The organism is Treponema bryantii (assembly GCF_036492245.1).
Taxonomy (GTDB): domain Bacteria; phylum Spirochaetota; class Spirochaetia; order Treponematales; family Treponemataceae; genus Treponema_D; species Treponema_D bryantii_C.
Window position 1 is genome coordinate 2,357,782 of sequence record NZ_AP025286.1, and the last position, 115,343, is coordinate 2,473,124.

Sequence of the window (115,343 nt, forward strand, 5' to 3'; positions counted from 1 at the left end):
AATCTCCCTAAAAACTACGCGTTATTACTCTGTAAATGCATTTTCAATATGATATACGGGCTCCAAGCCGGGCATATCAATAACAATTACATCAAATCTGATGTAACTGTTACTATATTGTCGATGTTTTAACAGAAAACGTTTAGATGTTTTTATGATTCTTTGACGTTTCTGGTAATTTAACTCCCTCTGAATCATATCTATTGTGCCGTTTGGAAGCGTTTTTACCTCCACAAACACAATCGTATCATTCTTAAATGCTATTATATCAACTTCTCCGCCCTTTGTCCGCCAGTTACGCTCAATTATTGCAAATCCATTTGAGATAAGATATTCTACAGCTCGGTTTTCACCATTATCTCCGATCTGCTTTGTATTCATTCAGCACCCCTGCGTTTAAGTTCTTCCTCAGAAATAATAAATGAAAAGATAACAGCAAGTGCTTTCCAGGCTGATTCAGGAACAACAGTTCCAACCTCATTCATTCCAAGAAGATCTACAAGAACAGCATCCTCAGCAATCTGAATGCCGTTTTTTTCTGCTTCTGCTATCATAAACTCTGCAGTGCGTCCCTCTCCTTTAGCCATTACAACCGGAGCTTCTACACCTTCGGGATATTTCAAGGCTATGGCACGCTTTTTCTGATTTTCACTCATACCACACCTCCGAAAGTATAAAAGATTTCAAGTCCGCTTGCATTTCCTTCTATATCACTAATTTCAGCTTCCGAAATATTTATTCCATTCATATCAGCAGCAATAAACATTTTCTTTAATTTATCAGCTATATCTTTCTGATTATGATTGCCGGTTTTAGAGTAATCCCCTTCAGAAACATTAAAACGAACATTTTTACACCGGCCAGATTCATAAGTAAGACTAAACAAATATCTTTTTCCATTATATCTGCAGTCCAGATTCATCAGTTTCAATATTTTTCCTGAATCAAATAAAAGCCTAAGATTACCACTTCCAAGCACAGATTTTGCATTTTCTGAAGCAATCATTCCTCCCTCATACTGCACAAGCTCAAATGGAAAAATATACCAGGCACCTTCTGCACCGTTTATTCTATTTATAAGTTTTTTCTGATTTTGCTTTGAGTGATTACCCTGCCCCTTTTTTCCACTATCATCCCAGGACAAATCTCCTGAAAGCTGCAGCAAAAGTTCTTTTATTTCATCTTCATCTGCAGAAAGCCCTTTTTCTGCAAGCATGACAAGGATTTCTGCAGCCGATTTTTCTTTTCCACCAAAACGAAGGGCAAGACTCCTTATACGAGCCAGCATCTGAGAATCAAGTTTAAGACCTGTCTGGGTAAACATCTGAAAAATGGAAGAAGAAAGAATATCCGAAGAAAGACCTGCACTCTGTAAAAGAGAAGCAAGCCGGTTGGATGTCATTTCATTCATCTGAAAATCGATATTCTGCAGGATTGCGCCTGTCTGAGACTGGGGAGTCAGTATGATTTTTCCATCTCTACCACTGACTATAGCAGAAAAAGTATCTCCGGTCTTTAATGCACGTTCAGAACTAAAACTTACTTTTACACCAGCGACAAAACCTTCATATCGGCCTCCACCAAGACCACGCGTTACGCGCACAGGAACAGAGGAACCTTCGGTTAGTACCTTATGAGCTGAGACCGGCCGCGTTATGGAAGTTCCTGCCGCCGCAGTTGAATTGATATTTGCCGCATTAAAATCCATAAGATAATTATAGTTAAAAAAAATAGGACTTCCAAGACTGGAAGTCCTATCTTTATAAAATCCGTCATTGCGAACCGAAGGTGAAGCAATCCATTTTATAGATTGCTTCGTCGCTAAGCGCCTCGCAACGACACGAGCTTGAAATTACTGAGCGTTGTTCTTAGCTTCAGCAGCTTCTTTGCGCTCTTCCTTAATCTGAGCTTCTGTAGCGGCAGCAGCAGCTTCAGCGCGTGCGTTACGAGCAGCGATTTCAGCAGCAATCTTTCCACCAACAAGAGTCTTAACCTTAGCGCTCTTACCTACCTTATCGCGGAGGTAGTAAAGCTTAGAGCGACGTACCTTACCAGGGCGAACAACGTCAACCTTTACGATACGTGGGCTGTTATATGGGAATACACGTTCTACACCAACGCCGTAAGAAATCTTACGTACAGTGAAAGTCTCGCGTGCACCTTCGTTCTTCTTGCAGAGAACGATTCCTTCATAAACCTGGATACGCTCTGTTTTACCTTCGATAATCTTGAAGTAAACTTTTACAGTATCACCAACATTGAAGCCCTGTGCTCCAGGACGCTTCTGTGTTTCTTCGATAGTCTTAATAAGATCCATAGTGATCTCCTTTAGTTTTGCACCTTCTTTGCCTTTTTCTTTTTCTGATGTTTAGCAAAGAAAGATTCGGTTATTTCCTCAATCATCTTTTCGGCTTCTTCAGTAAGCTGACCTTTCATGCGAGCATCGCGAATTAAATCCGGTCTGTTTGCCATTGTCTTCATCAGCCGCTTTCTAAGCCGCCACTTTCGGATTTCCTCATGATTTCCACTAAGTAAAACCGGTGGAACCTTCATACCCTTCCATTCTTCAGGATGAGTATACTGCGGGTACTCCAAAAGTCCGTCACAATAACTTTCTTCTTCGAGCGATTCGTGAGAAATAACTCCGTCTACAAGGCGGTAAACAGTGTCTATAACAACTGTTGCAGCCACTTCTCCAGATGACATTACATAATCTCCAATGGAGATTTCTGCGTCAACATAAGAATCGATGATTCTCTGGTCAATACCTTCGTATCTTCCACAGATGAATACAAGTTCGTCTTTGTGACTAAGTTCTTCGGCAATCTTCTGTGTAAGCTGTTTTCCGCTCGGTGTTACATAAATTACGTACTTTCTGCGGGCATTTACACTATCAAGTGCCTTTCCGAGTGGCTCTGGCATCATAAGCTGGCCAGCGCCGCCTCCATACGTTCCGTCATCACAGGTATGGTGTTTATCAGTAGCAAAATCTCTGATGTTCACCAGATCGTAAGCAATAATTTCCTTTTCTACCGCTTTGGCCATGATTGAGTTTTCAAAAAAAGCCCTAACGATATCTGGAAATAAGGTCAGCACAGTAAATTTCATGGAATTACTCCAGAATCCAGAGGTGCATCAATTGCACCGTTTTGTTCTTAATATCAACCTTACCAATAAATTCTTTATTGAAAGGGACAAGAACCTTTCGGTTACAACTCTCGGCGAGTGACACTTCTAACAAGTTACCCCCGCCGCCTTCCATTACGTCTGTGATTGTTCCAACTACAGCATATTTGCTGCCTGGTGCAATCAACGTTGCCGGAGCGTCCTTTCCCTCATAAATAAGGGAACAATCTCGTAAATCCTCAACATACCACTCGTCTTTATTCAAAGGCTTGCAGTATTTTCGTGGTACTTTAATTCCCCAGTGGCGGTACTTTAATACAGCCTCATCAGAATCAATACCCTCAAACTTAACATAAGCAACTGCATTTCCAAGAGAAACCGATTCAACCTTTGCTTCTCTCTGCTGGTCGCCATGCACTAAAGTAACTTCCTTCAAATCGAGCAGATGCTCATATTCTCCAGAGGCACTCTCAACCTTACATTCACCCGAAAAACCGTGAGTTCCTCGAATGAACCCAACCACAAGTTGTGCTTTTTCCATCAGCAATATTCCCAACTAGTTATCAAGAATATCAAGACTGTAGCGTTTACCGTCTTTTACTGCCGAAGCACTCAGAACTGTTCTCATGGCTTTTGCAATTCTACCGTATTTACCGATAACCTTGCCGATGTCACCATCTGCCACTCTGAGCTGGAGCACCATGCCTTTCTCGCCTTCAGTTTCATTTACAGATACAGCTGACGGATCATCGACCAATGATTTTGCGATGTATTCAATCAGGTCTTTTTCCATTTTTCTAGCCTCTCTGTAAACTATTCTGCCTTCTTAGCAGCCTGGCGATTCATCAACTTCTTAACGATGTCTGTAGGCTGTGCACCAACGCTGATCCAGTACTTTGCACGTTCCAAATCGATAGAAACCTGATCCTTTTCCTGCGCGATTGGCATGAAAGTTCCAATTTCTTCGATACAAACGCCGTCACGTGGCTTCTGTGAGTCCTGAACGACTACACGGTAGCATGGACGCTTAGCTGCACCAAATCTCTTAAGTCTGATTTTGACCATTATATCCTCCATGGCGCTGTTTCCAGTGCCAAATTTTTACTATTAAGGGCATAAAAATGCCTATTGTGTATATTAGGTCAGTATTTTATATGATTTTTAGATTTTATTCAAGGCTTACACGTTCGAAAAACGAGATAAGAATGCTTTTGTTCTCTCGACTTTAGGGTTATTGATTACATCTTCTGGAGCGCCTTCTTCCACAATAACTCCACCATCCATAAAGATAATATGGCTTGATATATCGCGGGCAAAAGACATTTCATGTGTAACTACAACCATTGTCATTTTTTCTGCAGCAAGTTCCTTTATTACAGCAAGAATCTCACCAGTAAGCTCAGGATCAAGAGCAGATGTCGGTTCATCAAAAAGAAGAACCTCTGGCTTTAAGGCAAGTGCACGTGCAATAGAAACTCTCTGCTGCTGACCGCCGGAAAGCTCACAAGGATATGCGTCTGCTTTTGCAGCAAGGCCCATGCGATCCAGAAACTCCATTGCAACAGCTTCTGCTTCCTCTCTGGATTTTTTAAGAACTCTTATCTGTGCTTCTGTTACATTTTTCAGAACTGAATAATGAGAAAAAAGATTAAAATTCTGAAATACCAGACCACTCTTCAAAATTATTTCATGCCGAGTCTTTTTGTCTGCATACACTCCATTTTCAACAAGAGTTTTTCCACAGATTTTTATAGTTCCGTCTGTAACAGTTTCCAGCTGAGAAATACAGCGAAGCATTGTAGATTTACCCGAACCACTTGGTCCGATAATGCTCAATACCTCACCCTTCTCTACAGAAAAAGAAATTCCTTTTAAGATTTCAAGGTTATTACAGAATGTCTTTTTTATATTTTCAACTCTGATTATTTCATCCATATCAATCACATCAATTATAATAACTCAGTTTTTTTTCCAGCTGTCTGAACCCGATGGATACCACCCAGTTCATAATAAAATAGAATACTCCGGCTATAAACAGCGGGATAAATGAGAACATAGCTCCCTGTCTTTCCTTGGCAACCATCAGAAGCTCACTTACACCAATTACAGAAACCAGTGCAGTATCTTTTACAAGTGTAATTACTTCATTACCCATCGCAGGAACAATCCGCTTTATTACCTGAGGCAGAATTATTCTGAAAAAAGTCTGTGCGGGAGTATAACCTAAAACCTTTGCAGCTTCATACTGCCCCTTTGGAATTGATTCAATACCGCCACGGTAAATCTCTGCAAAATAAGCAGCATAATTGACAGAAAGAGCTACAATAGCCGCAACAAAACGGTTCCATCGGAAAGTAACGACATATCCAAGAGACTGAAGCCAGCGTATAAAGAGGCCTGGTCCAAAATATACAACCAGGAGCTGAAGCATAAGCGGAGTTCCACGGATTATCAGAAGAAATACATTTGTACAGCCTGAAAGCAGTTTATGTTTAGACATTCTGCTCAAGGCAATAGGTAAAGCAAGTGGAATTGAAAATATTATTGTGAGAAAAAAAACTTCAAGCGATGTTACAGAACCGTTCAACATCGCCTGAAGCATTTTGATATATCTATCTGACATTTATTTAATTGTAGAAATATCGCGTCCGAACCATCTCTGGCTGATTGCTGTTACAGTTCCATCTTTCTGCATTTCTTTTAAGATTTCCCATACAGCATCGCGTAACTCAGGTTCAGATTTTCTGAAACCAACACCATAACCTTCATTTGCTAGTGATTCATTGATTACTTTAAATGGCTTTTTAGTCTGTGCAATTGAATAATTAGCAACAACGCTATCCATTACAACTCCATCAACACCACCAATATCAAGGTCGTTTAAAGCTGTAATATTATCCTTGAACATAATGAGTTTTGAGATAGAAGAAGAGAATGATGCGTTATCATCTACAGCTTCCTGAGCACTTGAACCACTCTGAATACCAATGATTTTTCCAGAAACATCAGAAAGGGAATTGATTCCACTATCAACACGTACTACAAGTACCTGATCATTATTCAAATAAGCTTCTGTAAAAGAAAGGGCATTTTTTCTTTCATCTGTAATTGTAAAGCCGTTCCAGATACAGTCAATTTTTCCTGTCTCAAGTTCCATCTCCTTTGCATCCCAGTCAATTGGCTGTGCACGGAAATCTACTCCAAGACGTTTTGCAACTTCTTTTGCAAGGTCAATATCATAACCTACAATTTCATTATTATCATTTCTGAATCCAAGAGGTGGAAATGAATCATCAAGACCAAGTACAAATGTACCGCGAGCCTTAAGCGCATCCACTGCATTTTCTCCAGTTTTCTTATTTGTTTTCTTACAGCCTGTAACTGCAACAAGAGCTGCCATTATAAGGGCAGCAACAATATTTTTTTTCATGTTATACTCCTGTATAAATAAAATCATCAATGGAATCTTCTTCCGCTGATGTATTATCCTTAATAAAAGCCGAAAGCTTATCTATCTGTTTCTGCACCTCAGATGGAGCAGGACCGCCTGTTGTCTTTCTGATTTCTACACATTTTTCAGGTGTAATCAAATCAAAAATATCTTTTTCAAAAAGTGGAGATGCCTTTTCGTATTCACTGAAGTCCAGTTCTTCAAGTTTGCAGTTCTTTTCAATTGCAATACGAACAAGTCCTGCAGAAACACCATGTGCTGTACGGAATGGAAGTCCCTTGCGAACAAGATAATCTGCAACATCAGTAGCATTAAGATAACCACCGTCACAACCTGCAGCCATAACGCTTGTATTCCACTTTGCAGTGCGAATCATCTCAGCAAAGATACGAACACTGGAAATAACAGTATCGTAAGCTTCAAAGAAACTTGATTTATCTTCCTGCATATCACGGTCGTATGCTAGAGGAAGCCCCTTCATCATTGTGAAAAGTGCAACCATATCACCATACACACGGCCTGTTTTTCCACGAATAAGCTCTGCAAAATCCGGATTTTTCTTCTGTGGCATTATTGAACTGCCGGTAGACCATTTTTCGCTCAAATCAACAAAATTAAATTCTGTTGTTGCCCAATAAACGATTTCTTCACAGGCTCTTGAAAGATGCATCTGCAGGATTGAAAGATCAGATGCTGTTTCCAGGTAATAATCACGATCAGAAACAGAATCAAGTGAGTTATCTGTAACAGCTGTAAATCCCAGAAGAGATGCTTCATATTCACGATTCAACGGAAGTCCACTTCCAGCAAGAGCACAGGAACCTATCGGAGACAAATCTGCACGCTTTGCTGCATCTGACAGTCTTGTAAAATCGCGTGTAAACATCCAGGCCCACGCACAAACATGCTGTGCAAGAGTTACCGGCTGAGCATGCTGCATATGTGTAAAGCCCGGTATTAAAGCTTCTTTATTTTCAGATGCAATTTTTACAAGTACAGAAATAAGTTTTAATAACTCTTTCTGAAGTTTTTTAATCTGATAACGAAGGTAAAGTTTTTCATCAAGAGCAATCTGGTCATTACGACTACGACCAGTATGAACTTTTTTACCAGCCTCACCTATTCTATCTGTAAGGGTTGCTTCAACAAAAGAATGAATATCCTCAGCCGAAAGATCAACCTTGAGTTTGTCATTTTTCAAATCATCTTTGATTGATTCAAGTCCGTTGATAATCTGATTCTGCTCATCTTCAGAAATAAGTCCTGATTTATAAAGCATTTTTGCATGTGCCTGACTGCCCATAATATCAACAAAGGCCATGCGCATATCATCATTTATGGAAGTTTCAAATTTAACAGCATCAGCATCTGGACCTTCCTGAAAACGTCCGTGCCACAAAGCTGCATGATTATCGTTTGTAATTGTACCGTGATTAGACATAATTTTATTATATAAAAAATAGGGGCATGTTTCAACGTAAAAAGAAATCCAAAAAAAAGGCCGCCGATATTCTCGACGACCTTTTTTATCAAATCAACTCAATTTGACAGGCTGAACTTATTTGTTCATAACCTCATCAATTGTAGCCTGAAGTTCGTTCTTCATTGATTCGTATGTTTCCTGAACATCAGCACCTGCACAGATTGACCATGAAAGTGGAGCGTAGTTCAAGCCAGGAATCAACCAAGCGTTCCAAGACTTTGAGTTATCCATCATATACTGCATTGTCTCATCGATAGCACGTGTATCGCGGAATGAAGAATAGTAGTATTCCTTCCAAGCATCTGGATCATCATATCCTGGTACATCATCAGACCAGAAGTCGTAAATCTTCATAATCTTGTCAACCTTGTCCTGTGAGTAGTAGCTAGGAATTACGAGCATATTATCCTGGTTGAGTGTGAAGTATTTTCCATCACCCTTTGGTCCGAGTGGAAGACATACCATACCCCAGTCATCCTTCATATCAGCAAGCATACCATTTGCCTGAGCATCATATTCCTGGTTGTTATAGAATGCTGTTGCACCACTTAAGAAGTCAGCCTTGAAGTAGTCCCAGTTAGCACCTTCTCCAGCTGGTTTATTGTAATTTACGAAGATTCTTCTTACATATTCCCAAGCTTCAAGAACGTTGTCGCTCATATCAAGATAGTATTTTCCGTTTGAATCAACATTTACGATGCGTCCACCGTTAGAGTAGATTGTTGGCCATGCGAATTCTCCGTTGAATCCAGAGAGAGCATACTGGTCAATAATACCATCGTTATCTGTATCTTTTGTCAAAGCAGCACACATTTCTTCGAATGTTTCCCATGTCCACTTTCCTTCTTTCTGGAGGTTGTATGGTTCATCTGGGTCGAAACCATTTTCCTGAAGAACGCGCTTGTTGAAGAAGAGACAGTGACGTGGTTCTGGCATACCTACGGCAAATGATTTACCAGGCATTACACCAAGAACAGCCTTATTCCACTTTTTCTTTGTCCAGTCGATATCTGGAGTCTTAGAAACATCTGCCCAAAGGTTAGCAGCGAGTCCTGAGAATGCTGAACGTCCATCAATGATGAAGATACGAGCATCATCACCACCAGTGATACAGTAGTTAGCTACTTCAGCTGGATGTCCACCCCAACCTGCATTCAAGTTGTCCTGAATGAGAGTGAAGTTGTAAGTTTCTTCGAGGTACTTGCGGTAAGCTCTCTGATCTTCTTCTGCCTTAGAAGCTGCTGGAGCATCAGGGTTTGACCACCAGTCATAAATTGTTACAGCCATACCACCGAAGTCGTAAGCTTTCTTTGTAGCCGGGTTCTTTGCTACTGGAAGTTTAGAATAGTCACCATTCTCAGCTGCCTTAAGAGCTGCTGCAGAAGGACCTTTAGATTTGCTACATCCAGCAAGTGCGAGAACACACATTGCAGACATTGCCAAAAGTGCAATTTTTTTCATAAAATTATACTCCTTTTTTATAAATTTACGCCGTAACCGGCAAATTGCCTATTAAAATAATTATACCACCACTTTGGTGAAATTACATAGGAAATTTCTCCTAAGGTATAAAAAAATCCCCGTGTTAACGGGGATTTCCGATAATTGGCGGCTCGCATAGTCTCGCCGCTTGAGCCATTTTTTCGATGAACCTAAAACGACCTGCTGTCGCAGCTCGTTTTTTAACGGTTCTTCTATTATAGGCTACATTTTAACACCAGTGCTTGCAAGGCTTTCTACGAACAGTCTCTGACAGAAGATGTAGAGAACAATAAGAGGAAGAATCGCAAGAAGCATACCTGTTGAAAGGATAGCATTTGAGTAACCGATTGGAGCTACTACAGAACCACCATTCAGCTTTGAAAGATAGATACCGAACTTATCTACGATACCTGTAAGCTGAATGGAAAGCAGCTGAATCTTACCTAAGAAGAGGTTTGAATAGAAGCTATCTGTCCACTGCCATACAAAAGAGAACAGGAAGCATGATGTAATAATTGGTTTTGCACCAGGAACCATAATTCTTACAAAGGTCTTAAGAGGTCCACAACCATCTACATAAGCAGCCTCTTCAAGCTCAAACGGGAAGCCCATAAAGAACTGGCGGATCATAAAGATATAAAGACCATTTTTAAGTCCCATACAGCCAAGACACATCATAATGTATGGAAGCATTGAACCGCGAAGGTTAAGTGTTGCTCCAAACAGATTGAAATATCGGAAGTGAAGGAACAAAGATGTAGAAATTGTCTGTGGCGGAATTACGATTACAAGAATTACACAGAAGAACCAGAATCTCTTAAGAGGGAACTGAAATCTTGAGAAACCATAACCTACAACACTACACATTGCAACTTCAATTACAGAAACCAATATAGAAACCCATAATGTATTAAACAGGGTTGTCTTATAGTTGAGAAGATTCATTGCAATCTTCCAGTTACTTACAGAAAAGTGCTTTGGAACCAGAATAATTGTTGTATCATAAAGGTCTCGTTCTGCCATAAAACTCAGCGCAATCTTATTCAGAATAGGCTGAATGATCATAAAACACATTCCAAACAGAAGAATTCCTCTAAAGATTGAAAGAGCATATTTTTTGATTGTCTCATTCAGAAGAATACCATTTGATGCTTCATTTCTTTCCCAGAAAGAGCGTGTTTCAACGGCATTTACATTCTTTTTTGCTTTATCTTTCTTAGTCATAATTGTATACCACCTTTGAAATAATCAATGAACTGATACCGATTAATGCCATACATACAACAAAGTATATCCATGCCATAGCAGAACTGAAACCATAATTGAGCAATTCTGTCATCTGGGTATTAATCTTAGTCATAATCTGGTTATCACTCTTCATGAAGAAGTCTACGATTGTATAAATCCAACACACAAGCATAAGAGGGCTTACCATAGGAACAGTAATCTTCCAGAGACTTTCCCATGCTGTACAACCTTCCATTTGAGCAGCTTCATACATACTTGGAGAAATATTCTGAAGACCAGAAAGGAAGATAATAATCTGAATACCAGAAGCCATTGCAACATCGTAAATAGAATCAATAATTTCAAAGACAGTTTTGAATGCCTTACCACTGATACCATTTACTCCAGAGCCTTCTGAAACAAGAATCTTTTCAAGTACGTCTGTAATTGTATTTGCATTTCCAGACTCTTCAATCATTTCCTTAAGCTGAGCCATAAGAGCGTTGCTTGATTCAAGACCTACAAGTACACCGGAAGAAAGAATAACTGCAAGGAAGAAGATAGAACGTGCAAGAGTTCTACCCTTAAATTTCTGATTCAAAAGCAAAGCAACGAAGAAACTGAATACGATAGTTGCAGCTGAACGAAGTACCATCTGTCCGATTGCTTCAACAAGCATTCTATTAAATTCTGCATCTACAAGCAGAGCCTTCTTAAAGTTATCAAAATTATTCCAGTTGAGCTGGAATCCCTGGTTTGAAATTACTACTTCCGACATAGCCATGTGAAGTGACTGTGCCAGAGGTTTTATCATAAAGAATACAAATCCAAGAATGAACGGCAGAATAAACAGATATCCGTATACTGCACGTCTTCCCATTAATCCGACTTTTTTCTTCATATTAGTCCTCCACCTTCATTACTCTGTATTCTCTTTCAGGAATAAATTTTCCTGAAGGTGTAATATAGTTCTTATAGCTGAAGTTTACGTAAACTACATAACCGTTCTCATAAGTTGTCTTAGTTACGTTATCAGAAACATACTCATGATTTTTAATAAGTGAATTCATTACAGGAGACATCTTTGAGTTATATTCTTCATAAACTTCAGAAAGTTTCTCCTTCCATTCATCGAAGTTACTAGCATAGTACTCTGTATAGTTTGTTTCCTGAAGATCACGTTCAGAAGCATTAATAAATGAGAACTGAAGACCAGCACCTGCTTCTGCAGACTCAAGAAGAATCTGATCTTTTTCATAAGCAAGATTAATTGGGGAACCTGCATAATTTACATAACCATGCAATGCAATCTGATAGAATGGAACTATACCATCAATAATTGCATACTGATTTCCATGGAGAGGCATATTTGTTACAAAGTCAGCCTTTGTTACTGCATAGTCATTTCCACCATTAATCATAATTGCAAGCCCCTTCTCTGCTGCTTCATCAAACTTTGCAATCTGATTTGCAGTTTCCTGAGCTCTTGTAAGAAGAGCACGGTCATTGAAATCTGAAGAAAGAAGATTACCGTTATCACGGAATGAAACACCATCAAGCTTCATTTTTGAAGCACTCTTAAGGAACTTTTCAGCCCCCTTAATGCGGTTTTTATTATTCAAAAGATAATAATTATCTCTTTCAGGATCTTTACCGTACCAGATTGGAGTATATTCTGAAAGTTCACAAAGCTCATCACTTACAAAACGTGCAGCATCGCGGTAGCTGAAGAAACCGTCAAAAATATTTGAACGGTAAGCTGTCTGAACTGCACCATCCAGATAAAGCTTTCCCGAAGTTTCTTCAACAGACTTAAGCATCTTCTTGAAATCTGATTTTCCACCAAGAACCTTAATAAAGTTGATTTTATTCATAAACTTCTGACGGATACCACCATTAACAAAACCAGAAAGCTTGTAATTAACATCTTTAATTCCAAGTTCATCAATTTCATTAATAATTTTTCCGGCATCTTTATAGCTTGTAAGCTTATAAGGTCTTACCTTTGGCATTCCGGCAATCTGCTGTTTCTTTTCGATAGCACCAACAATTTCTACAGCAACAGGAACATTCTGTACATTCTGTTTCTTGGCACCAGCAAAGAGTTTATTTCTGTAAGCCTTTGCCATATCAACATAAGAACCGCTGTCTACAAATGTAAATGCCTGCTGAATATATTCTTCCTGAGGAAGCTGAGCCTCATATACAAACTGTGCACTCTGGCTTCGTGCTGTTACTTCATACTGTTCACGGTGAAGCATCTTATAATCTGCACGAATATAGTTGTAGCTGCCAAGCTTTCCGGCAATTTCTGCTGTAATACCAGCATATTCAGCACCCTTCTCTATTACAGAAAGAACACTGCTGTCTGGATAGCTGATACCGAATACAGGATAAGCTGCACGTGTTTCTGTAATTACAGCCTTACGCTCCATAGCATAATCCCATCCGTAGCAGTCAGCATAATAACCATTCTGCTTTGTTTTACCATTATTAAAGTTGATAATGCTACCACCACCTTCTGGAATAAGCATATATCCTTCATCATCAGGACCTGCTGCTCCGAAATATGGTAAAACAGAAAGCTGTGTAATAGGATACTTGAGACGGTAAGAAATCTCATTAAATGGAACATTTACAACAAGATTGTTTCCATCAAGCTTATAAGTGATTGAAACATTGAATGCTGGAACTTCCTTGATATTTGATTCTTTGTAAAGCTCTTTGTTCTTAAGATAATCTTCATAAGTGAAGCCCTGTTTTGCAAAAAGTTCTTCCATCTGAACCTTCACATGTGTCTGAACATTTTCAAATACGAGGTAAAGATTCTGATCTTCCATTCCAGGATACTTTTCAAGCATATCAGAAAGCTCTGATCCCTTGAAAGAACTTTTATTATATTTGTGGTAAGCACGACCTACAGCACTTGTCTGTGATTTTGTAAGTCCTTCAGTCCATTTATCAAATTCATCCTGATACATAATGAGAGGGAATATATACTCACGGTCCATCTGACCAACTGTATAGTTTACAGTAATTTCATTTCCTTTCTTAACAATGTTATAGAAGTTTCTCTGAACACTGTTTGTATATGTATCATAAGTATCATCAGAACCATTTTCTGTAGAATACTTTACCAGGAGTGTAGACATCATGTTGTTCTTTTCTTTTACAAGAGCAAGCTTATCTGTCTTTGCACCCTGTGGATTTGAATACCATACTTTACCGGTATTTTTCTGAAGTACTGTAAAGGTTGTAGTTTTACCATTCATTTCGAACTTCAGATAATTATTTTCCAGAGTATAAGTATCTGCAATCTTTTCTGCTTCATAATACTCTAATGGAGGCTGTACTGCATTTCCAACCTGAATAAGGCGTATTACTATATATGTAAGGAAGCCGATTACAGCAAGTGTGAATCCAAAACCAACCCAGAATTTTGCAGTTGGCTTATGAAATTCAAAAGTCTTAGTCTTCATTGGCTTTGGACGGCCAATATATCCTTCAGGATATTTTGATTTTTTAACCTTTGGAGCTTTAGGAGCCTTAGGTTCTTTTACCTTCTTTTCTTTTTCCATTTTTAATACCCCTTACCCATCAGTTCAATCTGAAGATTACTTCTCGTCCAAGAGAAACAAAATATGCAACGCCCTGAGAAATCATACTAAAGAACAGAAGCATAATAAAAATGAATATCAGCATACCAGCTGCTGTGAAAATCACGAACAGAAGTGTCTTCGCAAAACTGTAGGAATGAATCATCATAATTGCCATAAAGATAAGAATTCCGATCCATACAAACGAAAGTGTATTAAATACAGAATAGAATGCACTTTCTTCAACAGTTACAAAATTACTCAAAATGATAATTGGAATCTGAATGAGAACATACGGAGTAAGCGCATAAGCAGTACCCATGTAAATGTCGCCAAGATGTCCCTTACCATCGAACAGGGTTGTTACACCCCAGTTACAGATACAGAAAATTGCCAGAGGAAGAAGAACCTTAGCAAATTCCATAAGAATATTTACTTCTTCCCAGTTTACGTTTGGCTGTACTACAAAGCTTGCAAAGTGCAGCTTCCATACATGAGTAAGAAGTGTGATAATTACAATAAAATTGGCTGCAGAATAAGAACCACGCTTTGCGTGAATCAAATCCCAATAACCATCTGCGGGATGCAAGATAACATACAAGGCATAACGCAGTGTATTCAAAAAGTGAATATAAGTTTCTTTTTTGCCTAATTTACTTAATTTACGTGTTATATAACTCATAGTGAATCAAGCTCCCATTTAATTTTCTTTACGATTTTTGAAACAAAGGCTATGACAATAATTGCAATAAGCACTCCTACCATCCAGCCAATATTTGCTTCAATCCATTCTTTGCGGTAATACTTAAAGGCTTTTGAATAGTCTCTGCGATCACGCTTTGTCTTGAAATAATCCATTGCTTCCTTGTACTTGTTCTGACGAAGACAAGCTTTTCCAAGACCAATGTATGCAAGGTCGTAGTTTCCATTATATTCAAGAACCTTTGACCATGATTCTGCAGAAGCATCATATTCACCACAGGCAAACTGCTCTGTTGCCTTATAGATAAGCTTACCATAATCAGTTGGTGTAAATACTGTAATAGAAGCATTCTGTCCATCAAGAACAAAAAGATCATAACCGATGTGCTCAACTGAAGTTGGCTGACGGAAGAATCCGTCTACGTTACCACGGCCACCAAAAGCAAACAGAAGGTATCCCTGATTGTCATAAGCAAAGAGACGACCACGGCTTTCATCAACTACGATATAAACTTCATCATCAAGAACTGTAATATCTGTAAACTTAGAGGGATTACTGATACCAGCTGCATTACCCCACTGAACATCACCAATAGGAAGATTTACAGCGTTCTTAACAAGAATATCTTTTCCAAGAGCATTAAGACGGCGGATTGGTTTTGCGCTGTCTGACTTAAGATCCCACTCTTCGAAAGTTTTTGTAACGGCATAAATAAAGCCTTCTTTATCTATATAGCAGTTTGAATATTCTACAGGAACAAAGAGAACCATTTTTTCTTTCTGAGCCTGAGTAGAAAGTTTTTTCCAGATCATATCTGTCCAGTTATAAACAACTTCGTTTGCACCAAAGAAGCCCTGGAAAGTACCGTCATATTCATACTTTAAGAAACCTTTGTTGATATTTCTTGCTGAAACATAAACACGGCCCTTAGAATCTGCGACAACCTTTGTAGGAAGGAAGTCTTTTCCCTGCTCGTAAGTCGGATCATCCGGTTCCTTAAGAAGCTGAGTAACATTCAGATTCTGATCAAGGCGGATAACACGGCCGTTTTTAGTATCAGCGATATAGATTGATTCATCTTTTCCAACAAATACATCTTCAGGAAGATTCAAAGTTTCCGGTGTGTCAAATCCATTAGGATTTACATGATCAATTACACGGCGAAGCTCAAGAGTCTTCTGCTTTGTATATTCAAGCTGAATGATACGGCTGTTGTCTGTATCTGCTACATAAAGCATATTTCCGTGTGCGAACAATGAAGACGGCTTTTTCAATCCGATATCAAGGTCCAGATCATCTGCATATACTACGTGCGATACACGATATGCATCCGGAGACTTTTCCATTTTTCCCCAGTAGTCATAAATATATGTATCACCTTTTGCAAAAAGTCCTGCATATAAAGTAAAAAGACCTGCAATCAATAATAGTTTTCGTTTCATCATAGCGCTAGTCCTTAAGTCCTGATGTAGCCATTGTTTCCATAATCTGACTCTGAGAGAAGATAAAGAATACAATCGGTACAGACATTGTAAATACGATTACAGCATTCTGCTGACCTGTACGGGCAATACCACCAAGTGCTACCTGATCCAGAGCATAGCGGAGCATTTTCTTGCTTTCAGTATAGATGTACTGTACCTGAGCGTTGTTCCAAAGGTTCTGGATAGAGAAGATTGAGATTGTAAGCCATGCAGGCTTAACGTTTGGCATTACAAGCTTCCAGAAAATCAAAAGTTCACTTGCACCGTCAATTTTTGCAGCTTCAACAAGAGACATAGGGAAGCCGTCCATGAACTGCTTCATAAGGAAGAGTCCAAGAGAACCACCGATAGCCGGCAGAATCAATGACCAGTATGTATCTACCATGTGAAGCTTACACATAATCAAATAGTTAGGAATACCTGTTACATAACCACTGAACATAAGTGCAACAACAGCAACACGGAAGAAGAGCTGTCCACCTGGGAAACGATACTTAGCAAGTACATATGCAGCCATAGAAGCAAGAACAACATGACCAAGTGTACCTGTAACGGTAATGAAAATTGTGTTCCAGATATAGCGTGAAAGTGGAACCCAACCCTGACTCATTGTAATAAGAAGGTCAGAGAAGTTATCGAAAGTCGGGTTTCTTGGCAATACTGTAGGAGGGTTCTTCAAAACTTCATCAAGAGGTTTAAGAGCATTACAGATTGCAAAGAACAAAGGAAATACCATCATTGCAGAACAAAGTGCAAGGAAGATGTAGATTCCGATATCACCACCAACAGAGCGGTTTGGCTTACGGCGGAATTTATAATGATGAATTGTCTGATCTTTATACATATTTTTAGTACTCATTTTCATCCCCCTCTATTAGTGTCCTACTCTGTTCAAGAGTTTCTGAATAACCTTGTTACAGAGAATCATTGTAAGGAACAATACTGTTGCAATTGCAGATGCATAACCCATTTCGAAACGTGTAAATCCGTAGTCGAAAAGGTGTGTAACAATTGTACGTGCGTAATAGTCTGTTGAAGGATATCCGGCAAGCTGCATAGTTACATCACAAACACCGAATGCAGAAGTAATTGACATTACAGCTCCGAACAGCAGCATAGGCTTCATATTTGGAAGTGTAATGAACCAGAGTTCCTGCCAGCGGTTCTGAATACCATCAATATATCCGGCTTCATACTGTGCCTTATCAATACCTTTAAGACCGGCAACGAACGAAAGGAATCCTGTACCCAGAGACATCCAGAGGATAATCGGAATAATAACCTTCATACCAATCCGAGGATCTGTAAGGAACATAATAGGAGCATTAGTAATTCCCATATTTGCAAGGAATCTGTTAAGCCATCCGTTCTGATCATCATTGAACAATGTCTTGAATACAAAGTATGCATTTCCTGAAATAGAAGGTGCATAGAAGAAGAATACTACCAGTGTACGGATCCATTTTGGAAGCTCATTGATGAGCCATGCAAAAATGAATGCCATGATGTATCCTACAGGACCTGTAATTATAGCAATAAGGAAAGTATTCTTTACAGCTGTTGTAAATACATCATCCTCAAGGAACAGGTTCAGATAGTTTCTGGCACCAATAAAATCCGGTTTCTCCAGAATATTATAGTTAGTAAAACTAAAATAAATTGAAGTCAGCATAGGAAGTACATAGAATGTAATAAACAAAACTGCATATGGTAAAAGGAATAAATAGCAGACTTTGTTTACACGTATATTACGGCCTAAATCAGAAATTGAGAGCTTTTTCTTAGCTATATATTTATCTAACTTTTCACTCATAATTATCTCCTAACTAGTCCTCTGCAACAGGAAGGTTGAATTCCTGACGCTTACGGGTAAGCTCTTCATTGATCTTACGTGTATAATCAATAAGGGTTTCGCGTGCATCATCCTTTTCGTTGATAACGCGACGTGTACCATTTACGATATGGCGTGGAGTATAGTAGCTTCCAGGAACTTCAGGAACTCCAACTGTTTCCTGCATAGAATCTTCAAGAACTTTAATCTGTCTTGAGTTCCATGAAAGCTGTCTGAGAGCTTCTCTGTTTGCAGTTGCATAGCGGGCAGAAGCACCAAGAAGAGCTTCCATTTCACGACCAAAGCGAACCTGTGTATCAGCAGAAACCCACCATCTCATGAATTCCCATGAATCAGCCATACGGGTTTCATTTCTCATAACCTCGTTCCAGGTCTTTTCATCGATACCAGGAATTACACCCTCTTCAAATGTCTTTCCGTTATTGTCGCTATAAGCAAGCTCAGGAAGATTTGAAAGGTCAAGGTCATCAAGGTCGATTCCCTTCTTAATCATCATTGTACAAACACCACCGGAAATATTAGAACGATCAATATTTCCCTTTTCATCCTTTGTTCCAGGGAGGTATGTGAAGTCCCAGAGGCCACGGATTTCTGGTGCACCAACTACGATTGTATTGTATGTAGTATAGTTAGCGATACCGATTGCCATATCACCTGTACGAAAGCGGCTCATAAAGTCATAGACAGTAGGAATTCCATAACTGTTATAAAGGCCTGTATAAGTTTTGAATGCGGCAACACCTGGTTCGCTGTCAATAACTGACTTATTACCCTCTTTGTTATAAATCTGTCCACCAGCCTGATATACCATCGAATAGAAGGTTGTCATATCTGGAGTAATAATATTTGGATAAGGAACACCGATTGTAATGTTATTACCCTGAAGAGTTGGGAGAATTTCAATAAGTTCTTCCCATGTTTCAGGAACCTTAAGATTTAACTGTTCAAGAATATCCTTGCGGTAGAACATAAGGTTGAATGTCTGCTGCTCAGGAAGCGCATATATACCACCATTATATTCATAAGGCTTATAAGCACTTGGCATAAACCATGAAAGAACTTCATCACAATCTTTGAAACGGCGAAGGTTTACGTTTGCATTACGCAAAGCATAATCTACAGGATGTGACTGATAAGTTGAAATTACAACATCAGGTCCGTTTCCTGCTACTACGGCATTAAGAAGTGATTCAACCTTAATAAGCTTTACGTTTACATTGATTCCAGAAATTGGAGTAAAGCTGTCATCAATCATGTTCTTAAGAACCTGGCTCTGATCACGACCTGTTACAATCCATACTTCAATAAGATGATCTGATCCCTCTTTGTAAACACTACCAAGAGAAGAAGAATCATAAAAGTATGAGTTTACGAATGAAGTAATTTCATGACCAACGTTCTTAAAGAAGTTTGAGCGGTCTACTTTAATCTTATCATTGATACTCTGGAGCTGGATATAGTCGATATCAAGCTTTGTTTCTGTCATGCTGAGCATAGAAGAAGCCAGAGTTGTTGTATTATCCTTAAAACTTGCAAAACCTTTTGTAATTCTGTCAGGATGCTTATAGAACTGTTCAAGCTGAACTGCAAGAACTTCGGCAGGAGAAATCTGATTTGATTTTTCACCGGTAATTGCAACAAAGTCGTCAATAAGCTTGTACAAGCGGCGGCTTTCGAGCATCATAGCAGCTACTTCATCCGGATATACCTTCTGAATTTCATAGTCGCGGTTCAAATCTGGATGTTCACCAGTAAGAACAAGAATTGTACGATAAATAAGGTTCAATCTGTAAACAGAATCCTGAACCTGCTGTATTACCTGTCCAATCTCACCAAGAGTTGCTTCAAGCTTAATTGAATGCTTACCCTTTGAAAGATAGAACTTATATGGTTTCTTTTCTGCATCTGAAAGAGTTGCATACTGCCAGTCAGAATCATATTTAAAGCCTACTGATTTAAGTGCGTCAAAAGGAATTTCATCATCAATATAAACAGAACGACATGCTACATAACCACGCTGGAAGAACTGGCGTGCTTTCAAAGAAATTGTATACCAGCCGTCTTCAGGAACTTCAAGCTCCCATTCAATCCACTGCCCAGGAATCTTCCATGAATCACCACCTGTGTAGTTCAAAATTGTCTGCTTTGTACTGTATGGTTCAGTAATAGCAGAAGAACGGTCATAGCGGGCAAACAAAGATGGATCTGAACGAACTACAGAATCCTCTCCCTGAATCTTAACTGTAATATCTTTTCCTGTATAACTGTCAGGATTTGATTTCTGTTTTGCAAGATACTGCTCGTAGGTTTTATAAACAACAACCGGACAAAGTTTAATACCACTGATTGCCATTGGTTCACTAGTTGCTTCGAGAGTAATTTCATTTTCACCCTTGTTAAAGAATACTTTATAAGGGTCTACTTCATAGCCAAGATCACTCTTGAAATATACAGACTGATAATCAAAGACTTCTACCTGAGTTGGACGGATACTGTTACCACGGTTATCATATTTTACAGGGCCGCCATCCTTCCAGAGTCTGTAAAAAGCAAGGGTATCAGCACCAGTAAATGGCATTTCACCGTTTACATACAGAATACGTTCCATATTTACATTTCGAGAAGGAACGGCGACATATTCCATACTGATATTATAGAAGCCAGCTTCCGGTACATCTACAATCCAAGTTACAGAAGATTCTTCATCTGTAATAACAACATCTTTTCCTTTGTAGTTCTTTTCCACGCGGGTACCAGTTGATTTTTCTTCAACAAAGTTAAGAACATCAACAGAAACTTCATTCTTAGGATTCTTAGCCGAAGAATGCTCTTTCAAATACTCCGAATAAGTTCGTGTAGAAGAAACGGCCCCAACATTTGTGGATAAATCATAATTATCATACTTAGCATGATAATCTTTATCAGGAAAAAAGCTCGGGATAGCGAAAATGAGAATAATAACTACAAGTGCTATTAAAACATTTCGCAACGTTTTATTAATTTTTATTCCTACCATAGTATTCCTATTTTATCATAAGTTTGCTTTTATACCATAGGAAAAAATTCTTAATGGATATGATAAAAAAAAGCCGGCCCTTATTAAGAACCGGCTTTTAAGTAGTAATTTACCTGTTTTTAATCTTTCTTAAAGTAGCTGTCAAATTCTTCATCAGAATGAAGTTTTTCATCATTTTTTGACTCAGATTTTTTATGACTTGTTTTTTTTACCTCTTCAGGATCAATATTTGCACTTTTAAGATTTTCAGCATCATCTTCACTGAAATCCTCATCATTATAAGGCATTACAAGACATGCGATGATATAAACAATCAATCCTGCACCCTTGAGCAGACATAAAAGAGCTGCAACAATACGAACGATTGTCGGATCCATATTAAAGTATTCTGCCAATCCTCCGCAGACACCACCAATCATCTTATTTTTTCTTGATTTATACAGTCTTTTCTTTTCCATATTATCTATCTCCTATCAGTTTGTTCTATTTAATTGTAATATTTACAGAACCCATTCCACAATTTACAGAGAAATGGTTTGCAAGCTTCTGATTGTTGTAAACCTGGCAGACACCACTCTTCTTTTCACCATTAAAGCGGAAATCTCCCAATCCAACCTTTGCATCATAAGAATAAGCAGCTGGATCACCTTTAAGTTTCAGCTCCATATTACCCATTCCACAATCAAGATTTACAACTCCTGTTATGGTTCCTGTAAATTCAAGATTACCCATACCGCAACGCATATTAATTTTGCCGCCAAAAATACCATCAAGAACAAGGTTTCCTGCCCCCACATCAACATTTCCAGACTCACAATTCAAAGAAATTATTTTTGAAACAAGTTTTCCTGCTCCAACACCAATTCTGAATTTTCCAACACTCGCATCCTTAGGAATAGTAACAAGTACACGTGGAACAATACGGCTTCTGCGGTTATGACTCCAGAAGTTCAGATTAAATCGTCGTGTATTGCTTACAACAAGCGTTCCTTCCTTATTCAAATAACAGTTCATGCATTCTTCAGGAAGTCCGCGAGTTTCAATACAGTATTTATCACCTTCAATCAGAACAACTTCAGCAGCTCCAAAATCCATAGAAAGATTCTTTACTTCAGATTTCTTGAACTCAAAGTAAAGGGCATCAATACTACATCCGTCTACACTACTTGTTCTCTCATTATCAGAATCATCATCTGACTCATTATCAGCCTTTGAAGACTTTGTATCCACGAGCGCATTTGCAAACTTCTCAATAATAGTTTTAGCAAGCTCCTCAGGAGTTCCCAGCTCACGCATTACCTTTTCATCATCATCAGCTTCATCAAAATAATCAGAATAATACTGAATAGCCTCAGACTGTTCATCAGAAGAAAGAGACATAATACTGCTCTTCAATTCATTCAAATATTCTTCTCTCGTCATCTATTTTTCCTCTTTTCCAGATGAAACTCCCATAAGAATCTCATCAACACCATTTCTAAAAAGTACCCATTCACTGCGATACTTATCCAGCAGAATCATACCATTAGAAGTTATCTTATAGTATCTTCTGTTCCTTCCCTGAAACTCCATGTCGTAAGTTTCAAGGTAACCGTCCTTCTGAAGTCTCCTGAGCACCGGATAAAGCGTGCTTTCAGAAACATCCATAATTTTACGGACATCCTGCGTTATCTTGTAGCCGTAAGTTCCTTCAAGGCTGACAACCGAAAGTACCACAGCATCAAGCAGGGCGGAGCCCGCTGTAAACACCATCGGAACCTCCTTTGCTTCGTGTAATATTGTTTAGATATCTATATTATATAATATATAATATTATAACACCAAAAGTCAAGAATTTTGTTACTAGCCTACAATCGAAAATCCGTTAAAAAACGAGCCGGCAGGGTCGTTTTAGGATTATCGAAAAAACGGCTCAGAGAGAGATTAATCGAGCGACTTTAAAAAGAAAAAGGCAGACCTCCGAAGAGATCTGCCTAAAATCTTTAATTTAGATATGTAGTTTTATATTACATTCCGTAAGTAGAAATGAATACACCAGCTGCAATAGCTGTACCAATTACACCTGCTACGTTTGGTCCCATTGCGTGCATCAAAAGGAAGTTTGTAGGATCTTCGGCCATACCTACTTTGTTAGCAACGCGGGCTGCCATTGGAACTGCTGATACACCAGCCGAACCGATAAGCGGATTAATCTTCTCTTTAAGGAAGAGGTTCATAATCTTAGCCATGATAAGACCACCCATTGTAGCGATACAGAAAGCGAGAAGACCAAGAACGATAATACCAAGTGAGTTAGCGTGCATGATCTTTTCCGGAGTCATCTGTGAACCTACACCAAGAGAAAGAAGAATAGAAACAATGTTCATAAGTTCATTCTCTACAGTCTTAGAAAGACGCTGTACAATTCCAACTTCCTTAATGAAGTTACCGAATGCGAGCATACCGATAAGTGGAGCTGCAGGTGGCAGAAGAAGAATTGTTACAACCAGCAAAAGCAATGGGAAGAGAGTCTTTTCTGTCTTTGAAACAGGACGGAGCTGACTCATCTTAATCTGGCGTTCTTTCTTAGAAGTCAAAAGCTTCATGATAGGTGGCTGAATCATTGGAACCAGTGCCATGTAAGAATATGCGGCAACGGCAATAACGGCCATCATCTCTGGAGCAAGTTTACCAGAAACATAGATAGAAGTAGGACCATCAGCACCACCAATAATAGCGATGGCACAAGCCTGCTTCATGTTATAGTCGATTCCAGGAATAAAGTTCATGGCAGCAACACCAAAGAGTGTAGCAAATACACCGAGCTGTGCGGCACCACCGAGCAATGCAGTCTTAGGGTTAGCAATAAGTGGACCGAAGTCTGTCATTGCACCAATTCCCATAAAGATAAGCATTGGGAAGAACTCGTTTCCAACACCTGCATTGTAAATGATATGAAGCATACCATCTGGGCCATCACCCATTCCTGCACCAGGAATATTTACAAGAATAGTTCCGAATCCGATTGGAATAAGAAGTAATGGTTCAAATCCCTTTACTACTGCAAGGTAAACAATAAGGAAGCCGATAGCAAGCATAATAAGTCTCTGCCAGCCCTTTACCGGGTGAGCGGCAAGGTCAGCAGAGGCCTGTGCAGCCTGCTCTTCCTTAGCAATTTCCATAGCTTCCTTAGAAGCCTTTTCCTCTGCAAGCTCTGCTACAGTAGGAGTATGAATCATCTTATAAATACCTGTATTCTTTCCAACATTCTTAAAGAATGATGAAACAGAAATAGGCTTAATATTTTCAGAACCTTTAATGATTGTTGAAGATGCATAACTGCCAGATGAAGAAGTTCCAGAATCACCTGAAGCTCCGCAGCCAGCAAAAGAAAGCACTACAGCAATCAGACAGATTACACTTGTAATCTTAAGGTACTTGAATTTATCATTTTTTTTGTTCAATTCTGTTTCCATAATAAATCCTTACTGAACTTCAGCGAGTGTAGCACCCTGTGCAATCTGACTGCCAGTTGCTGCGATAAAATGAATCTTACCAGCGGCACCAGCCTTAATTTCCAATTCCATCTTCATTGATTCAATGATGATTACTGTTGTGTCAGGAGAAACTGAGGCACCTTCGCTAACTGCATAGCGGAGCAAAGTTCCGGCAACAGGAGCTGGCACAGGTTTACCACCGGCAGATGCTGCAGGTGCTGGAGCTGGCTGAGCAGGAGCAGCAGGCTGTGGAGCTGGAGCTACAGGAGCAGCAGCAACAGGTGCACCACCGAGGTTAGCCAAAGTCTGGCCCTGTGCAATCTGAGTGCCTGGCTGTACAACAAAGCTGATTTTTCCGTCAGCTGGAGCCTTAACTTCGAGCTCCATCTTCATAGATTCAATAATGATTACAGTATCACCCTTCTTAACCTGAGCACCCTCGCTAACTGCATAGCGGAGAAGAGTTCCGGCAACAGGAGATGGCACTGGCTGACCACCACTTACTGCGGCAGCGGCAGGAGCGGCTGTGGCTGCTACTGGAGCAGCGCCGGCAGCACCGAATGTTACATTATAAGCAGTACCGTTTACATTTACGCTCATGCTGTCGCCAGCTGGGCCTGTTGTAACATTGTATGCTGTGCCATTAACGTTGATTGTATATGAACCACCCTTATTTTCTTTAGCAGCAGCAGGAGCAGCTTCTTTCTTAGCAAATGTTGCAGCTGCATCAACTGGTCCCTTAGAACGTTCAGCAAAGAACTTAGGAGCAACATTAGGGAACATAGCGTATGTGAGAACATCTTCATCAGAACCGTCACCACCAGCCTTCTTAGACTCTTCAACCATCTTGTCCCATTCAGGTTCAATAAGGTCAGCAGGACGACATGTAACAACTGCATCCATATGGTTCTGTTCAAGAGCCTTCTTAACAAGTTCTGGATCAGCATCAGTTGGAAGTTTACCGAACTTACCAGTAATCAAGTTACGGAAGTCCTGAGTCATTACTTTATATGGTCCCATAAGAACGTTCATAACAGCCTGTGTACCAACAATCTGAGATGTTGGAGTTACAAGTGGAACATAACCTGCAGCCTTGTGAACCTTTGGAAGTTCAGCAAGTACAGCGTCCATCTTGTCGCCTGCGTTCTGCTGTTTGAGCTGTGATTCGAGATTAGAAAGCATTCCGCCTGGTACCTGAGAAAGAAGAATACGTGTATCAGCACCAAGGAATGCAGATTCAAGAGATGAATAGTGCTTGCGAACTTCGCGGAAGTAAGCAGCAATCTCAAGAAGAAGCTTTGTATCAAGACCTGTATCCATGTCTGTACCTTTGAGCATTTCTACTACAGTTTCTGTAGGAGAATGAGAAGTACCCATAGACATAGAAGAAATTGCTGTATCAAGCCAGTCTGCACCAGCTTCAGCAGCCTTCAAAAGTGTTGCAACAGAAAGACCTGTTGTTGCGTGTGAGTGGATTTCTACTGGAAGATCAACCTTAGCCTTAATCTTCTGTACGAGGTCATAAGCTTCATATGGCTTAAGAAGACCAGACATATCCTTAATACAGATAGAATCTGCACCAAAGTCTGCATAAGTCTTAGCAAGCTCAGCATATTTTTCATTTGTGTGGAATGGAGTTACTGCATAAGAAATAGCCATCTGAACATCAACGCCAGATTTTTTAGCAGCCTTTGTAGCACATTCCATGTTACGAGGGTCGTTACAAGCATCAAAGATACGGAAACAACCGATACCGTTCTTTGCAGCAGTTTCAACGAACTTCTCTACTACATCATCAGCATAGTGCTTGTAACCAAGAAGGTTCTGAGCACGAAGAAGCATCATGATTTTGTTGTTTGGAAGTGCTGCATGAAGTTTGCGGAGGCGCTCCCATGGATCTTCGTTCAGGAAGCGGATACAAGAGTCATAAGTTGCTCCACCCCATCCTTCGATATATTTGTAACCAACTTTATCAAGTTTATCACAGATTGGCAGCATATCTGCTGTTGTCATACGTGTTGCGTGAAGACTCTGATGAGCATCACGAATTGCAAGTTCTGTAATTCCTACTTTTGCCATATATTTATACCCCTATATTTACGAATTCAATGCCTTGTCATGCACGGCAGCTGCGATTGCAGCAATAATAGCACCATCATTTCCAGTATTTACCGGAGCTGAAGCCTTTGGTGTGTCAACAGGCTGTTCTTTATCGAGTTTAAGTGCATGAATAACACCCTTCAGGATGGTCATACAGATAATCAGGATAATGATAAAGCTGAATACAACACACATACCAAGCAGAGTCAGAAGTCCGCTCTGACCAAGCATTTCAGTAATTGTCATATATTTATCCTCAAAATCCCGGCGTACCGGGTAGTTTTTCAAAAAAAATCGAAACATACGCCCGATTTTAATACGTCAGATTATAATGAAACAAGACTAAAAGTTCAATTCACAGAAAACAATTTCTATGCTAGAATATTACTAAAGATTACAGGTCTAAAAGGCCCATAATCAGAGGTAATAAAATGACAATTGCAAACTGGATTCTTCTTGGCGCTTTAATAATTATAATTGGGCTTCTGATTGTTTCTTATATCATCAAACATGCTATGCTCCAGAAAATCTGTGAATGTTTAATAATTCCATTTTTTGGTGCACTAAACATTTTACTGTTAAGAGATTTTCTGCCAGATTCCCTTCACTTAATTAAGGTAACAATATTTGCACTTTCAATTGCCACCCTCTCAACAGTTTTTCTGGCTTTCGAAAAAATTAAACTTCTGCGAATCTTCGGTCGTATTTTTATTCTTGCGAACGTATTCTGCTGGTGTACATTATATAGAACAGTATTCTTTATTCACAAAGTTCCATTATGGCTTATAATTCTGATGTGTGCTATTTATCTGACGGGAACTGTCATTGCAATAATACTTTCAGGAAAGCAGGATGTTCGTTTTTACATTCTTTTTGCATTTGGCTTTGCATTATCATCATACCTGCATTTCTGCAGTCTGATTTTCCTGTGCTATGAGACAACCGGCCACACAATTATACTGTTTGCAGGTACCTCAATCTTCCTGGCTCTCACAGCGTTCCATTTTATAAATCAGGCAAAGTTAAAATTTAAGCACGCCGGAAAAATCAGATACAGCCTTCTGGTTATATCTCAAATTCTCATAGCGTGCTCAAATATTCTGATGTGCCGATAATCGAAGAACCGTTAAAAAATGGGCTGCGACAGCGGGCCATTTTAGGTTCATCGAAAAAACGGCTCAGAGGCAAGCTGTGCTTGCCGACCTATCAATAAATATCATCCCAGCCGTAGAGATTTCCCTTAGAAACCTTACCACTCTTAAGAGCAGCATCAAGTTTAATAAGAGATTCTACCGCGCCAACAGCAAAGCCTTCACGGCTTCTTGCTGTATGTGTAAGCTCGATTGTATCTGCAGTTCCATCAAAGAAAACCTTATGCGTTCCAGGAACATTACCACAGCGGGTTGAACTTACATGAAGCTGATTTGCAGCTGGTCTTTCATGGAAAGCATCAGTTACAATTTCAGTCTTATCTTTATAACCAAGCTGAACACGGCGTGCAATTTCAAGTGCAGTACCACTAGGACTATCTGCCTTCTGATTATGATGAAGCTCCCATGTTGCAACATCATAATCTTTATATTCAGCCATAATCTTTGCAGCTTCTTCTACAATTTTATAGAACATATTTACGCCGATAGAAAAGTTTCCGGCAGTCATAACTGTTCCACCAACCTGCTTTGCATATTCAGCAATTTCTGCATGCTTGTCATTCCAGCCTGTAGTTCCAACAACAAGAGGAAGTCCAAGTGGAAGGAGTGCACGGACATTAGCAAGAACAGCAGTTGGATGAGTAAACTCAATAATTCCCTCTGCCCCGCTTGATTTTACAGCGCGCACAATTGCATCTGTATCTCCAGCAGCAACTTTTACTTTGGCATCATCTGCCATAACATCTATAGTTGTAACAACCTCATGACCGGCACGCTTAGCAGCCTGCTCAATCATATGTCCCATCTTTCCATAACCAACAAGTGCAATCTTCATAAAAAACTCCTTTGTTTGATTTTCGTATAATATCAAAAAAAGATTTTTTAATCATTAGTTTTGTATTTCATAAAGCTCAATATTTGCATCCTGAAAGTTTGAAAAGCACAGATATTTTCCATCAGGACTGATATCAAGACCGGTAGGTTGATTACCACCTTCAAAGGCTGTAACAACGTTCATAGACTGGGTATCTATAATTTGAATCTTTCCATTTTTTGGACTTCGTTTTGTGTAATCTTCAGGATTATTCGGACCACGAGAAGAAACAAAAAGCCATCTATCCTGATAAAGTTTAATAGTATTTGGATTATTGAACACCTGAGTTTTGCCTGCAATCTTAAAGGTTTTAAGATTTATTTCGTAAATCATTCTGTGATACATATCGGAAACATATGCCTTTGTACTGTCCGAATTCAAAACAATATGCCGCATAGCTCCCTTTTCAACTTTCAACACCGAAAGCTGCTTTCCTGTTTCAACATCAAACTTTTCTACAAGTCCAGCATCAAAGGAAAGGCTTATAAGACTTTTTCCATCCTCAATAAAATATAGCCCTCGAGGTGCAGCTCCTGTAGAAATTTTTCTGAGGCAACTTCCCGTCTCATAATCAATTATAGAAACATCATTCGAAACCCAGTTAGAAACGGCCAGCAGCTGCTTTTCGTCAGAAAAAGCAATAAACTTTGACCAGTTTCCTCCGGTAGCTATAGTTCTTTTATATTCAAAACCAGGATAAGAATATTCGTACAGCTTTGCAGTTGTCATTTGTGAAACCAAAAAAACATTTTTCTGAGAAATAAAAAGACCTTCTGCAAAGCCAAGTTGTAAAGCATCAGGAGGAACTATTCGTTTTACAATTTTCTTTTCCTGAATGCTGAAAACATCAAAACCATTATCATTTAATAACGGCATAATTATGAATTTACTGTCCGGAGAAAACAAAACTTGCTTAGGCTGTTCGCCACATGTGTAAACACCGATTTTTGTCAGTTCCGGCGCCTGTGCATACACAAAACCAGCAAGGCATATTGTTAGCACCAGGACAGTAAATGCTTTTTTCATAACTGTTTATCAACTGAAATATGCATTGTGAAGAATCTGAACAGTTTTATCTGCTTCATCATCATTTACAATCATACTGATATTAACTTTGCTTGCGCCCTGAGAAATCATCTGAACATTGATTCCTTCTTCAGCAAGAGCATCAAAGCCGCTTGCAAGGATAGCAGAAGAATGAGCTGCGTCACAAATAATAGTAACGATAGCCTTATCCTTACGAACAGATACCTGACTAGCCTGCTCGAGATCGGAAATAAGACCTGTAAGATCAGACTTTGTATTTACAGTAAGAGAAACAGAAACTTCAGAAGTAGCAATTACATCAATACTGATATTCCATTTAAGGAAGTTATTGAAGATGTGAGCCAGGAAGCCTGCAGCGCCCAGCATACGTGAAGAAACAATATCAATCAAAGTGATGTGTTTTACAGTTGTAATTGCGCAAACAGGTGGAACTTTTCCAGAATGTTTTTCTACAATAATAGACCCCGGGCTTGTAATATTGTAAGAGTTCTTAACACGAACCGGAGTTCCAGTTTTACGAACAGGAAGCATAGAACGAGGATGAAGAACCTGAGCTCCGAACATAGCAAGCTCCTGAGCTTCTTCGTAAGTAACTTCAGGAACAGGCTTAGCCTCTTTTACAACGCGAGGGTCAGTAGTAAGAATACCGTCAACATCCTTCCAGGTCTGAACTTCTTCAGCGCGCATAGCAGCACCAATCATTGTTGCTGTAAGATCAGAACCACCACGCCCAAGAGTTGTTATATTTCCTTTTTTGTCTTTTGCAATAAAGCCAGTTACGATAGGAATATGATTGTCTGTGCCGTTTTTGTAATCATTAAGATGAGCCGGAATATTTTCCCAAACCTCATCGAGAAGTTCAGCAGACATATAGTTAGAATCAGAAACAATTCCAATATCCCATGCATCATAGAAGCGGGCTGGAATTCCCTGAGACTCCAAGTAAGCTGCCATCATACGAACAGACATACGCTCGCCAAAGCTAACAAGATAGTCGCGTGAACGTTTACTGATTTCTTTAAGCATTGAAATACCGGTAAGCAGCTGTTTAAGCTCAGTCAAAAGAGCTTCAATAGTTTCAATTTTAATTCCAAGCTCAGCGGCAGTATCCTCATGGAGTTTAGCAACTCCAGCAACATCAACCTCTCCGAGCACAGCCTTATCTGCAGCTTCCAGAAGATGGTCTGTAGTATCTCCCATAGCTGAAAGTACTACAGCAGGTCTCTTATCCTGATAAGCCTTAATAATAGAAGCAACATGCTTGATTCTCTCTGCATTAGCAACAGAAGAACCCCCGAATTTCATTACTATCATATTTATATTCCTTATAATAGATTGATTATAGTGATTTACTTAATTGTGTGGAAGTACATTGAAAAATCTTATTCCATATAAAAAAGGCCTTCCCCGAAGGAAAGACCTTTTAATCAACAGTAAATCTTATGCCTTATTAGAAGAACTTAAACTCAAGTCCAAGTCCACCGTAGAGGGTTCTGCGGGCAAAAGAATAAGTAGGATAAGAAGCTCCTCCTACCTGATATCCATTTACTTCAATTGGAACATCTTTCTTTTTAAAGTCACAAACAAAACGTCCAGAAAGAACAAGGCCAAGATGATCTGTAAAATAAAATTTAAAATCAGCTCCAGTTATAAGACCTACTGTAAAATCCTGTTTCTTTGCATTTGTAATATCACCCAAAGAAGCTAAAGGAATTTCAAAATTTGGACCTACACCAAAACCAACTGTAAATTTCCACAAATCAAGATTCAGCCATGCCATTGGAGAAAGATCCAGAATATGCATATTATACTGAACATTCTGGGTACCATCTTTTGCAAATGTAATCGAACTTCTTACATAATTTGCTTCTGCCTGAATTCCAAGACCTCCAAACAATGCAAAGTTAGCATAAGCTCCAAAACCAAAGTCGAAAGTCTTATCTTCTTTTGCAGCATTGTAATTATCAGCAAAAGAACCACCATCAAAGTTTCTACCAAGAATACCACGTGCTCCAACTTCAAAATCAAGAGCAAAAGTAGCACTTAGCATTAAAACAGCTGTAAAAGCCATAGCAATAATCTTCTTCATTTTAATACATCTCCTCTTTAAGTAGATTCATAATATTATAACAAAAGAGTAACGTATTTTTGTTACTATTGCAAATCACTTTATTTTCACGAGCCGGTACCATCATATTTTCTAGCCCCTAAAAGCCAGAATCTGTAACTAAGATAAAAGAACAGAAGGCCTATGAGTGGTGAAAGCCACGAAAGAAGCGGAATATTATCAGGACGCAGAATTACCAGTGAAGGATAATACGCAATAAACGCAATCGGAATCACAAAAGTAAAGATAATTCTGAAAACTGTATTAAAAATACTTGCCGGATATTTTGCAAAATCCTTAAAGCGGAACATGATTACCATAATATATCCCGAATTCTGAATCCAGAAACAGGTAGCAGCTGCAAAATTCATAATTGCTATCATAAAAAGTGATGCTGCTATCAAAAAAAGCAGAGTCTGTGCAAGAATCACAAAGGTCACAGGTATTCCCAAATGACTCCAGGCAAAGGCTAAAGTTCCCACACCGAAACAAAGCTGTCCCAGTCCCTTAACATCAAAAACTTCAGAAATATAATAGAAGAATATGTTGATTGGGCGGAAACAGTACTTTATAAAATCTCCGGTTTTTACTGCATAACGAAGATTCCAGTTATTGTCAAAAAAGCACTGAACCGGAGTCAAAGCAACCAGCGAAAAGCCATACAGAAAAAGCATTTCGTACATTGTCCAGCCATTGATTGATGGAAAGTTTCTGAACAAAATTCCAAAAGTCACAAAACCAACAAGATTCGAAACTATCATTCCTATATTCGAAATAATAAAATCTGCACGATAACTCATCTTACTTTTCAAATCCTGTACAAGAATCTTTCTATATATATCAAGATAAAAGCGAAGTCCCCTTCTCTTAGTTGCAACTGTATTACTCATTTTCTAGCCTCCGTTTACAGTAATCTTTTTAAGCGAAACACTCCAGAAAGCACAGCCTATAGCTGTAAGAGCAAGGCACCAGGCAAGCTGAAGAACAAGTGAAAATAACAGACCGCTTCCAATTGTATAACCGGGTTTCTGCAGCAGGACATTCAATGGAGTATCATAAATACAACGGAACGGCAGATACTGAACAATCTTTCGAAGCGACTCTGGAAAGAAAGCAAGAGGAATTGAAGCTCCAGACAAAAGAAGCACAATACATTCCTTTACCATATTCAAACCCCAGGTAGATTCTGTATACAGACAGATTGTCGCGCAGATCATATCTATACTGAAATTGATTACCAGAGCCATCACGACTGAAAGCACAAAGAAAAGCAGATTAAAACTGAGAGCAATACTGCCATGAGTAAGTATATTTATGATGATAAATGTGGGCAAAAAAGTCAGAAAGAAAGACATGATATTCTCTCCGATGTATGACCAGAAACTATAATTACGAAAGGACATTGGCTTAAGCAGTTTCAGAACGATTGAGCCCGACTGAATTTCACGGCTCATATCCCAGACAAGGAATACCTCCAGAAAATTGAACAGAGCTGTTGCAAGGACGAGGTAAACCAAAGTGTCATTGAGAGTCATGCCGTTTACAACATCACTTCCAGAACTGGCATAAATTGCCTTCCAGAGAAAATAAATCAGAACCAGATAAATCAGGTTTCCGAAAAGTGTTACAAAAGTTCCAAGGCGGTAGTGGAGTTTTTCCATCATGCCAAGGCGGGTTAAAGCTAAGTATTTTTTTAGATTCATATAACATCTCCGTAATAAACAAACAGTCGGCAAGAACAGCTTGCCTCTAAGCCATTCTTTCGATAATCCTAAAACGCCCCTTTTCAGGCTCGTTTTTTAACGGATTTTCGATTTGAAGCATCGTAAATCTTTTTAATAACTTCCTCAGTCGAAATATCCTCTACACTGATATCCTTAATGCTGCCCTTTCTCTGATATTCTGAAATTACAGACATAACATCAGTTTTACATTCATCAACAATAATTTCCTTCCAGCCTGTATCCGCAAGATTCAGGCGTAGCGTTCTGTATGAGCCGAAATAATGCTTCAGATGCTCAATGTCGTTATCATAAATCATACTTCCGTGATCAATGATTACAATTCTCTGACACAACGCATCAACATCCCCCATATCATGAGTTGTAAGAATTACTGTTGTATTCTTTTCCTTGTTCAGCCCCTTAATGAGCTCACGGATTTTTGACTTCATAGAAACGTCCAGACCAATTGTAGGTTCATCAAGAAAGACAATTTTCGGATTATGCAAAAAGGCCGCAAGAATATCACTCAAAGTTCGCTGACCAAGAGACATCTGGCGAACAGGCTTGTGCAGAAGAGTTTCTATATCAGCAAGCTCGTGGTAGAGTTCAAGCATTCTGTTATAATCTGCCGTATCAATCATATAGATATCCTTAAGCAGTTTGAAGGATTCAATAAGTGGCAGTGACCACCAGAGCTGACTTCTCTGTCCAAAAACAACACCGATATTCTCTGCATTGCGGCTGCGGTCTTTATATGGAATTGTTTGATTTACAAGAATCTTTCCACGGGTCGGTTCAAGAACGCCGGTCATCATTTTGATTGTAGTGGATTTTCCAGCCCCATTAGGACCAAGATATCCTACAATTTCACCAGGCCTGATATTGATGGAAATATTATCAACCGCAGTAATAGTTTTATAGTCGCGGGAAAATAAATCTTTAATACTCCCCTTCAACCCCTCATGACGATTCAGAACTTTAAACTCCTTAGTCACGTTGTTCATTCTGATTGCAAAGTCTTCTTCAGCCATAAAGCCCTCCATAACAGGGAATCTGAAACAGAAGGTGTCCATAATTCCATTCCAGATTCCCTTGCTTTTACAAGATAGTTGAATTATACTTAGTAAATAGATGTAATATAATTATTGTTTTTACATATTTTAATAACTATTTTACACTTATAATGTAATATTGTTATTGTTTTTAGGAAGTTTTATGACAGCACAAAAACCAAAGCGCGGAATCATCATGAAGCGCAATGATGGTTCTGAAGTTGTAAATTATAATATAGATTCTTTTCCAACATATATTCATGACGGTTATGTTTATCCAGGCTGTACCTGGGAGCGGGTTGCTCACTATCATGATGATGTTGAATTCGTTTCTGTTTATTCCGGCTCCATGGAATATTCTGTAGACGGAGTAAATATTCGTCTTAAAAAAGGAGATACACTTTTTGTAAATGCAGACGCCATCCACTACTCCATAGCTACAGAAAACCGAGTTACAAAATATTATATCGCCATTATGAATCCACGGATTATCTGTTCATCTTATGCGGTTGAAACAAAAGCCATAAAGCCAATAATTTCAGATCGTTCCGTTCCTTTCATACATTTTAAAGCTGATGATTTTGATGGTCCTGAAATTCAACAGCTTCTCAAAAATCTCTGTAAGGAAGAAGAAAACAAAAGTGAGTTTATGATTACTAAGGGATTTTTTGAGCTCTGGGAAATAATCATGCACCGCTTTACAGACGCTTATCGTCTGCACGTAGGTCGAATAGAAGATGCTGATTCTCACAATGCAAAACTAAAAGGCATGATGATTTATATTGATGAGCATTATAACGAACAGATTACCCTAAAAGATATTGCTCAGGCTGGCTGCGTAAGTCAGAGTTTATGTAATCAGATTTTCAATAAGCTTACGGAAAAATCTCCAATTGAATATCTTATGCATTACAGAAGCCGAAAGGTTGCAGATTTATTACAGGCTGGTGATATGAGTATGGCAGAAATTGCTGAAATTACTGGCTTTACAGGAGCCAGTTATATGGCTGAAACCTTCAAGAAGTTTTATAAGATGTCACCAAGGGATTTCAGGAAATCTTCCCGTCCCGGAACATCCTCATCATCTCGTTTGTCAGACTATAATCCGAAGGCTGAAGTTCAATTTCACTGCGACTAACCCACTCAGCATATTTCAACTCGCCCTCATCCATTCTGATTGTATCGTCACCATCAACCTCACAGAAAAATCCTGCAAGAATATCCTGTGCAAGCGCCCATGGCTGTGACTTATAATAACGGATATTTTTTACCTTAAGACCGACCTCTTCCATGACCTCGCGTTCAACAGTCTGCTCCAGTGTTTCACCAAACTCAGTAAAGCCTGCAACAAGAGCCGAATGTGCATAACCTCTACGATACTTAGTAATCAGGATTTTATCTCCATTTATGATCCCGATAATTACAGCAGGGTTAATACGTGGATAGATTTTTGTCTGACATTCTGGACAGAAGAGAGCACGTTCTACTGTATCCAGCTTCAGTTCATGTCCGCAGCGTCCACAGAATTTATTATCATCATACCACTTCCAGATATGATAAGCCGAGAAAACAGCAAAGAGTTCAACATTAGAAGCGAGCGGCATATCCCGTAACTGTCGAGGTGTTAATAAAGAATAATTTGGAAGATTAGCAAATGGAACAATTTCATCTTTAATAAGAAAATATTTTTTATTATCAATTGAAAAAAGATAAGTTGCAGAAAGCTTTGGATAAGAAAAATCCTTAAAAGTGGGTAATATCAGCCTTTGTTCTTTCGAATCATAACAGACATAAACCTTATCATCCCAAAAATCAAATACAATATCATCATCACTAACTGAAATATTTTCAAAATGATTATCAAAAACAGAAGGTGCAATATCTTGAATCATGAAATAAAATCCCCTTTTTTACAATTATAAAAAAACTGAATATAAATGGGAAGTCATAAAAATATCTATTGTACAAGGCAGTGAGAGGATCGAACTTGCCTATAATCGGAAATCCGTTAAAAACAATTGCGCCAGCAATTGTTTAGGATTATCCGATATATGGGTAGGAGCGAACGGCAGCGAGCGACTTCTGACAGAATGTCGGGAGAAATGAGATCCGACAAAACCGCAAAAATAGTCTCATAACAAAAAAAAAAGACACTTCAAAACGAATAGTCTCTAGATTGGCAGTGAGAGGTCGAACTCCCGACACGCCTAAAATTGGAAATCCGTTAAAAAAAATTGCGAAAGCAATTTTTTAGGATTCTCCAATAAATGGCGCGAGAGAGCGGAGCGAACGAGATCTGCAGAATGTCGGGAGTTCGATCCGGGACAAACCAAATGAAGTCATAGTAAAAAAAAAGACACTTCAAAACGAAGTGTCTCTAGATGGGCAGTGAGAGGATCGAACTCCCGACATTCTGGGTGTAAACCAGACGCTCGTACCAGCTGAGCTAACTGCCCGAAAAAAAAACTGGCGACTTTCTACTTTCCCGGAACGAATCCAGTATCATCGACGTAAGAGAGCTTGACTTCCGTGTTCGGAATGGGAACGGGTATTACCTCTCCACTATGGTCACCAGTATTATTTACTGTGTTATACGAAGAGCACTAATCTGAAATCTCAGAGCGTGCAGGACGGAAATATATCAGAAAAGAAGTTTTTGTTCAAGTAGTTTTTGAACGGAAACGATGATATGGCCAAGTCTCACGACTTATTAGTAATGCTCGGCTGAACGCCTCACGACGCTTACACCTGCATCCTATCAACCTGGTAGTCTCCCAGGAGTCTTCAGGGAACTTAAAGTTCCAGGGAAGTCTAATCTTGAGGTGGGCTTCCCGCTTAGATGCTTTCAGCGGTTATCCCTTCCGGACTTAGATACCCAGCACTTACCCTTGGCAGGATAACTGGTAAACCAGAGGTTCGTCCACTTCGGTCCTCTCGTACTAAAAGCAGCTCCTCTCAAACTTCCATCGCCCATAACAGATAGGGACCGAACTGTCTCGCGACGTTCTGAACCCAGCTCACGTACCACTTTAATTGGCGAACAGCCAAACCCTTGGGACCTGCTCCAGCCCCAGGATGTGATGAGCCGACATCGAGGTGCCAAACTTTCCCGTCGATGTGAACTCTTGGGGAAAATCAGCCTGTTATCCCCGGAGTACCTTTTGTCCGTTAAGTGATGGCCTTTCCACTCAGCACCATCAGATCACTAAGACCTACTTTCGTACCTGCTCGAATTGTCACTCTCGCAGTCAAGCCTCCTTGTGCCTTTACACTCGTGCTCCGATTTCCAACCGGAGTGAGGAGACCTTCGCGCACCTCCGTTACTCTTTGGGAGGCGACCGCCCCAGTCAAACCGCCTGCCTAACATTGTCCCCAATCCTGCTTCAAGGATAAGGTTAGAAATCCTGTTCATCAAGGCTGGTATTTCACCATTGACTCCGCGCAACCTGACGGCCACGCCTCACAGTCTCCCAGCTATCCTACACATGATAAACAGGATCCCAATATTAAGTTACGGTGAAGGTTCACGGGGTCTTTCCGTCTAATTATGGGTATCCGGCTTCTTTACCGGAATATAAATTTCACCGAGTCTCGCGTTGAGACAGTGCCCAGAATCGTTACACCATTCGTGCGGGTCGGAACTTACCCGACAAGGAATTTCGCTACCTTAGGACCGTTATAGTTACGGCCGCCGTTTACAGGGGCTTCGATTCAATGCGTCAGATTGCTCTTGACATCTCCTCTTAACCTTCCTGCACCGGGCAGGTGTCACCACCTATACGTCCCATTGCTGGTTCGCAGATGGCTGTGTTTTTGATAAACAGTCGCCTGGGCCTGCTTTCTGCCGCTCACTATCATTTCTAACGTGAGCCACACTTCTTCCGAAGTTACGTGCGCATTTTGCCGAGTTCCTTAACGCGAGTTCGCTCGTGCGCCTTAGATTACTCATCCTTCCTACCTGTGTCGGTTTCCGGTACGGTTTAATTAGCCACACTTAGGAATTATTTCCCGGCACCTTGATTACGTCCGCTTCAGTTGCACTTTCTGCTTCCTCGCTGTAACGACTCATCTCAGAGCTTCTTTTAACCAGCTCCTCAGCAACTCGTCGCTTTGACCGGGACAACCGTCGCCCGGCCGGATTTCACCTCATGCGTCATTCCATAAAAACTAATTAAGTATTGGATTATAAACCAATTTCCCATCGACTACGACTTTCGTCCTCGCCTTAGGGGCCGACTTACCCAGGGCAGATTGCCTTTACCCTGGAAACCTTAGGTTTTCGGCGAGCGGGGATCGCACCCGCTTTTTCGTTACTTATGCCTGCATTCTCTCTTGAATCTCCTCCAGAACCCCTCACAGGTATTCCTTCATCAGTTAATTCAATGCTCCCCTACCAATCATTACCTATGTAATGATTCCGGAATTTCGGTTTCATGCTTAGCCCCGTTACATTGTCTGCGCACGGATGCTCGACCAGTGAGCTGTTACGCACTCTTTTAAGGAATGGCTGCTTCTAAGCCAACCTCCTGGCTGTCTGTGCATCCGCACTTCATTTCACACTCAGCATGAATTTGGGACCTTAATTGCCGGTCCGGGCTGTTTCCCTCTCGACTACGAACCTTGGCGCACGCAGTCTCACTCCCATACGCTGAATACCGGCATTCGCAGTTTGATTGAAATCGGTAGGATTTGACTCCCCCTTTTCCATCCAGTGCTCTACCTCCGGCATTTTTGTATGAGGCTGTCCCTAAAGGCATTTCGGGGAGAGCCAGCTATCTCCAGGTTTGTTTAGCCTTTCACTCCGTGTCACAGGTCATCACTACCTTTTTTAACAGATTACTGTTCGGCCCTCCAACAGGTTTCACCCTGCCTTCAGCCTGCCCATGACAAGATCACCTTGGCTTCGGGTCTGCGTCATGCAACTTTTCGCGCTGTTCACACTCGCTTTCGCTCCGGCTCCAGAACTTCTATTCTTTAGCCTCGCTGCATAACGCAACTCGCAGGTTTATTCTACAAAAGACACGCCACTACCCTTGCGGGCTGTGACATCTTGTCAGTCTATGGTTTCAGGTTCTCTTTCACTCCCCTTACCGGGGTTCTTTTCGCCTTTCCCTCACGGTACTTGTCCGCTATCGGTAGCTGTTCAGTATTTAGCCTTGGATCGTGGTCGACCCGGATTCTGACAGGGTTTCACGTGCCCCGCCATACTCAGGATACCGCTGAAGACTCTTTCATTTCGGATACGTGGCTTTCACACTCTCTGACGCTCCTTCCCAGAAGCTTCTCCTATAAAAAAGTTTTCTCTAAACTTCGTATGCGGTCCTACAACCCCACTTAAGTGGTTTGGGCTTCTCCCCGTTCGCTCGCCGCTACTTGGGGAATCTCTGTTGATTTCTGTTCCCGAGTTACTTAGATGGTTCACTTCACTCAGTATTGCTCCTGTGTCCTATATATTCAGACATTCAGGTGATATCATCGCTGATACCGGATTACTCCATTCGGAAATCCGGGGGTAAACGGATATGTGCTCCTGTCCCCGGCTTATCGCAGCTTATCACGTCCTTCTTCGCCTGACAGCTCCCAGGCATCCGCCATAGACCTGTATTCGCTTGGCCATATCATCTTTTCCGCTCTTAAACTTAAACCGGGATTTTCGTGTGTGTACATTTTCTAACCAAGCAGTACACAATCCCTCGCTTACAAGCGTTTCTTCTCGTTAATGCGTCTGAAGATATTCCCGCATTAACTTCCGTCCTTCCTTCGTAATTTCAAAAAACTTCGTACATCCAGACTTTCACATCCTTCAGTACCTTTTGTATGTTCTTTAACATACCAGAGAAAGAAATAACTGACCGATTGTTTTGTGTGTACACAAACACTTTTGATTCCTTTTCTTAAAAGGAGGTGATCCAGCCGCACCTTCCGGTACGACTACCTTGTTACGACTTCACCCCCCTCACGGAACGTACCTTCGGCATGGTCCTCCTTGCGGTTAGACTCACGACTTCGGGTACCCCCCACTCGGATGGTGTGACGGGCGGTGTGTACAAGGCCCGGGAACGTATTCACCGCACCGTGCTGATGTGCGATTACTAGCGATTCCAACTTCAAGGAGTCGGGTTTCAGACTCCTATCCGGACTGAGGCAGGCTTTCTGCGTTTTGCTCCACATCACTGCTTCGCTTCACTCTGTACCTGCCATTGTAGCACGTGTGTAGCCCTGGACATAAGGGCCATGATGACTTGACGTCATCCCCACCTTCCTCCGGTTTGTCACCGGCAGTTCCGCCAGAGTCCTCAGCTTTACCTGCTAGTAACTGGCAGTAGGGGTTGCGCTCGTTGCGGGACTTAACCCAACACCTCACGGCACGAGCTGACGACAGCCATGCAGCACCTGTTCACAGGCGCATTGCTGCGCTTACTTATCTCTAAATAATTCCTGTGTATGTCAAACCCAGGTAAGGTTCCTCGCGTACCATCGAATTAAACCACATGCTCCACCGCTTGTGCGGGCCCCCGTCAATTCCTTTGAGTTTCACCCTTGCGGGCATACTCCCCAGGCGGTACACTTATCGCGTTTGCTTCGGCACCCATTCTCATGAACGGACACCCAGTGTACATAGTTGACTGTGCGGACTACCAGGGTATCTAATCCTGTTTGCTCCCCGCACCTTCGCACCTCAGCGTCAGTCATCTGCTGGCAGCCTGCCTTCGCCATTGGTATTCTTCCAGATATCTACAGATTTCACCCCTACACCTGGAATTCTGGCTGCCCCTCAGCGACTCAAGTTCTGCAGTTTCCAACGCAGTTCCGGGGTTGAGCCCCGGCATTTCACACCAGACTTGCAGAACCGCCTACATGCCCTTTACGCCCAATAATTCCGAACAACGCTCGCAACTTACGTGTTACCGCGGCTGCTGGCACGTAATTAGCCGTTGCTTATTCATGACCTACAGTCACCACAAAGCGTTTCTCTCACTCTGCTTATTCCTCAGTCATAAAAGGATTTTACAACCTTCCGGCCTTCATCATCCACGCGGCGTCGCTCCGTCAGACTTTCGTCCATTGCGGAATATTCTTAGCTGCTGCCTCCCGTAGGAGTCTGGGCCGTATCTCAGTCCCAATGTGCCCGATCACCCTCTTAGGCCGGGTAACTATCGTTGCCTTGGTGGGCCGTTACCTCACCAACTAGCTAATAGTACGCGGGCCGCTCTTCGTGCGAATCAAAAGATCCTTTCCTGCATGTCCTCTGACAACATGCAGCGTATCCGGTATTATCTCCTATTTCTAGGAGCTGTCCCCGTCACAAAGGTACGTCACCCACGCGTTACTCACCAGTCCGCCGCTCTAGGATTAGTGCAAGCACCAATCTTACCGCTCGACTTGCATGCTTAAGACGCGCCGCCAGCGTTCGTTCTGAGCCAGGATCAAACTCTCCATGATTATTTCAATAGCCCGAAGGCTAATGATCTTCATAAACAGTTCAAACCAGCTTTTATCTATTTGCTGAATTGATTTACAATCGAGTTTTAAGAACTAAAACTCGCGGGTATGTTTTTGTTCGTTGATATAAAAAAAAACATAAAAAAAATTATTTAGTCAGTTATTTCCTTCCCTGATCTGTCAAAGAACCTTTTGTTTGTTCTGTGTCGCAACTCAGTGTTGCGACGGTGAAAATGAATATATATCTTTCCATGAAAACTGTCAATAGCTCATCCCGTTTTTTTTGTGTTTTTTTCACTTTTTTTTATTTTTTTGTAACTTTTTTTTATTCAGTATTCTCACATGATTCCGGCTCATATCACCACAAAATGTGCTCCCGCTGAAAAAGAACAGAGACTGCGGTGAGCCTCGTCGCTCCGCTCGTATCTTCTGCCGAACCGGCGGCCTCAGTATCGGCTCAATGCAGTCTCTGCCCTTTTTCCGCTCCGCTCATTTTCTGGTGTATGCACGGAGTTCTGGAAGAGATTTCTGTCAGTGAAAGAAAACACAAATAATAACTCACATAATGAAAATACAAAAAAAATGGATCTGCGTCCCACAATTTCTTTCCTCCCTTTCCATACTTCCCGTACACCTTCCCCCGCTCCGCTCATTTTCTGGCGCATGCACGGAGTTCTGGAAGAGATTTCTGTCAGTGAAAAATAACAAAAAAACTTATTCTCGATTAATCGAATTTATACCCGATAAACAGTGCTTTGAGATCTGCCTTGCCGTCAATTCCGAGAACTGAGTAAATGTGTGCTAAATCTTTTTTAATTGCACTTTCACTGACATTATGTGTAATTGCAAGTGCTTTAATGGTAGTGTTATTAACAACTGTCTCTTTTATACAGTCAATCTGACGATCAGTGAATTTATAATAATCAAGATTGATTTCTCCCGAATCTTTTTTCTCATACGCGTGGCGGAACAAAAGATTGATACAGCCGATTGTTGCAAGGGAGAAAAGCGTAATTCCTATATATTCAAAAAAGCTGCGAACTCCATAAGGAATTACAAAAATCATTTTTGCAACTTCCAGTGCTAGATACACACTAAGCCTTACCTTTGAAGCAAGCCGGTTTTCTGTCATCAACAGAAAAAACAGAATGGCCGTTATGAACAACGCAGTATAGACTCTGCCTGTATAAAGATACGAAAAGGCAAGTGTTTCAAGGGCAATATAATAAATACTATGATGGGTATAAAAAAAGAATGAGAGCACACAAAGCACCAGCGCTACTCCTTCTGCAGAATACGAAACCGTTCTGGAAAAAGGCATAACACTCAGTTCGTAGAAAAAATCTGTAAACACATTCATCAGAATCATGGTAATCAGATAGATGGAGCCAATCAGGGCCATGAGTCTAAATGGTTTGTCTAAAAACTTTTTAATATTCATAGTCATATTATACCACATAATTCAGATTATTTTTGAAAATATTCATAAATTGCGTTATAAATTGTATCTTCACCATTCATAAAGTCTTCAAACTTTTCAAAAACTTCTACATCCGGCAGAGTACCACGGTGAACATCTGAATGGGTCACTTCTCTGGCCCGCTTATACAATTCCGGAACATCTTCATCAAGCTGTTTTGGAAAGGCAAAATCACAATTTAAGGCATTCAGTTTATTGGTTAATGGTCTGTTTGTATAATTAAAAACTGCCTCTCCGGTTTCTTCTCCAAAGATTTTTACATCCGGATAATTTCGGATAAAATCATTCATAAACCAAGTTGCACAAGACGCCGTCCTTCCCGAAGTAATCATTGCAAGGTTATATTTATCAAATTCAGATTTATATCTCCATAGTTCATTATTAATCATAAATTCCATAGTGGCGTATCCACCCGGATTATATCGCAGATCAAAAACTACGGTATTATATTTTCCTGTCTGCAATTCTGAAATTATATCAGCAAACCATTTCTGACAGGTATAAGATTCATCTTCCAGACACCTGTTGTACTGAACATACAATGCCTTCTTTTCCTCTGAAGTTACAATTCTGTAATTCTTACTTGTATCATAATGATTAAAATTATTTGCTTTTTCTGGTGTTATTTTTACGAAGCGCTTAATTTTCGAAGGCTTAAGCGCCTTGCATTTTATAGTTTTTATTTCTCCATCGCGTGATTCAAGAGAAAAGCTTACCTTTCCATTCTTCTCTACAAGTCCGGCACTCTGAAATTTTACATAGCTTAAAGGTGCATCTAAATCATATTTTTCACCAGTAACAGTTTCATAAGAATAAACTGAAAGATTAAGAAGTCTGCGGCGTGCTTCTTCAACTGAACATTCCCCTATTTTTACAAGCTTCCAGCCAAGATATTTTTGATATTCTGGAATAGTCCAGTAAATATGATAATCATTTCCAAAACAGTAAAAGTAAAATGGCAGCATTTTTGAATATAAAACTGAAGAATCCAGAGGCGAAAGATTTAGATGAAGACATTTGTATTCTTTTAGTATTTTCTGAATTCTGAAAAAACATTCCAGCCGGTCTGCCTTACCGGCCATCACATCAGCTTTAAGCTGTTCAAAAGGCTCCGGATCATAAAGTTCTCTAAGTGAAGAATACTCCATATCCAGTTGTATTTTCTGGATATCAAAACACAACTGCTCCGGAGTAACATTTTCTTTCTGATTTTTACAGGAAATAAAACCTACAAACAAAGCAAGTAACAATATTGATAAAAAACTTTTTTTCATATTTCCCCCTAAAAAAAGGGGCAGTCTCGACATACTCAACTACCCCTCTGTGAACTCCTCAACTCCGTGAGGATTTTTTATTTCTTCGCAATCTCAGCTACACTTGTAACTACACCTGCTAAGTTCTGCAAATCTGATGGAACGATAATCTTTGTTGCCTGACCGTTGCTTGCAACTTCGAAAGCTTCGAGGCTGCGGAGCTTAAGAACTTTGTCGTCCATTCCGGCATCACGGAGCATCTTAAGACCTTCGGCCTTTGCCTGCTGAACTTCGCGGATAGCTTCAGCTTCACCCTTTGCCTTCTGAATTGCAGCTTCCTTGTGAGCTTCTGCTTCAAGAATCAAAGCCTGCTTCTGACCTTCAGCTTCGAGGATTGCAGACTGCTTGTGACCTTCTGCAATAAGAATCTGTTCACGGCGCTCGCGTTCTGCTTTCATCTGCTTTTCCATTGCATCGCGGATTGCTGCTGGAGGTTCAATATTCTTAACCTCTACACGGTTTACCTTGATTCCCCAAGGATCTGTTGCTTCATCAAGAATAGAACGCATCTTAGTGTTGATAACGTCGCGGCTTGTCAAAGACTCATCAAGCTCCAGTTCACCGATAATGTTACGCAAAGTTGTAGCACTAAGATTTTCAAGAGCGTTGATTGGTTTTTCAACACCGTATGTATAAAGTTTTGGATCTGTAATCTGGAAATAAACTACAGTATCAATCATCATAGTTACGTTATCACGTGTAATTACAGGCTGTGGAGGAAAGTCAAAAACTTTTTCCTTCAGAGAAACCTTCTTGGCAATACGGTCAAGAAACGGCATCTTCACATGAAGTCCTACATTCCAGGTTCCATGGTAAGCACCAAGACGTTCAATAACAAAAGCATTAGACTGAGAAACAATTCTGATGTTTGTAATAATCAGAATCATAACCAAAACTGCAACTGCGATAATTACGTAAATCATAAACTAAATCCTCCTAAACTGTACGGTGGTTGAGCTTGTCGAAACCACATTTTAACGGTGATTTCGATACGCCCTGCGGGCTACTCAATCACCATGTTAAATTTGTTTTACATACGCCGTAACACCGGCGATTTCTTCGATAATGCACTTACTGCCCTCTTCGAGAGTAATATCCTCTTTGACAGCAGCAGTCCATTCCATACCATTGATTTTTACAGAACCCTTGTCGAGTGCTGTGATTTTTCTTGTCACTACGGCTATCTGTCCTATAATCCGCTCATAGTTTGTTGCAATCTTTTTCTGATTAAGCTTCTGCTTTACAACCGGACGTGTAAAAATCAAAAGCACAAGAGCAAGCACAACAAAGATGAACAACTGAGCAGGAAAAGGAAGAGGCGTAAATGCAAGGAAAACCATTACAAACGCACTGATTCCAAACCAAATGGTAGTAAGGGAAAGTGTAAGCGATTCAATCACCACGCAGATGATTGTCACCGCAACCCAAACCCAGGGAAGATTATCAGCTAAAACTGAAATAATACTGTCCATGGCTACCTCCTTATAATTTGAACCTTTTTTCAGGTGCAAGATACATACCATCGCCCCGCTTAATATCGAAGGCTTCATAAAACTCATCAAACTGTTGAACAATAGCGTTCACACGCAGAAAATCCAGCGGATGAGGATCCATTTCATGCTGATTTCTCAAAAGCTTTTCCGTACTTTTCGAAGCATTATTCTTAGCATAGTATTCAAAGAAAAGCTTAAAATCAAAACCAGGAACCGCAGCGGCAGTTTTCAATATTGCAGACATTCCAAAAACATCAGCTCCAATTTCCGTTCTACATTTTGTTCCGTCACAATTTACTCCGTCAAAAATCTCGCAGGTACTGAAATAATCAGAAACAGAAACTATGCGCTTTTCAATTTCTTTATGATCAGTCGTTCCTATAATCTGTAAAAGAACACCTTCCTTATCTGAAGGGCTGCTGAAAAGATGGCTGATTTCATGCGCCATAGTAAAACCAAGTCCTGACAGCTTCTTTTCATAAGAATCATTTACATCATATTTGATTCTGCTTAGAAAAATATAACCGGCAAGTATATTAATACTGTTATTCGATGGATTGTAATAAGCATTACTTACCTGTGGTGCCCAGGACCATTCATATATATCCGGATCCTTAAAACAGTTTTTTGACTGAATCTTTTTTTCAAGTTTTACCACTTCCAGAATGGAATCAAAGAAATTATCTTTTAGTTGTAAATCCGAATAATCATAAAAGTTTGAATGACCTGCAATCACCTTTGTTTTATTGAGTAATTCCACAAGAGTATAACGCGAACCTGTTGAAAGCCACTCCCAGGAAGAAATCTCTTTTTTATAATTTGAGAGGATGTCGTTACAAAGATTTTCAATATCTGCAATTATTTCTTCTGAGCAATACTCTTCACACCACACCTTTCCCAGATAATTCGGAATAAATTCATTCAAAAAAAGAACGACAAGTTCTTCATTGCTAAAATTTCTCTTAAAACCTGTAAATTTTTCATTTACCTTCAGATAACAATCAATGGCCTCTCTATCCAGCAAACATGTACTTGCAGTAAAAAGCCTGCATAAACACAGTGTTTTTACAGCTTCAAGATTTTCCTTAACATAAAGAGAATCAAATATCTCAAAATCCGGGGTAAAGCCAAAATTCAAGCCTGCCAGTCCATTAGATTCCAGGTATTCTGTAATCGGGAAGTTTTTATAAGAATCTTTAAGCTGACCAAAATATAAATTTTTACCTGTCCCCTTTTCCTTTGCAAGATTAAGATTATATCGCTTTTCAAGTTCATAAGCTGATTTTAACAGTTCTTCAGCTTTTTCCTGTGAATAGCCGACTCTCTGAAGCATTGTCATATAAAAATCAAAATAAAGGTCATAATCATCACTGATAACATATATCAGGCTTATTTTAGGACTATAATAAAGACTACCAACTTTCGATTTTCGATCTATTTTTATTGGAAAGAAGAGTCTAATATTATCATCTTCAAGAATCGAGTTTAACTGTTCAATAGATTTTACAGACTGGATTTTTTTCAGGGGCGGAAGGATTGGCTGCAAACCAAGTTCATTGCGGTGTTCCCAATCCATTCCCATATTGTAAATGGCAATTAATTTCTGTTTTTCTGAAAGGTTTTGACTGTCCGAGTTCTCCAGACTTTCCGCTCCACTAGCAGCAGCCATTGAAGCAATCTGACTTACAAACGGATTGGTGAAATCATCATTATTTTCTGTTGTTCCCGAATCCTCAGATCCTGACAAAGGCTTTTTCAAAGTCTCATAATTTAGAGACTGATAAAAATCGTCTTTAAGAGAGGGCTTTTCACTCAGGAGATTTCCATCAAGATTTGAGTTAATCCATTTTTTGCTGTTAGAAGCATTTGCACAGCCTGCAAGCAGAACTGATAACAAAACAACAACTGATACGACATAAGTTCTTGAACTTTTCATTTTTTCCTCCTGAAGCCAGAATATACCCGGTTCCGGCCGGGTACACTTTAACTATACGGAGGAAATTTCCAGAAAGCAACGGTGACAATGGTTACATTTTAGTGACTTTTGTCACCGAGATATGGGTAACTTTAGTTACGCTTAAAATCTACCTTCTGTTCCGGGATATCAACCTTAGAAACTTTAAGTCGTGCAGCATCATTCAACTGAACGTCGCTGCAGTTATGAAGTGTTGCCTGCATATCCAATGAAGGAATTAAGAACAGCGCATCGTTTCCGCGGCGGTCAATGCAGAAAGCTTCGTATTCCTGATCTGGATTCTGCAGAAGATAAACAAGTTTCCAGTGAGTATCGCTCTGGCGGCTTGCTTTTTTTGCTGCAATCGATGCAGCATCTCCGGCGGCAACACGTTCGAGCATATCGTCTTTTGCAATAAGATGGCGGCCATCAATAAAGGCGCGAAGCTGTTCATGAGAAATCAAATCTCCGTAACGGCGAAGCGGCGAAGTTACCTGACTATAGAATGAAACGCCAAGCCCTGCATGAGGAGCAGGTGTAATTCCAACAGAACGTTTTCTCATGCACTTAATACGGGCAAACTGTCCTGCCCAGCCATCCGGAAGATTTCCAGGAAAATCCGGTGTTTCCTGACTAATATACATAAACGGAATCTGATTTTTGAAAGCAAAACGGGCAGCACCCTCCCCGGCTAGAATCATCAGTTCCGCAATCATTTCATTTGATTCAAGACGAGCCTCAGGTTCAATTGTTACTTTCTTTGTTTCCTTATCAACAGAAATATCAACCTCAGGCATTTGGATTGTGACAGCCCCGTTCTTTTCGCGGCGCTCACGGTTTTTGCGGGCAATTTCAAAAAGTGGCTTAAGTTCAGCATCTTCCTTATGCTCTTCGGCATATTTATAGGTAAGACGCTTTACTTTTACATTAGTCTTAAAAACAGAACACTCTTCAATCTGACTTTCATCATCAAGCTTGATTCTGAAAGACAGGGCATGACTATCTTCTTTTAGGCCAAGAGCATAATCTTCAAGGCAGCTTTCACAAAGCATACGCGAAGTTCCTTCAGGAATATACAAGGTAGTTCCGCGGTCTCGCGCCGCAATATCAATTTTTGAATCAGGTTCAACAGAAGAAGCCGGATCTGCAATATGAACCCAAAGATACTCACCGTCAAAAGCAACAGCATCATCAGGGTCTGCAGAATGTTCACTGTCTATGGCATAAGCAACACCCGGAACATCAAGACGTTCTTCTTCAGGCATTGCTCCAAGCTGATCTTTAGCAGAATCAAAGCTGAATCCGAAACGTGTCGGATACGGATTTTTTGTAAAGTCCCAGATACCAGTATCAATCAAAAGCTTATGTGCCGCTTCTATAGTCTGGGAAATACCTGCATCAGCAAGCACCTTAGACTTATCAGTTTTACAAAGGGCAAAAGCTTCAACTTCACCCATGAATTTTGCATCTTCCGGCAGGTCAAGTTTACGAGCTTTAAGACGGGCAATAAAAGCAGCCCTTATTTCAGACTCATGCTCTTTTTCATATTGTTTTTTAGCAAGTGCTTCAATCTCATCAGCAGAACGGAGCGTAAAAGAAATCTCACCGTTTTTCAGAGCATCCTGTGAAATCTGAAAATGAACATCCCCGGCAGCAACAGAATACAAAGCCCACGCTTCATCAGCCTTAAAACCACCGCGAGAATATTCAGCCAAATCAGAAAGAGAAATTGCTTCACTGGCAGTAGACTCATCAGACATCAAAAGCTCGTAAGTTTCTACAAGCTGAGCCGCCATACCTTCTGTTGAAAAATCAAGCACAGCATCCAGAGAAGAACATGGACCTTCATGCAGAAGCACCACATCCTTTTCACGAACCTTCTGCTCACCATAAACGGCTTTTTTTCCGCCCGGAGTCGCAGGCTGTGTACAGAATTTAATGATATATTTATCGCCGTCGCGGTCATTCACAACCGCAGGCTGATTTTTATATAAAACAACAGAAAGTTTATTCATAGCGCCTATACTATCAGAAAAAAAAGATAAAAAAAAGACCGCCCATTCGGACGGTCTTTGTATTAATTATGACAGGAAGTTAATTACCACTTCTTTTCAATGCTGTCACAGATGTTGAGCTCGCCTTCGTCGAGAGCGAAGAACTTAGCCTTTTCCATGTTAGGAACAACGTTTACTGAGTCACCAAGGCGGAATTCAGCATTTGCAGTTGTCTTAGCGATGATAGACTGACCTTTGTTAGAAACGAGGTACAAGTGTGTTTCAGCACCAAGTGGTTCCTTGTTAGTAATCTTCATCTGCATATCATCTTTTGCAGCTGGCTTGTCAACGTATGTGAGGTCTTCAGGACGAATACCGAATGATACTTCCTTACCAACATAGTCTTTCAAGCTCTTAGCCTGCTCGTCTGTAGGGTTGATTTCGAAAGAACCTTCGTCACAAACGATCTTACCGTTCTTCTCAAGAACCTTTACAGTCAAGAAGTTCATTGGAGGAGTTCCGATGAATCCTGCTACGAACTTGTTGATTGGGTTGTTGTAGAGGTAAAGTGGAGCACCAATCTGCTGGATAACTCCGTCCTTCATTACAACGATCTTTGTACCAAGAGTCATAGCTTCGATCTGGTCGTGTGTTACGTAGATCATTGTAGCCTGGAGTCTGTTGTGAAGACCAGCCAATTCAGAACGCATTGTTACACGGAGCTTAGCATCGAGGTTTGAAAGAGGTTCATCGAACAAGAATACTTTAGGGTTACGTACGATAGCACGACCTACAGCAACACGCTGGCGCTGTCCACCAGAGAGAGCCTTTGGCTTACGATCGAGGTACTGTGTAAGGTCAAGCTGTTTAGCAGCATCGCGAACACGGCGGTCAATTTCTGCCTTGTCCATTTTACGAATCTTCAATCCGAATGCCATGTTATCATAAACAGTCATATGTGGATAAAGAGCGTAGTTCTGGAATACCATGGCGATATCACGATCCTTTGGAGGAACGTCGTTCATTTCAATACCGTCAATGAAGAGCTTACCTTCAGTAATATCTTCCAAACCAGCGATCATACGGAGAGTTGTTGACTTACCGCATCCAGAAGGACCTACGAATACGCAGAATTCCTTGTCTTCAATAGTGATATTAGCATTGTTTACAGCACGAACACCGCCGTCGTAAACTTTACCAATACCTTTAAGTTCTACCTTTGCCATTTTATGTGGCCTCCTTAAGGGTTATATTATTAGATCTATTGTAGCACATCCACGGCAGAAGTCAACAGAGATTTTTCGTATAAGTGTGATTTTTTCGGGGTTCCCCTCACTTCGTTCGGGTCGCTATGTCCACCCTTCGCTAACGCTCACCGTCCTCGGCTGAAACAAGTTCAGCCTGCGGTCGGCAAGGGGCTCCCAGCGCTACCCCACTTTTATGCAAAGAGTTTTAATACTAAAGGCACCAGCATTACAAACAAAATCTCAAATACCAGTGCCGGAAGGAAGTTTGCAGTTTTGATTTTTTTAAGTCCCAGAAGGTTAATCGCAATCATGATAATCATGGCACCACCGCAGGCAGAAAGCTCCTGAATCAGTAAATCAGAAACATAAGGCTGCAGAAACTCAGAAAGCAGAGTGAGTGCTCCCTGATAAATCAAAATGGCAATTACAGAAAAAACAGTTCCAATTCCCATAGCGGCTGTAAAGCTGATTGCCAGAAAACCGTCGAGAATTGATTTTGTAAAGATTGTTGTATAATTGTGATTTACGCCCGCTTCAAAAGAGCCCACAATAGACATAGCTCCAACACAGAAAAGCACAGAAGAATTCAAAAAGGCATAGGCAAAGTTAGAAGAGCCAGAATTCTCGTCCTTTTTTGTGAGTTTTTCGAGTTTACCGCCAAGCTTAAGTATTGCCCCGTCAATATCAAGGGCATAGCCGACAATTGCGCCCAAAATCAAAGAAAGGGCCAAGTAAACAATGTTATTGTATTTAAAGGCCATCTGGATTCCCAGTACCAGAGTAATTACACCGCAGGCCGTCTGAATCATATCAGAAAGCTCTTCTGTAAACTTTTTGGCGAACAAAAGACCAATTATTGAACCAAGAATTACCGCACCGCAATTTACAAATACTGCTAACATTTTTTACCTCACCTCCCCGAAAATCAGGGTTAAAAAGAAAAGGCTTCCTTATTCAGGAAGCCTTTTGCGGAGGAGCCGACTTGAACGGCCACGACTAACGTCACAAGCACCTCAAGCTTGCGTGTCTACCAATTCCACCACCCCCGCGCGGAATGTGATAATGAATATATCAAAAAGAATATTTTATGTCAATGCAAATATCGCATATTTTAAAAATATTTTTTTATTTTTTTCTTTAAAAATGGACAAATGGAATCTACACATTTTTGTTTGTATAAGCTATTCTATAATCATAAATAAAATTAAGGAGTAAAAACTATGAAAAAAAACTTACTAGCAGGATTGCTTACCTCAGCAATTATAATTCTATCTCTTACAGGTTGTAAAAACAATGTGGATACTGGAACTAGTCCAAAAATTTTGGGCGCATTCTTCGCATCAGGTAATTGGAGCACCTCTAACGATTTTGATTCTGTTGAACAAAATTATAAAATTACAGAGTTAAACTTAAATCGCGCATCAGATAGATTAGTCTTTAAAATCGAAGATCCTGACAAGGATTTCACTGAAATACAATTCAGCCCAGACAAAAATTTTGACTTTTTTTATAATTGGAAAAATATGGATTATTCAACTGCAGAAGAGGAGGTCTGGGATTATGTTCGTTGTGGATGGAATATTGAAGCCAAATATAAGGTAAACTATATTCAATTTAATCAACCAATTTATGTTAGAGCAATTGATAAAAAAGGTAATATAAGTAAAACTTTTACAATTGAAAATATCACAATTACAAATACACCTTATTCTGGTTCTGCACCTAAATTGAATGCAATTTTCTGTACTAATGCTAATCCATATAATAACGGACCATTCGAAACATGGGAAAGACTTACTACCGTAAACAAATCTTCTTCATATTCTCTCGTTATAGATTTCCATGATCCTGATTTTGATGCAAATGAACTCCATTTATCATTTGATATAATTAACACAGAAAATACTCTTACATTCAATCAAAAATATGAATATCAATATTCAACCTGGAGTGATGTAAAGTTTTCAGAGTTCCCAACTGGTAATATAACTTTTTCTGCATACATATCTGATAATAAAGGAAACAAAAGTAATATTCTGACTGGCGAACTCCTGATTGAAGAATAAATATCAGTAAATTATCAAAGCTATCCAACAACCAGCTGCAACACTTCCTGCTGCAGCTGGTTGTTTCATCGTAAAATATCTAACAATTTTTACCAAAAATTTTTAAAGTTTTCTAAGACAAATCCCCTACACTATGTTTTTGTACTAAACATACCTAAAAATTTCAAAATAAATTCCTAAAAATCTTTATTCAATTCTCACAAATTCCACTCTATGATTTGGCTATAAAAAAATGCATCTATTAGGAGGAAAATTAGATGAGAAAAATTTTAAGTATGCTCGTTACTGTAGCTTTACTTGGAACGGCTCTTGTTTCTTGTTCAAAGAAGCAGGCAGGATCTAGTGCATCTTCTGAAGAAAAGAAGATTAAAATTGGTGTTTCTATCTGGAGTTCTACTGATACTCTTGGTAGCCAGTGTAAGCGCATCGTAGACGCAGCTGCAAAGGCCCTCGACGTACAGGTTATGTATGTTGATCAGGGACATATCTCTGAGAACGTAACAAGCTCTGCAGAAACTTTGAGTGCTGCTGGTTGTGACGGTATCATCATCTGTAACTCAGCTTCTGCTGAAATGACTTCTGTAATCAACACTTGTACACAGAACAAAGTTTACTGTGCACAGTTCTTCCGCATCATCAGTGAAGAAACAAACCCTAACGAATATGCTCTTGCTGCAAGATCTCCATACTTTGTTGGAGCTGTACACGAGAACGAAGTAGAAAACGGTGAAAAACTCGTAACAATTCTTGCTGAAAAAGGAAATAAGAAAATCGCTCTTGAAGGCTGGGAAGCTGGTGACGCTACATTCCTTCTCCGCTGGAAGGGATACAAGCAGGGTGTTGAAAAGTGGAATGCTTCACACTCTAACAAAATTGAACTTCTTGAACCACAGTACGGTGGAACAACATCTGATACAGGACGTTCTACTGCAGAAGCTATCATCAACGCTAACCCAGACATCGATGCATTGATCGTTGCTGGTGGTGGTGGAGATACTCTCGTAGGTGCTCTTGCTGCTATTGAATCTATGGGTAAGAAAGGAAAGATCGCTGTAGTTTCTACAGACTTCCTTGCAGACCTCGACGAACAGCTTAAGAGCGGTGGTATGGCTGCTGAATCTGGCGGACACTACTGTGACCCACTTATCGCATTCATGCTCGTTTACAATGCAATCAAAGGAAACTATGCCGTATCAACAAATGGTTTCTATGACGTAAACTTCCCATATCTTTATGTTGCTTCTCCAGAAGACTATGCATCTTATGCTAAGTACTTCGTAGATGCACTTCCATACAACCAGGAAGAACTTAGAGCTATGGCAGCACTTTCTGAAAAAGAACTTGAAGTTGCAACTGCTAAACTCTCTATTGAAGATGTAAAGAGCCGCAGATAGTCTCTTTTATTAAAAAATATCAGGGGAGCAGCACAATTATTTTACTGCTCCCCTTTTTTTAGGATGTATAAAGATGGGTGATTTTGAAAAAGCAATAGCAGGCAACGGACGTTTTGCCTCATTCAAGAAGAGCCGGTATTTTGGTGTTACGACTCTTGTTGTTTTAGCAATCTTGTGCTGGGGAATCTTTAAACTCTTATCTCCTCAGAATTTTGGAACACCAAAACTTATGTCTGACTATCTGCAGACAAGTATTCAGTATGCCGTTGGCGGCTGTGGATTTTACTTTATTGTTGTAATGGGACTTTTTGATTTCTCCATTGGAGCAAACATTGTTCTTTCATCAATGGTAGGTGTTTTACTCTCAAGACACCTTGGCTATGTTGGCCTTATTGGCGGAACCTTACTTACTGGTGCTTTAATAGGTTCTTTTAATGGATTTTTTTATTCTAAGCTTAGGATCCCTTCGATGATTGTAACCGTAGGTCTTATGCTTATTCTCGAAAGTGTTGCAAATTATGTTGTACGTCTTGATACATCCGGATTCCCTGGAAAATTGACTAATGCTAATATCCTGGCATTCAATCACGCACCATGGAATTATATTGTTGCATTCAGTGCATTCTTACTGATGGTATTCATTTTAAGATTCACAAGAATCGGAACTTACTGTAACGCCATCGGAAGCAATGAGCTTGTTGCAAAGAACATGGGTATCAGCGTAGAAAAATATAAATTTATCGGATTTGTTCTTCTTCACTTCTTCGTAGGTATTATGGCTCTCCTGACTGTAAGCTACGGAAAAGGAATTCTGGCTGTTACCGGAATGACAAGTATGGACCGCAACTTTAAACCTTTGATGGGAACCTTCTTCGGTATCGCCTTCAAAAAATATGGCTGTCCGGTTACTGCTATTGTAATCGGTGAGTTCATTATTACTATGATATTTAATGGCCTTGTTGCTCTTGATGTACCTACAACAATCAATGACTTTGTTACTGGTGCAGTTCTCCTTGCAATTGTAACTCTTACCAACCGCGGTAAGATTGGCAGTGTAATTAAATAAGTGGAGGGATGCAAATGAGTCAGGTACTTTTAAAAGCAGAAAACATAAACAAATATTTTGGTGCGACACATGCAGTTGCCGATCTTAATCTGGAGTTATTTACCGGTGAGATTCATGGTCTGATTGGTGAAAATGGTTCTGGAAAATCAACCTTCAGCTCCATGCTGTGTGGTATTCATACAATTTCAAGCGGAACATTAACTCTGATTGGAAAAGAAATCAAACCAAAAAGTCAGGTTGAAGCAAACAAACTTGGTATTTCTATTATCGTTCAGGAAATGGGAACTCTGCCAGGTCTTACTGTTGCAGAAAATCTTTTCCTTGGAGAAGAAGACAGATTCATGCACGGAATTGTAAAAGATTCCAGAGCAATGAATAAAGAAGCTCAGAAACTTTTGGATTCTTATGGTTTTAATCATATTAAAGCTTCAAAAATGATTGACCACTATTCTTTTGAGGAACGCAAGCTTGTTGAAATTGTAAAGGCAACTTACTTTAATCCAAAGATTCTTGTTGTAGATGAAACTACAACTGCCCTGAGTCACGACGGACGTCAGGAACTTTTTAAGGTTATGAACAAAACCCGCGAAATGGGTTCAACCGTAATCTTTATTTCACACGACCTTGATGAAGTTCTTGAACATACAGACCGCGTATCAGTTCTTCGTGACGGTGTTCTGGTAAGAACTCTGAATACACAGGAAGTTACAACCGATGACCTTAAACGCGAAATGGTTGGCCGTGAACTTAAAAACAAGTATTACCGCACTGACTACGACGAAGAAGTTTCCAACGAAGTTGTTCTTTCTCTTAATGATGTAAGTGTTCCAGGCGAGTTCGATAACATCAATCTTGATTTACACAAAGGTGAAATTATCGGAATCGGTGGACTTTCGGAATGTGGTATGCACGAAATCGGAAAAGCAATTTTTGGTGCATCCTATAACAGAAAAGGAAAAGTTATCTTAAAGAATGGCTACGAGGTAAACAGTATTCCGGGTGCAATCAAGCATAGTATCGCTTATGCTTCTAAGGACCGCGATAACGAATCTATAGTTATTGCAGATTCTATCGGCGACAATATTATTCTTCCGTCTCTGGATGATCTTTCTAAAAAAGGTTTCCTGAATCTGAAAGCAGCTGCAAGTTTTGCCCAGAAGTTCGCAGTACAGATGAGTACAAAGATGACTGGAATTAAACAGTATGTTTCTGAACTTTCGGGAGGAAATAAACAGAAGGTTGTTCTTGCCCGCTGGATTGGAAAAGATTCTGATATTCTGATTCTGGACAGCCCTACCCGAGGTATTGATGTACGCGTAAAAGCTGATATTTATACCTTGATGAGTGAACTCAAAAAACAGGGTAAATCAATCATTATGATTTCGGAAGAGTTGCCAGAACTTTTGGGTATGAGTGACCGCATCTTTATTATGAAGGACGGCAAGTTCAATGGTGAGTTTAAACGCAGCCGCGAACTTGGAGAAAAAGACCTCATTGCAAAGATGATTTAATCAGGAGAAAAGTATGACAAATCAAATCGCATTTAAAGCAGAAAAAAAGATTACACAAGATGATTTGGCAAAAAAAGCAAAGAAACGGGAGCTGTTTTCTAACTTTGGTCCTTTATTTGGCTTTATCGGAATTATCTTATTATTTTCAATATTGACTGGCGGAAAAATTGTTCAGCCTAAAAACCTAAGCCTTATGCTTAGTCAGGTCTTTGTTTTGATGACCTGCTGCAGCGGTGTATTTTTGATAATGACAGTCGGAGGCCTTGATTTCTCTCAGGGATCTGTTCTCGGTCTTTCATCAATAATTTTCTGCTGGGTTTCAATGTACAGCATACCGCTTGCAGTAATTGCTTCAGTTGCTGCCGGAGCTTTAATGGGTGCCTTCAACGGCTTCTTCCATGTTAAGTTCAAGATTGCATCTTTTATCGTAACAATGTGTTCACAATATTTCTTCAGAGGTCTGTGTAAATACATTACAACAGCAGGACCTGTTCCTGCCAGCTATAATGTACTTTCTTTGGATCAGACCTGGTTCAAATTCCTTCTGATGGGAATTGTACTTATTGTTGTATTTGTTATCTGGCATTTTACAAGAGTCGGACCAGATTTAAGGGCAATTGGTGCGGGCGAAACTGCTGCAAGATTTTCTGGATGTCGACCGGATTTAAAAAAGTTTTTAGTTTATGTAAGTGCAGGAGCAATTACAGGATTTGCTTCGTTTATCAACGTTGTTCATGTAGGTGCCATAACTGGTACTGCAGGACGTCAGCTTGAAACACAGATTCTTATTGCACTTGTATTAGGTGGAATGCCGATTTCCGGTGGAGCAAAAGCACGGTTCTCAAATATCATTCTGGGAACCCTTACCTACTGTGTCCTCGAAAAATCGCTTCCTATGGTTTTCCCAGTGGCAGCAACACAGCAGCTTGTGAAAGGTATAATCTTTTTGATTGTAGTAGCATTAACTATTGATCATGAATCATTAAAGGTTATTAAGTAGAACTTCAGTTGCTTGTAAAACGTTTTTTTGTGGCAGTGCCGGTTTTCCTTCTCCGGCACTGCCATTTTTTTTAACTTATTTCTTTCCGGTAGTCACACCAGCTTTCTGCAATGTTAATTTGCTGTCGATTTTATCGTCATACAAGAATTCTACTGTAACCTCAGAAACAGGTTTAGCAACAACCTTGTAAACAAGCACACCTTTATTGGGAACTCCAGCCTTGATATTTACAAGAGTTTTATACTCTTTTGAAATTTCAAGCCAGTAATTAGCTGCTGGAGAATTATCAATAACGGCCATAACAAGACCAGGAATATTTACATCAGATGTAAAGTTATAATGTACTTCAATAGTATCACCTGGAACCGGCATATTGTTCTTAAAGTATTTTGTAAATACTGCCGGTGTCTTATTCTGGTAATTAACACCATAAGGATTCTTAACAATTTCAATTGTCTTGACTTCGCTATCACCAAGATCAATTACCAGTGTTTTTGGTGCCGCAACAGCTGCTACCGTAAACAGTGCAGAAATAAGGGTAACGAGAAATAATTTTTTCACAATCTTACTTCTTTGATTGATTTTATGGCAGGAAAGTGATTTTCTTAACTGTGATGATTACTGTATCATCACCTTTATCATTTCCATTTCCGTTTCCAGCCCACTGCCATGAATTAGCAAGGACACCAATACGAACTGCTTTTCCAGATTTTCCAGTAAGATCAATAGTTCTAGTAATTGTTCCGCTTGGCTCCTCTGCATCAACCCAGTCAAGTGGCTGACCACCGTTAAAGAAGGTCGCTCCTGATCCAAAATATTTTATACCAAACTTTGGCATAACTTCCGGTTTTTCCCATGAACCAGTTTTGTATTCAAATTCAATTTCACATGAAGAATAATCTTTTAAATTAATTCCTGTCTTTCCATTTATATTGAAAGTATATCCACCTCCACCATATCTGTACATAGCTGTATATGTTACAGATCCATCTTCACCATAAACTCCATCTGCCAAGGTAGCATCGGTTCCCCAGCGTGTGCTTTCTGAGAAAGTAACTGAGATTGGTTCTACAGGTGCTGCATTCTTTTTTGGCGCAGCAAAAAGAGATCCAGCGAACAACATCATTGAGACAAAAATGAGACTTGTTTTTTTCATAAAATACTCCTAATTTTTTTTATTTATTAAATTATAAAACCAAATTAAGAGAAAGCAATGAAAACATGGGGTAAATGACCAAAGATAAGAACAACCTCCGAATCGGTTAATTCTCTTATTCAGTCAAATCCCCTAGAAGAAAAAGGTTTTACAGGTTATTCAATCCGCCAACTTTAAGCTGGAAGTGGCTGAATTCCATAGAGAAGCTTGCACGGCCCTGTGTAGCAGAACGGAGATTTGTAGTAAATCCGAACATGTTTGCCATAGGTGCCTGAGCATGAATAACTTCACCAGTAGTCTTAGAATCCTGGCCCATAATGTTTCCACCACGCTGAGAAAGCTGGCTTGATGCAGGTCCCACAAATTCTTTAGGACATGCAATATCAACATTCATTACAGGCTCGAGGATTACAGGATTTGCAGCATTACATGCCTTATCAAATACCTGTGCAGCACAAGCTTCAAAAGCAAAAGTTGTAGAAGTAAGCTCGTTATAATTGATAGCAGTTACCTTTACACCAACATCAGTACAAGGGTAGCCGTATTTAATTCCAGAATTGAGAGATGACATAAAGCCATTCTTGATTGCTTCAATAATTTCATCAGGAACTTCTGCATGACGGCAGGTAATTTCAAAGCTGTTTCCACTACCCTGTTCACGCTGTTCAACTGTAATTGTAAGTCCGGCTGTATTTTCTTTTCCGGCAAGTACGCGGCTGAACTCTTCTGTAGCTTCGGCAGTACCGCTTACAGACTCGCGGTAAGTAACCTGAGGTGCTCCTACGTTACACTTTACGCCAAAATCATCGCGCATACGAGTAACAAGAACATCGAGATGAAGCTCACCCATACCAGAAATAATAAGCTGACCGGTTTCTGCATCTTCATGACTTGTAAATGTCGGGTCTTCGCGGCTGAGGATTTCGAGAGTTTCGTTCATCTTATCCTTTTCGCTCATAGATTCCGGCTCAAGTGCAACAGAAATTACAGGCTGAGGGAACTTAGGCTGCTCGAGAAGAATTGGGAATGCTTCTGTTCCAATAGAGTCACCAGTCTGAGCAAGCTTAAGACCAATAAATACTGCGATATCGCCGGCACTTACTGAATCGCAAGGCTCACTCTTATTAGCATGCATTCGCAAAATGCGGTTTACACGTTCGCGCTTTTTCTTATTGATATTGAAAATCTGAGTTCCGGCCTGAATCTTTCCTGAGTACATGCGGACATAGCACAAAGGTCCCATTTCGCGGTCATACTGAATCTTAAACACAAGACCGAGAGGCATTTTTGAAACATCTGTTGGAACATCAACAGTTTCTTCTTCATCCTTCTTAATACGGATTCCCTTTGCAGGAGGAATGTCGAGTGGACTTGGAAGATAATCGATTACAGCATCGATAAGTGGCTGAACCCCCTGATTGTGGCGGGCAGATCCCATTACAAAAGGAACGAAAGTACGTGCAATTGTTCCCTTACGGATAGCAGCCTTAAGCTGATCTACGCTGATGTCGCCGCCTTCAAGGTAGATTTCCATCAAAGCGTCGTCGCTGCCGGCAACCATTTCAACAAGCTTTTCACGCCATTCATTTGCCTGGTCGAGACGGCTTGCATCAACATCAGTTATATCAAAAGTTTCGCCTTCATCATCTTCATGCCAGCGGATTTCTTTCATATTAAGAAGGTCAATTACACCTTCAAAATCCTGGCCTTCTCCAATTGGAATCTGGAGTGCAAGACAGTCTACGCCGAACTTTTCGTGAACATCTTCCATTGAGCCAAAGAAATCAGCACCAATGCGATCCATTTTATTCATAAAACAAAGGCGAGGTACTGAGAATTCGTCGGCCTGCTTCCATACAGTTTCTGTCTGTGGCTGAACTCCGTCTACTGCACAGATAACTGCAACCGCGCCGTCGAGAACACGCAGAGAACGCTCAACCTCGGCAGTAAAGTCTACGTGGCCTGGTGTATCAATAATATTTATCTGATGATCTTTCCAGTAAGTTGTTGTGGCTGCAGAACAGATTGTAATTCCACGCTCCTGCTCCTGAGCCATCCAGTCCATTGTTGCCTGGCCGTCGTCAATTTCTCCAATCTTATGAATCTTACCTGTATAATAGAGAATACGTTCTGTAGTTGTAGTTTTTCCAGCATCAATATGCGCCATAATTCCAATGTTGCGCATTTTTTCTAAACTGTTAGCAGCCATTTTAAGCTCCGTCTGTAAAATAAGAATATGAGTGTAAATTATAATGATTTTTTAAGGGTTTGAAAAGTTATAGTATTGTGCAGATCCCCGGGGCAATCCGGGGATGACATATTATTTGAATGTTACGTACGAACCTTCAACCTTTTTACTCTCGTAAACACCGCTATCAATAAGTTTATAGTTATCTCCGAAATCAGCCGGCTCGCCTGACTTAATTATGGTTGCACCAATACTTGCAGTTACAGGGCGGTCACCAATTTCCGGAATAACAATTGTCTTAAGATTTTCGATAAAGCGGTTGATTATTTCATTTGCAATTTTCTTATCATGAACTTCGGCAGCATATGCAGAAAATTCATCACCACCTAATCGGAATACAATATCATTTTCACGGAAAGCTGCTTTAAGACATTTTGCAACATTTATGATTACCTGATCTCCTGTTCCATGACCAAAGGTATCGTTGAAGAACTTAAAATGGTCTATATCAAGAAGGATAAAGAGACCGCCTTTTCCCTGTTTAAGACTTTCTTCAATCCTTAATTCACCACATACACGATTCAAAAGTCCTGTCATTCTGTCGGTCTCAGAAAGTATAATCAGTTTTTCTTTTTCTCTGGCATCACTTACGATTTTGTCTATGTTCATAACACCAAGAATTACAGTATCAGCATTCAGCTTCATATACTTGAATTCGTAAAAATGCAGTTCACCATTATCATCAATACGATAACTGGAAGAATATTCATCTGATTCATTAAGTTTTTGTATGATAGTATCAAGTGCAATGGCTTCCTGCATAAAGGCTTTGTCTTCTGAATATACGCGTTTTTCAATATATTCAGAAAAGAAAGTGTCATATGAAGAATCTAAGGAATAGTTTTCCTTAAAGGATTCCGGGACATAACCGCCTAACTTAATAGGTTTTAGAGTTCTTGTAATAATATTTATACTTAAAATATTTGCATAATCACGACTCAATGCATTTACAATATTAAACTGTTCCAGAAGTCCAAGCTCATTTTTCTTATTATCATCAATATCAATAAAGAGTCCAACATATGTCTGCGGAGAACCATCTGCACGGCGGATAATATTTCCCGCAGCATGATACCATCGCCAGCCATTATTCTTTGTCAAAAGTCTGTATTCAACATTATAAACTGTCTTTCCAGTTGTATCGTTTACAGTATCCCAGAAAGCTTTTAAAACTGCATCCTTATCTCCCTTATGAAGTCTGTCTGACCATGACTCAAGCTTATCAGGGAATTCCTTTTCTGAACTAAAGCCAAGCAGTTCACGGAAGGTTTCTGACCATTCGCAGTTTATGATTTTGCCGTTTTCATCAAACTCAATTGTCCAGGGGCCTGAGTCCAGAACAGACTGAATAATACCCATGGCTTGCTGTTCCTTTTCCAGTTTTTCATAAGCAAGCTGAGTTCTATGACTGATTGTTTTTTCCTGTTCTATTTTAAAACGAGATGTACTTCTGATAATCAGAATTAAACTGATGAACAGCAGCAAAATTAAACTGATAGTACAGAAAACATGAATTCTTGTATTCTGCATAAGGGAAGCAATACTTGTACTGACCTGCTCATTAATTGCAGTTTCATAAACAAGTATTGTGAGCATCCAGCCGGTATTTTTTACTGGAATATACTGAAGGTGTACAGATTCATTTCCAAGATTAACTTCTGCCAAGCCAGAAACACCTTCTGTAAAATCTTTCTGAAGTTTCTTAAACTTTTTAGAATCATTATTGCTTGCAGCCATTAAAGAAAAAAGATTCTGACCTGCAGGAATATTTCCAAATTCTGAATTAGTTAAACATTCACCATTCTTATAGTAAAGACTAAAAAAAGTATCCATATTATCATGATGATAGGTCATAGAACGCATCATCTGATCAATATTGATTTCTACAAAGCAGGCTGTAATTCTTGAATTATTAAAATACAAACCCGAAACCGGTACTGCCATAAAAAGCTGTTTTTCACCGCCGTAATTCAAAACTGTTGAATAAATCGGTTCAGTAATTTTTTCTGCAAGGAACGGATAACGGGTTTTACCGGAACAGGTACTGTGCGAAGTATAAACCAGACCGTTTTCATCAACAAGGGCAAACGTATCCATGTTATAAAGTCTTCTCATATTTCCAAGATAAGTTCTAAGCGCTTTCGGCGACTCAAGATCCTTTTGAGATATAACATCGAGTGCGTTATTTACATAAGTATATTTTTTATCAAGTTCATCAGAGATAAGTGAGGCACGACTTTTAGCAATTTCTTGAATATAAAAATGGCTCAATTTATCAATTGCATCGTCTGTGCCATTTCTTGTGGTACTGGCAGTTTTAAACGCCATCACCAGAAGCAGAATGAAAATAATAGTTAATACTGATTGATGTAGTTATATGTATGACTAGTCTTGTTTTTTTATTCATTGCTGCACCACCTACTCAATTACACCATAAAGCGAACGAAGAAGCCCCGCTGCATCTTTCTGATAAAAGATGGTCGATTCTTCTTCTGTTTTCTCAGGATATAAGCTGCCAGGTAATACGCCATCTGCAATTTTTACGGCAGTTGTAATTGTATCAAAACCAATTGAATAACAGTCCTGAATGGCCAGCGCATAAATAACTCCATCACGTAGATATTTTATTGCCCGTTCATCATGATCCATTCCGACGATAATTACCTTACCTGCTTTTCCCGCTTCTTCCACTGCACGGCCTGCCCCTACAGGATTACTCATATTACAGCAGATAATTCCATCAAGATCCGGATAATTTGCCAGAAATTCCTTTGTAAAATTATAAGCGTTTATATCGCTGTCTTCATCGTATTGTACATCAACAAGTTCAATGCCTTCATATTTTGAAAAAACTTTTTCAGCTCCCCTTGCACGGTCTTCATGGCAAGGAGCTCCTACATTTCCAACAAGCATTGCAATCTTACCTTTATAATTTAAATAACAGCAAAGCGCTTCAGCTAAATCTTCACCATCTTCAAAATTATGAGTATTTCCTACATAGGCAATTCTTTTACAGCCATTTTCCTTTCCGGAATCTGAACTGGAAAATGTCATAACCTTGTTACCTTGTGCAATAATCTGATTGATTACCGGTGTGACAATATCAATATCTGCAACATCAACACCAATTACATCATACTCTTTTAAAGCAGCTGCCTTTTTAATTCTATTTACCTGATCATTTGCAGACATGGCTTCAGGAGCTCGATAATCATAAGTAATATGAATGCCTTTTTCTTCAAACTGGCGTACGGCATCTTCCATTCCAAGCGCAACTGCATCCCACCAGGAATGTACTATTTTATAGGTAAAATAAAAATTATAGTCGGTTTTCTGAGGCTTATAGGAATCAAGAAATTCCTTATGTATTACATCAGATTTTGAACCTGCTGTAATTTCATTGCCTTGATTGTGAGAGAGTAAAATATTTTCATTATTGTTTTGATTACGATTTTTTAATGCTCTGGATGAACAGCTCAACACGTCAAGCACTAAGGCAAGGATGGTCAAGCTGAGAAGAAAAATTAAAATCTTCTTGTTTCTCATGTCTTGAACTCCAAATTATTACTGTTAAGTAATTTTAAATCCAAAAACATGAAAAAACAAGAAAAATATAACGAAAAATTATTTATTCGAGGATTGCACCTTTATCTGCAGAAGAAACGAGTTTTGCATAGCGTGCAAGATAGCCGGTTTTAACTTTTGGTTCCGGAGCTTTCCAAGCGGCACGACGACGCTCGAGTTCTTCATCGCTTACTTCAAGGGTAATCTTGTAGTTATTGATGTCGAGAGTGATTTTGTCGCCCTCTTCTACAAGTGCGATTGGTCCACCTACAGCAGCTTCCGGTGAACAGTGTCCAAGAGAAGCTCCGCGTGTTGCACCAGAGAAGCGGCCGTCTGTAATAAGGGCAACTTCCTTATCGAGTCCCTGACCTGCAAGAGCTGCAGTTACTGCGAGCATTTCGCGCATACCAGGTCCGCCCTTTGGTCCTTCGTAGCGGATAACTACTACATCACCACTCTTGATTTTACGGTTCTGAACAGCATCCATTGCTTCACTTTCGTCGTTGAATACACGGGCTGGTCCTGTGTGCTTCATAAGTTCTTTTGCACAGGCAGAGCGTTTTACAACAGTTCCGTTTGGAGCAAGGTTTCCAAAGAGAATTGCAAGTCCACCATTGTCACTGAAAGGATTTTCAATTGGACGCAAAACTTCAGGATTGCGGTTACGAACGCCTGCGATATTTTCTGCAACAGTTTTTCCTGTAACAGTCATAAGGCTTGTATCAATCAGATTTTTCTTAGCAAGCTCTGCAAGAACAGCCTGAACACCACCCGCATCATCAAGTTCGCACATAAAAGTGTGACCGGCTGGAGCAAGATGGCACAAGTTTGGTGTTCTGTTAGAAATCTCATTAACCATATGAAGGTCAATCGACAAACCTGCTTCATGTGCAATTGCAGGAAGGTGAAGCATTGTATTAGAAGAACAGCCGAGTGCCATATCAGCAGCAAGGGCATTCTCAAAATTTTTCATTGTAAGCATGTTGCGCGCAGTAATTCCACGCTCAAACATTTCCATAACCTTCATTCCGGCTTTTTTAGCCAGAGCGATACGGCGACCGCTGACAGCTGGAATTGTTCCATTTCCAGGAAGACCAAGTCCGATAGACTCTGTAAGACAGTTCATTGAGTTTGCTGTGAACATACCAGAGCAGGCACCACAGCCAGGACAAGCTACAGTTTCCATTTCACGAAGCTGTTCTTCTGTAATACGTCCGCTGGCAACTGCACCAACAGCTTCGAACATATCTGTCAGCGACAAATTACGTCCGGCATAAGGATTAGAAGCATCAGCTCCAGGGAGGTGACCAGGCATCATAGGACCGCCGCTTACAAATACTGTAGGCAGATCTAGGCGGGCTGCAGCCATCAGCATACCAGGAACAATTTTATCGCAGTTAGGAATCATAACGAGGGCATCAAACTGATGAGCCTTTGTCATACATTCAATTGAGTCGGCAATGAGTTCGCGTGTAACAAGGGAATATTTCATTCCTTCGTGACCCATGGCAATACCGTCACAGACACCGATTGCAGGGAACTCTACAGGAGTTCCGCCAGCCATACGGATGCCGGCTTTTACAGCTTCGGCAATGCGGTCAAGTTCAATATGACCTGGAATAATCTCGTTTTTAGCACAACAAACGCCTACGAGCGGGCGGTCTAATTCTTCATCAGTATAACCCATTGCATAAAACAACGAGCGGTGTGGCGCGCGGGCAACACCTTTTTTAGCGTTATCACTTTTCATAGAGGTCCTCTTTATGTCGGTATTCTACTCATATTTGTCGCGGATGACAAGTTTTACGAGAGTTTTTGTTTTGAGCACTGCTGTACGGCGCTGTTCTGCGAGTTCTTCTTTCTTCAGGCTGATTCTGGCATAATCACAGATTGTCTTTCCGAAATCAGAAAGTGTTGCAGGAGATTCTGCTTCACAGGCAAGAATAACATTCTTCTTTGCAATAAAATGCTTAAAGAAGAGTGCAAATTCCTCATTATCAAGAGGAAGTCCGTAAAGCATAATGATTCTTTTATAATCCTGAATTCTTGCAAAAGTCTTACAACAGGTAATAAGTTTTGAACTGAAGTTTGATTTTCCGTTCTCATCCTTAACAATTTTTTCTGCAATGACGAACAGTTCAGGATCTTCAGGAAGTTCTCCCGAAGGTTCACATTCAAATACAGCACTTAAACCAACTGAATCTGCAAGAATCTGAGCCTTGCTGTCCAGAACATCAGGATTATCAGCATTGTGAGTTGCGAGTTCTGATTCCTCATTTTTAGCAAATAACTTTTCAAGTTCAGCTTCTGAAATTGCAGCACTTGTATCACCCTGACTTGAATCAGACATTACAGCCATAGTTTCTGAAAGAACTGCAGTTTCCTGCTCGCTTACGGCAACTTCTTCGGAAAGTGTATTACGTTCCTTTTCATCACCCATAATATCTGCAAGCATTGAATCAACTGCGCTATCCTGCATAATCTGAGGTTCTTCCTGAGCTGCAGAAGTTGATTTTGTATCAAACACTGGTTCAGGAGCATTTTCTGCCTTAATAAATACAGCTTCTTCCTCTGAAGCCCCTATTTCAGCGCTGAATGTATCATCATCTTCGAAATCTTCGTCATCATTTTCTGAAAGGCCTGCTGATATTTCATCTGCATTATCCTTAAAGAAAGATACACTTGAAGCATTACCGCCATTTGTTTTCAAAACAACGCGGTCTCCTTCATCAGCGGCTTCGTATAAATAGCCATCGTTTTCACCAATATAGAAAAGTCCGCCCTCTCCATCTACACGCAGATTGTGCAGAGAATTACAGCCTTCAAAGGCATCTGGAGCAATATATTCAATACAAGATGGGAATACGACACTTTCAAGAGCCGTACAACCGGCAACAGCTCTGGATTCAATTCGCTTTACGGTTGGTGGAATTACAAGAGATTTTAATGAAGCACAGCCTTCAAAAACACTTTCCGGCAATTCTGTAATTCCGGCACGGAAAGGAATTTCTGGTAAAGATACACAATCCTTAAAAAGCCCTTCTGGAAAAGCACTAACCGCATTTGGCATAGTTACCTTAGTAAGAGCAGAACATCCAGAAAAAAGATAAGAAGGAAGTTCTGTAACACCAGATGGAAGCTTAACCTTTTCGAGTGCTTTTGAATTTGAAAAAAGACAACTTCCAAGCTCTTTTACAGAATCTGGCAGAGAGATAGACTCATACGGACAATCTGAAAAAACATCATCTTCTATTCTATGTGCTCCAAAAGGAACACGACCAGTAAAGTCTGTTGAAGTATCGTCAACTCCAAGAACTGTGTGTAAATCCTCAGAATATAGCAGGCCATTTTTTTTAATATACGAACCCATAAAGCTTCCTTAAAATATTGTTTTATACAATTTTATCATAGGAATTGTTATTTGTCATTTAATAATGTTCATGTTATTCTATATTTATGCTGAAAATTTTCTCTTCAGACACACAGATTTTTTATAGTGAAAGCAAGTGGCTGCATCCAATTTTTGAATTTGAAGAGTTTTTGAAGACTTATGATGGGCCGCGCACTAATTTGAGTGCCTGGGACAGCGCCATTGGAAAAGCTGCAGCTGTTTTACTGGTGCGGTTAGGTGTTGAGCAGATTCACGGCGAACTTGTAAGTAATCTTGCAGTAAAATATATTGCTCAAACTCTTGGCGAAGGCAAACTCACCTGGGATACTCTGGTAGACCGACTTATGTGCCAGACAGAAAATCAGCTGGAAAATCTTACAGATTCTGATGAAATGTACTATTTAATACGACAGCGGGCAAAACTTGTACTTGGAGTTCCAGTCAGCATTCAAAATCTTTCATATAAATACGGAAAAATAAACGGTCTGAATCTTGAAATACACGCAGGTGGGCGACTGATGATTCTTGGCGAAAACGGAACCGGTAAAACTACCCTTCTCCGCTTGCTTTGTGGAATTTACAAACCAGATAGTGGAAGCATTCTGATTGACGGAAAACCTGTAGACAAGCTCCCAAAATACACAATCGGCTATATTCCGCAGCTTTCAGAACTTCAGGAAGAACAGAGTTTTGATCTTACAGCTGAAGAAGTTGTAGGACTTGGAATAAATGGCAAAACTGAGAAATCTGGCGGAAAAAGCCGCCGAGACCTTGTAGAACAGACAATGAGAAGAACAGGCTGTGCACATCTTGCCGGACGAAAGTTTTCAGTACTCAGCGGCGGTGAAAAGCAGAAAGTTTCACTTGCCCGCTGTCTTGCGCAAAAAGCCCGTCTCCTGCTGCTGGACGAACCTACCGCAAACCTCGACAAAGATAACCGCCGCATGGTAGTTGATATTCTTACTTCTCTTTCGATTTCGGAAATCCCAACTATCATAATGGTAACTCACGACAAAGAGCTTACTTCTCTAAAAAAATGGGAGGTACTCAACATTGGATAAACTCGAAAGACTTGCATTACTTTTTTCTCTTGCACCCGTAATGAAAGGCTTTATTGCCATGAGCATAAGCGGAGCCGTTTTCCCGCTCTGTGGAGTTATGGTCCTGCGACTGAATCTTGTTCCAATGCGTTACATGCTGATGCACGGAGTAATACTCGGCGGTGCAATTGCGATGGCACTGAATGTTCCCCTGCTTCCTGTAACAATCACAGTAAATCTGCTTTTAGTTTTTATGATGATTATGATGACAGGAAGCGGTGAAGGAAGAAACTTCGGCGGTACAAGTGCAGCTACAATGGTCTTGAGCATGGCCCTCGCCTCACTGATTATGCATGTAGCTGATGTTCCTGCAAAAGACACTCTCGACCTTTTATGGGGAAGTCCTTTTGCCTTGAGCTATCTGGACATTACAGCGCTTGGCATACTTGCCCTCGTGCTCCTCTTATACGTCATCATAAATTTCAGAAACATCAAAAATCTTTTTTTCAGTAAAGAGATTTCCATGAGTCTTGGAATCCGCGTAAGACTTCATAACACAATAATGGTTATTCTGATTGCCTCTGTAGTTGCAATTGCAATGAAGCTGCTCGGAGCTTTTCTAATCGACTCACTTTTAATTCTTCCGGTAATGTGTGCCGCGCCATTCCTGAAAAAATTGAACCACAACGGAATCCGTTCACTGTTTATCGGAAGCTGTATTACAGGCTTTATTCTCTCGGTTGCAGGCTATGTTATAGCTGTTGCCGCAGATTTTCCTCCAGCTGGAACTATTGCAGTTCTCGCCGGAATATTATTTTTTATAGGAAGGATTTTTAAATGAAAAAAATCTCTAAAATCACTATTGCCCTTTTCGCTGCTCTTGCGCTTGTTAATTCTGCATGGGCTGCACCAAAGAAAATTGTTGCCTCTACTTCATGGGCCGCTGCCTTTGCAGACATTGCCGGTGCTGATGAAGTTGAAAGCATTGCCCCTGTAAATCTCCGCCATCCGCCGGAGTACGAAATTACAGTAAGCGATGTTCAGAAAATTTCTGATTCTGAAGTTTTCATTTTCGCTGGCTTTGAACGCATGATGAAAACTCTTGGAACAAAAGTTCCTAATAAGGGCGTAAGTGTTCAGGTTGTTCTTGATAACTCACTTGCAACTGTTCAGGAATCTACTTTGAAAATTGCGCAGGCTCTTGGAACAGAAGAGATTCAGAAAGTTCGTTTTGCAGAATATGAAAAACTTGTAAAAGACGGTCAGAAAAAAGCTTTAAAAAAGAAACTCAATAAAAAGAAAGTTCTCTGTAACAAGAATCAGACCTATCTTGCAAAGGAACTTGGACTTGATATCGTCGGAGTTTTCGGGCCTGGTCCTGTAAGTGCAGAAGAACTTCTTAAAGCAAAGAAAGAAGGCTATGATCTTATTATTGATAATATTCATAACCCAACTGGAAAACCTGTTACTGAAATTCTTCCAAAGGCAAAATACATTGAATGGCGCAACTTCCCTACTGCCGTTGAACACGACGCACTTAAGAAAGTTGTAAGCGATAATATTGATATGTTACTTGCTGAGTTTTAATTCAAACGAATCTACAAGGGCGATCCATGACGCTTCAATTACGTCGGAAGATACGCCCACTGTAGTCCAGCTGCTCTGTCCGTCGGTAGATTCAATAATTACACGTACACGGGCAGCAGTAGCAGACTTAGAATCCAATACACGTACCTTATAGTCCACCAGTCTGAAATTAGAAACAACAGGATAGAACTTTTCGAGCGCCTTACGAAGCGCAATATCCAGAGCGTTGACAGGACCGTCTCCCTCACCCGCTGTAATTTCAAAGTTTCCGTCTACTTCAACCTTAATCTGTGCACAGCAGCAAACGCCCTCTTCCGGACGCGGATTTGAACCTGTTGTCTGATAGTAATGAAGCTTAAAAAACGGCTTATACTGACCGAGCATCTTTTTTACAAGAAGCTCAAAACTTCCGTCGGCACCTTCAAACTGATAGCCTGCAGATTCGAGTTCCTTTACCTTAGCCATAAGGTCGCTTACGATAGGATCGTTGCGTTTTACATCAGGCACAAAGCGGCGGATCTTCTCCAAAATCATACTGCGGCCGGCAACCTCGCTCATAAGGAAAACGCGGTTGTTACCTACAGTTTCGGGAGTAATATGCTCATAGGCAAAAGGATTTTTCAGAACAGCATCAATATGCATTCCAGCCTTATGCGCAAAAGCATCTTTTCCAACATAAGGCGACTGAGGATTTACACGGATATTTGTGAGCTCTGCAACACGCTTACAGATTGCAGTAAGGTTTTTCATGCTCTCTTCAGGAATAACCTGATAGCCCATTTTAATCTGAAGATTAGGGATGATTGTAGAAAGATTTGCGTTACCGGTACGTTCACCAAATCCAAGGAGAACACCCTGAACATGAGTTGCACCTTCCTTTACGGCAACAAGGGAATTTGCAACGGCAAGTCCGCAATCATTGTGAGTATGAATACCTACGGTTACTTTCTTTCCATACAGTTTTACAACCTCAGCTACGGCACGGCGGCATTCGTCAATCATAAAGCCGCCCTTTGTTTCGCACAGACTCAGGACAGTGGCTCCTCCGTCCACGGCAGCCTTTAAAGTTTCCAGTGCATAGGCTTTATCTTCTTCGTAAGCAGTAAAGAAATGTTCTGCATCATAAATTACTTTGCGTCCGTTAGAAACAAGGAACTCGCAGGATTCGCGAATCATATTGAGATTTTCTTCTGGAGTTGTTTTGAGAATGTCTGTAACCTGGAAAGTCCAGGACTTACCGAAAATTACGACTGTTTTAGTTCCTGCGGCAAGAAGACTTTTGAGATTTGCATCGTCTTCGCATTTACAGTTTTTTCGTCTTGTAGAACCAAAGGCACAAACCTGAGCATTCTTAAACTGAATTTCAGCAACAGCCTTAAAGAACTCCATATCCTTAGGATTCGACCCCGGATTGCCAGCCTCGATGTAAGTTACGCCAAGGTTATCGAGCTCATGACAAATATGCAGTTTATCCTGAACAGAAAAACTAATACCTTCGCCCTGAGCACCGTCGCGTAATGTCGAATCAAGAATCTCAATTTTCTTCATGAGTTAATTATGGAAGAAATAAGAGGAAGTTTCAAGAACCCCCGTCATTGCGAGGAGTGAAACGACGAACCTATCTATTAAATGGATTGCTTCGCTGCGATCGCAATGACGACATCTTATTCACAATAACGTTAGTTCAGAAAGAATTTTACGGAGTTCTCATAACAAACCGCAGCCACCAGACGGCCGAGGCTCTCTTCATGCCACGGGAACTCACCTGCTTCTACAAGACCGCCGATGTAGTTACACAAAATGCGGCGGAAATATTCATGTCGCGGATACGAAAGGAAACTGCGGCTATCTGTCAGCATGCCGACATAACTTCCAAGAGGTGCAGTTCTTGCATATACACGGATCTGCTCTTCAATTCCATCTTTGTGATCATTGAACCACCATGCAGGACCAAACTGACAGTTGCGGAAGTTTGCAGCCATAGTTGCAAGAGCTTCGTTATCTTTTGGATTAAGGTTATAGAGGATTGTACGGGCACCCGGTGCTGCACTGTAAATCGCATTCAGAACAGCTCCAAGCTGCGGTGCAAAATTAAAGTCATTCAAACTGTCTTCACCAATATTCTTTCCGGCAGCCTCGAGCATTGCAGCATTGTTGTCACGAAGGGCTCCAATGTGAATCTGCATTACAAAGCCCTTCTGAGCATAAAGCTTTCCGAGTTCCACCAGAACCCACCCCTTATATTTTGCAATTTCGTCGTGGCTGAGTTTTTTACCAATCCACGCCTTTTCAAAAATGTAGTTTACGTCATCGTAAGAAGCCGGCAGGTAGAAGTCTCCTTCAAGAGAATGATCACTTACTACAGAACCGTTCTCTTTGAAAAAGTCCATACGTCGGCCGAGAGCAGCAATCATATCAGACACAGACTGCAACTTTGTACCGTCCATTTTCTGAAGGCGGCTGATGTAATCTGCATAGGCAGGACTGTCTGGAGAAAGCGGAACATCCGGGCGGAAAGACGGGCGCACACGGAGTTCTGCGCTGTTGTCAGCCAGTTTCTTATGCCACTCAAGACTATCAAGAGGATCATCTGTGGTACACAATTCACGGACACCGAGTTTAGAAAGTAAACCGCGAGGCGCATACTCAGGCTTTGCTAAAAGCGCGTTACATTTATCCCAAACCTCACGGGCATTTGCTTCAGTAACAGGCTCGGTAATTCCAAAGTAGCGGGCAAGCTCAAGATGGCTCCAGTGATATAACGGATTTCCAGGACACAGTTGAAGTGTTCTAACAAAGGCAAGATAACGCTCGTAGTCGGCTTTTTCTACGGCAGCGGTTCCGCCACGTTCAGCATCTGATTTTACGGTGCCGTCTTTGCGGATGTGCCCTGTAATAAGAGATTCATCACCCCCGGCAGCTCTCATGCCACGCCATTTATAATGATCGTGATCAAGCCATGCATTTGCGAGATTTCCAAGAGTTTTATTCTCAAAAATCTCCTGTGGACTCAAATGATTATGAAAATCGAAAATCGGCTGATTTTCTGCATATTTATGATATAAGATCTGAGCAGGTTCGCTCTGCAAAATAAAGTCATCATTCAAAAAGGATTTCATATAGTTTCTACCTCGAATACTAGTATATCACACTTCATACCTTTTGTGTATTATGAGGAAGTTTTTTCATGGCAACAAAAGCTATAATCACACCAATTCCACAGACAACAGTTCCTGTCAAAAGCATTTGAGTTATTCCCAGATTATCAAGAATTACTCCGCTTATAAGATTAGAAAAAACACCGCCTATTGTAATTGCACTTGTGATATAAGCCTGACCTTTAACCTGATCCAGTTCTTCCATTGTTTCGCTTACATAATATGCAGCTGCCGGAACAAATACAGCATAGGCAAAAATCTGGAACGACTGGCTGAAATAATAAACTGCAAGATTTCCGGCAGCCATCAGCACAATCATTTTTATAAAGAACGCAGCACCTGAAAATACAAGCATCCAGCGGGAAGCAATCTTTTTAAGAACAAAGCCAATCAGTGCCATAACAGGAAGTTCAAGAATAGCCTGCAGAAAGTTTGAATAGCCCAGTTCTTTTTCACCGCCCCCGAGTCCACGTATAATCTGAATCATAAAATCATTTATCATATTGTGGGCAAAAAAGAAGCAGATTGTTCCAACCAGAAAAAGCATAAATGCCGGATAAGTTCGGGCAAAATCAGAAATCTTATTATGAGCGGCAGCGGGCTGTGAATTAGAAGAATTCACGACATCCCCATTACCAGAGGCTTCCCCTTCTGTCTTCGGTTTCTTAAAAGTAAACACAACTAAAGCCGAAAGAATCATAGAAATAATATTCACAAAAAGAAGCACATTCACGCCACGTTTTGCAACAAAGCCGCCGACAAATGCAGAAGTCACAGCGAAACTTGCAGAACCAAGTCCTCGTGCAAGTCCAAAATAAATAGGACAGCCAGCTTTCTGATACTCAAAACACAGAGCCAGTACAACCGGCTGATATGAAAACTGAATCAGATAAATCAATGCATAAACAACAAAGATAAATGCCTTATTTTCATGAAACACCAGAAGTGTTGCTGAACCGGCAAGAATCAATACCACAGAAATTAAAATAAAACGGCGGTTTGTAAGCGGGCCGGGCTTGTCTATTACTCCGGCAATCAGCGGCTGAAAAACTGCAGAAATTATATTTGCAAGGGCAAGCAGAATTCCAACCTGAGTATTTGTAAAGCCGTTCGCAAGCAGATACACTGCGGCATAAGCATGTACAGTACAAAAGGCTGCAAAATAAGAAATATTTATCAGCGAATATCTGAAAGTCCAGTTAAAATTATTACGGTTCATACAATCCTTATTCTTTTACTGCAGAATCATACATTGCAAGGATACGCTTAAATAAATCTTCATCAGGGAGTTCATTAGAACGCAAAAGTCCGGTATGACCTCTATCCTCATTTGGAACAAAGGTAAAACGCGGATTATCCTTAAATTTTCTGTAGTAGATTTTATATCCATATTCAGGAGGTACTGTTGCATCATCCATACTATGAATAATCATAACTTTTGCATCTGTAGCAGAAAAACCTTTTACGCCACTTGCAGTTGCATACTTTCCATACTTACAGGCTTCAAAGATTCTATAAAATGGAACAAAGAAAAGTACCAGATTACCGGCGATTTTTTTACCACCTGCAACAAACATTCCAGGTGAATCATTAAACCCTGCAACCTCGGCTACAGCCTTCACTTCCGGATGATAGGCAGTAACACTGCTGACACTGAAACCACCCCAGCTGTGTCCAAATAAAACAATCGGGAGTTTTTCAAAATTTCCACTGTTTTCAACAAAGGAAATTGCATAATCTAAATCGATTACTCCCTGTGGAAGACCACCTACAACCTGATCTTTTCCAAAACCTTCACTTTCATCATTTCCGGTTGCATCATAGGCAAATACAGAATATCCGTTTTTAGCAAAATAATTTATGATATCTGTATATCTGTTGTGTCCGCCTCCGCTAAAACCATGTGCAAAAACAACTATACCTTTTTTCTCATCATTGCCAATATTATACATATAACCGGCAAGACGCTGTCCTTTATTTGACTTAAAATCATATCTTGTTCTTTTAAGTCCTTCAAAATTTTCAACATAAAGTCTGTCTTCATCAGGCGTAATATAACGATTACAGAAATTGAACTTATAAGAAATAAGCATTCCTATCCAAAGTCCAGTTATAACCAGCACGATAAACAGAACTGTACAGATTTTTAAATTTTTAATTGTCTTTTTTGTCATTGTTTTCTCCAGTTCGTCAAATTATATTTTTTTTTATGTTTTATAACAATGATTTTGAAAACACTTTTCTTATGTTTCCATTATGTTATATAATTAAAACATGAAATCCTTCTATTCGAAACAGTTTTTATTATTTATTCGCATAACTTCTATCATTTTTATCGGAATTCTTTGTTATCTGACCGGACACGCTGTTTTCGATGTATTTTTGAATCATGATTACCCATGTATTTTCGGACTTATATGTGGACCTGTAAGTATTGTAATTCTGATTTTTGTTATACGAAATCCGCAGAAACTTGCTTTATTTGTCCCACCACTTATTCTATATTCAGTTTCAAATGCAATTGGAAATGCAAATACAGCTTATCCCATAATCTTTCTGGAACTTGCTGCCATTCTTTTATGGATCCGCGGTTTTTTCAACTGTCATAAAACAATTAAAATTTTTGGTATGGTTCTGATTTATCTGATTCCGGTTTTGCTTTATCTTCGCTTTGGATGGGCTTATTTTGCAGAACAGCTTCTTGAGATTCTGCAGATACTGCTTATTACCTTCTGTATCATTTACATAATGTATGAATATATGAAAGCGCAGACGTCAACAGACAAGATTCTGAATATTGCAGATTATTCCGAAACTACAGAACGAGATGCAAAATGGCTTACTCTCGTACAGCAGGGAGTTAAATACGAAGCGATCGCCATTGACTATGAACTGACTCTTGGCACTGTTCAGAACAGGCTCAATAAAATCTATCACATTCTTGAAACTGGCGACCGCATCGGTTTTCTTTCAATTTATTCAAATGCTAAAATTATTTATAAAAAGTAATTCAGCTTTTTCATTACATAAAAGTATGAGTCCAGCTAATTGCAAAGCGCTTAAAGTACCATTCACGTCCTGTTACTTTAGTATTTAAGATATCACTTTCTTTTTCGATTTTATTTTCAAAGCTTCGGCGGCTTGAGAAATCAAACAGACAAATCAGATTATCTTTTTTACCAATTTTAAACTGTACGAGAGGGCTTATTGAGATTTCCGGAAAATCCCCATCAAAAACATCATTATACACTCCATAAGCATCACCATTATAATATCCGGCAGCCTTGAACATAACTCCTGCAAGATTTATTGGAAGTGGCATCTGATAACCTAAAATACACTGAACCTGATAAGCTAAACCACGTACCTGATATTTTGAACACTGCCATTCATACAGACTGTCGCTTTCTAAACCTGCAATTCCAAAATAAATTGTTGTATAGGATGCGAGCAAAACAACATGACTCCAGTCTCCTGGAATAAGAGCGCCTGTATCAAACTGGAAAGTTACTGTACCCCATGCCTCATAATAAGGATGTGATATAGTTGAGATTGGTTCGTATTCATAAGTTGCTTTATTCATTTCGCACAAACCTTCAATTGGTCCTATATTCCAGCCCCAACCGATTGAACCTCCGGCCGAAAAAATCAAAAATGGCACAGGTTTAAATTCAATACTTAACTTTTGCTTTAATGAAATTGGAGTAAGTTCTAATGCACCACGAAAAGTAACATTAGCGTCAGAAACCAGCCAGTGTTCTCCAAGAGGTGTATTCAGCTTATATGCAGCAGTTAAAGTTGTACAGGCTTCCACTCCATCATAGACTCCGGTAATCGGGGCATAATGAGTATCTCCTGTAATAAATTCAGCTTTCGGATGGTAAGCGAAGTCTGTCTGAAGCGCAAGAGTAAATGGAGATTTTTTATCTGCATCATTATTATCATCCTGAGCAAAAACTCCAAAAACAGTTAAAACAGTTGCAAGTAAAATGGCTATTACTTTTTTCATTTTTTATCTCCCTATAACTTTTATTACTTTTATGATTCCTGCGACAACCGAAAGAATCACACTTAATATTATTATAATATACAAATCTGGAACAAATAATTGTACCACCCAGAGTGGGGTCTGTACAAATATTTTTGTAAAAAAGATTAACAACAGCGGCCAGATAATATAGCAGCTTACAGCAAATATTATACTGATACGTCTTTTTGTTTTTATTGATCTAATGAGTATAAAAATAGAAAAACAAAGCATACAAAGGTAAACAGCATCAATCATAATATGCAGCAGAACATAAGATTTATGATTAATTTTCTCAGGTTCTTCTCCACGAATAATTGAAAGGCTATCCCAGATTGCATTATCCATAAGATTATTTAAGCCAAACTGGTCACTTGCATTCAGCATAAAACAGACTCCAAGCTTCTCATCTGGTAAAATAAACATATAGGTAATTCCATTTTCAACCTGTCCCCCATGAAAAACAAGTTTTTGTCCCTTCCATTTCATAAAATTCCAGCCCATACCATAATAAGCCTCAAATTCTTTTACACCTAACGAAACATTTTTGTACCACATGGAATTAATACTTTCTTGAGAAATAATCTGATTTTTACCAGTCTGTCTGTTTTCAACAACTCCTTCATTCAGATACATCCTCAAATATTTTGCATGATCATGTGGTGTTGTAGCGATATAACCAGCAGGTTCATGAAACCACGATTTTTCAACAGGATATATAGCCTCTTCTCTTTTGAAAAAGCCGAAATAATTTCTGTTTCCCCTCAATAGTTTAGGACTATCCTTTACCTTCCTGGCATTCGCATTTGAATCTTTCATTTCCAGAGGATTAAAAACATTCTGTTTAATATAGTCTTCATAAGCCATTCCGCTTACCTTCTCAATAATTTTTCCAAGCAAATCATAATTTACATTAGCATATTCATATTTACCATAAGACTTCGTAAGTTTCGCATTATGGAGTTTTGCATGAGTATCAAAACCACTTGTATGATTCAAAAGAGAAAGCACTGTAACAGGCTTTGAAAACTTATAATCCGGCAGATAAACAGAAATATCATCCTCAAGCTTAATCTTACCCTTCTCTACAAGCTGCATTACACAAAGCGCAGTATACGACTTACTCATAGATCCAATAAAAAACTGCTGATCTAAACTTGTACATTCACCATATGCCTTCTCAAAAAGCGTATGGTCTGGGCTTGTAATAAAGAAAGCCATTCCGGGAATGTGATAAACTTCTGCTAATTCATCCAGATATGTTTCAAACTTTTGAATACGTTCAGAAGGAAGTTCTATTCCATCTTTGGCCTTAGCGAAACAATTTTCAGTAAATGCCATTAGCATTATCAAAAAGATAAACGATAATTTTTTCATAAAAACCTCACGCTGCAAATCATAAAGCATGACAGAAAGAAAACAATACTAAAGTGAGGAACCTAATATTGGGTTTATGAGGTAGTTAACATCTGTTTATACTGTAAAATCAGAATTGTGATATAATAATATGTAAGATGAAGTTTAAAAAAACATTTATTTTATTGTTCTCTTTTATTTCTCTTTTTTTATTTATTGGCTGTAATCAAAAAAAATCAGTTAGCCAGAATCTTAACCTCGAAAGCATCAACCAGCTCAACAGCGATACCTTTACATGTACCTTTGATGGCATTGAACATGATTTTATAGTTGAATTACCTGTCCAGAAAGAAACTTCAGAAAATGATGCAATAAAATCAGTTCCCCTTGTAATCCTCCTTCCCGGCTACAGTAATACGGCAGATCATCTTCGTTTTACTACGGGTTTTCATAAAGAAGCTAACTCACGCGGTTATGCGGCAGTTTATGTAACCGGCTCAATCAGTAAATATGAAAAAACGGGTGGACTTGGATGGAACTCGGGAATTGCTGCAAAAGGTAATCCTGATGTTGAGTTTATTGTGGCGCTTACAGAATATCTTCAAAAAGAATATGGCTTTGATAAAGAACGCACTTTTGCAGCAGGCTTTTCAAACGGTGGATTTATGATACACAGGCTTGCAATGGAAGCAGGAAATACTTTCCGTGCGGTTGCATGTGTTGCAGGAAAAATGCCTGAAAAGGTCTGGAACAACAGGAACAGAAAAAATCACATTGGCGTTATGCAGATTACAGGCGAAAAAGATGATGTTGTTCCAAAGAGATTTGACGGCACAGTAAACAATTCACGCGATCCTGCAATTGAAGATGTTATGGATTACTGGGCACTTTCAAACGGTTTGAAAACTATTGCTGTGGAAAATGTTGCCCGCGGCTCAAAGCTCACAAAATGGAATTCTGGAAATAAAGACTGCCAGGTGTGGCATCTGCTTGTAAAAGACAGCCATCACTTCTGGCCTACCGAACAGATTAACGGAATAGACGGCAACACAGTTATTCTGGATTTCTTTGATGCAAATTAAGATCTGAATACCATTAAACTTCTACAACTTCTATTTGAATATTTTCTTTCAGATTCTTAACTGCAATCTGAAAATCATCCTCGTAAATAATTTCACCAGGAACTTCAGAACACTTTGACATGTAAAGTTTTAATCCGTACTTTTTTGCCATCTCACGATAAAAAGTCATCTGGCGGTAAATGTCATTTCCCTGTGGAGTATCCTTGAACCAGGTAGTTGCGTGCTCTGGATTTCCCTGCTCATAAAAAGGCGGAACCGGCAGAACCTTTTCAAAATATTCGCGGTTCTTCCAGTACTCAGCAGTTTCTTCTTCTGTGAGAGTTTTTGAATCTACAAGTTTACCAATTGCAGTAAACAGGCCGCGAGGCTGCTGGGTAATATAAGCAATATCTGCTGTGTGAATTCTGTAAAATGTCATATATATATCCTTTTTTTTAAATTATAGATTATTTTACAGTTTTCACAATAAAGACATTCTTTAATAAATTAACTTGAAGCAATTTTCTTATTTGCTCCCCACAGTCCAAGAGCAATAAGCCATGCAGTTATAACCAGTAGAGGAAGTACAATCCAGATAGTGTTTAAACCGAAAGCAAGAAAACCATACCAGTCGTAAGCAGGATCGGGTTTTCCATTATTAAGATGAAGAAGTACATTCGGAGTATAAACAGAAGCATAAAGAGCCATTGGAATTATACCGGCAAAACTCAACTTAAAGGAAGGTTTTTCAGCAGCTTCAAAAAATATAAAACTGATGATACACAGCATTGGTGTTACAAAATGCATGAAAAGATTTGAATTCATAAAAAGCGAAAAATAACCAGTTTTTGAAGTTGGTGCCAGATAGAAAACAGTAATGAACATTGTAAAGGCAACAGCGTCAGTTGATGCAATTTTCAACAGATATAACCAGCAAGGAAGCTTCTCTGTATTTTTTCCAGTTGGACTGAATTTGAAAACAATGTAAATAACAGCAACAATTGCCGCCAGAATATTAGATAAATTTGTAAAATAACGGAAAGACTTAAAGTTCTTTTCTGAAAGGACAGAAATATCCTGCATAAACTTAAATCCAATAATAACACAGATAGTTGCGAAAATTGTAAATACAACAACAAGACAATTTAAAACAAGCGCTGCTTTCTGAGATTTAGTCATAAATAAAACTCCTGAATACTATTCAAAAAAAAATGGTTGCACGAGTCGTGCAACCATTTTTACTTATACTGCTTATTATATCTCTTTTAGAGTTTTTCGAACAGTACCCTTACCGCAATTTAATTTTGCAAAATATTCCTTTACCTTATCAGCAAGGCCAGCTTCAAACAGGTCTACACCGAAAATCTCTGCACGGTGTAACAACGAATCAATGTTTCCCGGCACATACTTTCTGCACTCATCCAGTAATGGATCAGGACTAAGTTCAAACGGATTACCATCATCACCAATTCCTGTAAGATAGCGCAGCCACAAAGCAAATACAAGAGGAACCACCTTAAGGTCTGCAACGTGGAGGTCGCTGCGACCAAGGTAGCCCTTAATAGTCTCACCAAAACGAATACTCAATTTCTGAGAAGTATCACAGGCAATGCGCTGTGGAGTATCCGGCATAAAAGGATTTGGAATACGGATATTTACAACCTCATCGATAAACTCACGAGGCTTAATAATTCCAGGATCAACAACAACAGGAAGCCCTTCTTCGTAGCCAAGGCGTTTTACAAGACGAAGCAAATCTTCATCCTTCATTTCATCTGCAATCAAGGTGTAGCCGAGAAGACAACCGCTTACAGCAAGGAAAGTATGAAGAGGATTCAGACAAGTACAAACCTTCATCTTTTCAACCTTGTCTACAGTTGCACGGTCTGTAAAATACAAACCAGCCTTTTCAAGCTCCGGGCGACCGTTAGGGAAGCTGTCTTCAATTACAAGATACTGACACTCTTCTGCATTTACAAAAGGAGCAACATAAGTTTTCTTAGAAGTGATTACAGGCTCCAGCTGTTCGATTCCGTCATCAGCGAGAATCTTTTCGATTTTTGCATCAGGTCGTGGAGTGATTTTATCAATCATAGTCCATGGGAAACTTACTTTCGAAGCATTGTTTACATAGTCAAGGAAACCTGGCTTACAAACACCACGTGTCTCCCACTCTTTTGCAAACTCGTTTACAGCAGCATAAAGTTTATCTCCGTTATGAGAGCAGTTATCCATGCTCACCATAGCAACTGGAAGTTCACCGTTTACATAACGCTCATGAAGAAGAGTCACAACCTTTCCAATATATGATTTAGGCAGTACAGGTCCCTGAGCAAAATCTTCTTCAACTCCAGGCATCATAACACCGGCTGCATTGCGAAGAAGGTATCCCTTTTCTGTAATAGTGAAAGTAACCATCTGAAGTGAAGGCGCACGGAAAATCTCACAAAGACGAGCCCAGTCAGCCTCATTGTCAGAATCAGCAGCAAGTGCTTCCATGATAGAGCCAACAACAGTTTTTTCAACCGAACCGCTGCTCTTAAGCGTTACAAGAGCACCAATATTATCGTGAGGGCGGTACATCTTTTCGATAATCTCATAATCATAGCCTTCAGCTACAACAAGACCACGGTCAAGCACACCGTCATTCAAAAGATTCTGAACAACATTAGCCTGGAATGCACGGAAAATATTACCCGCACCAAAATGAATCCAGAATGGCTCTGCCTTAGTTGCAGCCTCAACAGCTGCACGATCAAATTTTGGAAGAGAATAACCTTTGCTCTCCCACTCTGCTGTATTTTTTATTCCGTCTTTAGTAAGTTTCATAATTAATCCTTTATAGAGGTAAAGCTAAAAATTGCTTTCGCAATTTTTTTTAACGCTTTGCTATTGAACAACGCCCGCCAGCGGGCTTACACATTATCGGTACAACTTCACGTTACTGCGGTCAATAGTCTTCTCGCAGGCTTCCCAAAGTCCCTGAAGGTAAGTAGCACCAAGAGCGCGATCATACAAACCATAACCAGGCATAGCCTTTTCGCCCCAGATCATACGACCGTGGTCAGGACGGATAATTCCATCAAAACCAGTTTCATAAAGAGTCTTTACAATCTTGAACATATCAAAAGAACCTGTACTTGAAAGATGAGCAGACTCCTGGAAGTCGAGAACAGGATCATCAATAGCAGTATTAAACTTAAGGTTGCGAACGTGAGCAAAGTGAATACGTCCCTGAGCAGCCTTAATAAATTCGCAAAGATCATTTTTTCGGTTAGTTCCGTACGAACCTGTACAGAATGTCAAACCGTTGTGAGGATTGTCTACAGCCTTGAGCATGCGGCAAACCTTATCCTGACTAGTGATGATACGAGGCAAGCCGAATACAGGCCATGCAGGATCATCAGGATGAATAGCCATATCAATATTGTATTTATCGCAGACAGGCATAATAGCCTTAAGGAAGTAAACAAGGTTGTTGAAAAGTTTTTCTTCATCAACTTCCTTGTACATCTGGAACAATTCCTTTACACGAGCCATACGCTCAGGTTCCCAGCCAGGAAGAATAAATCCGTTTGAGTCCTTATCGATAGAAGCAAACATTTCCTCCGGTTTTACACCATCAATAGCCTTAGAATTGTAAGCAAGAACAGTAGAACCATCTTCGCAAACGCGTGCAAGCTCAGAACGAGTCCAGTCGAAAACAGGCATAAAGTTGTAGCAAACCATGTGGATATCTTCCTGTCCAAGGCGCTCCAATGTCTTAATGTAGTTTTCGATATATTTATCGCGATCGCCACCACCAATCTTAATGTCGTCGTGAATATTTACGCTTTCAATACCGGCAATCTTAAGCCCAGCATCCTGCACTTCCTTCTTAATCTTCTGAATAGCAGAAAGTTCCCATGCATCACCAGGAACAGAATCATACAAAGTTGTAATAACGCCATGTACCCCAGGCACCTGACGAATCTGCTGCAAAGTAACGGAATCAAAACCTGTTCCGTACCAACGTAAAGTCATTTCCATTTATGAACCCTCGAATATCTGAAATATTTATATCCAGTTTTTTATGATTTCAGTATAGCATCTGTCAAACGTTTTATCAACTAAAATACTAGCATACAAGTTTATATTTTAAAATATAGGTAATTTACAGTACGTTCCCCTCCCTCCGGTCGGGTCGCTACGTCCGCCATTCCACTTCGCTCCAGCCTCCGCACTCGCTCACTTCGTTCGCTCGCTTGCGGTGGCCGCCTTCGGCGTGGCTCCCATCGCTAACGTTTGACAATCTTATATTCGAAGGTTGCAGTTGCAGTATAGTCAGCTGCTTCAAATAACCACTGACCTATCTGACTTTTTATTTCATCACGAACAATTGCACTTAAAATTGATTCAGGAGAAATTTTTATTTCTGTTACATTACCAGATTCCAGAACCTTAAAAGTTATCGAAACAGTCTTAGATGCATCTATAGTCGCTGCCGCCTGTGCCGAAAGATTTATCACAGGGCTTGCAGGTTTAATCAAAGCACGTGATTTTCCATTCGACATCTCCATCTCAACCTTTCCAGAACCGCTGTTCTTTGTTTTTACAGCAGTTTCAGACTGAACTCCATTTGCAGCAACACCTTTAAAGGTTGAATTCTTAATTCCCTGCAATGCATTCGAAGTGGAAGAAGACGCAGTTTGAGTCTTAGTATTGTTAGAAGTAGATGTACTGGTCTGCTTTGTATCTGAAGTTGCAGCAGCTGTTCCTGCCGAACCAGAAAAAGCCGGAGTATTATTCTGTACGGTTTTCACCTGATTTGTGGTAGACGATTCGTCAGGTTCGTCATCACCAAACATCGCATCCCAATCAACAGCTTTTTTTTGCTGCTGTTTAGTCTGCTGAGCAAAGGCTTCCATTGGATCTACTGCATACTGTACAGGCTCCGCCGGTTTTTGAGTTGCAGCCGGTTTCGCAGCAGACTTCTGTGTAGTCGTTGTTTTAGCAGGCTCTTTCTTAGGCTGTGTCTGTGCCTTAGGCTTTGGAGTCTCAACCTTTTTTGGAGCCGGAGTTTCTACAGTTTTCTTTATCGGTTCCGGGGCGGGCGCTGGTGTCTCCACTACTTTCTCAACCACAGGTTCTGGACTTGCAGCACTTGCCGCAGACTGCTCTGCAGGAGCCGGAGACTCTTCGGTTTTCTGAACAACCGGAGTACTTGAAAGCACAATCTGCACTTCCTTGTACTGCTTCTTAGGTTCAGGTTTAATCACAAATGAGAAAATCAGAAAAAGCAGCCAGAACAGAACAGTGCCCGAAAGCGCAAAAAACTCACTTGTGTTTTTGCTTGAACTGTCCGGACCTAAAACAGGCTTTCCTCTATAATTTATCATTTTTCTGCCGTTGTCCTCAGATTTATAACACAGTAACCGCTTTCGCGAATTACATCAAAAATCTTTACGATAGTTCCATTTGTTACTTCAGAATCTGCTTCGAGAGAAACAGGGAACTCTTCTTTTTTCGTTGTTCCTGTATCAAAAATCAAAAGCTCTTCACCAAGGCCAGCCATCGAAACTTCCTTATCATTAAAATAAAGACCTCCGTTGCTGTCTGCAGTAATTGTAATCCCTTTAAGGCTGGTAGCTTCAGAAGTATGACTCTGAGGAAGATTCAGTTTGATTCCAGGCAAGGTTGCAAATGTAGTAGAAACCAGGAAGAAAAGAATCAACTGGAATACAATATCAATCATAGGAGTCATATCAACGTTAGAACGGATACGCTCCCGCTTAGTTTTTAGTTTCATAAGCACAACCCTCGCAACTTAGCGAACTCTTCCGGTAAGACGAAGCAATACAGAAGTTACACGTGCTTCCATTTCTACAACGCGTCGGTTTACCCGCGAAACAAAATAGTTATGAAAAATTACAGATGGAATTGAAACACATAGACCTGCAACAGTAGTTACAAGAGCCTCAGCAATTGCACCTGCAAGCAGAGCTGGATCACCCATTGAACCGCCGGAACCAAGTACACCGAATGCCTTAATGTTACCGGTTACAGTTCCAAGAAGTCCAAGCAAAGTAGCGATATTTGCAATAGTTCCAAGCGGAGTCAAAAGATGCTCAAGAGAAGGAATCACAAAATCCATTTCTGCTTCTACAGCTTCACGTAAATCAAGCTCTTCATAACGGCGGCAATCCATAGCCTTTTTTACAACCTGAGAAAGCGGAGTATCAGCCTGAGCACAGGCAACTGCACAAGCCTCAAAGTTTCCGGCAGCAAGAGAGCCATCAAGATCACTCATAAGTTTCTGATCACGCTTATTGATATTAAAAAAATAAATACATCGTTCGATGATAATGAAGGTCGCAATGATTCCACAAACGATAATTGGGAACATCAACGGTCCACCTGATTTTAATGTCTGAAACATATATACCCCCTTAAAAATCCATAAGTTCAGAAATTATTAAAAGATAAATTTTAACAGTAAAGTTGCAGATCCACCTCGTGCCTCATATTTTCCGGCATAAGTACGGGTCTCTCCTTTAAACAATTTTATTAAATCGTTAATACTGAGAATTGCACGAACAGAAGGAGTTACACGAACAAAACCTTCAGCTCCTACAATCGGAGTTTCAACACTTTCGTTTATAGGTAGTTCAAAGCTTGAGTTCACTCCCCACTTTGTATTTTCTTCCTGTACATTTACAGTAATTTTTACATTCTGTGTATTTTCATCTGCAGGAACATCAATCCAGTTAGAATGCCAGTTTCCGCTTACAGTAAGAATTCCCTTGTGATATGAAACAGAAAAATCAGTAGCAAGTCCCTGGAAATCACCAGTCTCATAACCATAAATCGGTAAGTTTGAATCATAGCCTGGAATCCATCTGCCGTTATCAAAAGCAGTCTGACGATATTCAAAGCCTGCACTACCGGTAAATGAAGTCTTAATTGGAACAGCTATATTCAATTTTCCAAACCATTCAGAAGTCTCAGTTAAATTCCATTGAACTGTTGTAAATTTATAATTTTCTTCAAGTTCAAAAGCCTTAGGCTTAAAGGAATCGATTCCTCCTTCAGCAGCAATTGAAACTCTTCGGTTAGAAAAAGAAACAGGGAACGATGCATCAACACCAACAGTAAAAGGAACAATTACAGATTTCTCCATAACATTCTTTCCAATAACTGCAGCAGCATCTCCATATAACTTTACAAAATCATTTTTCCACTGGAGGTCTACCATAAATTTTACACGATGGCTTTTTAATATCTCTGAGCCATATTCATAATCAATAGTAAAACCTGTATCAAAACCATGACCTGCCCAACGGAATAAGACAGAAGGCTCAAGAGAATAGAAGAAAACATTCTCTATCCATGAAGTTGAAATTTCAGGATATCTGTTATAAAGCCAGGCACCAGCTTCAACACCAATAGAAAAATCATTATCAAAAGTATACGAAAGGTTGCTTTCTGCATTATAAAGGTCGCGGTTAAAAAGTCCGATTTCAGAACTGCCTTCAAATACATTTCCCTGAAGACCATCAGCCGATGATTTATAAAAACCTGATGCAGACCAGTCAACATTATTTTTGTGATATTCTTTTTCCGCACTAAGTTTTGTAGTTCTGTCATTAAAACCATCTGTTACAGAATGATTTGCATAAGCAAGAGCAGATTCATGTTCAAAACTGAATTTAAAAGGACTCGCGCCGACAGTTCTTGCAACAGAAATATTTCCAATAAAGAACAACGGATATCCGCCACCAACAAAACCTTCAGCATAAACAGACTTTTCTACTGGTCTTGATTTTCCTTCTGCGACCTCTGTATTTCCTGAAGTTTCAACCTCTGGAAGTACAGGTTCTACTCCACCACTTCCAGACGGTATCTTTAAAACATCACCAAAATCTGGAAGTGTATCTTCGGCTGCTTTTTCTGTCTCACCAGAAATAACAGTTGTTACTTCCGGTAGTTCAATATTCTGTGCAAACATACCGGAAGCTAAAACTGAAGCAGCTGTCATAACCGCATATAATTTCTTTTTCATTTTATATCTCCATTAGTTACGTGCATCACCGGTAACACGGTCTACACGCTCTGCCTGTATACTCTTTGGATAAAGTTCTTTCAGTAATGCCGCTGTCTCACGAGCGTCACCCTTAAGACCATCTGCTGCAAATGCTTCTGCCGCACCATAAAGTGCAGCTGCAGCCCCTGAACTGTCTTTTACACTTCTATAATATTCTGCAGCCTTAAGATACATTTCTGCTGCCTTTTTATTTTCACCTTTTTTGCGGCTGTACTCAGCAATGAACTCTGCATTATAGGCAGCAGCTGCGCGCTCTTCTGAACCAGTCTGTCGTGCCAGAAGTTTTACTGCAAGTTCATAAGCTTCATTCTGTGTAGACAAACTTTCTGCATACAGACGGACAAGCTCAGTACCAGCGTTACGCCCTGCTGCAGTTCCAGCACCACCAAGTTTATTAAATTCAGTTTCTTTTTCTGCAACACGGCGGTCTGTTCCGCTTACGATTTTTTCGAGTTCTTTGGCACGCTTTCCAATTTCATCATCAGCAGCCTGCTGTGCAAAATCGCGGAGCATAATTCTTGCAACACTCAGTGCCTGAGAATACTCCTCCTGCTTGTAATATGCTTCCAGCAGATTTTTATTTGCACCGTAAGCATAGATACTAGCCGGCCACTTTTGCAGTAAAGTCTTATTTAACATAACGCAGCGGTCGTTTTCTCCAAGTCGAAGCGCACAGTCTGCACAATAGAACATCGCAGCGTCACTGAAACGACCCGAAGCATATTTGTAAACATATTTATTAAAACGTGAATAAGCCTGAGAATAATCTCCTGCCGAATAATAAACCTCGCCTACCCGATACATTGATTCTTCTGCATAACTTGAGCGAGGTAATCCTTCATAAATACGGCGGAACCCTTCATCTGCCTGAGAAATCTTTCCCTGACGTTCATAAAGTTTTGCTGTCATAAAAAGAGACTGAGCAGCAAACTCATCACGGCCATTTGTATATGGAGCGAGCAGCTGAATCGCTGCATCATAATTTCCATAATCTGCAAAAATCTCAGCACTAAGAACAACAGCTTTCTGTTTCTGTTCTCCGTCCTGTGAATAACGAACGAGATTTGCAGCCTGAACAGATGCATTCTTAAAATCTCCGCTCTGCAGCGCAGACTTTACAGCATACTCATAACCGCGCAGCAGATATGGTCCCGGCTCGTCCTGAGTTTCCAAACAATAACGGACAAAAGATGAATATGCATTTTTAAATTCAGCCTGATTATATTCCGCATATCCCTTGTAATATAAAGAAAGCTTTTTAAAGTCCGTGCGGTTAGAGTTCTGTCGGATATACGCCGCAAAACGCTCAGACGCATTATTCCATTTTTTCAGATTTATAAAACACAGTCCTGCAAGATATTCTTTTTCCCCAGCAGCACCTGCATCTGCAATTTTTACAGCCTGGTCATAACGACCGGTTCTAAAGAGCGCAAGTGCATAATCAAAAGACACAGAATTTAGTTTTGCATATTCTGAACAAGCTTCTGAATAACGCCCAAGTTTACAAAGTGCAGAAGCATAAAGTTCACCACAAGAAGAATCAACTTTTTCAAACTGACCTTTCTTATAATAATATGAAGAAACAGCAAACTTGTCTGATGCTGCAGGATTTTTTATTTTTCCATAAACACCAGGAATCTCTTCCCATTTTTCATTCTGCAGCTTACATTGCAAAAGAGTTGAATAGTAAGCATCTGCAGCACCATCTGCAACAGATTTCTTTGCAGCTGATTCAAGACCAGATAATTTTTTTTCTGCTTCAGCAGGATTTCCTTTTTCCAGAAGAAGTTTTGCTTCATACAGATTTTTAAATAATTTCAAATCTGTATTTTCATTTTCTTCATTTATTTCTATTTTGGAAAGATACTCTTCAGTCTTCTCATAATTCTTAGCTTTAAACTCATCAATTGCAAGTCGAATCAAAAAGTCATTTGCAATTGCAGCGGCTTCGTCTCCACCTGCAAGTACACGGCTATATGCTTCATATGCATCCTTATTATTCTTTAAAGCTGCACAGGCATCACCATAATAAAAAAAGAGTTTCATATAAACAGCATTTTCAAAATCATTTTCTGAAAGCTTTTTAAATAAAGCTACAGTTTTTGAAGGATTTCCTGTTTTGTTATAACAGATAAAAAGTTTCTGAAGAACTTCTGAATATTCAGCCGAATCAAAACTGTTTCCGTTTGAAACTACATATTCAAAAAGCGGAATTGCATCCTTGTGTTTTTCCAGTTCATAAAAAGCCCGGCCAGAATAAAGAATGCTGTCCGCATAATAACGCATATCTTTCTGCTTAAGAGAAAGGCTGCAGACAAAATGAAGTTTATCAAGTGCAGCTGAATATTTTTTCTGATTGTAAAAAGCAATCCCCAGAAGATAATTACAGTGAATTATTTCAGATGAACCAGAATGCATTTGAACGAGCGCTGACTCTAAAGCAGTAACAGCCTCGTCAAAACTTTCCATATAAACCAGAGATTCGCCTTTATAGATTAAAGCCGACTGAATCAAAGTTGAATCTGGAAACCTTTTCTGCAGTTTTTCTGCAGCACTCACTGTGCCCGGATAAAAACCATTTTCAAAACTCTGACAAACTTCATTATAGAGTTGAATATCGGTATCTGCATTCTGTGCAAAACAGAATCCTGTAATCAGAAATAAAAATATAGTAATAAATCGTTTCATATTTATAAATTACCGGTGGTTGAGTAATGCAAAGCATCATATCAAAACCACTCTTATCAGTTTTCCGATGGTTTCAATACGGCTTCACCTGGTCAACCATCGGACAGTTTTATTGTGGGAAAAATCTCTCAGACGATTTTACCCTTGTAAGATAAACAAAATCATCAGCATAATAGTAACAGAAATTTTCAAGAGTCATTTCCCGTCCATTCATAAAGACTGTACAGGCAAAGCCTCCGTCATCCTGGAAATATGGGAAAAACGCAACACATTCATTAAAAGCCATTATTTCTGGAGATACAGTTCTGTCAGTTCCTCTGATTGCACCTAAATACAATGTACCAGGTTCTGTTGCCGCAAGCACATAAAGCAGCGAATTCAAAACTGCAACTGTATGGCCGGAGTTTTCAACAAAGGTAACTGTATTTGCAACACCTTTTTCTGTAATTGAAGATGCAAAAGGATTCAGTTTAACATCTACTCCAGACTGATTAAACATGTAAGTTTTTCCTGAATATACAGATACAACTGCAGATGCAAGATTTCTTACCCAGTTGAGAGCAAAGAAAAGATCATATTTCTGAGAGAGCACGCCCTGTCTTCCGTTATCTTTTACGGAAACAGTCTCTTTAATAAGCGGCTCTCTTTTTAGAACTCCGCCAGAAATCGGTTCAACAAGACCGTCTGCAATCCATTTTACAAAACCTGCAGATGACAACAAAAGTTTTTCTTTTGGGAAATCTGTCATTTCTGCTTTTTCAAACTTTTTCCCGTTAGAAATATGTACAAGCTCATGATTTTCATCATACATAGCATCCTGCACATAATAGATTTCAGGCAGTTTTTCATGGATTACAGCACACATCTGTTTCATGCTGTGATATACCTGAGGATCAACTAAAACATAATTCCATGGAAGTTTAGTTTCTGTTATTGTCATTACATCTTCAAAAGATGCTGTGTAGAATTTTTCAAATGACATTCCTGTAGGAACACCGCGAGCAGCATAATTACCAAAAATTACTAAATCTGCAAGGGCAATTTTTCCCTGAGGAGTAAACTGAATGAATACTTCACTGTTTTTTACAAAATAGTAACGGATACGCAGCGGCTTTCCGGTTCTTTTGTCGCGGATAAGCACCCAGCTTCCAGCAACATCTCCAGGGTAAAGCTCCTGCTCCTCGGTATACATTCCTTTATCAGAATATACATTGACTTTGATAAGTGCCCGAGGGGAAACAAAAACATTAAACGTTGTCTCACTTTCTTCCAGACGAATCTGAAATTTCTGGCCGTTATTATTAGCACGGATTTCCGGCTGATTAGAACGAACCTCACTTAAAGGGGCGGTAAACCAGCGTTCTTCAAGTCCCTTTCGGATTTCTGAAGAATCTGGAATACCAAGCCTGTTATAATCCGCAAAAAACGGAACCATAAGACAGATAGCCGTAATCAGACAAAGTAGTTTTTTCAATTTTTCCTCCCCCTCACCAGGCCGGTTAAGCCTTCATTGCTTCACCGGCAGGATCAGTATCGGTTGCCCCCGCTGCAAGACGAATCTCAGCTTTAACGAGAGAACCGTCCGGCATACGAATCATATTATTATCAACTTCATCCGGATGATTTCCAACCGGTGCATTAGAAAGCAGAAGTTTAAGTCTGTTCAACTGGTTAACCTCAGAGCTGCCCGGGTCATAATCGATTGCAGAAATGTTTGCTTCAGGGAAGCGGCGACGCAATTCCTTAATCATACCCTTTCCGGTAACATGGTTAGGAAGACATGCAAACGGCTGAACACAGGCAATACTTGGTGCGCCCTCGTGAATCAACTCAACCATTTCTGCAGTAAGGAACCAGCCCTCACCTGTCATGTTTCCAAGCTGAACGATATCATCAACACCCTTCATCAATTCGTAAATTGAAGATGGAGCTTCGAAACGGCGGCTTCTCTTGAGGTACTTAATCATCTTCTTTCTGTAAAGATCAAGTGCCCAGACAAGCAGTCTCGAAATAATTTCAGATTTGAGAGAGAACTTCAAATCTCTGCGGCGGATAATATCATCAGAGAAAGTATAGAAGAAGAAGTCTGCAAGGTCTGGCATTACACACTCTGCGCCTTCACGTTCAATAGTTTCAACAATCTGATTATTTGCAGTCGGGTGGAATTTTACAAGAATCTCACCTACTACACCAACGCGCGGCTTTTTAATAGGCTTGAGCGGCAGATTGTCAAAGTCGCGGATAATATCCTTCATCAGTTTATTGTAAGCACGGTTAGAAACTCTCTTACTGAAAAGAGCTTCTGCACGCGCATTCCATTTTTCGTAAAGCTGATTAGCACTTCCCGGAACTGCCTCGTAAGGACGTGTACGGTAAAGCACACGCATAAATACATCGCCCACCATAATTGATTTTACAAGATTATCAATCAGAGGGAAATCAATCTTAAAGCCAGGATTCTTTTCAAGCCCAAGAGCAGAAAGAGAAAGAACTGGAATTTGTCCCCAGCCCGCGTCATTCAATGCACGGCGGATAAATCCAATATAGTTTGTAGCACGACATCCACCACCAGTCTGAGTGATAATCAATGCAGTTCTATCAAGATCATATTTTCCACTTTCAAGAGCAGCAATCATCTGACCGGCAACAAGCAGAGACGGATAACATGCATCATTATTTACATACTTAAGACCAGCTTCTACAGCTTTAGGATCTACAGCATCAAGAACTACAAAGTTATAACCGCAGGCAGAAAAAGCCTTCTCCAGAATCTTAAAGTGAATTGGAGACATCTGAGGTCCAATGATTGTATAGTTCTTACGCATTTCTTCTGTGAAGATAACACGGTTATAAGCTGATGACTTAATAACAGGCTTAGCCTTATTGCGGCGACGCTCTTTAACAGCTGCAATAAGAGAACGGATTCGAATACGAACCGCGCCGAGGTTACTTCCTTCATCAATCTTGATAAGAGTATACATGCGGCTCTTAGCACGAAGGATTTCATCTACCTGATCAGCAGTTACGGCGTCGAGACCACAACCAAAGCTTGTAAGCTGAACAAGCTCAAGGCTAGGCATTTCACTTACGAACTGAGCGGCACGATAAAGTCTGTTATGATATACCCACTGGTCAATAATGCGCAGAGGGCGTTCAATATTTCCAAGATGAGCAACAGAGTCTTCTGTAAGAACAGCAAGACCAAGTCCGTTAATCATTTCCGGAATACCATGGTTGATTTCCGGATCAAGGTGATAAGGACGACCGGCAAGTACAATACCGCTACCGCCCTTTGTAATGATTTCTTCGAGAGCTTCTTCACCCTTCTGGCGAACTTCCTCTCGGAATTTTTCCTGTTCTTTCCAAGCTTTATCTACAGCATCAAGAATTGCGTCGCGTGTAAGCTTAGGGAATTTTGGAAGCATTTCCTCGCAAAGACGCTCAGCAAGAGCAGCCTTATCATAAATAGGAAGGAATGGATCCATATAAGTAACAGTAGGATCCTGACGAAGTTCATCAACGTTATTGCGGAGAACTTCAGGATAACTTGTTACAATAGGACAGTTATAATGGTTTCCAGCTCCAGGGTCTTCCTGATATTCATAAGGTGCACATGGATAGAAAATAAACTTAATACCACGCTGCAAAAGAGAAACCACATGACCATGGCTGATTTTTCCAGGATAACATACAGACTCAGAAGGAATTGTCTCAAGACCTTTTTCATAAACTGTACGGCTTGAACGCTGACTCAAAATTACACGGAAGCCAAGTTCATTGAAGAAGGTAAACCACATTGGATAGTTCTCGTACATATTAAGAACACGAGGAATACCAACATCTCCCATAGGAGCATCTTCCGGCTTACGAGGTACATAATTGAAAAGTCTCTTATACTTCCATTCAAAAAGATTTGGAAGTGGACCAGCATCATCACCATCAAGATCTGTATTTTTCTTGTTACTTGCGTCGATTACTTCGCCTTCAATTTCGGCACCCTTTTCACAACGGTTACCGGTAATAAAGGTACGCTTTTCATCTCCAGTAGAGAATGTATTTATAGTAAGAAGACAATTGTTCTGACACTTTCCGCAGCGGCGAAGATCAAGTTCAACATGGAAGTTTTCAAGCTGCTTGAGAGTTGCAATGTGAGAACGTACATCATGTACAGTTCCTTCAGGCTCGCCTGGTTTTGGAGCCATAAGATCCTGCCACTGGTCATAAGCAATAAGAGCAGAACCATAAGCACCCATGAGACCTGCAACATCAGGACGGTAAACATGAACACCTGCAATTTTTTCAAAGGCACGCAGGATAGCATCATTAAAGAAGGTACCACCCTGTACAACTACCTTTTCACCAATATCAGAAGCCTTGCGAAGTTTGATAACTTTGAACAAAGCATTTTTGATTACAGAATAAGAAAGACCTGCAGCGATATCAGCAACAGAAGCACCTTCCTTCTGAGCCTGCTTTACGCGGCTGTTCATAAATACAGTACAGCGTGAACCAAGGTCAACAGGTTTCTGCGCCATAAGGGCAATCTTTCCGAACTCTTTTACGTCCATGCCCATTGTGTTGGCAAAGTTATCCAAGAAGGAACCACAACCAGAAGAGCAGGCTTCGTTAAGCTGAATGCTTACGATAGCACCGTCCTTCATGCGAAGACACTTCATATCCTGTCCACCAATGTCGAGAAGGAACTCAACACCTGGAACAAAGAAGTTTGCAGCGCGGAAGTGAGTGATTGTTTCAACTTCACCAGAGTCTACACCAAGGGCAGCCTGAAAAAGAGCTTCACCGTAACCTGTAGAAACAGCACGGGCAATATATACATCTTCAGGAAGCTTAGCATAAAGGTCTTTCAAAACCTGAACGGCAAGCTCAACAGGATTTCCCTGATTGTGTGCATAGAAATCCCAGATAATGCGACCGTCTTTATCGATAAGACAAGCCTTAGTAGTTGTAGAACCAGAGTCCAGTCCAAGGAATACAGGGCCGTGAGTTTTTGTCAACTCACCGCGTTTAGCCTTCTGCTCTGAATGACGAACTTCAAACTCATCAAGTTCTGCCTGATTTTTGAAAAGCGGTTCAAGACGCTGAACTTCGCTAAGCTCAGCACCAACAAGATTTTTAAGATTTTCGCGGAACTCAGAAATTGTAGGGAACTTAAAGCCCTGAGCAGATTCCTGACCTTCTCCGCCAAATTTTCTCTCTGCACCAAAAGCACAACCGCTGGCAACAAAGAGCTGAGAATCTTCAGGAACAATAATCTCATCATCCTTAAGCTTCAAAGTCTCAACAAAGCGTAAACGAAGCTGATCAAGGAAGTGAAGCGGTCCACCAAGGAATGCAACGTGACCACGAATAGGCTTACCGCAGGCAAGACCGGAAATAGTCTGTGAAACTACAGCCTGGAAAATAGAAGCCGCAATATCCTCGCGGCGTGCACCTTCGTTAATCAAAGGCTGAATATCAGTTTTAGCAAATACACCACAGCGGGCAGCAATAGGATAAATCTGCTGCATACCCTTAGCAAGTTCGTTCAAGCCAGAAGCATCAGTTTCAAGCAAAGCAGCCATCTGATCAATAAAGGCACCAGTACCACCGGCACAAGTACCGTTCATACGCTGCTCAACACCGCCACGGAAATATGTAATCTTAGCATCTTCACCACCAAGTTCAATTACAACATCAGTTTGTGGAATAAGTTTCTTTACAGAAGTAGTAGCGGCAATTACTTCCTGAATGAAAGGAATGTTCAGCCACTGAGAAACAGAAAGACCGCCAGAACCAGTTACCTTAGCAGTAATGGTCCGGCTCTCACCACCTTCAACATTTGCAACAAGAAAATCAAGTGCCTTATTTACAACGGCAATAATTGTGCTTCTTATATCTGCACGGTGACGCTGATAGTCACCGTAAATCAATTTGTCATCATCATCAAGAACTGCAACCTTAACAGTTGTAGAACCAACATCAATACCGAGTCTTATCGGAAGCAAAGTATTTTCGTACATAGTATTGATTTTAACGGTAATCCCCTACTTAGTCAAACCAACAAATATTTCTTTGATTTTCGAGGTGAACTCAGCAGTGTCATTACGAAGCTTAAGCAGGAACGAGTTATCTTCCAGAGGTCCTATAACCTCGTCCATTTCTTTTTCGCTGCGGTAAACCATGTTGCGGTAATAATCTGTATAATCTTTTTCGCGTGAACGCAGAGATGCATTGTAAATATCATAAGCCACAATCGAAACATCATCTGTAATATTTCTATACAAATCTACAGAGAACTCTTCTATCGGCCGTGAATAAAGCTTTTCAAGAAGATAAAGTGCATAACGAACCTTCCACTGTTCATAAGAACATTCACATAGCTTATAGAACTCATGTACATCAGCCCAGTTCTTTACAGTGCCATTCTTAATAGACGCAAAAAGTTCCTGAATCTTATCAGACGGAATAATCTGGCCGCCAACATTTTCCCATTCAGTAAAAAGAGGAAGCCTTCGAATTCCTTCAACAAGTTCGAAGGTAAGTTTTTCCTGATTCAAATCCTGACAGAAACTCATAAGTGTACGGGTTGCAAAATATTTTACAACCTTACGGTAAGTTTTATATGCCTGTGCCGGTTTTACAATTTCAGCACCATATTTTTTCTGGCAGATTGAATCTTCAACAATAAACTCTGCATCCGGATTCTGATGAAGGAAATCTTTTGCAGCCTGATACTGCTCTTCTGGTGTTAATTTCCCTTCTATATACTCATTATTTGTCGACTTCAAATAACCGATAGTCAGCCCGATTATACGTTCAAGCGCATTCATTACTTCCTGCATTGTATCAGGAGCAAGCGGATCTGTTTCGATAAACTGAATTCTTTTTACACGTTTATCGCGCTTAGTAAATTTATCTTTATTTCTGGTGATGGCAAACATATCATACATAAACCACCAGGCAGGAATAATTGTAATTTTTGACGAACCATTACTTCCCGGAGCTACAAGTGCAAAAGGATACGGAATATCAAGTTCATACTGATAACTTCCTTTTGAAACAAGTACAAATGATGCAAAGCGGGAATTATGTTTAAAGTCACTGCAAAGTCCCGGCCAGAAACCTCGTTTTGCAAAAATTTCTCCATCAGGAGAACGGCTGTTATGATTACTTCCAATTGTTGCGCCAGCAGCAATATTACTCTGTCCCATAACTGTAGTTGCAATCAGGAATGAAGAGTTATGATGCTGTTCGTGGAACGGATAAATCAGGTTATTCAAAATTTCACAGCAGGAAACGGTTGAATTGTCACCAAGAACAGAGTTCAAAACACGAGCTCCATACTTTACCTGACAGTTACGGCCCAATACAAAGCGAACGGCAATAGCCTGGTAGAACACTTTACAGCCATAGCCCATAATACCGTTTACCATTTCAACGCCTTCACCAATCTGCGAATGCTCTTCTTCGGAAGAAAGAACAGTTATATTTTTAAGCTTAAAGGCACCTTTTATGTATGCAGCAGGTCCGATTTTTGAATCCTTAATGATACTTACATTTTTAATAACAGCATCGTTTCCAACAGTTCCAAAAGTATTCAGTTCATGAGAAACGCCATACTCTGTAAGTTCAACAAAACGCTTGAGAAGTTCTTCATCATCACGGTAGTGAGACCAGAGATAAGCATCACCAGGAATCATATCTTCAAAAGGAAGAACCTTACGGCCTTCATTTTCGTTAGCGACTCCAATCCAGATTCTGTGTTCTTCCGGCTCCCCTTCTTTCAAAATACCATTACCGAATTTTGCATGATTGGTACAGCTCATCTCATTTATATTGAAGAGAATTACTCTGTCGCCAAGGCGGTAGTTATCCAGATAAAAGACATTGCGGATAACACAAAGTTCCCCAGTTACAACATTACTGAGCTTTGAACGCTGAATACCACATTCAAGACGAAGGTCATTATATTTAAGAACGATTCTTTTAATTTTTCCAAGTACAATAAAACCTGCAAAAAAGGAAAGATGAATAAGAGAAGGATCAAAACCATCATCAGAATCATCAACATAAACATTATTCCAGGAAGGATCTTCATTATGATTCAGATTTTTCTCAAGCACTTCAATTTCAGAAGCTGTGAGATGACGTTTTCCTTTCAGCAGTTCTGCAGGCACAACAAGTGATGCGTAGTCTGCAGCATTTTCAATTTTAACCATATATGTTATCATATATAAGATGATTTTTAAAAGCAACAAGATTCTTACAATTATTTCCCTCGCAACCTGCCTTTTTACTGCAAAAATGTTTGCAACACCGGTAAAATCAGTTCAGGAATACACTCTTGAAAACGGAATGCAGGTTTTTATTCTGGAAGATTCATCAGATGCACAGGTTCACATTGAATATACCTGCCGCGCAGGATTTTCATCACAAACACAGAGCACCTGCGGCTTTTTTAAGCTTTACACAAAACTTGTACAGGCGGCTAATGCAAATCTGACATTTACAGATGTTCAATGCAATGCAGATTCATCACGCTATATTATTGATGTCAGCCCATCCCAGTTGGAAGACACACTTTTTTCCCTTTCAGATGCAGTTTTTTCACCTGATTTTTCTGATGAACTGCTGAAAGCACAGTTAACGGCCCTTAAAAAAGAAGTCAATGATAATAAAGATACAATGTCCTTCTATATAAATGCTGCTATTGATTCACGGGTATTTTCTGAAGCACCATGGAAACATGATTCGGGAATTTATCCTCCGCTATTTAAGAAGACCACAGAAAAAACAGCACGCACAGTAATTAAACAGATTTCAGAACAGTGGTACACTCCAAAAAACAGTGCCGTATTTATCAGCGGAAACCTGAACACCGAACATACAATGCTGATGCTTAGAAACAGTTTTGGCCGTTTTTATTCAAGTTTCAGGACTCCATCAGAAAAACCTTCAAGACCCGTAAATAAGCAGAGAAAATATGTACTGCATTCAAACGAAATCTCTCCAGACCTTACACAGTTAGTCATTCAATATACCCTTTTTGATATGGAACAAAGTGATTTACTTGCTCTTGCAATGGGATACGAAGGCTCACTATTTAAGCAGCAGATTCTAAGTTTTAATGAACTCAACATTCCTGGCGATGAATATATAAATGTTTCTGCAGCACATAAAAAAGACAGCTCACGTCTGATTATTCAAACACTATTACAGCCACCAGAGGATAAGAAAGCTGCAGCTGCAACAAATTCCTTCAAACAGACAGAACTATTCCTCAAACAGCTCGATCTTATTCCTCATATAGTTCGTCCAGAAGAATTCGAATACGCCAAAAATCAGCTTGAATACAGTTTGAATAGAACCGCATCCGTTCCGACCGAGCTGATGCAAACTCTTTCTGAATTCTGGGCATTAGAACCATATTATCAGGGAGACGAAACTGATACAGAAGATTATTCTTCTCAAACTGCCCGCCGTCTCATGGAACGACCACAAAAACTCCATGCAAACACTCTTACAGAAGCTCTTACAAAACTTCAGAGTGAAGCTCCTTTCATTTTTGTTATCATAAACAGTAAAGATTATAAGTTAAACAAAAAGGCTTACACTTCTGCAGGCTTTGAAGAAATCAACGAAAAAAATGCATCCTGGTATGTACAGCAGATTTTTAAGGAAGTTCTGAAGGAAGCTGATACTCAGGATTCTGCAAAATTATATAGCACACAGTCCATTGCCGACGACAACAGTTATTATCAGAAAAACCGTGACACAATTTCAAATTTCACACTGTCAAATGGAATAAAAGTCTACACAAAACAGAATCCCCTTTCTGCACAAACCTCACTCATCCTTTCGATAAATGGCGGAAAATATAATTCTTTTGATGACAACGGCTTTGAAGAAGTTATGATTAACCTGACAGCAGGTTTGATTCAAAAAAAACTCAGAGCTGCACAATCAGAAGGCTTACTGACAGGCGCCTTTTATGTAAGTTCAGAAACAGAACTTTCCACCGGTAAGATAATAGTAGAATTTGACACAGAAGATACAGCAGCTGTCTTAAAAACACTCAGCGATGCAATTGTATATGGAGAAATTGCCCCTGCAGATGCAGACCGCGCAGTTTCTGCACGCAAATACAGAAAACGCCTGGAAAATGGAACAGCATCAAACCAGTTATACAGTGCACTCATAAACCGCATTTACAAAAAAAGCCGACAAACCTCTGTTTTTGAAGCAGAAAAAGAAATTCTTTTAGATACAGATTACACAAAAATCCTTTCAGCCTACCCTGCAATGCTAGATGCATCCAGATACAGCGTAATTATCTGCGGAGCCATTCACGAAAAACTCCAGCCACTTATGGAAGAAACACTCGGACAGCTCGCCCCACAGAAAAATAAGGAAGATTCAGAAGAAAATATAAACATACAAAATCCAGATCTTTCAGCAGCAAAAAATCTAACAATTCAGGTTCGCCACACCTTCCTTACAGACATCCCTGCAGAAAAGGCAGGCCCTCAGCCAGCAGTCCTTATTCCTACAACAGAATTTTTAGACCCGGTAATCTACGCAAACAAAGCCCCGGAACCAGGAACAAAACAGGCAGCACTTTATAATGCACTCTTAAACTATATTGGAATAAAACTCGAAAAAGCTAATCCATCATACAGTGTTATAACACAACTTCCGCGAAGCAATCTTAATATCGGTTCACTTACAATTCAAAATGTAGCACATACAAAAGAACTGGATGCACAGTACAAAAACATCATACAGACAATAAACGACAAGTTGCAGCGCCTTCAGGCAAACCAGACAATCGTACAGGAAATCAAAAACAGCTGGATAACAAAACAAATGAACCAGACAGGCTCAGACACAGGAACCGCTCTCCTACTACAAAAAGGTCTTGAACTCTTTGCACAAGAGGAAAATCAAAATCCTATCTGGTATCTGGAAGAATATAACTACATTCAATCCGCCTCAGCTCAGGATTTTCTTGATATAATGGATTATTTCCCTGTTATTCCAGCTGCAAGAGTTTATTCAAAAGATTCAAATAAATAAACTTCACTAACATACAATTCATATACTAATTTATTTTAAAGCTTTTTTTCTTATCTATATGAAAAAATCTTAATATGGAATATATTATACAATTTTTTTTGTTTAATAGAATAAAAAAAAGACGTTCTCTTACGAGAACGTCTTTTTTTGTTTTTCTAACTTATTGGGTTAGAATTAGAAGTTCATTGTCAACTCAAATGGAACTGAGAATTCAACCTTGTCAGCATCATCGCCCTTTGCAGTGTCGATCTGTGCCCAAATGTTCCATCCCATTGCTCCTACGTTACCCTGAGCTCCAAGTTTGATTGTTGAAGCGAAGTCTTTAGCGAGGAGGTTAGCATCCTTGAAGTATGCATATACTGTAACATCTTCAATCTTGTATGTAACTTTAGCAAGTACTTCGAAGAAGATAGGAGAGATGTCTGCAAGTTCCAAGAAATCTTTTATATCGCTGTCAACTACGATAGCTGGTGCAGCAAATACCTGGAAACCAAATGCATCCATATTTCCTGAAGCATATACTTCTGGGCGAATCCATTCGAAGCTGTCATCCATGAATCCTACAACGTTTACGAACATTGTGATTGGATCGAATGTGTTCTTGTAACCAGCACCGAATTCAACACAAGAAATTGCACCATCTTTTGGCTTACAAATTGCTTTGTATGGAGCTGCAAGAAGTTTTTCCAATGCTTTTCCGAATGTATCTGGATTTGTAGAATTGAGATCCTTATCAAATGATGATCCGTTGAACTTTACGTAAGCACCAATGTTACCAAAGTCAGCAGAGTAAGCACCCTTGATGAAGAACTTTTCGATAGTAGGATCATCAGCATCGTCAGCCTTTGTCAACCAGAATTTTTCGTTTGCTTCGAAACCAATGTCCAATGTGAATCCGTTAACATCTACTGTTGCCAAGAAACCATTTCCACCAAGACCAGTAACTGATTCTGTCCAGTCAATCTGTTCCTTGTTCAATGCAATATCAAAAGTACCAGCAGTGATCTTCAAAGCATCAACTGGCTTGAACCAGATAGTCTGTGTTGTCATTTTTACTTCAGATTTTCCTTTACCGTCTGTAGTAAGCTTAACTGTAGCACCAGCTTTGTCATCAGATACACTGAATGTGATATTTGGGTTTGCATAATCATGGCTGTCGTTGTTTTCTGTTAACAAGCTAAGTGTTTTTTTAGCGTTATACTCAAACAACTTTCCACCAATTTTTGTTGAAGCAGAAACATCTGCTGCAAATACAGAAGTAGCTACTGCTGCTGCTGTCAAAATTCCAACGATTTTTTTCATTTGAAAAAATCCTCCTTTTTATTTGTGGATTTCACAAACCAACGGTTTTTTAGGTGAAATCCTCTTTTTTTTTATAATTCTAACACGCTCTAATAGTGAAGTCAAGAAAAATTATTTTTTTTATTAATAATTATTTTAGCATATAAGAGAAAAACCTTAGGGATTTCTTATATTTTATTTATTTTTGAATTTTTTAACATAATTCACCCTTTTATAAACTTTCACACTATTGTTTAACTGAAATAAATACAGAATTTGTATTTTCCATGAAGTTAGTTTATAATAGAAGAATGTATTCGCGGCAATTTTGTGAACCTCCAGAACAACTGGTGCAAAACGGAAAGGCGCATTTTGGCTCTTTTGATGGAGTCTCTCCTGCAATTGATATACGGGGGATGCGGGCACCTTATGCTGGAGTTCCAGTTCCCTCTATAATATCTAACCTCAGAATAAAAAGCCGGCTGGAATATATTTTTTCGCTTAAGGATTTTATCGGGCTTTGTCAGTTTTATGATTTTAAAATGCTCGGTCTTGGCGAAATAATCTTCTGGAATAAAGAAACCGGCAAAAAATATGTATATCATACAATCATGTCTCCGCGCCGTCGTTTTGTACCGGTGCTTACCACCAGAGGAATCTGCGCCTGCTACAGAAAAGCAAGGTTTATTAAGATTTCCTGGGGACGCCAGCACAAGCATCACGCACTCACCTTTAAGGTAAAAGGAGACAATGCACGCCCAGATGCAGAAGGCTATGTTTATTCTCCTATTCAGGATGATATGCATACAGATGCACTTTTTGTCTGCCCTTCTCCGGCTTCATCACGCTGCAGTGCAACCTGGTTCTCTTCCATGAAAACTATGGGACATATTGCAATCAACGGAGAAGCTTCACAGGATTCACAGGGACTTGGTATGATGATTCTGAATCGTACCTATTTCAAATTTCATTCAAAAAATTCCACAGCGTATGGAATTGGTAATTTAAAGGGTAAAAACATTGTTTTTTATCTAAATACTTCAAATATGGATGCAGCTGCTTCAGATTCTTATAACAGTAATGTGCTTGTTGTTGATGGGAAACAGACTGCACTGCCACCAGTTTATATGACTCATCCTTTTGGGATTGATAAAAGCTGGATTATTCAGGATACAGAAAGCATGATAGATTTAACTTTTACTCCACTTTCTGTAAATTCAAGAACTTTGAATCTTATTGCTTTAAGAACAAATTATTACACCATGTACGGAACCTTTGAAGGTGTATTATTAACTTCTGATGGCGAAAAAATAACTCTTAAAAACTTTCCAGGCCTGCTTCATAAAGGAATGCTCAGGCTTTAGACGGATTCTTCTGGAGGATATATATGGCTGAGAAAATCAACGGAACTGCGGACTGGGCTCCGGGTACTCTGGACAAAACTAGAAAGAACATTGGCGAAATCAGCGATAAAGATGCAGCTGCTATGGCAAAGAAACTGGGCGGTCAGGTGCTTTATGAACGCTCATCAAGTTCAGGCAGCAGCAGCTCAGGAAATAAAGCCGGAAGAATTATGCGTCAGACTACTGGAGGCGGTTCCGGAAGTTCAGGATCTTCTGCAGGCAGTGGATCCGGCGGAATGTCAGGAATGCCTACAGGCAGACGAAGAAAAGAAGATCTTCCTGTAATTTCAAAAAAGGCAGCAACCATCATGGACAAACTGATGATGTCTGCTGAATATAAAATCAAGCCTAACTATGGAATGTTTAATTTCATCCGTTCATTCCAGAAAAACGGAATGGAAAAAATTGTTCCTGATTTTTATACCTATACCATAAAACAGGCAACAGAACATATGGAAGGCTTTATCACTGTAATCAAAACTCTGATTCAGATTGCACCTTCTACTTATAAAGGAAAAATTGCCAGCGGAACAGAATCTAAATTTAAGTTTCTGAGAAATGTTGCCGGCTGGGCTATGCAGCCAATTAAGGTTGAATACATAAATCTTCAGGGAATAAATGAACCACTTCTGGTTGCAGATTTAATTCCTCTTATCCGTGCAATTTATAAACCACTCATCACTGTTTACTATTATGGAAATACAAAAATTCCAAAACTGATTAAAGAGATTTATTCTGATGAAGCAGCTTATCCAGATTCTCCAAAGGACAAGCTTTCTCAATATGCAAAGCAGGCTATTACAGAATGGCTTTATATTGAAACTGAAGTAATCAAAAAACTCTACCCTCTTTTGATGCGCATGTGTTCAGATACTTATGAATCATACCCGACCTTCTTTAATGCAAAGGTTGGAGAAATTTTAAAATTCGTTGGACTTCATAAGTTTGATCTCCTGCTCCCGGAAAAACCAAAGGAGCCTGCACCAGAAGAAAAGAGACCTAAGGTTGCACCTCCGGAAAAGGGAATTAAAGATTCAACCGTAATCACAGGTCTTAAGCTTTTGAATCAGATGTTCCCGGATGCAGGTTTTGACAGACTTGATGAACATCCTGATATGTATCCATACTTCCAGCCTCTCTTCCATTTTAAGGATGGCTTTAATATTCTGTCACCGGAAAACCCTATTCAGGTAATCTGTGTACTTCAACATATTATTGAAGACTGTTTCCAGGGCTGCCGTAACATTACTTTTACAGAACCTGGCGAACAGAAAAAAGGCGCCGACACTATTACGGCAATTATGGATGACTGGTCTGCTTACCGTGAAGACACATTTGAACAGCTTTACTGTGAACCACTCTGTGACCTTGTAAATTCAGTTTACTCTCAGCCGGATTTTGATAAATCTCATATCGGTAAGAAGATGATTACTTCTCTTCTCTGGCAGACTACTTATCACTATATGCCGAACTTTAAGTTTGAACAGCTTCTGCTTGAGCATCCAACAGATGAAAGCAAATATCGTCCGCTTTTCCACAGAACAGATTATGCGCGTAAGTTCCTTACTCTTGTAATCAATGAATGTGATCAGAAAGCTGCTACAAAAGCAACCTGTTCCCTCATTGAAAATCCTTGGGAACACTACAAATTTGATATTCCAAATGAAGTTTCTAAACGTCTTGATGTTCTGCTTGGTGCACAGAATAAAACTTCAAATACTACAGCAAACAATGCAAACCTTTTGAAGTATACTCTGTGTTTTGTAGCTGTTCTTGACTGGTGGATTAATAACCCTGGAAGCCCTGCTTATGCAACAGAACCTATGCACATCTGGCGTGTCTCAGATGCAGATGGAAAACCACAGTTCTCAGTTCCAGAACGCAAAGATCAGAACAAACTGTTTGCCGACGGAATCAGAGCCAGCTATCAGAAAGCTGCGAAATAAGGTACGGAATAGCAGATTCAAAATCCACTCCATACCCGCCTAAAATCGAAGATGCGTTAAAAAATGGGCTGCGACAGCGGGCCATTTTAGCATCATCGATATAAAGGCGCATATAGAACGTTACTCGAGAACGCCTAATCGAACTAAGAGTTTTGGAATCGCAGTCTCAAAATCCACTCCATACCAATTATAATCTTTATGGCTGAGGGTGGCTTTGATTGCTTCAACGACAAAGTCTGCTGCAAGGCGGCAGGCTTTGTCCAAAGACAGTCCGCGGACAACTGCTCCTGTCAGAACGCTTGCAAAAATATCTCCTGTTCCATGAAAGCTCTGCGGCATTTTTTCGTGGAAATACCAGTTTATTTTTTCAGTCTCGGAATCATAGCTTACAATACCGAGTTTTTTATCATCAAAAGAAACACCTTTTAAAACCACTTTGCGGGTTCCAAGTTCTGCCAGTTTTTTTACTAAATCTTCTATATATTCTTTAGTATATCCGTTTTCAACATACGGAATACCAAGCATATAACTTGCTTCTGTTAAATTCGGAACTATTACTTCTGCTTTAGAACAAAGTTTTGCCATAGCCGCAGCGAAATCCTGAGTAAAACCAGAATAAAGAGAACCGTTATCTCCCATACATGGATCTACAATTACGTGAGTGCTGCCGCCACCGAAATCTTTTATGAGATCATACATCAGATCAATCTGTTCAAAGGAGCCCAGATAACCGGTGTAAATTGCATCAAAACTTATTTTTTCCTGCTTCCAGTGAGAAGTAATTGCACTGATATCACTGGTAAGGTCACGGAAGGTAAAGCCTTTAAAGGCAGTATGAGTTGAAAGAACAGCCGTAGGAAGCACGCACGCTTCTACGCCCATAGCAGAAATTACTGGAAGTACAACTGTAAGCGAACACTTTCCTACGCAGGAAATATCCTGAACGGTGATTATACGTTTCATTGTTTGGCCTTTTTAGAATCAGATTTTTTTGTCCGCTTGTCTTCATACATCTTTTCGTCAGCTTTATCAAGTACCACCTGATAACCTTCATTTTTATCAAGCTTTTGAAGACTATATCCTATACTTGCTTCAACAGGAATAGACATTGTTTCATTTGCTGATTCAAGATAACCTCTGAAACGCGAAAGTTTTTCCCTCAACTGATGGTCTGTATAATCACCTACTCCAAGAATCATAAACTCGTCACCACCGCCACGCACACAGATTTCATTTTCATCTGTAATACTGCGAACAGCTTTAGCAACAGTCATAATTCCGTTATCGCCTTCTGAATGTCCGTATTTATCATTACGTTTTTTCAGGCCATCCATATCAATCATAATTGCAAAAATACTTGCATTTTCATCTGCATTTTTGATTTTTGGTAGGAGTGCAAATTCCATACCGCGGCGATTTTTAAGGCCTGTCATTGCATCATGTTCTGCAAGATAGGTTGAACGGTATTTTGTGCGACTCATTTCCAGTGCATTATTTATGTTACGAAGATAATTTCTGAATACTTCTCCGATATGTCCAGGATTACTTAAATCATTTTGAAGTACTGCATAACCAAGGCAAAGTTTTCCAAAATGAATCGGAGCAAAATAATAAACCTGCGGTTCCTTAAAAATATCATTTCTATTTTCTGTAAGAGCTGGCAGCATTTCTTTCTTTGAAAAATAACGTTCCCGGCCATCTCCAAAAAATACATGATGTTCCCAGCCATGATGCTTTGAATTATAATGCGCTGAAATAGCAAGAAGCATTCTGTCACTATAACCATCAAAAATATCATCATCGGTATTAAGCCAGTTTTCATTCAGACAAAGATAAAAACGCTTATACGGCTTAAGCAGATATTTTGTTTCATATATTTTTCCAAGACAGATTTGCGGAGTTTCAGCACCTGTAAGATTTTCTGCCATGTAGCTTTCCTGAAGCATGGTCAAATTGATGTTATCCCAAATGGAATTATCATCGTAATTATATTTGGTGCCGGAGTATTCATTTTTGAAATAAGCCCGTGTATAAGAAAAATCTTCTTCACATCCACAGGAAGCACCAAGCTTAAGTTCTATATCAGAAGTATCAATTCTTTCGTCAATGGAAGCAGCAGGATCTATTATTGAACGCAGATAATCAACAGCTTCTGCACCTGCCTTTGCATGGCTTGGAACAAAGGAAGTAAGCGGCGGTGTATTAACAGCAGCTTCGCGTACAGCGCCAAAGCCGGTAATTATAACATCTTCTGGAACTTTTATATTATTCTTTTGAAGACGATTTATAAGTCCAAGCGCCATATGATCAGAAAGACAAATTACTGCATCTGGAAGATCCAGTTCTCCGGAAATATAACGGTTAGCAAGACGCTCACCACCAAGGTACCAGTAATCTCCACGGAAAATCCGGTTCCTGTCTACAGTAATATTATTCTCAGAAAGCACTTCTAAAATTCCATCCAGGCGCATACTTGTAAGCTGAGAATCATCTGGACCACTCAGAATATCAAAACGACGGCAGTTGTGTTTTTTGATAAGATGCTCAGTTATCCTCTTGAATGGAGTTTTATCATCTGTATAAATAACAGGAAATTCGCCAAATTCTTTATCAAGAGAAACTACAGGTTTAGGGCAATTTTTAAACTGTTCAAGAAGTGTATTATATAGAAAGGTATTATGATCTTCTGTCATTGGAACAGGTGTAATGATAAACCCGTCAAATAAATCAAAATTTATAAGATTATATATATTTAATTCGCCATGAAGGTAGTTTTTATAATAATTACAAACAGAAACAAGCGCAGAAATAACAATAACATCGTAGCCGTATTTCTTACACTGTGAAAAAACACCACTCATAACACGACTCGGATATTCTGTTTCTGGTGAGATTGTAATTAGACCTATTCGCTTTCTCTTCATTACTAAAATTATAACACAGATTCTTTTTTGGAATATAGGAAATTTTATGTACTTTCTGTCTTTTTTTTATTATATTTTATATATAAAGCCGTGTAATACGTCCACGACAAGGCACTCTTCGCTTAAAGCCTTGAAATGTCCGTTTATCGGTTTTATTAAGGAGTATAAAACCACTATGTCTAATAAAAAGATTCCTATTACACTTTTGTGCGGTTATCTTGGAGCGGGAAAAACTACCCTGCTTAACCGTGTTCTTACTAATCAGAAGGGTTACAAAGTAGCAGTAATTGTAAATGATATTGGCGAAGTAAATGTTGATGAACGCCTTATTTCAAAAGAAGCAAAAATCGAAGATTCAAGCAGCCTTGTTCCACTTACTAACGGTTGTATCTGCTGTACTCTTAAGAGTGACATGGTAAATCAGATTGAAAACCTGATGAAAACCGGAAAATTCGACTACATTATGATTGAAGCAAGTGGTGTTTGCGAACCAATGCCAATTGCACAGGCAATTGAAACTATTGAAATCGGTAAACTTGATAACGTTGTTGGCGTTGTTGATGCAAGCCGTCTTGTTGAAGAGTTTGATGAAGGAAAGGCTCTTCTGAAAGAAGGTATTGATGAAGAAGATATCGAATCACTTTTGATTCAGCAGATTGAATTCTGCTCTACCCTCATCGTAAACAAACGTGACCTTGTTACAGACGAGCAGATGAAGATGGTTCGTGCTGTAATCAACAAGATTCAGCCAACTGTAAAGGTTATTGAAACTACACGCTGTGATGTTCCTGTAGAAGAAATTATTGGAACAGACCGCTTTGATTTTGAAACAGTTTATGCAAGTGCCGGATGGGTTAAGGCTCTCGAAGAGCACGATGCACACGAAGAAGATGATGACGATGATGATCATGACGAGCACGAACATGAACACCATGAGCATCACGAAGAGGGCGAGCATCATCACCATGACGACGATGATGATCACGACCACGAAGGACATGACCACCATGGACACCATCATCACCACGAACACAAGCACGAAGGTGAAAGCGAAGACGAATACGGAATCGGCTCATTTGTTTACTACCGCCGCCGACCGTTCAACCGCGTAAAGCTTGACGAGTTTGCTTCTAAGTGGCCACGCAACATTATCCGTTCAAAGGGTGTTATCTGGTTCAGCGATGAAGATGACATGGCATACGTTCTTGAAACTTCAGGCCGCCAGATTCAGGCCGGCTACTCAGGAAACTGGCTTGCTTCATGCCCTCCTGCAGAACAGCAGAAAGTTCTCGCCGAAGAACCAGAAATGAAAAAAGACTGGGACGAAAAAGTCGGCGACCGCATGATCAAGATGGTAATCATCGGACGCCACCTGGACAAGGAAGAGATTTCTAAGAATCTCGATGCTTGTCTGGACTAAGCGCTTAGCAGAGTTTTGTGAAAATGGCCGGCTCATATTTTGTGAGACGGCCGTTTTTTTAGTCTCCGATGGAGTTTTCGTAGGGGATGACTTCCTCATTAAAGTTTATACAATAATGAAGACAGGTATCATCATACTTTGAACCTTTATATACTTCAGCAATTTCCACACGGATATCCTCAGGTTCTGTAATAAATGAAATATCCACAGTCTGAGGATGGGGAGTATCCAGAACATCAAGTATTTTTTCTCTACCCGATTTGAGACCTATTACTTTAATTTTTTTAATTCTATTATTTTGTTTGTATAAATATGGTTTATCGTATGAGATGTATCCATTTATAATGAATAAATAAGGTCCCAAAGGTTTCTTCTTACCTGTACATTCGATAGTAAATCCTTCACCAATTCCATCTCCTGGTATACCTTCCACCCATGGAGTATCAACAACTAATTTCCGTAAATTTTCAACAGGATATGATTTTGTCTTCTCAATCAAAAAGGATGAACAATCTTTGTATTGACTTCCCCATTCGTCGTAACGAGTACGAGTTAAAGGCGTATACTTAAATGAATAACCTTCTGTAAAGGCGAACATACCAACATTTATTTTTTTCTTAAACGCAATAAAAAGAATTAAATTACTTGTTTGAATATCATTTGTTTTTTCAACAATGTACCATTCTGCAACTTCTATTGGCATTTTTTCCGAAAGTTCTAAAAATGTCAGTCCATGAATATGTTTAATATTATAGTTCATAACTAATTCAGATTGATTCACTAAGGACTCATCGTATTTAAATAATATTTCATTATCTCTTATAGTCATCAATGACAACAAAGGTTCTTCTTGAAGGGGATAATTTCCATTCAAAGAAAAATTCTGACATGGTAAGGAATATACCAACAATAAAAGACTTATACACAACAATATTCGTTTCAATTTCCACATCCTTCATTATTTAATGAATAAATAGTTACTAATACTGATTCTGGATTTGTTACTCCATCCATTAGTTCAGCCATCATTTTATCTTGTTCCGTCTGAGTATGTGATATGATACAGCCAGCTCCACCAGGAGTTCCATCACTATTATAAGGCGTTGTCGTTCCTGTTTCGCTATTATATTTTTCATCTGCATGTAATAATCTATCACCCGTATTAATCATATCACGTTGATTTTGAGTAAGATTGGGATCATTAGTTCTCAATGATAAAACATTTTTATATGAAGTAGAATTAGTACTTCCGTCATCTTGAGCATACAAAGGCGTATCATAAGTTCCTTTTCCAGAAAGATAATAGTTTCCATCAGGTGTTGTAGAGCCTATTGTGCCATTATATTCTTGCTTACAGTTTGCACCCACTGTATATGGATCTGAATATGTAACATTTCCATAAACATCTTCTTTTCTAATATACATAGAAGAATTAAATTCATTTCCAGTTCCATCATGATTCCTAATTACATAAACCGTAGTTTGCTTATAGGATTCTTGTGTATTACCTTTATAGAAAAACAACCCATACAAATCCACAAAGTTCACAGGATCGCCATTGCAATATGCAAACCAGTTTGAGCCGTCGCGGATAGGATCAGAAGTTGTAAATCGTGAGGTTTTAGGGTTATAGTCCCGGTAACCATAGTTGTAAAACTTTGAGGTTGGCTCGAGTGATTTAGCAAGATAACCATTGTCATTAGTTCCAGAAAGATTTCCGGTAATCAGAGAACCAAAGGCATCGTATGAAAAAGCTGATTTTTCCATACCGTAACCATCAGTTGAAACACGAATACTACCCTGCTGATCTGTTGTAAAGTATTCCATTCCGTAATCAGAACAAGCTTGTGCAGCCAATGAACCGTTTACGTAAAAATGAGTCCGTTCTCCATAATAACGGCTGTTATTATTTTTGTATGTTTCATTTTCATCAAGATAGCGATATCGGTCTCCTGTTGGTTGACTGGAAGTTACAGTTGTAGCATAAACAGGTCCCTGTTTTATAACATCAAATGTCAAACCATCATAGATGGAACGAAGTGCCGTTTGCCCCTTATCTTGGGTCAGAACTCTGCGACCAAAGGCATCGTATGCATAGGTTGTCTGTGCATATTCCTTTTCAGAAAATGATCTTGATTCACAGGCTACCAGACGATTTTGAGCATTATAGGTATATCGTACTTTTTTCTCAGAACTTTCTTCGGACAAAAGATTACCCATTTTATCATTTGTATAATTTACAAAAGGCTGACCTCTTGAACCGCTGGATATAAGACAGTTTTCTTTATCGTATTTATATTCAATAGTTCCATACGAAGTAACTTTTGAAATACGATTTCCATTTAAATCGTAACTATAACTTTCTTTTACCAGAACCTGTAGATCAGTTATTTTATATGCTAAACCATATTGCATGGAATTAAGAAGTGGAATAATTGCGTTTTTCTCTGATGAAGTCAGGAATTTATTTTCACCAGCAGAAGTAATTTTCTGAAGTCCATTTATCTGTGCTTCATTTTTCTGAATGTTTATAATTTCTTCTGAACAGGGATAATAAACTGTAGAAAGTTGACCTTTAGAATTATATTCGTATAAAGTAATTCGGGCATTATTATCAACAGAAGCAATACGTTTTCCATCATCATTATAAACATAACCTTCGCCCCAGACTAATTCATTTCTCTCGGACTTAAGCATTTTTACAATTACGCGTCCAGCCCTATCATAAAGAGTTTCTTCTTTTGTTCCATTCCCATACTTTCTCAATACTTCCCTACCGTTTTTATCATATTGTAATTTTACACTCAGGTTTTGTTTATTGTCAAAAATTTCTTTAATTTCATTATTCTTACCATATAAATATTTAGTATTACAATTTGAACTTCTGAGACTTGTTTTGTTTCCAGCCGCATCGTATTCATAACAGATTTCTTCACCAGTTTCTAAATCTTTCTGATATATAAGTTTTCCACCCTGATCATAAGAATAGATATTTTTTCCATTTTCATTTCTTGCTTCCAGG

At 39.7% G+C, this 115,343-nt stretch carries 89 protein-coding genes, 2 tRNA genes and 3 rRNA genes (1 of these 94 running past the window's edge); 16 read left to right on the forward strand and 78 right to left on the reverse strand.

The genetic code is table 11. The features are described from left to right. Window positions 1-24 precede the first annotated feature (24 nt). The 27 genes from AABJ44_RS10480 to AABJ44_RS10610 form a co-directional block, all read right to left on the reverse strand. Window positions 25-381 carry a YraN family protein gene (locus AABJ44_RS10480; protein WP_074639831.1) on the reverse strand — a complete coding sequence of 119 codons (357 nt, stop codon included), beginning with the start codon at window positions 379-381 and terminating at the stop codon, window positions 25-27. Beyond that, window positions 378-656 carry an EscU/YscU/HrcU family type III secretion system export apparatus switch protein gene (locus tag AABJ44_RS10485; protein ID WP_338368977.1) on the reverse strand — a complete coding sequence of 93 codons (279 nt, stop codon included), beginning with the start codon at window positions 654-656 and terminating at the stop codon, window positions 378-380. Before AABJ44_RS10485 ends, AABJ44_RS10480 begins: the two co-directional genes overlap by 4 nt. Next, entirely contained in the window at window positions 653-1,708 is a 1,056-nt protein-coding gene (locus tag AABJ44_RS10490; RefSeq protein ID WP_338368978.1) for a hypothetical protein, read from the reverse strand. The genes AABJ44_RS10485 and AABJ44_RS10490 overlap by 4 nt, the downstream gene beginning before the upstream one ends. A 144-nt stretch (window positions 1,709-1,852) precedes the next feature. Further along, on the reverse strand, window positions 1,853-2,317 hold the full coding sequence (rplS, locus tag AABJ44_RS10495; RefSeq protein ID WP_074639828.1) for a 50S ribosomal protein L19: 465 nt from the start codon (window positions 2,315-2,317) through the stop codon (window positions 1,853-1,855). An 11-nt stretch (window positions 2,318-2,328) separates the two neighbouring features. Beyond that, window positions 2,329-3,108, reverse strand: a complete 780-nt coding sequence (gene trmD / locus AABJ44_RS10500; protein ID WP_074639827.1) for a tRNA (guanosine(37)-N1)-methyltransferase TrmD — start codon at window positions 3,106-3,108, stop codon at window positions 2,329-2,331. A gap of 4 nt (window positions 3,109-3,112) precedes the next feature. Further along, the gene (rimM, locus tag AABJ44_RS10505) at window positions 3,113-3,667 is read right to left on the reverse strand and encodes a ribosome maturation factor RimM (RefSeq protein WP_338368982.1); all 555 of its coding nucleotides are present in this window, start codon (window positions 3,665-3,667) and stop codon (window positions 3,113-3,115) included. A gap of 15 nt (window positions 3,668-3,682) precedes the next feature. Continuing rightward, entirely contained in the window at window positions 3,683-3,919 is a 237-nt protein-coding gene (locus AABJ44_RS10510; RefSeq protein WP_022933403.1) for a KH domain-containing protein, read from the reverse strand. 20 nt (window positions 3,920-3,939) lie between these two features. Further along, a complete protein-coding gene (gene rpsP / locus AABJ44_RS10515) occupies window positions 3,940-4,191 on the reverse strand; it encodes a 30S ribosomal protein S16 (protein ID WP_305825903.1) in 252 nt (83 codons plus the stop codon). 114 nt (window positions 4,192-4,305) lie between these two features. Further along, complete coding sequence (locus AABJ44_RS10520; protein WP_338368986.1) at window positions 4,306-5,061, reverse strand: amino acid ABC transporter ATP-binding protein; 756 nt, start codon at window positions 5,059-5,061, stop codon at window positions 4,306-4,308. Between the two features lie 10 nt (window positions 5,062-5,071). After that, window positions 5,072-5,749 carry an amino acid ABC transporter permease gene (locus tag AABJ44_RS10525; protein WP_338368987.1) on the reverse strand — a complete coding sequence of 226 codons (678 nt, stop codon included), beginning with the start codon at window positions 5,747-5,749 and terminating at the stop codon, window positions 5,072-5,074. Continuing rightward, window positions 5,750-6,556 carry an amino acid ABC transporter substrate-binding protein gene (locus AABJ44_RS10530; protein WP_338368988.1) on the reverse strand — a complete coding sequence of 269 codons (807 nt, stop codon included), beginning with the start codon at window positions 6,554-6,556 and terminating at the stop codon, window positions 5,750-5,752. It abuts the gene before it with no gap. 1 nt (window position 6,557) lies between these two features. After that, the gene (argH, locus tag AABJ44_RS10535) at window positions 6,558-8,018 is read right to left on the reverse strand and encodes an argininosuccinate lyase (protein WP_083379608.1); all 1,461 of its coding nucleotides are present in this window, start codon (window positions 8,016-8,018) and stop codon (window positions 6,558-6,560) included. Between the two features lie 117 nt (window positions 8,019-8,135). Then, window positions 8,136-9,521, reverse strand: a complete 1,386-nt coding sequence (locus AABJ44_RS10540) for an ABC transporter substrate-binding protein (protein ID WP_338368990.1) — start codon at window positions 9,519-9,521, stop codon at window positions 8,136-8,138. 243 nt (window positions 9,522-9,764) lie between these two features. Then, complete coding sequence (locus AABJ44_RS10545) at window positions 9,765-10,766, reverse strand: carbohydrate ABC transporter permease (RefSeq protein ID WP_074639822.1); 1,002 nt, start codon at window positions 10,764-10,766, stop codon at window positions 9,765-9,767. Further along, a complete protein-coding gene (locus tag AABJ44_RS10550; protein WP_074639821.1) occupies window positions 10,759-11,670 on the reverse strand; it encodes a carbohydrate ABC transporter permease in 912 nt (303 codons plus the stop codon). Before AABJ44_RS10550 ends, AABJ44_RS10545 begins: the two co-directional genes overlap by 8 nt. A gap of 1 nt (window position 11,671) precedes the next feature. Then, complete coding sequence (locus AABJ44_RS10555; RefSeq protein WP_338368993.1) at window positions 11,672-14,347, reverse strand: DUF5696 domain-containing protein; 2,676 nt, start codon at window positions 14,345-14,347, stop codon at window positions 11,672-11,674. Between the two features lie 19 nt (window positions 14,348-14,366). Continuing rightward, window positions 14,367-15,047, reverse strand: a complete 681-nt coding sequence (locus AABJ44_RS10560) for a YIP1 family protein (RefSeq protein ID WP_338368994.1) — start codon at window positions 15,045-15,047, stop codon at window positions 14,367-14,369. After that, entirely contained in the window at window positions 15,044-16,513 is a 1,470-nt protein-coding gene (locus AABJ44_RS10565; protein ID WP_074639818.1) for an NHL repeat-containing protein, read from the reverse strand. The genes AABJ44_RS10560 and AABJ44_RS10565 overlap by 4 nt, the downstream gene beginning before the upstream one ends. A gap of 4 nt (window positions 16,514-16,517) precedes the next feature. Continuing rightward, window positions 16,518-17,411 carry a carbohydrate ABC transporter permease gene (locus tag AABJ44_RS10570; protein ID WP_218141016.1) on the reverse strand — a complete coding sequence of 298 codons (894 nt, stop codon included), beginning with the start codon at window positions 17,409-17,411 and terminating at the stop codon, window positions 16,518-16,520. Between the two features lie 15 nt (window positions 17,412-17,426). After that, window positions 17,427-18,365, reverse strand: coding sequence for a carbohydrate ABC transporter permease (locus AABJ44_RS10575; RefSeq protein ID WP_338368995.1), 939 nt, complete (start codon window positions 18,363-18,365; stop codon window positions 17,427-17,429). 13 nt (window positions 18,366-18,378) lie between these two features. Next, window positions 18,379-21,420: an extracellular solute-binding protein gene (locus AABJ44_RS10580; protein WP_338368996.1), complete on the reverse strand. Its 3,042-nt coding sequence runs from the start codon at window positions 21,418-21,420 to the stop codon at window positions 18,379-18,381. 119 nt (window positions 21,421-21,539) lie between these two features. Then, window positions 21,540-21,878: a PspC domain-containing protein gene (locus AABJ44_RS10585; protein WP_074639815.1), complete on the reverse strand. Its 339-nt coding sequence runs from the start codon at window positions 21,876-21,878 to the stop codon at window positions 21,540-21,542. Window positions 21,879-21,903: 25 nt separating this feature from the next. Next, on the reverse strand, window positions 21,904-22,842 hold the full coding sequence (locus tag AABJ44_RS10590) for a DUF1700 domain-containing protein (RefSeq protein WP_338368997.1): 939 nt from the start codon (window positions 22,840-22,842) through the stop codon (window positions 21,904-21,906). Further along, window positions 22,843-23,172, reverse strand: a complete 330-nt coding sequence (locus AABJ44_RS10595; RefSeq protein ID WP_074639813.1) for a PadR family transcriptional regulator — start codon at window positions 23,170-23,172, stop codon at window positions 22,843-22,845. Window positions 23,173-23,426: 254 nt separating this feature from the next. Continuing rightward, entirely contained in the window at window positions 23,427-24,875 is a 1,449-nt protein-coding gene (locus AABJ44_RS10600) for a sodium ion-translocating decarboxylase subunit beta (RefSeq protein WP_338369001.1), read from the reverse strand. A 9-nt stretch (window positions 24,876-24,884) separates the two neighbouring features. Next, window positions 24,885-26,975, reverse strand: coding sequence for a sodium-extruding oxaloacetate decarboxylase subunit alpha (oadA, locus tag AABJ44_RS10605; protein WP_338369003.1), 2,091 nt, complete (start codon window positions 26,973-26,975; stop codon window positions 24,885-24,887). Window positions 26,976-26,993: 18 nt separating this feature from the next. Further along, on the reverse strand, window positions 26,994-27,299 hold the full coding sequence (locus AABJ44_RS10610) for an OadG family protein (RefSeq protein WP_338369005.1): 306 nt from the start codon (window positions 27,297-27,299) through the stop codon (window positions 26,994-26,996). Window positions 27,300-27,427: 128 nt separating this feature from the next. Here AABJ44_RS10610 and AABJ44_RS10615 point away from each other — a divergent pair, with 128 nt between their 5' ends. Beyond that, window positions 27,428-28,111 carry a hypothetical protein gene (locus AABJ44_RS10615; RefSeq protein ID WP_338369007.1) on the forward strand — a complete coding sequence of 228 codons (684 nt, stop codon included), beginning with the start codon at window positions 27,428-27,430 and terminating at the stop codon, window positions 28,109-28,111. A 91-nt stretch (window positions 28,112-28,202) separates the two neighbouring features. Here the strand turns inward: AABJ44_RS10615 and dapB are convergent, their stop codons facing one another. The 7 genes from dapB to AABJ44_RS10650 all read right to left on the reverse strand — a co-directional run bounded on the left by dapB (window position 28,203) and on the right by AABJ44_RS10650 (window position 34,930). Then, window positions 28,203-28,982: a 4-hydroxy-tetrahydrodipicolinate reductase gene (gene dapB, locus AABJ44_RS10620; protein WP_338369009.1), complete on the reverse strand. Its 780-nt coding sequence runs from the start codon at window positions 28,980-28,982 to the stop codon at window positions 28,203-28,205. A 54-nt stretch (window positions 28,983-29,036) separates the two neighbouring features. Continuing rightward, window positions 29,037-30,047 (reverse strand): YncE family protein, encoded by a 1,011-nt coding sequence (locus AABJ44_RS10625; RefSeq protein ID WP_338369010.1) that lies wholly within the window; start codon window positions 30,045-30,047, stop codon window positions 29,037-29,039. 9 nt (window positions 30,048-30,056) lie between these two features. Continuing rightward, complete coding sequence (locus AABJ44_RS10630; protein WP_338369012.1) at window positions 30,057-31,382, reverse strand: aspartate kinase; 1,326 nt, start codon at window positions 31,380-31,382, stop codon at window positions 30,057-30,059. Window positions 31,383-31,518: 136 nt separating this feature from the next. Continuing rightward, entirely contained in the window at window positions 31,519-32,157 is a 639-nt protein-coding gene (locus AABJ44_RS10635) for a hypothetical protein (protein WP_074639805.1), read from the reverse strand. An 86-nt stretch (window positions 32,158-32,243) separates the two neighbouring features. Beyond that, window positions 32,244-33,065, reverse strand: a complete 822-nt coding sequence (locus AABJ44_RS10640) for an ABC transporter permease (RefSeq protein WP_338369014.1) — start codon at window positions 33,063-33,065, stop codon at window positions 32,244-32,246. 3 nt (window positions 33,066-33,068) lie between these two features. Further along, window positions 33,069-33,878 (reverse strand): ABC transporter permease, encoded by an 810-nt coding sequence (locus AABJ44_RS10645; protein ID WP_338369016.1) that lies wholly within the window; start codon window positions 33,876-33,878, stop codon window positions 33,069-33,071. 83 nt (window positions 33,879-33,961) lie between these two features. After that, window positions 33,962-34,930, reverse strand: a complete 969-nt coding sequence (locus AABJ44_RS10650) for an ABC transporter ATP-binding protein (protein ID WP_338369018.1) — start codon at window positions 34,928-34,930, stop codon at window positions 33,962-33,964. A gap of 184 nt (window positions 34,931-35,114) precedes the next feature. On the opposite strand from AABJ44_RS10650, the gene AABJ44_RS10655 reads away from it, so the two are divergent. Next, a complete protein-coding gene (locus AABJ44_RS10655; protein ID WP_338369019.1) occupies window positions 35,115-36,089 on the forward strand; it encodes an AraC family transcriptional regulator in 975 nt (324 codons plus the stop codon). On the opposite strand, the gene nudC is transcribed toward AABJ44_RS10655, so the two are convergent. The 14 genes from nudC to AABJ44_RS10725 form a co-directional block, all read right to left on the reverse strand. Further along, a complete protein-coding gene (gene nudC / locus AABJ44_RS10660; RefSeq protein WP_338369021.1) occupies window positions 36,001-36,843 on the reverse strand; it encodes an NAD(+) diphosphatase in 843 nt (280 codons plus the stop codon). The genes AABJ44_RS10655 and nudC overlap by 89 nt on opposite strands. A gap of 490 nt (window positions 36,844-37,333) precedes the next feature. Then, window positions 37,334-37,407 (reverse strand) — tRNA-Val (locus tag AABJ44_RS10665). Between the two features lie 8 nt (window positions 37,408-37,415). Beyond that, a 5S ribosomal RNA gene (gene rrf / locus AABJ44_RS10670) occupies window positions 37,416-37,527 on the reverse strand. A gap of 113 nt (window positions 37,528-37,640) precedes the next feature. Further along, window positions 37,641-40,566 (reverse strand): 23S ribosomal RNA (locus AABJ44_RS10675). Window positions 40,567-40,848: 282 nt separating this feature from the next. Continuing rightward, a 16S ribosomal RNA gene (locus tag AABJ44_RS10680) occupies window positions 40,849-42,394 on the reverse strand. Together the 16S, 23S and 5S rRNA genes with 1 tRNA gene alongside form the textbook arrangement of a ribosomal RNA operon. A gap of 724 nt (window positions 42,395-43,118) precedes the next feature. Then, window positions 43,119-43,835 carry a helix-turn-helix transcriptional regulator gene (locus AABJ44_RS10685; protein ID WP_338369023.1) on the reverse strand — a complete coding sequence of 239 codons (717 nt, stop codon included), beginning with the start codon at window positions 43,833-43,835 and terminating at the stop codon, window positions 43,119-43,121. 26 nt (window positions 43,836-43,861) lie between these two features. Further along, entirely contained in the window at window positions 43,862-45,148 is a 1,287-nt protein-coding gene (locus tag AABJ44_RS10690; RefSeq protein ID WP_338369025.1) for a S41 family peptidase, read from the reverse strand. Between the two features lie 77 nt (window positions 45,149-45,225). Further along, the gene (locus tag AABJ44_RS10695; RefSeq protein WP_074642690.1) at window positions 45,226-46,110 is read right to left on the reverse strand and encodes an SPFH domain-containing protein; all 885 of its coding nucleotides are present in this window, start codon (window positions 46,108-46,110) and stop codon (window positions 45,226-45,228) included. A 96-nt stretch (window positions 46,111-46,206) separates the two neighbouring features. Continuing rightward, entirely contained in the window at window positions 46,207-46,659 is a 453-nt protein-coding gene (locus AABJ44_RS10700; RefSeq protein ID WP_074933896.1) for an NfeD family protein, read from the reverse strand. A gap of 10 nt (window positions 46,660-46,669) precedes the next feature. After that, window positions 46,670-48,616: a M13 family metallopeptidase gene (locus tag AABJ44_RS10705; protein WP_338369029.1), complete on the reverse strand. Its 1,947-nt coding sequence runs from the start codon at window positions 48,614-48,616 to the stop codon at window positions 46,670-46,672. A 131-nt stretch (window positions 48,617-48,747) separates the two neighbouring features. Further along, window positions 48,748-50,649 (reverse strand): ribonuclease catalytic domain-containing protein, encoded by a 1,902-nt coding sequence (locus AABJ44_RS10710; RefSeq protein WP_338369031.1) that lies wholly within the window; start codon window positions 50,647-50,649, stop codon window positions 48,748-48,750. Between the two features lie 83 nt (window positions 50,650-50,732). After that, window positions 50,733-51,854: an ABC transporter ATP-binding protein gene (locus AABJ44_RS10715; protein WP_074642682.1), complete on the reverse strand. Its 1,122-nt coding sequence runs from the start codon at window positions 51,852-51,854 to the stop codon at window positions 50,733-50,735. A gap of 212 nt (window positions 51,855-52,066) precedes the next feature. Next, window positions 52,067-52,777: a DUF554 domain-containing protein gene (locus AABJ44_RS10720; protein WP_338369033.1), complete on the reverse strand. Its 711-nt coding sequence runs from the start codon at window positions 52,775-52,777 to the stop codon at window positions 52,067-52,069. A gap of 65 nt (window positions 52,778-52,842) precedes the next feature. Beyond that, window positions 52,843-52,924 (reverse strand) — tRNA-Leu (locus AABJ44_RS10725). A 474-nt stretch (window positions 52,925-53,398) separates the two neighbouring features. Between AABJ44_RS10725 and AABJ44_RS10730 the strand changes: the two genes are divergently transcribed. From AABJ44_RS10730 to AABJ44_RS10750, 5 genes are all read left to right on the forward strand, one after another. Then, window positions 53,399-53,941 carry a hypothetical protein gene (locus tag AABJ44_RS10730; RefSeq protein ID WP_338369034.1) on the forward strand — a complete coding sequence of 181 codons (543 nt, stop codon included), beginning with the start codon at window positions 53,399-53,401 and terminating at the stop codon, window positions 53,939-53,941. Window positions 53,942-54,198: 257 nt separating this feature from the next. Next, window positions 54,199-55,335 (forward strand): sugar ABC transporter substrate-binding protein, encoded by a 1,137-nt coding sequence (locus tag AABJ44_RS10735; RefSeq protein ID WP_074642677.1) that lies wholly within the window; start codon window positions 54,199-54,201, stop codon window positions 55,333-55,335. A 73-nt stretch (window positions 55,336-55,408) separates the two neighbouring features. Then, window positions 55,409-56,401 (forward strand): ABC transporter permease, encoded by a 993-nt coding sequence (locus tag AABJ44_RS10740; RefSeq protein WP_083379788.1) that lies wholly within the window; start codon window positions 55,409-55,411, stop codon window positions 56,399-56,401. 14 nt (window positions 56,402-56,415) lie between these two features. Then, complete coding sequence (locus AABJ44_RS10745; protein WP_074642674.1) at window positions 56,416-57,912, forward strand: sugar ABC transporter ATP-binding protein; 1,497 nt, start codon at window positions 56,416-56,418, stop codon at window positions 57,910-57,912. A 13-nt stretch (window positions 57,913-57,925) separates the two neighbouring features. Then, a complete protein-coding gene (locus AABJ44_RS10750) occupies window positions 57,926-58,912 on the forward strand; it encodes an ABC transporter permease (RefSeq protein ID WP_074642672.1) in 987 nt (328 codons plus the stop codon). Between the two features lie 75 nt (window positions 58,913-58,987). Here the strand turns inward: AABJ44_RS10750 and AABJ44_RS10755 are convergent, their stop codons facing one another. The 7 genes from AABJ44_RS10755 to AABJ44_RS10785 form a co-directional block, all read right to left on the reverse strand. Then, window positions 58,988-59,473: a hypothetical protein gene (locus AABJ44_RS10755; protein ID WP_338369041.1), complete on the reverse strand. Its 486-nt coding sequence runs from the start codon at window positions 59,471-59,473 to the stop codon at window positions 58,988-58,990. 22 nt (window positions 59,474-59,495) lie between these two features. Then, window positions 59,496-60,068, reverse strand: coding sequence for a hypothetical protein (locus AABJ44_RS10760; protein ID WP_338369043.1), 573 nt, complete (start codon window positions 60,066-60,068; stop codon window positions 59,496-59,498). Window positions 60,069-60,216: 148 nt separating this feature from the next. Then, the gene (gene fusA, locus AABJ44_RS10765; protein ID WP_338369045.1) at window positions 60,217-62,277 is read right to left on the reverse strand and encodes an elongation factor G; all 2,061 of its coding nucleotides are present in this window, start codon (window positions 62,275-62,277) and stop codon (window positions 60,217-60,219) included. Between the two features lie 111 nt (window positions 62,278-62,388). Next, entirely contained in the window at window positions 62,389-64,644 is a 2,256-nt protein-coding gene (locus AABJ44_RS10770) for a sensor domain-containing diguanylate cyclase (RefSeq protein WP_338369047.1), read from the reverse strand. A gap of 90 nt (window positions 64,645-64,734) precedes the next feature. Then, entirely contained in the window at window positions 64,735-65,862 is a 1,128-nt protein-coding gene (locus AABJ44_RS10775) for a substrate-binding domain-containing protein (protein WP_338369049.1), read from the reverse strand. 82 nt (window positions 65,863-65,944) lie between these two features. Continuing rightward, the gene (gene ilvD, locus AABJ44_RS10780; RefSeq protein ID WP_074642664.1) at window positions 65,945-67,630 is read right to left on the reverse strand and encodes a dihydroxy-acid dehydratase; all 1,686 of its coding nucleotides are present in this window, start codon (window positions 67,628-67,630) and stop codon (window positions 65,945-65,947) included. Between the two features lie 24 nt (window positions 67,631-67,654). After that, the gene (locus tag AABJ44_RS10785; protein WP_338369052.1) at window positions 67,655-69,250 is read right to left on the reverse strand and encodes a leucine-rich repeat domain-containing protein; all 1,596 of its coding nucleotides are present in this window, start codon (window positions 69,248-69,250) and stop codon (window positions 67,655-67,657) included. Window positions 69,251-69,336: 86 nt separating this feature from the next. On the opposite strand from AABJ44_RS10785, the gene AABJ44_RS10790 reads away from it, so the two are divergent. From AABJ44_RS10790 to AABJ44_RS10800, 3 genes are read left to right on the forward strand one after another with little or no spacing between them, the layout of a single operon-like run. Beyond that, window positions 69,337-70,332, forward strand: coding sequence for an ATP-binding cassette domain-containing protein (locus AABJ44_RS10790; RefSeq protein ID WP_338369054.1), 996 nt, complete (start codon window positions 69,337-69,339; stop codon window positions 70,330-70,332). Beyond that, entirely contained in the window at window positions 70,325-71,152 is an 828-nt protein-coding gene (locus AABJ44_RS10795) for a metal ABC transporter permease (RefSeq protein ID WP_338369056.1), read from the forward strand. Before AABJ44_RS10790 ends, AABJ44_RS10795 begins: the two co-directional genes overlap by 8 nt. After that, window positions 71,149-71,898 carry a metal ABC transporter substrate-binding protein gene (locus AABJ44_RS10800; protein WP_338369058.1) on the forward strand — a complete coding sequence of 250 codons (750 nt, stop codon included), beginning with the start codon at window positions 71,149-71,151 and terminating at the stop codon, window positions 71,896-71,898. The genes AABJ44_RS10795 and AABJ44_RS10800 overlap by 4 nt, the downstream gene beginning before the upstream one ends. On the opposite strand, the gene cimA is transcribed toward AABJ44_RS10800, so the two are convergent. The 4 genes from cimA to AABJ44_RS10820 all read right to left on the reverse strand — a co-directional run bounded on the left by cimA (window position 71,881) and on the right by AABJ44_RS10820 (window position 77,230). Next, window positions 71,881-73,446, reverse strand: coding sequence for a citramalate synthase (gene cimA / locus AABJ44_RS10805; RefSeq protein ID WP_338369059.1), 1,566 nt, complete (start codon window positions 73,444-73,446; stop codon window positions 71,881-71,883). The two genes, AABJ44_RS10800 and cimA, sit on opposite strands and share 18 nt — an antisense overlap. Window positions 73,447-73,577: 131 nt before the next feature. After that, window positions 73,578-75,017, reverse strand: a complete 1,440-nt coding sequence (gene uxaC, locus AABJ44_RS10810; RefSeq protein WP_338369060.1) for a glucuronate isomerase — start codon at window positions 75,015-75,017, stop codon at window positions 73,578-73,580. A gap of 34 nt (window positions 75,018-75,051) precedes the next feature. Continuing rightward, the gene (locus tag AABJ44_RS10815; RefSeq protein WP_338369061.1) at window positions 75,052-76,275 is read right to left on the reverse strand and encodes an MFS transporter; all 1,224 of its coding nucleotides are present in this window, start codon (window positions 76,273-76,275) and stop codon (window positions 75,052-75,054) included. A gap of 7 nt (window positions 76,276-76,282) precedes the next feature. Further along, window positions 76,283-77,230, reverse strand: a complete 948-nt coding sequence (locus AABJ44_RS10820) for an alpha/beta hydrolase family protein (protein ID WP_338369063.1) — start codon at window positions 77,228-77,230, stop codon at window positions 76,283-76,285. 100 nt (window positions 77,231-77,330) lie between these two features. Between AABJ44_RS10820 and AABJ44_RS10825 the strand changes: the two genes are divergently transcribed. Beyond that, window positions 77,331-78,065, forward strand: coding sequence for a hypothetical protein (locus AABJ44_RS10825; protein ID WP_338369064.1), 735 nt, complete (start codon window positions 77,331-77,333; stop codon window positions 78,063-78,065). A 13-nt stretch (window positions 78,066-78,078) separates the two neighbouring features. Here AABJ44_RS10825 and AABJ44_RS10830 read toward each other — a convergent pair whose 3' ends face one another. Beyond that, a complete protein-coding gene (locus tag AABJ44_RS10830; RefSeq protein WP_338369065.1) occupies window positions 78,079-79,065 on the reverse strand; it encodes a hypothetical protein in 987 nt (328 codons plus the stop codon). A gap of 3 nt (window positions 79,066-79,068) precedes the next feature. Then, window positions 79,069-80,460, reverse strand: coding sequence for a serine hydrolase domain-containing protein (locus tag AABJ44_RS10835; protein ID WP_338369066.1), 1,392 nt, complete (start codon window positions 80,458-80,460; stop codon window positions 79,069-79,071). A 137-nt stretch (window positions 80,461-80,597) separates the two neighbouring features. Here AABJ44_RS10835 and AABJ44_RS10840 point away from each other — a divergent pair, with 137 nt between their 5' ends. Next, window positions 80,598-81,521, forward strand: coding sequence for a CE1 family esterase (locus AABJ44_RS10840; protein WP_338369067.1), 924 nt, complete (start codon window positions 80,598-80,600; stop codon window positions 81,519-81,521). Between the two features lie 13 nt (window positions 81,522-81,534). On the opposite strand, the gene AABJ44_RS10845 is transcribed toward AABJ44_RS10840, so the two are convergent. From AABJ44_RS10845 to AABJ44_RS10900, 12 genes are all read right to left on the reverse strand, one after another. Beyond that, window positions 81,535-81,939: a hypothetical protein gene (locus AABJ44_RS10845; RefSeq protein ID WP_074642635.1), complete on the reverse strand. Its 405-nt coding sequence runs from the start codon at window positions 81,937-81,939 to the stop codon at window positions 81,535-81,537. Between the two features lie 68 nt (window positions 81,940-82,007). Further along, complete coding sequence (locus AABJ44_RS10850) at window positions 82,008-82,679, reverse strand: hypothetical protein (RefSeq protein ID WP_338369070.1); 672 nt, start codon at window positions 82,677-82,679, stop codon at window positions 82,008-82,010. A gap of 75 nt (window positions 82,680-82,754) precedes the next feature. Further along, window positions 82,755-84,329: a mannitol dehydrogenase family protein gene (locus AABJ44_RS10855; RefSeq protein WP_338369072.1), complete on the reverse strand. Its 1,575-nt coding sequence runs from the start codon at window positions 84,327-84,329 to the stop codon at window positions 82,755-82,757. A gap of 93 nt (window positions 84,330-84,422) precedes the next feature. Then, a complete protein-coding gene (uxuA, locus tag AABJ44_RS10860; protein WP_338369074.1) occupies window positions 84,423-85,529 on the reverse strand; it encodes a mannonate dehydratase in 1,107 nt (368 codons plus the stop codon). 248 nt (window positions 85,530-85,777) lie between these two features. Beyond that, window positions 85,778-86,878 (reverse strand): hypothetical protein, encoded by a 1,101-nt coding sequence (locus AABJ44_RS10865; RefSeq protein WP_338369076.1) that lies wholly within the window; start codon window positions 86,876-86,878, stop codon window positions 85,778-85,780. Then, window positions 86,875-87,288, reverse strand: coding sequence for an ExbD/TolR family protein (locus tag AABJ44_RS10870; RefSeq protein ID WP_338369078.1), 414 nt, complete (start codon window positions 87,286-87,288; stop codon window positions 86,875-86,877). The genes AABJ44_RS10865 and AABJ44_RS10870 overlap by 4 nt, the downstream gene beginning before the upstream one ends. 18 nt (window positions 87,289-87,306) lie before the next feature. After that, window positions 87,307-87,918 carry a MotA/TolQ/ExbB proton channel family protein gene (locus tag AABJ44_RS10875; protein WP_338369080.1) on the reverse strand — a complete coding sequence of 204 codons (612 nt, stop codon included), beginning with the start codon at window positions 87,916-87,918 and terminating at the stop codon, window positions 87,307-87,309. Between the two features lie 36 nt (window positions 87,919-87,954). Next, on the reverse strand, window positions 87,955-89,541 hold the full coding sequence (locus AABJ44_RS10880) for a hypothetical protein (RefSeq protein WP_338369081.1): 1,587 nt from the start codon (window positions 89,539-89,541) through the stop codon (window positions 87,955-87,957). Window positions 89,542-89,553: 12 nt separating this feature from the next. Then, complete coding sequence (locus AABJ44_RS10885) at window positions 89,554-92,271, reverse strand: tetratricopeptide repeat protein (protein WP_338369083.1); 2,718 nt, start codon at window positions 92,269-92,271, stop codon at window positions 89,554-89,556. 109 nt (window positions 92,272-92,380) lie between these two features. Beyond that, a complete protein-coding gene (locus tag AABJ44_RS10890; protein ID WP_338369085.1) occupies window positions 92,381-93,745 on the reverse strand; it encodes a hypothetical protein in 1,365 nt (454 codons plus the stop codon). Window positions 93,746-93,770: 25 nt separating this feature from the next. Further along, entirely contained in the window at window positions 93,771-98,291 is a 4,521-nt protein-coding gene (locus tag AABJ44_RS10895; RefSeq protein WP_338369087.1) for an acyl-CoA dehydratase activase-related protein, read from the reverse strand. A gap of 24 nt (window positions 98,292-98,315) precedes the next feature. Then, the gene (locus AABJ44_RS10900; RefSeq protein ID WP_338369089.1) at window positions 98,316-100,490 is read right to left on the reverse strand and encodes a DUF4954 family protein; all 2,175 of its coding nucleotides are present in this window, start codon (window positions 100,488-100,490) and stop codon (window positions 98,316-98,318) included. Between the two features lie 19 nt (window positions 100,491-100,509). Here AABJ44_RS10900 and AABJ44_RS10905 point away from each other — a divergent pair, with 19 nt between their 5' ends. Beyond that, window positions 100,510-103,347: a M16 family metallopeptidase gene (locus AABJ44_RS10905; RefSeq protein ID WP_338369091.1), complete on the forward strand. Its 2,838-nt coding sequence runs from the start codon at window positions 100,510-100,512 to the stop codon at window positions 103,345-103,347. Window positions 103,348-103,521: 174 nt separating this feature from the next. On the opposite strand, the gene AABJ44_RS10910 is transcribed toward AABJ44_RS10905, so the two are convergent. Next, window positions 103,522-104,649: a hypothetical protein gene (locus tag AABJ44_RS10910; protein WP_338369093.1), complete on the reverse strand. Its 1,128-nt coding sequence runs from the start codon at window positions 104,647-104,649 to the stop codon at window positions 103,522-103,524. A gap of 290 nt (window positions 104,650-104,939) precedes the next feature. Between AABJ44_RS10910 and AABJ44_RS10915 the strand changes: the two genes are divergently transcribed. Together AABJ44_RS10915 and AABJ44_RS10920 are read left to right on the forward strand one after the other, a co-directional pair. After that, on the forward strand, window positions 104,940-105,992 hold the full coding sequence (locus AABJ44_RS10915) for a DUF2804 family protein (RefSeq protein WP_338369095.1): 1,053 nt from the start codon (window positions 104,940-104,942) through the stop codon (window positions 105,990-105,992). Window positions 105,993-106,015: 23 nt separating this feature from the next. Further along, window positions 106,016-107,977: a hypothetical protein gene (locus tag AABJ44_RS10920; RefSeq protein ID WP_338369096.1), complete on the forward strand. Its 1,962-nt coding sequence runs from the start codon at window positions 106,016-106,018 to the stop codon at window positions 107,975-107,977. A 120-nt stretch (window positions 107,978-108,097) separates the two neighbouring features. On the opposite strand, the gene AABJ44_RS10925 is transcribed toward AABJ44_RS10920, so the two are convergent. Further along, window positions 108,098-108,940 carry a pyridoxamine kinase gene (locus AABJ44_RS10925; protein WP_338369099.1) on the reverse strand — a complete coding sequence of 281 codons (843 nt, stop codon included), beginning with the start codon at window positions 108,938-108,940 and terminating at the stop codon, window positions 108,098-108,100. Beyond that, window positions 108,937-110,901, reverse strand: coding sequence for a diguanylate cyclase domain-containing protein (locus AABJ44_RS10930; RefSeq protein ID WP_338369101.1), 1,965 nt, complete (start codon window positions 110,899-110,901; stop codon window positions 108,937-108,939). The genes AABJ44_RS10925 and AABJ44_RS10930 overlap by 4 nt, the downstream gene beginning before the upstream one ends. Window positions 110,902-111,076: 175 nt before the next feature. Here AABJ44_RS10930 and AABJ44_RS10935 point away from each other — a divergent pair, with 175 nt between their 5' ends. Beyond that, window positions 111,077-112,321 (forward strand): CobW family GTP-binding protein, encoded by a 1,245-nt coding sequence (locus tag AABJ44_RS10935; RefSeq protein ID WP_338369103.1) that lies wholly within the window; start codon window positions 111,077-111,079, stop codon window positions 112,319-112,321. A 58-nt stretch (window positions 112,322-112,379) separates the two neighbouring features. On the opposite strand, the gene AABJ44_RS10940 is transcribed toward AABJ44_RS10935, so the two are convergent. Together AABJ44_RS10940 and AABJ44_RS10945 are read right to left on the reverse strand one after the other, a co-directional pair. Beyond that, a complete protein-coding gene (locus tag AABJ44_RS10940; protein ID WP_338369104.1) occupies window positions 112,380-113,195 on the reverse strand; it encodes an NADase-type glycan-binding domain-containing protein in 816 nt (271 codons plus the stop codon). Window positions 113,196-113,260: 65 nt separating this feature from the next. Next, window positions 113,261-115,343, reverse strand: the end of a protein-coding gene (locus AABJ44_RS10945; RefSeq protein ID WP_338369106.1) for an RHS repeat-associated core domain-containing protein. Its footprint extends 3,770 nt past the window's final position; 2,083 of the gene's 5,853 nt are visible here — the last part of the coding sequence; the start codon falls outside the window, past its right edge; its stop codon occupies window positions 113,261-113,263.

Bases quoted from the DNA above. Each gene is read 5' to 3' on its own strand.
- AABJ44_RS10480 (WP_074639831.1), bottom strand. From the start codon at position 381: ATGAATACAAAGCAGATCGGAGATAATGGTGAAAACCGAGCTGTAGAA.
- AABJ44_RS10485 (WP_338368977.1), bottom strand. From the start codon at position 656: ATGAGTGAAAATCAGAAAAAGCGTGCCATAGCCTTGAAATATCCCGAA.
- AABJ44_RS10490 (WP_338368978.1), bottom strand. From the start codon at position 1,708: ATGGATTTTAATGCGGCAAATATCAATTCAACTGCGGCGGCAGGAACT.
- rplS (WP_074639828.1), bottom strand. From the start codon at position 2,317: ATGGATCTTATTAAGACTATCGAAGAAACACAGAAGCGTCCTGGAGCA.
- trmD (WP_074639827.1), bottom strand. From the start codon at position 3,108: ATGAAATTTACTGTGCTGACCTTATTTCCAGATATCGTTAGGGCTTTT.
- rimM (WP_338368982.1), bottom strand. From the start codon at position 3,667: ATGGAAAAAGCACAACTTGTGGTTGGGTTCATTCGAGGAACTCACGGT.
- AABJ44_RS10510 (WP_022933403.1), bottom strand. From the start codon at position 3,919: ATGGAAAAAGACCTGATTGAATACATCGCAAAATCATTGGTCGATGAT.
- rpsP (WP_305825903.1), bottom strand. From the start codon at position 4,191: ATGGTCAAAATCAGACTTAAGAGATTTGGTGCAGCTAAGCGTCCATGC.
- AABJ44_RS10520 (WP_338368986.1), bottom strand. From the start codon at position 5,061: ATGGATGAAATAATCAGAGTTGAAAATATAAAAAAGACATTCTGTAAT.
- AABJ44_RS10525 (WP_338368987.1), bottom strand. From the start codon at position 5,749: ATGTCAGATAGATATATCAAAATGCTTCAGGCGATGTTGAACGGTTCT.
- AABJ44_RS10530 (WP_338368988.1), bottom strand. From the start codon at position 6,556: ATGAAAAAAAATATTGTTGCTGCCCTTATAATGGCAGCTCTTGTTGCA.
- argH (WP_083379608.1), bottom strand. From the start codon at position 8,018: ATGTCTAATCACGGTACAATTACAAACGATAATCATGCAGCTTTGTGG.
- AABJ44_RS10540 (WP_338368990.1), bottom strand. From the start codon at position 9,521: ATGAAAAAAATTGCACTTTTGGCAATGTCTGCAATGTGTGTTCTCGCA.
- AABJ44_RS10545 (WP_074639822.1), bottom strand. From the start codon at position 10,766: ATGACTAAGAAAGATAAAGCAAAAAAGAATGTAAATGCCGTTGAAACA.
- AABJ44_RS10550 (WP_074639821.1), bottom strand. From the start codon at position 11,670: ATGAAGAAAAAAGTCGGATTAATGGGAAGACGTGCAGTATACGGATAT.
- AABJ44_RS10555 (WP_338368993.1), bottom strand. From the start codon at position 14,347: ATGGAAAAAGAAAAGAAGGTAAAAGAACCTAAGGCTCCTAAAGCTCCA.
- AABJ44_RS10560 (WP_338368994.1), bottom strand. From the start codon at position 15,047: ATGAGTTATATAACACGTAAATTAAGTAAATTAGGCAAAAAAGAAACT.
- AABJ44_RS10565 (WP_074639818.1), bottom strand. From the start codon at position 16,513: ATGATGAAACGAAAACTATTATTGATTGCAGGTCTTTTTACTTTATAT.
- AABJ44_RS10570 (WP_218141016.1), bottom strand. From the start codon at position 17,411: ATGAGTACTAAAAATATGTATAAAGATCAGACAATTCATCATTATAAA.
- AABJ44_RS10575 (WP_338368995.1), bottom strand. From the start codon at position 18,365: ATGAGTGAAAAGTTAGATAAATATATAGCTAAGAAAAAGCTCTCAATT.
- AABJ44_RS10580 (WP_338368996.1), bottom strand. From the start codon at position 21,420: ATGGTAGGAATAAAAATTAATAAAACGTTGCGAAATGTTTTAATAGCA.
- AABJ44_RS10585 (WP_074639815.1), bottom strand. From the start codon at position 21,878: ATGGAAAAGAAAAGACTGTATAAATCAAGAAAAAATAAGATGATTGGT.
- AABJ44_RS10590 (WP_338368997.1), bottom strand. From the start codon at position 22,842: ATGACGAGAGAAGAATATTTGAATGAATTGAAGAGCAGTATTATGTCT.
- AABJ44_RS10595 (WP_074639813.1), bottom strand. From the start codon at position 23,172: ATGGTGTTTACAGCGGGCTCCGCCCTGCTTGATGCTGTGGTACTTTCG.
- AABJ44_RS10600 (WP_338369001.1), bottom strand. From the start codon at position 24,875: ATGGAAACAGAATTGAACAAAAAAAATGATAAATTCAAGTACCTTAAG.
- oadA (WP_338369003.1), bottom strand. From the start codon at position 26,975: ATGGCAAAAGTAGGAATTACAGAACTTGCAATTCGTGATGCTCATCAG.
- AABJ44_RS10610 (WP_338369005.1), bottom strand. From the start codon at position 27,299: ATGTTTCGATTTTTTTTGAAAAACTACCCGGTACGCCGGGATTTTGAG.
- AABJ44_RS10615 (WP_338369007.1), top strand. From the start codon at position 27,428: ATGACAATTGCAAACTGGATTCTTCTTGGCGCTTTAATAATTATAATT.
- dapB (WP_338369009.1), bottom strand. From the start codon at position 28,982: ATGAAGATTGCACTTGTTGGTTATGGAAAGATGGGACATATGATTGAG.
- AABJ44_RS10625 (WP_338369010.1), bottom strand. From the start codon at position 30,047: ATGAAAAAAGCATTTACTGTCCTGGTGCTAACAATATGCCTTGCTGGT.
- AABJ44_RS10630 (WP_338369012.1), bottom strand. From the start codon at position 31,382: ATGATAGTAATGAAATTCGGGGGTTCTTCTGTTGCTAATGCAGAGAGA.
- AABJ44_RS10635 (WP_074639805.1), bottom strand. From the start codon at position 32,157: ATGAAGAAGATTATTGCTATGGCTTTTACAGCTGTTTTAATGCTAAGT.
- AABJ44_RS10640 (WP_338369014.1), bottom strand. From the start codon at position 33,065: ATGAGTAATACAGTTGCAACTAAGAGAAGGGGACTTCGCTTTTATCTT.
- AABJ44_RS10645 (WP_338369016.1), bottom strand. From the start codon at position 33,878: ATGAATCTAAAAAAATACTTAGCTTTAACCCGCCTTGGCATGATGGAA.
- AABJ44_RS10650 (WP_338369018.1), bottom strand. From the start codon at position 34,930: ATGGCTGAAGAAGACTTTGCAATCAGAATGAACAACGTGACTAAGGAG.
- AABJ44_RS10655 (WP_338369019.1), top strand. From the start codon at position 35,115: ATGACAGCACAAAAACCAAAGCGCGGAATCATCATGAAGCGCAATGAT.
- nudC (WP_338369021.1), bottom strand. From the start codon at position 36,843: ATGATTCAAGATATTGCACCTTCTGTTTTTGATAATCATTTTGAAAAT.
- AABJ44_RS10685 (WP_338369023.1), bottom strand. From the start codon at position 43,835: ATGAATATTAAAAAGTTTTTAGACAAACCATTTAGACTCATGGCCCTG.
- AABJ44_RS10690 (WP_338369025.1), bottom strand. From the start codon at position 45,148: ATGAAAAAAAGTTTTTTATCAATATTGTTACTTGCTTTGTTTGTAGGT.
- AABJ44_RS10695 (WP_074642690.1), bottom strand. From the start codon at position 46,110: ATGATTTACGTAATTATCGCAGTTGCAGTTTTGGTTATGATTCTGATT.
- AABJ44_RS10700 (WP_074933896.1), bottom strand. From the start codon at position 46,659: ATGGACAGTATTATTTCAGTTTTAGCTGATAATCTTCCCTGGGTTTGG.
- AABJ44_RS10705 (WP_338369029.1), bottom strand. From the start codon at position 48,616: ATGAAAAGTTCAAGAACTTATGTCGTATCAGTTGTTGTTTTGTTATCA.
- AABJ44_RS10710 (WP_338369031.1), bottom strand. From the start codon at position 50,649: ATGAATAAACTTTCTGTTGTTTTATATAAAAATCAGCCTGCGGTTGTG.
- AABJ44_RS10715 (WP_074642682.1), bottom strand. From the start codon at position 51,854: ATGGCAAAGGTAGAACTTAAAGGTATTGGTAAAGTTTACGACGGCGGT.
- AABJ44_RS10720 (WP_338369033.1), bottom strand. From the start codon at position 52,777: ATGTTAGCAGTATTTGTAAATTGCGGTGCGGTAATTCTTGGTTCAATA.
- AABJ44_RS10730 (WP_338369034.1), top strand. From the start codon at position 53,399: ATGGATTATTCAACTGCAGAAGAGGAGGTCTGGGATTATGTTCGTTGT.
- AABJ44_RS10735 (WP_074642677.1), top strand. From the start codon at position 54,199: ATGAGAAAAATTTTAAGTATGCTCGTTACTGTAGCTTTACTTGGAACG.
- AABJ44_RS10740 (WP_083379788.1), top strand. From the start codon at position 55,409: ATGGGTGATTTTGAAAAAGCAATAGCAGGCAACGGACGTTTTGCCTCA.
- AABJ44_RS10745 (WP_074642674.1), top strand. From the start codon at position 56,416: ATGAGTCAGGTACTTTTAAAAGCAGAAAACATAAACAAATATTTTGGT.
- AABJ44_RS10750 (WP_074642672.1), top strand. From the start codon at position 57,926: ATGACAAATCAAATCGCATTTAAAGCAGAAAAAAAGATTACACAAGAT.
- AABJ44_RS10760 (WP_338369043.1), bottom strand. From the start codon at position 60,068: ATGAAAAAAACAAGTCTCATTTTTGTCTCAATGATGTTGTTCGCTGGA.
- fusA (WP_338369045.1), bottom strand. From the start codon at position 62,277: ATGGCTGCTAACAGTTTAGAAAAAATGCGCAACATTGGAATTATGGCG.
- AABJ44_RS10770 (WP_338369047.1), bottom strand. From the start codon at position 64,644: ATGGCGTTTAAAACTGCCAGTACCACAAGAAATGGCACAGACGATGCA.
- AABJ44_RS10775 (WP_338369049.1), bottom strand. From the start codon at position 65,862: ATGAGAAACAAGAAGATTTTAATTTTTCTTCTCAGCTTGACCATCCTT.
- ilvD (WP_074642664.1), bottom strand. From the start codon at position 67,630: ATGAAAAGTGATAACGCTAAAAAAGGTGTTGCCCGCGCGCCACACCGC.
- AABJ44_RS10785 (WP_338369052.1), bottom strand. From the start codon at position 69,250: ATGGGTTCGTATATTAAAAAAAATGGCCTGCTATATTCTGAGGATTTA.
- AABJ44_RS10790 (WP_338369054.1), top strand. From the start codon at position 69,337: ATGCTGAAAATTTTCTCTTCAGACACACAGATTTTTTATAGTGAAAGC.
- AABJ44_RS10800 (WP_338369058.1), top strand. From the start codon at position 71,149: ATGAAAAAAATCTCTAAAATCACTATTGCCCTTTTCGCTGCTCTTGCG.
- cimA (WP_338369059.1), bottom strand. From the start codon at position 73,446: ATGAAGAAAATTGAGATTCTTGATTCGACATTACGCGACGGTGCTCAG.
- uxaC (WP_338369060.1), bottom strand. From the start codon at position 75,017: ATGAAATCCTTTTTGAATGATGACTTTATTTTGCAGAGCGAACCTGCT.
- AABJ44_RS10815 (WP_338369061.1), bottom strand. From the start codon at position 76,275: ATGAACCGTAATAATTTTAACTGGACTTTCAGATATTCGCTGATAAAT.
- AABJ44_RS10820 (WP_338369063.1), bottom strand. From the start codon at position 77,230: ATGACAAAAAAGACAATTAAAAATTTAAAAATCTGTACAGTTCTGTTT.
- AABJ44_RS10825 (WP_338369064.1), top strand. From the start codon at position 77,331: ATGAAATCCTTCTATTCGAAACAGTTTTTATTATTTATTCGCATAACT.
- AABJ44_RS10830 (WP_338369065.1), bottom strand. From the start codon at position 79,065: ATGAAAAAAGTAATAGCCATTTTACTTGCAACTGTTTTAACTGTTTTT.
- AABJ44_RS10835 (WP_338369066.1), bottom strand. From the start codon at position 80,460: ATGAAAAAATTATCGTTTATCTTTTTGATAATGCTAATGGCATTTACT.
- AABJ44_RS10840 (WP_338369067.1), top strand. From the start codon at position 80,598: ATGAAGTTTAAAAAAACATTTATTTTATTGTTCTCTTTTATTTCTCTT.
- AABJ44_RS10845 (WP_074642635.1), bottom strand. From the start codon at position 81,939: ATGACATTTTACAGAATTCACACAGCAGATATTGCTTATATTACCCAG.
- AABJ44_RS10850 (WP_338369070.1), bottom strand. From the start codon at position 82,679: ATGACTAAATCTCAGAAAGCAGCGCTTGTTTTAAATTGTCTTGTTGTT.
- AABJ44_RS10855 (WP_338369072.1), bottom strand. From the start codon at position 84,329: ATGAAACTTACTAAAGACGGAATAAAAAATACAGCAGAGTGGGAGAGC.
- uxuA (WP_338369074.1), bottom strand. From the start codon at position 85,529: ATGGAAATGACTTTACGTTGGTACGGAACAGGTTTTGATTCCGTTACT.
- AABJ44_RS10865 (WP_338369076.1), bottom strand. From the start codon at position 86,878: ATGATAAATTATAGAGGAAAGCCTGTTTTAGGTCCGGACAGTTCAAGC.
- AABJ44_RS10870 (WP_338369078.1), bottom strand. From the start codon at position 87,288: ATGAAACTAAAAACTAAGCGGGAGCGTATCCGTTCTAACGTTGATATG.
- AABJ44_RS10875 (WP_338369080.1), bottom strand. From the start codon at position 87,918: ATGTTTCAGACATTAAAATCAGGTGGACCGTTGATGTTCCCAATTATC.
- AABJ44_RS10880 (WP_338369081.1), bottom strand. From the start codon at position 89,541: ATGAAAAAGAAATTATATGCGGTTATGACAGCTGCTTCAGTTTTAGCT.
- AABJ44_RS10885 (WP_338369083.1), bottom strand. From the start codon at position 92,271: ATGAAACGATTTATTACTATATTTTTATTTCTGATTACAGGATTCTGT.
- AABJ44_RS10895 (WP_338369087.1), bottom strand. From the start codon at position 98,291: ATGTACGAAAATACTTTGCTTCCGATAAGACTCGGTATTGATGTTGGT.
- AABJ44_RS10900 (WP_338369089.1), bottom strand. From the start codon at position 100,490: ATGGTTAAAATTGAAAATGCTGCAGACTACGCATCACTTGTTGTGCCT.
- AABJ44_RS10905 (WP_338369091.1), top strand. From the start codon at position 100,510: ATGATTTTTAAAAGCAACAAGATTCTTACAATTATTTCCCTCGCAACC.
- AABJ44_RS10910 (WP_338369093.1), bottom strand. From the start codon at position 104,649: ATGAAAAAAATCGTTGGAATTTTGACAGCAGCAGCAGTAGCTACTTCT.
- AABJ44_RS10915 (WP_338369095.1), top strand. From the start codon at position 104,940: ATGTATTCGCGGCAATTTTGTGAACCTCCAGAACAACTGGTGCAAAAC.
- AABJ44_RS10920 (WP_338369096.1), top strand. From the start codon at position 106,016: ATGGCTGAGAAAATCAACGGAACTGCGGACTGGGCTCCGGGTACTCTG.
- AABJ44_RS10925 (WP_338369099.1), bottom strand. From the start codon at position 108,940: ATGAAACGTATAATCACCGTTCAGGATATTTCCTGCGTAGGAAAGTGT.
- AABJ44_RS10930 (WP_338369101.1), bottom strand. From the start codon at position 110,901: ATGAAGAGAAAGCGAATAGGTCTAATTACAATCTCACCAGAAACAGAA.
- AABJ44_RS10935 (WP_338369103.1), top strand. From the start codon at position 111,077: ATGTCTAATAAAAAGATTCCTATTACACTTTTGTGCGGTTATCTTGGA.